This window comes from Abyssogena phaseoliformis symbiont OG214, from assembly GCF_016592595.1.
Classification (GTDB): Bacteria; Pseudomonadota; Gammaproteobacteria; order PS1; family Pseudothioglobaceae; genus Ruthia.
The window spans coordinates 1,124,537-1,232,439 of sequence record NZ_AP012977.1 but is presented as its reverse complement, the minus strand read 5'-3'; the positions used below and the strand labels follow the sequence as shown (position 1 = coordinate 1,232,439).

Sequence of the window (107,903 nt, the reverse complement as noted above, 5' to 3'; positions counted from 1 at the left end):
GAAGAGGTTGGGGCTAAGTTATGCGGGCAAGCTTCTTTTTCAATGCTGACATCAAGATGTACATCGCTAATCTTGCCAATTGAGGAGTTTGCACTTCTTGTCATGCTAATGATTAATACACCGAGGCGTTTAATAATCGGTATTAAAGTCATAATTTCGTCAGATTCGCCAGAGTAAGAAATAGCAATCACCACATCTTCTTGTGTAATCATGCCCAAGTCGCCATGCCCTGCTTCACCAGGATGAACAGCAAAAGAAGGGGTGCCAGTAGAAGCAAGTGTTGCAGCAATCTTGCCTGCAATGTGTCCAGATTTTCCCATGCCAATTAATACTACTTTGCCAGTGCAATTTTGGATTAATTGGCAAGCATCAACAAAGTTTTGATTAAGGCCATCAGCCAGCATTGTTACAGCTTGTGCTTCAGTTAAAATGACTTTTTTTGCAGATTGTAATAGTGAGTTGGACATGACTAATAAACACATTGGTATAATGAGTGTTGATTTTATCAACACATAAGGCAGGTGAGTGAAAGAAAAAACAAAAATTTTATTTGTTTGTATGGGTAATATTTGTCGCTCGCCAACAGCGGAGGGTACTTTTAGGGCGCAAATGGAAAAACGTGGTGTTGAGCGCTTGTTTGAAATAGATTCTGCAGGCACTCATGCTTATCATATTGGTGAGCGGCCAGATTCACGCTCGCAATTAGCCGCTAATAAATGCCATGTTGATTTATCCTATCAGCGGGCAAGGCAAGTACGTGAGAGCGACTTTTATCATTATGATTATATGTTTGCTATGGACACCTCAAACTTGAGCGTTTTACAATCTATTTGTCCAAGCGAGTACCAAACTAAACTTTCATTAATGTTGGATAACATTCCCAATAATCAAGGCGAAAGTGTGCCCGACCCTTACTTTGAAGGACGCTTTGATGAGGTATTTGAAATGCTAGATTGTGCCAGTGGTTTTTTATTGCAAAGCTTGTTAAAAAAATCTCTGTAAATCTTGTTGACATAGGAACATCTAACAAAGTATAATGCCTCGCTTTGATTGTCTTTAAAGAAAAACCAAAGGACGATTTAATAACTTAATATACATTATAAACTTTAGAGAAATTGCAATATGTCAACGATTAATCAATTGGTACGTAATCCACGTAAAAAGAAAGTCGTCAAAAGTGGCGTGCCAGCATTAGACAGCTGCCCTCAAAAACGCGGTGTTTGTACTCGTGTGTATACCACAACTCCTAAAAAGCCTAACTCAGCACTTAGAAAAGTTGCCCGTGTTCGACTCACCAACGCCAATGAAGTAACGACCTATATTGGTGGTGAAGGCCACAACTTACAAGAACATTCAGTGATTCTTATTCGTGGTGGTCGTGTGAAAGACTTACCTGGTGTTCGTTACCACACAGTTCGTGGCGCATTAGATACAACGGGCGTTGATGGTAGAATGCAAGGCCGCTCTAAATATGGTACTAAAAAGCCAAAGAAATAAGCAATGACAATAATTAAAACAAGAAAAATACAATGAGAAGAAGATCCGCACCTAAAAGAGAAATTCTGCCAGATCCTAAATTTGGCGATTTAGTATTGGCTAAGTTTGTTAATATTTTAATGCTTGATGGTAAAAAATCAGTGGCAGAAAAGATTGTGTACGAAGCCTTAGACACCATTGAAGCTAAGGGCAATACACAACCAATTGAAGTGTTTAAGCAAGCATTAGATAATATTGGCCCTCAGGTTGAAATTAAATCTCGTCGCGTTGGTGGTTCTACTTATCAAGTGCCAATTGAAGTTAGATCTGAACGCAAAATTACCTTAGCAATGCGTTGGATTATTGAAGCATCACGCAAGCGTGGTGAAAAAGGTATGAAACTTAGACTGGCAGGTGAAGTTTTAGATGCTGTGCAAAATCGTGGTAGCGCATTTAAAAAGAAAGAAGACACCCATAGGATGGCAGAAGCAAACAAAGCATTTGCTCACTTTCGCTGGTAGTAACATACACAGGACACAAGAAAAATGGCAAGAACAACCCCACTTGATCGTTATCGTAATGTTGGTATTATGGCACATATTGATGCCGGTAAAACAACCACGACAGAGCGTATTTTATTGTACACAGGCCGTACCCATAAAATTGGTGAGGTGCATGATGGTGGTGCAACTATGGACTGGATGGAGCAAGAGCAAGAGCGTGGAATTACCATTACTTCTGCAGCAACCACTTGTTTTTGGCAGGGCATGGATAAGCAGTTTGAAGACCACCGTATTAATATTATTGATACACCGGGACATGTTGACTTTACCATTGAGGTTGAGCGCTCATTAAAAGTATTAGATGGTGCTTGCGCTGTATTTTGCGCAGTTGGTGGGGTAGAGCCTCAGTCAGAAACGGTTTGGCGTCAAGCGAATAAATACAACGTACCAAGAATTGGTTTTGTTAATAAAATGGATCGTGCTGGCGCAAACTTTTTACGTGTTTGCGAGCAAATTAAAACACGCTTAGGTGGCAATCCAGTACCCATGCAAATTGCTATTGGTGCTGAGGAAAATTTTGAAGGCGTGATAGACCTAATCAGCATGAAAGCTATTTTTTGGAACGAAGCTGATCAGGGCGCAACTTACGAAACAAGAGATATTCCTGCAGAATTACAAGAGTTGGCAGAAGAAAAACGTGAATTCATGGTTGAATCTGCTGCTGAGGCGAATGATGAGTTAATGGAAAAATACCTTGAAGAGGGTGAACTTAACCATGATGAGATTAAAAAAGGTATTCGTTTACAAACCATTAAGAGTGAAATTATCCCAATGTTCTGTGGTTCTGCTTTTAAAAATAAAGGCGTACAAGCTGTGTTAGATGCCATGATTATGTACATGCCATCACCACTAGATGTAGATGCCATTACGGGTATATTGGGCGACAAAGATGAAACAGCCGCTCTTAGAAAAGCGGATGATGATGAACCATTTGCCGCACTAGCATTTAAGATTGCAACCGATCCATTTGTGGGCAATTTGACCTTCTTCCGTGTGTATTCAGGCGTATTAAAAGCAGGTGATTTTGTATATAACTCATCTAAAGGCAAGAAAGAACGCATTGGTCGTATGGTGCAAATGCATGCCAATGAGCGTGAAGAAATTAAAGAAGTGCGTGCAGGTGATATTGCTGCAGCAATCGGTCTTAAAGATGTAACGACAGGCGATACCTTATGCGACCTTAAACAGAAGATTGTTTTAGAAAGAATGGAATTCCCTGAGCCGGTGATTGCCTTGGCGGTAGAGCCTAAAACTAAGGCAGATCAAGAAAAAATGGGTATTGCGCTTGGTAAATTAGCTGCTGAAGACCCTTCTTTTCGTGTATCCACTGATGAAGAATCAGGTCAAACCATTATTGCAGGCATGGGCGAGCTTCACTTAGATATTATTGTTGATCGTATGGTTCGAGAATTTGATGTTGAATGTAATGTTGGTGCACCACAAGTTTCTTATCGTGAGGCCATTACAACCATGGTTGAACATCAGCATAAGTTTGCTAAGCAGTCTGGCGGTCGTGGTCAATATGGTCATGTATATTTACGAATTGAACCTCAAGAGCCAGGTACTGGTTATGAGTTTGTTGATGAAATTAAAGGCGGCGTTATTCCCAAGGAGTATGTGCCTGCAGTGAACAAAGGCGTTCAAGAGCAAATGGAAAATGGCGTATTGGCTGGCTTTCCTTTAGTTGATATTAAAGTAACTGTTTATGATGGCTCTTATCATGATGTTGACTCAAATGAAATGGCGTTTAAAATTGCAGCCAGTAAGTGTTTGAGTGAAGGTGTTAGAATGGCTAATCCTCAATTACTTGAGCCAATGATGGCAGTAGAAGTTTCAACGCCTGAAGATTATATGGGCGATGTGATGGGCGATATTAATAGGCGTCGTGGTATTGTCGGTGCGATGGAAGATACACCTGCAGGTAAGCAAGTTAAGGCAGAAGTTCCTTTAGCAGAAATGTTTGGTTATGCCAATGATTTACGCTCAATGACACAAGGTCGAGCAAGCTATTCAATGGAATTTGCAAAATATACAGCAGCACCTAAAAACGTAGCTGATGAAGTAATTGAAAAATTGAATAAATAATATAAGCAGTAAGGAGCATAAAATGTCAAAAGAAAAATTCGAAAGAACCAAACCACACGTCAACGTCGGCACAATCGGTCACGTTGACCACGGCAAAACCACACTCACAGCCGCCATCACTAAAGTCATGGCAGAAGCGCGCGGTGGCGAATTCAAAGATTACGCAGATATTGATAATGCCCCTGAAGAAAGAGAACGTGGTATTACTATTTCAACAGCCCACGTAGAATATGAAAGTGAAGCTCGTCACTATGCACACGTTGACTGCCCAGGACACGCTGACTACGTTAAGAACATGATCACAGGCGCTGCTCAAATGGATGGCGCTATTATTGTCATCGCTGCTACAGACGGTCCAATGGCTCAAACCCGTGAGCACATTCTATTATCTAAGCAAGTAGGTGTACCTTACATCGTTGTTTACATGAACAAAGCCGATATGGTTGATGATGAAGAATTGGTTGAATTGGTTGAAATGGAAATCCGTGAGCTATTAGACGAATACGATTTTCCAGGTGACGACACCCCAGTTATCTTCGGTTCAGCACTGAAAGCTTTAGAAGGCGATATGTCAGAGATTGGCGTACCTTCAATCATCAAATTAGTAGAAGCACTAGACACCTACATTCCAACGCCTAAGCGTGACACAGATAAATCCTTCATCATGCCAATTGAGGACGTGTTCTCAATTTCAGGTCGTGGTACTGTGGTAACAGGTCGTATTGAAGCAGGCATTGTTAATGTCGGTGATGAGTTAGAAATCGTGGGTATTAAAGACACACAAACCACCACTTGTACAGGTGTTGAAATGTTTAGAAAGTTACTTGATTCAGGCGAAGCAGGCGACAATGTTGGTGTGCTACTTCGTGGTACTAAGCGTGAAGAAGTTGAGCGCGGTCAAGTATTGGCTAAGCCAGGTTCAATCAAGCCACATTCAAAGTTTGAAGCTGAAGTTTATATTTTAAGCAAAGATGAAGGTGGTCGCCATACCCCATTCTTTAACAACTACCGTCCACAGTTCTATTTTAGAACAACAGACGTGACAGGTGCTTGTCAGCTACCTGATGGTGTAGAGATGGTAATGCCTGGTGACAACGTGAAAATGCAAGTAGAATTATTGTCACCAATCGCTATGGAAGATGGTTTAAGGTTTGCTATTAGAGAAGGTGGTCGTACGGTGGGTGCGGGTGTGGTTTCTAAGGTGACGGATTAAATTAGTTAATTAAGGCGCAAGGTTTATTGTATAATTTTGCGTTTTTTGTTTGAGAAATTTGCAACGCAAATAGATAGGATATAAAGGCACATGAGCAATCAAAATATTAGAATTAAATTAAAAGCATTTGATCATCGTTTAATCGACAAGTCAGCGCTTGAAATTGTAGAAACAGCTAAGCGTACAGGTGCCAGTGTTAGAGGTCCAATTCCTCTACCTACTAGGAAAGAGCGTTTCACTGTATTGACTTCTCCTCATGTTAACAAAAAGGCAAGAGATCAATACGAATTAAGAACTTACGTCAGGTTAATGGATGTTATTAGCCCAACAGACAAAACAGTAGATGCGTTGATGAAGTTAGATTTAGCAGCAGGTGTTGATGTTGCAATTAAGCTTAATTAAGCACAAAAGAAAGTAAATAACTTAGGAATAAAATTATGGCAATGGGTTTAGTAGGACAAAAAATAGGAATGACACGCTTGATAAGCGATGACGGTTCTATCACACCAGTGAGTGTAATTAAAATTGAGCCCAATCGTATTGTTCAAACAAGAACGATTGATACAGATGGCTATAGTGCTATTCAAGTAACGACAGGGGCGAAAGTAAATAAAAAAGGCGAAGCTAAAGTGCGTCGCGTACCCGCTGCGATTAAAGGTCATTACGCTAAAGCCTCTCAAGAAATTGGCTTGGGACTTTGGGAATTTAGATTAGAGGCTAATGAAATAACCGATGCAACAAGTGTTGACATTTCATTATTTGGTGCTGGTCATTATGTTGATGTTATTGGTAGATCTAAAGGTAAAGGGTTTCAAGGTGGCGTAAAGCGCCATAATTTCCAAATGCAAGACGCCACTCATGGTAACTCAATTTCTCACCGTGCTATTGGTTCTACAGGACAATGTCAAGAGCCAGGCCGTGTATTTAAAGGCAAGAAAATGGCTGGACATATGGGTGATGAACAAGTAACTCAAGAATGTCTCAAGGTTGTTAAAGTAGACAGTGAAAGAAACATCATTCTTGTTGAAGGCTCAATTCCTGGTGCAACTAAGGGCTTTGTTAAAGTTTCTTTATCGCCTAAGAAAGACAAGATTAATCAAGAAGTTAGCAAAAATATTCAAAATCAAGTAACTGATGAAGTTGCCTAAACTGAACAAGCGTAAGGGTTTAAGATGAAATTTAAAGTATTAAATATAAGCACAAATAAGTCAAGCACGATTGAGGTGGCTGATACTGTTTTTGCAAGAGATTTTAACCAATCATTGGTTCACCAAGTGACTACAGCCTATATGTCTGGTGGTCGTCAAGGCTCCAAAGCACAAAAAAATCGTTCCGCTGTTAGTGGTGGCGGCAAGAGACCTTGGGCACAAAAAGGCACAGGTCGTGCCCGTGCTGGTACTACTCGTGGCCCTATTTGGCGTTCAGGTGGTGTGACATTTGCAGCCGCGCCAAGAAGTTATGCGCAAAAGGTTAATAAGAAAATGTACGAAGGTGCAATCAGTGTTATTTTTTCTGAACTTGCTCGATCTGAGCGTTTAAAAGTGGTGTCAGAGTTTGACATTAAAGAGATTAAAACTAAAAATGTCACTGCATTACTCAAAGCACTTAATGTTAAAGATGCTTTATTAATGACTGATGAATTAGATGAGAATTTATATTTATCTTCTCGTAATTTATATCATGTTGGTGTTTGCGATACACAAAGTATCGATCCAGTTAGTTTGATTGGCTATGACAATGTTGTGGTAACTGAGGCGGCACTCAAAAAAATTGAGGTAATGTTATGAATCAAGAGAAAGTATTAAAAACCTTATTGGCACCAATCGTTTCTGAGAAAACGACCATGCTATCAGCACATAATCAATATGCATTCAAGGTTCGTGTTGACAGCACTAAAAGAGAGATTAAAGCGGCAGTTGAAATGTTATTCGGCGTTAATGTTGAAAATGTGACAACCTCAATTGTTAAAGGTAAGAAAAAAATATTTAAAGGCAGGGTTGGATCGCGTCCAAATTGGAAAAAGGCAATGGTAAAAGTGTCTGAAGGCCAAATGATTGATGTGAGCAGCACTTAAAGAGATTGTTATGGCACAAGTAATTAAAAGAAAACCAACCTCACCAGGTAGAAGATTTGTTGTTAGTATTGTAGACAAAGAGCTACATAAAGGTGCGCCTTATGCACCATTAACACAGAGCAAAAATAGAATCAGCGGTCGTAATAACGCGGGCCGTATTACCACACGCCATAAGGGTGGTGGGCATAAACGCCGTTATCGTGTTATTGATTTTAAACGTAACAAAGATGATATTACTGCACGTGTTGAACGTTTAGAATATGATCCAAATCGTAGTGCTAACATTGCCTTGGTTTTATATGCTGACGGTGAGCGTCGTTATATTATTGCACCTCGTGGTTTGAGTGCTGGTGATACGATTATGTCAGGGAATTCTGTTGCCATTCAAGCGGGTAATGTGATGCCATTAAGTAACATCCCATTAGGGAGTGTGGTTCATTGTATTGAATTAAAACCCATGAAGAGCGCACAAATTGCCCGTAGTGCTGGTACTTCTGCCCAGTTAATTGCCAAAGAAGGTAACTATGTTACTTTGAGACTTCGCTCTGGTGAAGTGCGCAAGGTTTTAGCAGATTGTCGTGCAACGATTGGTGAGGTTTCTAGGTCTGAACACAGTCTAAGAAAATTAGGTAAAGCAGGTGCTACTCGTTGGCGAGGTGTCCGTCCAACTGTCCGTGGTGTTGTTATGAACCCAGTTGATCACCCGCATGGTGGTGGTGAAGGCAAAACCAGTGGCGGTAGACACCCTGTTTCTCCTTGGGGCACACCAACCAAAGGTTATAAAACACGTAGTAATAAACGCACAGATAAGCTTATCTGTGCGTCATAGGAATAAGGGTTAATCATGGCTAGATCATTAAGAAAAGGACCATTTGTAGACGAGCACTTAATTAAAAAAGTATTAGCGGCTCAAGAAAAAAATGACAGAAAACCGATTAAAACATGGTCACGTCGCAGTGTTATTGTACCTGAAATGATTGGTCTTACGATTGCAGTTCATAACGGTAGGGCGCATGTTCCTGTATCTATCAATGAAAACATGATTGGTCATAAATTGGGCGAATTTGCCATTACTAGAACTTTCAAAGGTCACTCTGGTGATCGTAAAGCTTAAATAGGTAGATGACAATGAAAGAAGTTAAAGCAATACATAAATATGCAAAAACATCCGCTTTTAAGGCAAGATTGGTGGCGGATCAGATTCGTCTTAAATCAGTAGAAGAAGCCTTAAATATTTTATCATTCAGTAATAAAAAGGCAGCAGTTTTAGTCAAAAAAGTGTTGAACTCGGTTATTTCTAATGCTGAGCACAATGATGGACTAGATATTGATGAATTATTCGTTACCAGTATTTATATTGACGAAGGTTCAACCATGAAAAGAATTCGTCCAAGAGCAAAAGGTAGAGCGAATAGAATTTTAAAAAGGACAAGCCACATTACAGTTGGCGTAAGCAAGTAGGTTTAATATGGGTCAAAAAGTAAATCCAAAAGGTATTAGATTAGGTATTGTCAAAGATTGGGATTCTAAATGGTATGCCAATAGTCAAGACTATTCTAAGTATTTATTATCTGATATTGAAGTTAGAGATTATCTGTTCGATAAACTAACAAATGCTTCTGTTAGTCGCATTCAAATCGAGCGTTTGGCAAATAATGCCAAGGTTACTATTCATACAGCACGTCCAGGCATTGTTATTGGCAAGAAAGGTGCTGATATTGAACGGTTAAAGTCAATTGTTTCAAAAATGATGGGCATTCCTGTTCATATTAACATTGAAGAAATTAAAAAACCTGAACTTGATGCGCGTTTGGTGGCTGAAAATATTGCCCAACAATTAGAAAAACGTGTGATGTATCGTCGTGCTGTTAAGCGTGTGCTAGGCAATGCAACTCGTTTGGGTGCTCAAGGTATTAAAGTGATGGTCAGTGGCCGTTTAAATGGTGCAGAAATTGCGCGTTCTGAGTGGTATCGTGAAGGCCGAGTGCCATTGCATACTTTTAGAGCCGATGTTGATTACTCTTCTTATGGTGCAAACACACAATACGGTGTTATTGGTATTAAGGTTTGGATTTTCAAGGGTGAGATTTTAGATCACAAAAAAGGCACACTAGATGAGGTTGCTCGTCGTGGTGCAACGAATCAAATTGCCAAGAAGTAAAGCGAAGGATTGATAAATGTTACAACCTAAGAGAACAAAATTTAGAAAAATGATGAAAGGCCGTAATCGCGGTCTTGCAACGGGTCATGAGGTTAGTTTTGGTGAAATCGGACTCCAGGCAATAGGCAGATGCCGTATGTCTGCTAGACAAATTGAATCTGCACGTCGTGCAATGACACGCCATGTTAAGCGTCAAGGAAAAATTTGGATTCGTGTATTTCCAGACAAACCTATTACTAAAAAACCACTAGAGGTTAGAATGGGTAAAGGTAAAGGTAGTGTTGAATATTGGGTTGCACAAATTAAACCTGGTCAGATGTTATTTGAAATGCAAGGTGTTGAAGAGACAATTGCTAGAGAGGCATTTGCGTTAGCGGCAGCAAAGTTGCCAGTTAAAACGACAGTAATTAAACGGATGGTAATGTAATGGATGTTAAAGAATTAAGAGATCAGGACGTTTCAACACTTAATGAAACGCTGATTAAACTTCTAAAGGAGCATTTTGAGTTGCGTATGCAACATAAAAGCGCACAATTGGATGATGCTTCAAAGTTAGGCAAAACTAAAAGATCCATTGCACAAGTTAAAACTATTATTAGGCAGAAACAAGCATGAGTGACAAAAAAGTAGAACGCGTATTAACAGGCACGGTTGTGAGTAGCAATCGTGACAAGACCATTGCTGTTTTAATTGAGCGCAAAGTAAGACATCCTATTTATAAAAAATACATCAAACGCAGTACCAAAGTGCATGCACATGATGAAAAGAATGAATGCACACGTGGTGATTTAGTTCGAGTGGTTGAAGCAAAACCATTTTCAAAAACCAAGCATTGGGCATTATTGGAAGTGGTTGAAAAATCAGTTTCTGTTGATTAATATTAAGTTTATTTAAAGAGAGTAAGTCATGATTCAAATGCAAACAAAACTTAAGGTCGCAGATAATAGTGGTGGCGTTAAAGCAATGTGTATTAAAGTGCTGGGCGGTTCTAAGCGTCGTTATGCTAATATCGGTGATGTCATCAAAGTTAGTATTAAAGAAGCCGCACCGCGTGGCAAAGTTAAAAAAGGCGATGTGTATGACGCAGTTGTTGTGCGTACTGCTCATGGTGTTCGTCGTAACGACGGGTCTCGCATTCGTTTTGATAATAATGCAATTGTACTTCTAAATACAAAGCTTGAGCCAATCGGTACTCGTATTTTTGGCCCAGTCACTCGTGAATTACGCAATGCAAAATTTATGAAAATTGTTTCACTTGCACCAGAGGTTTTATAATGCAAAAGATTAAATTAAATGATGAAGTTATTGTTATTTCTGGTAAAGACAAAGGCTCTACAGGTACAGTAACCAAGGTATTAAATGCTAAGGTGCTAGTTGCAGGTTTAAATCTTGCCAAGAAGCATGTGAGACCCAACCCAAATGCAGGTGTTACGGGTGGTATTACAGAGATAGAAATGCCTTTGGCGATTTCTAATATTGCTATTTATAATCCAGTAACTAAAAAGGCTGATAGAGTAGGTATCCGCACTAATAAAGACGGTATTAAAGAAAGATTTTTTAAATCAAATGATGAAGCAATCGTTTGATTAAGTATAAGGAAATATAAGCGTGTCTAGATTACAAGAACAATACAAAAATGAAATTTTACCAGCTTTGCAAAAAGAGCTAGGTATGTCTAATCCTATGCAGGTTCCTAAGATTGAAAAAATTACAATCAATATGGGATTGGGTAGTGCATTGGGTGATAAAAAGGTACTGCAAAGTGCTTTAGAAGAAATGAGTCTTATTTCTGGTCAGAAGCCACTCACTTGTAATGCGCGTAAATCAGTGGCAAGTTTTAAACTAAGAGAAGGAAACTCAATTGGTTGTAAGGTCACCTTACGCAAGGAAAGAATGTATGAATTCCTTGATCGTTTGGTCAATGTTGCTATTCCTCGTATTCGTGATTTCCGTGGTTTAAAAGCCACTGCGTTTGATGGTCGTGGTAATTACAATATGGGCATTACTGAACAGATTACATTTGCTGAAATTGATTTTGAAAAAGTAACGAGAGTGCGTGGGATGGATATTGCTATTACCACCACTGCAAAAAGTGATGAAGACGCTAAGAAACTATTGGCAATGTTTAAATTCCCATTTAAAGGATAAGAAAAATGGCTAAAAAGTCTATGATAAATAGAGACATCAAGCGCACAAAGCTGGTTGAAAAATACAAAGCAAAACGCCTTGAGCTTAAGAAAATTATTAAGAGTATTAACGCATCTGATGAAGAGCGTTTTCAAGCAACCATTAAATTGCAAGCTCTGCCACGTGATGCTTCGCCAACACGTCAGCGTAGTCGTTGCGCCTTGACAGGTCGTCCACATGGTTTTTACCGTAAGTTTGGTCTTGCTAGAACCAAACTTAGAGAGCGCACCATGAATGGTGAAGTTCCAGGTTTATCTAAAGCAAGCTGGTAAGGAGAAATAATATGAGTATGTCTGATCCTATTGCTGACATGTTAACGCGCATTCGCAACGCACAAATGGTTGAGAAAAAAGAAGTTAATGTTCCAGCGTCAAATTTAAAATCTGCCATTGCAAGTGTGATGCAACAAGAAGGCTATATTGAATCTTTTAGTGTTGATGATATTGCTGCTAGTAAAACATTAAACATCAAATTAAAATATTATGACAACAAGCCAGTTATTGAAAAATTACAGCGTATATCAAAGCCAAGTTTAAGAGTTTATGTGGGTAGTTCGCAAATTCCAAGTGTGATGAATGGTTTAGGTATTGTTATTGTTTCCACACCCAAGGGTGTGATGACTGGACAAGCAGCACACACCCAAAATGTTGGCGGCGAAGTTTTGTGCAGCATTTACTAAAATTGGAGAGCTAGAATGTCTAGAGTTGCAAAATCACCCATTACCATACCAACTGGTGTTGAAGTTACCATTACTGGTAATTTAATGTCTGCCAAGGGTAAACTGGGTCAGTTGAATATGAATATCCATTCTTGTGTAGTAGTTATAAACACTAATAATGAACTTAGTTTTGATATTACTATTACTGAAAAGAAAGAGCAAAAGAAAGCTTGGGCTCAAGCTGGCACAGCAAGAGCCAATACTGCAAACCTTATTCAGGGTGTAACAGCAGGCTGGGAAAAGAAGTTAACCTTAATTGGGGTTGGTTATCGTGCCAAAGTAATGGGGAGAGTGTTGGGTTTGACGTTGGGTTTTTCGCACCCAATTAATTACAAACTCCCAGAAGGCATTACAGTTGAAACACCTTCTCAAACTGAAATTGTTATCAAAGGCATGGACAAGCAGAAAGTAGGTCAGGTGGCCGCTGAAATTAGAGCTTATCGTCCACCAGAGCCTTACAAGGGCAAGGGTGTTCGTTATACTGATGAACAAGTAGTTCGTAAAGAAGCTAAGAAGAAATAATTGACCAAGGTATTAATATGAAACTTTCTAAAAAACAAGCTCGTTTAAGAAGAGCAACTAAATTTAGGGCCAAGCACGCACAAAGAAGTATTGAGCGCTTGTGCATTCACAAAACTGCACAGCATATTTATGCTCAGATTATTAGCCCTTGTGGCACTAAAATTTTGGCTTCTGCATCTACATTAGCAGCTAAACTTAAAAATGGTGGTAATGTAGATGCAGCAACCAAGGTTGGCGAGGCAATTGCTAAAGCTGCTACCAGTGCAAAAGTAACAAAGGTGGCTTTTGACCGTTCTGGATTTAAATATCATGGCCGTGTCAAGGCATTGGCTGATGCAGCAAGAGAAGGTGGTTTAGACTTCTAAGTTATTATTAAGATTAATTAAAAAAATTAAAAAGGCATAAATAATGGCTGAATATAAGAAAAATAACAACAACGATGATAATGATTATATTGAAAAATTGGTTAATATCCGTCGTGTTGTAAAAGTAGTTAAAGGTGGTCGTATCTTTGGTTTTTCAGCACTGGTTGTTGTTGGTGATGGTAATGGTAAAGTTGGCTATGGCACAGGAAAAGCACGTGAAGTACCTGCTGCTATTCAAAAAGCGATGGATAAAGCACGTAAGGCGATGAAATCTGTGCCACTAGTAAACGGCACGCTTCATTATCCAATTACCTCAAGTGTTGGTGCGGCTAAAGTTTATATGCAGCCAGCTTCAGAGGGTACGGGTGTTATTGCTGGTGGTCCAATGCGTAGCGTATTGGAAGCGGTAGGTGTGCATAATATTTTGGCGAAATGTAACGGTACTCGTAATCCAATTAGTGTAGTGCGTGCAACAGTTGAAGGTTTGACTTCTATGTCATCTCCACAGCTAGTTGCTGCCAAGCGTGGTAAAACTGTTGATCAAATTACTGGGGAAGAAGGATAATGGCTGAGGAAAATAAAGCAGTTAAAAAAGTAGCAGCAACTAAAAAACCAACTGCTAAAAAAGCAAAAGCGCCAGTTAAGGCTGTGCCTAAAAAAGTGGCAGTAGCTAAAAAACTGACAACAATTAAAAAAACACAAACATCTAGTAAGCACAACACAGTTAGTGTTACCCTAGTTAAAAGTTTTAATGGTCGCTTGCCATCTCACCGTGCAACCATTGCAGGACTTGGTTTAAAGCGCATTAACCATATAAAAGAGCTTGAAGATACACCCGAAATCAGAGGTATGATTAATAAAGTGGCTTACTTACTAAAAGTAGAGGATTAAGAAAATGAACGTTATGCAATTAAACACATTGTCACCCGCCGAAGGTGAGAAGCAGTCAAGAAAACGTGTGGGTCGTGGTATTGGCAGTGGCTTTGGTAAGACTTGTGGTCGTGGTCATAAGGGCCAAAAAGCACGCTCTGGCGGTTTCAGCAAGATTGGTTTTGAAGGTGGTCAAATGCCTTTGCAACGTCGCCTTCCAAAGGTTGGATTTTCATCAAGAGTGTCCATTATTACCTCACAAGTAACATTATCTGAAATTGATAAACTGACTGAGACTGACATTACCATTGATGTTTTAAAAGTACACAATTTAGTGACTAAAAATATCAAGCGTGTTAAAGTCATGCTTTCTGGTGAAATTACCAGAGCAGTTATATTAACTGGTATCAAAGCAACTAAAGGTGCAAAGTTGGCGATTGAAGCTGTTAAAGGTTCAGTGAACGAGTAAGTTATGAACCAATCCTTAGGCCTCTCTCAAGATTTATCAAAGCGCATCCTTTTTTTATTGGGTGCGTTAATCGTTTTTAGGTTGGGTACGCATATTACCATTCCATTTATCTCAAGTGCAGCACTTGCCTCACTCGTACAAGATCAACAAGGTACGATTTTGGATATGTTTAATATGTTTTCAGGTGGCGCATTAGAAAGATTATCTATTTTTACTTTGGGCATTATGCCTTATATTTCGGCATCAATTATTATTCAGTTGATGACCTCTGTTGTACCAAAGTTAGAACAATTAAAGAAAGAAGGTGAAATAGGCAAACGTAAAATTACACAATATACACGTATAGGTACAGTGGTATTAGCAGTGTTTCAATCCTATGGTATTTCTATTGCTTTGCAATCACAAAGTGCTGGTGGTGTTGCTTTGGTTACTCAAGGTGGTTTTACTTTTAGCATGGTGACTGTCGTGACACTAACCACAGGCACTTTATTTTTAATGTGGTTGGGTGAGCAAATTACAGAAAAAGGCATTGGCAATGGTATTTCAATGATTATTTTTGCTGGTATCGTTTCAGGCTTGCCTTCGGCATTGGGCTCAACTTTATCATTGGTATCCACAGGCGAGTTAACCATTATTTTGGTGGCAATTTTATTAATTATGACACTGCTAGTGACAGCTTTTGTGGTCTTTATGGAACGAGGGCAACGCCGTATCACGGTTAATTATGCTAAGCGTCAACAGGGTCGTAAAATGGTTGGTGGTCAAAGTTCATATTTACCATTAAAAATCAATATGGCAGGTGTCATTCCACCAATTTTTGCCTCATCAATTATTTTATTTCCAGCAACCTTGGGAGGCTGGTTTTCGCAAAGTGAGGGCATGGGCTGGTTGGCAGGTGTAACTGCTAGTATTTCCCCAGGACAGCCTTTATATGTGTTGTTTTATGGGCTTGCTATTGTGTTTTTTACCTTCTTCTACACGGCACTAACATTTGATTCAAAAGACACAGCTGATAATTTACGTAAGTCAGGTGGTTTTATTCCAGGTATTCGACCAGGAAAGCACTCGGCAGATTATATTGATTCGGTTATGTCTAGGCTAACAGCATCGGGCGCGGTTTATATTACTGCTGTTTGCTTGTTGCCAGAGTTTTTAATTTTATATTGGAATGTGCCATTTTACTTTGGTGGTACCAGTTTGTTAATCATCGTTGTTGTGGTGATGGATTTTATTGCACAAGCTCAATCTCATCTAATGTCTAATCAGTACGAGTCATTAATGAAAAAGGCAGGTTTAAACTAAAAAAGAGGTCATTTTATGAAAGTAAGAGCATCGGTTAAGAAAATTTGTAACAATTGTAAAATTATCAAGCGTCATGGCGTGGTTCGTGTTATTTGTAAAGAGCCTCGTCATAAGCAAAGACAAGGTTAATTAGGATTGACATTGGAAAGCTGTAAGCGTAAAATTACGGGTTTTTCAAATTTAGTATTGTGCGACTTCTTACTAAGATAAAAGTTGCATAAGTAAGAGATAAAAAAGCAAGAATATAAGGAAATAAGTCTATGAAACAGACGTATGTTAGAGGTATAAAATAAATGGCAAGAATAGCAGGAATAAACATTCCGACACATAAGCATATTGTGATTGGTTTACAGTCAATTTTTGGTATTGGTGATACAAGAGCAAAAGCGATTTGCATGACTCTTAAATTAGATCCAGCTACTAAAGTTATTGATATTGCTGAAGATCAATTGGAATTAATTCGTGCAGAAGTTGCTAAGTATAAAGTTGAAGGCGATCTTCGTCGTCAAGTTGCTATGGACATTAAACGCCTTAAAGATTTAGGTTGTTATCGTGGTGTTCGTCATAGAAAATCACTGCCACTACGCGGTCAAAGAACAAAAACAAACGCAAGAACTCGTAAGGGTCCTCGTCGTTTAATTAAATAATCATAGGTAGATATTATGGCTAAAACACCCACAAAAAAGAAGTCCAAAAAAGTAATTACTGATGGTATTGCACACATTCATGCAACGTTTAATAATACTATTGTGGTGATTACAGATCGTCATGGTAATGCAATTTGTTGGGCGACCTCAGGCGGTTCTGGTTTTAGAGGCTCAAGAAAATCAACACCGTTTGCTGCACAAGTAGCTGCAGGCAGTTGTGGTGAGAAGGCATTGGCTTTTGGCATGAAAAACTTAGAAGTTCGTGTTAAAGGTCCAGGCCCTGGTAGAGACTCAGCAATTCGTGGTCTTAATGCACAAGGTTTAAAAATTCAATCAATCACAGATGTGACACCAATCCCTCATAATGGATGTCGTCCTTCTAAGAAACGCAGAGTATAAGGATAAATTATGGCTAGATATACTGGACCTACTTGTAAATTAGCACGTCGCGAAGGCACGGACTTATTTCTTAAAAGTGGTATTAGATCACTGGATTCTAAATGTAAGGCGACTCAACTTCCTGGCATGCACGTCGCTAATGCACGTCGTCAAAAGGTCACAGAGTATGGGTTACAATTACGTGAAAAACAAAAAGTAAGACGCATCTATGGCATTTTAGAAAAGCAATTTCGCCTATATTACAAAAAGGCATCGCAAAAGAAAGGTTCTACAGGTGAAAATTTATTATCACTGCTTGAGTGCCGTTTAGATAATGTTGTTTATCGCATGGGTTTTGGTTCTACACGTGCCGAGGCGAGACAATTGGTTTCGCATAAGTCTATTTTGGTGAATGGCTTGGTTGTTAATATTCCTTCTTATCAGGTGAGTGTTAATGATGAAATTTCAATTAGAGAAAAAGCTAAGAAGCAAAGTCGTATTCAATTGGCACTTGAATTGTCTGAACAATCAACTCAACCACAATGGCTTGATGTTGATAACAAAGTACTTAAGGGTGTGTTTAAAAATGTTCCCGCTCGTGATGAGTTACCATCAGATATTCAAGAACATTTAATCGTTGAACTGTATTCTAAATAAGGAATTAATTATGCAAGGTAGTGCAAGAGATTTTTTAAAGCCAAAGCTGGTTGAGTCTTCTCAAACTGGTGTTAATGAATTCAAGGTCATTCTTGAGCCTCTTGAGCGAGGTTTTGGTTATACTTTGGGCAACGCCCTCAGAAGAACACTGTTATCTTCTATGACAGGCTTTGCTGTAACTGAAGTTGCTATTGATGGGGTTATGCATGAGTTTTCTACAATTGACGGCGTTCAAGAGGACGTATTAGACATCTTACTTAATCTTAAAGAGGTGTCGGTTGCATTAAATACAACTAAAACTGCGCAAGTCGTTATTGATAAGAAAGGCCCGTGTGAAATCACAGTGGCTGATATTGAGGCTAATGGTGTTGATATTACAGCGTTCAATCCTGATAAGGTGATTGCAACAATTAATGATGAAGGTCATATGCGTATGACACTTAAGATTAGTACTGGTATTGGCTATGATACTGCCACGTCACGCACTGACGAAGCGTCAAGTATTGGTGGTATGCAGCTAGATGCAAGTTTTTCACCCATTAGGCGTGTTAGTTTCACGGTGGATGCGGCGCGTGTTAAGCAAAAAGTTAATCTTGACAAATTAAACATTACGATTGAGACTAATGGTTCAGTCAATGCAGAAGTTGCCATTAAACGTGCAGCGACAATCTTACAAGAACAATTATCTTCATTTGTTGAGTTGGCATTAGTAGAAGAAGAAACGGTGTTACCAACATCAGAAGATTTTGATCCACAGTTGTTAGCAGCAGTGGATGAGTTAGAATTAACCGTGCGTAGTGCAAATTGCTTAAAGGCAGAACAAATCTATTATATTGGTGATTTGATTCAAAAATCTGAGCAAGATTTACTAAGAACCCCTAATTTAGGTCGTAAATCACTTAATGAAATTAAAGAAGTGTTAACTGAGAAAGGGCTTGACTTAGGTACCAGTATTGAAAATTGGCCGCCAGTTGATTTAATGAGCGAATAAGGAATAAGACATGAGACATAGAAAGTCAGGTAGACAATTAAATCGTAACTCATCTCACCGTAAGGCGATGTTTAAAAATATGGCAAACTCATTATTTTTACATGGGACCATTCGCACAACTTTGCCAAAAGCAAAAGAGCTTAGACGTGTTGTTGAACCATTAATTACTAAAGCCAAAGTTGGCAGTATTGCCAATCGTCGTAATGCATTTTCAAAATTACGTGACGATGCAATGGTTGCCAAGTTATTCACTGAATTAGCGCCATTTTATAAAGACCGTCCTGGTGGTTACATTCGTATTTTAAAGGCTGGTTTTCGTACTGGTGATAAAGCTCCAATGGCAATTGTCCAATTAGTTGACTTTGAAACCACGACAGATGTAGTTGCTGAAACTGCCGCTTCATAAAGGAAAAATGTATGCCTTCAATTAAAGTAAGAGAAAACGAACCTTTTGATATTGCACTTAGACGCTTTCGTCGCACCTGTGACAGAGCTGGTGTTATCATTGATGTAAGAAAGAAAGAATTCTATGAAAAGCCAACTTGGGTTAATAAGCGTATGAAAGCAGCCGCCGTTAAAAGAACACACAAAGAAATGGCTAAAAATCGTGTTTATCGTAAGCGCATGTACTAGATGTACATTCTAAGTATTATAATCCGCTATTATGTCTGAGTTAAAGGCGCGCATTACTGCTGATATGAAATCAGCTATGAAAGCCAAAGACAAAGCTACCCTTAAAGCGATACGCATGATTTTAGGAGCAATCAAACAAAGAGAAGTTGATGAGCGTATTGAACTGGATGATATTCAGGTGCTTAGCGTTGTACAAAAAATGGCCAAACAGCGTAAAGATTCAATTTCACAATTTAAAGAAGCGGACCGTATCGATTTAGTTGATGTTGAAGAAGCGGAGTTGGTTGTTATTAATAATTATATGCCAGAACAATTATCAGATGCTGAAGTAAATGCCGCTATTAATAAAGCAATTTCTGATACCGGTGCGTCTTCTATGCAAGACATGGGCAAGTTAATGGGTTTGCTAAAAAGCCAATTAGATGGCAAAACTGATATGGGTGTTGTGTCTGGCTTAATTCGGTCTAAATTTTCTTAAAGTAAGATATCATCACCTTTTCCGTGTGATTAAAATAACCAATTGTTACACCTTGTCACTCCTTATGGGTATATTAGAACATAATAAAATTATTACTATTTTAAATAAAAAGGAATACCTCTATATCGACAGGCGCACATCGTCATTATAATTCATCACTAGAGTTGCTAATATGGCAAAGGGTTTAGCCTTAATCTCCATATTTAACCAAACCTTCATTCTTCTCAAAATTGCTGTAGTGTTGGTATTTATATAATTAATAATGCGATGTTACCAATATTCTCTAAGTATTATTATTTTCTGAGTTTAATTATTTTGGGGGCAAGGTGGAGCTGACTAGTTCGGTTATTTGTAAAACAATCTTTGTGGTTGTTAAAGATAAAAAAATCAAGAATTTATATCTTCTTGTTTTACTTCTAAGAAATTTTCCGTTAAAACTTTTTCTTCATGTGAAGCCTACATTAGCCAATGTTGATGATACTCAAGGCTGTTTGATTGTAGATATTTCAATGCCTGATATGGATGGCTCTACTATTTTAAACAGGCTTAACAAGATAGAGCGTCTTAGTCCAGTTGTGTTTATTGCCGATATCAGCTTAATTGCCATTATGGTTGATGCGATTAAATTAGGAGCGCTTGATTTTATTGAAAAGCCATTGGTAGAAGAAGCGCTTTTACAAAAAGTAGTTGGCGCCATTAATGAGTTTCAAAAAAATATTTGCCTGTATTGTACTTGGCGCTACTAATCTGCAGATGACTGAAAAGCTATATATTTTACGATCAACCGTTGAAAAGCATAGGGCTTCAGTGAAGAAAAAGATGGAGGCTGGCACCTTATTACCATGTTTGGTTAAAATGCTACCAATACTAAGACCTTTGAGTGTTGGCTTTAATCCATTATGGTGTGATTTAGATAACAACTACCAAATTTGCCAATAAGTACAAAATACTACTATATTAACCAGCTGATCAACTTAAGGGCATCTCTAAAAACCCATGATAATTTCTACAAAACGACTTTTCATTCATTTGTTGGTTTTAATAAGACCTGTCTTAACCTTGCTAGGACTGGATTTATTAAAACCAACAAATGAATGAAAATCCATATTTTATAAGTCATCATGGGTTTTTAGAGATGCCCTTAATATAATGCACCTTGCATTTATTATGTTTTTTCCCAAGAAAATATCTTGATGTAACTGCATTTGTCGTAGCATTTTTGAAATGCTGTGATAAGTGCATATCACAGCATATTTTACTACACCTTACTTGCTCTTAAAAGTACCATTGTTATTTTTTGCTTTATAATGGCAATCATATTTGAAGAGGGTTTATGAAGTTATTATCAATACTATCTATTATTATTGTTCAGGCTGCATTTGCACAAATGACACCTGATTATGCCAAAGAAACGCGTTGGGCAGCACAAGTTGAAGATGCGCTCATGGACGGCGATTCGGTTTGGTTAAGTGCTAATAATCATGAGTTTTTATCAATTTTTATAACGGAGTGCGTCTGATACTAAAAAAAACAGCGATTATAGTCCATGGTTTAGGCGCACACCCAGGCTGGGTTCAAGTCATTCAACCATTGCAGGTTGTGTTATTTGTATAATTAACGTTGTCTTGTCTTTGTGCGCTAACATCTACCCATTTGTGATTTTTTTTAAATCAAATTCATCTTTATTAATGCGTTTTGCGTTGCCATTGCCATCGACGCTGATAATGCCTGCACTGTTTGCTAGTGTGTCTTGTGCTAAGTCTTTTAATTCTAAATCTGCCATAATTTTTTATCCTTTTATTATCTAATTCCTTCTATTCTGAATACACCTCTAATACCACCTGTGTTGTCAATCCGCACCTTGTTATCATCCACGTTGTCAATTAAAACGTCTGTGTAGTGTTTGTCGTAACTAGTAAGCATGAATAATCTATCTGCGTTGCCATGGTTGTTGAATGGGTTTTGTTTTAAAAATCTGATTGCGTCTAAACTGACCAGACTGCTCACTGCATAATTGCCGTGGTTAAAAATTAAGTATCTAAAGTCTTTTTTAGGCTCTAATAGGACAATCGTAGTGTTGTAAATCTTAGTATTTGAACTGAATAAGAGGACTAAATTGCCTTTTTCGGCTGGACGTTGAGAGTTTGCTACATACTTAAGGCTATCTGTTGAGTTTTTAGTGACCGTCATCAACTCTAAATAACACGTTTTAACTACTATTACCAAATACGGTTTTATCTACTTCTTGAATGCGTTGGCTCATAGAGTAAATATCCATACCATGCTTCAAACCTCTACGCACTAACAAGCCCCACTTTTCGGGTGCTTTCCCCGAACTACTAACATCTGCCAATTCCTCAACCACTACCTTGCATTGTTTCAATAATCCAAAATAAAAAGCAATTTCACAAAATACATAAAATTGACCTTTTAAATCTGTATCAACTGATAATGCCATTTTGGCACTTCCTCTGTTGCCTTTTAGTGCTAGATATAAATCCTTTACAGTTTTAAAACTTTGGCAACCTGCACTGATTGCAAACTGACCCTCAGGGCCCCAAACTAACAAGCGATTACCACTTCTAATTTTTTGCCATCGTGTAACTTGTTTTTCCACTTCTAGAATTTCCTACAATTGCGTAAATTTTTCCATCTGCTCTTTTTGTGTAATTCATAACTCACCCATTACTTTCGGGAATATAAGCCCGCTGTCTTTTTTTATTTTCTAAATTCCTGAAACACGGTTTCCAAAAATTCCCCAAGTTTCTTTAAATGCTACTGCCTCAGGCTCGTATTCACTGACCATATCTTCTGCTTGTTCTGTGCGATTAATCCAAGAACTAGAATACCATTTTTCAAAAACACGCCGCCAAACCTACCCTAATGTTGCGCTTTGTTCTTTGGTTATTTCTAATCTTTTACTAAATAAAACAAAGCCACCTGCAAATAATCCACCTGCCCAGTTTCTTATTTTTCCCCCTTGTACCGACCTCGTCAAATTCTTGATTATTAATTTCTGATATTTCAGACTTTGGATCAACATTGGAAACTTCTATAATGCCTAAACATTCCTCTATATGTTTCTCAATTTCTGCAATCCTTTTATCGCTACAATCTACTTTATTCATTATATGCCACTCCAATTTTGGACTTGGTTAACTATTTTTGGTTTTTTCTTGAAAACTAAAATATCAAAGATTGCAGAAAGACCCAAGCCAAAAACAATAATAATCCTTTTACCAATGCCTTTACTTTTTTCCGACTCATTGTCTGTATTAGTCTTTTTATCATCAAGTAAATTCTTATTTTTATCGCCATTTTCACCATTTACCACCTCGTTTTTTTCGTCAATGCATTGCCCAGGCTTATCTATAGTTTCATCTTTTAGTTTTTCAGCATTATCATTCTTTAATGCCCCTCTTAAATTTTTTTGCCCTTTTGTTCCACTCTGGGTGGTTTCCACAACTTGTACAAACCGCATAAAGTGGCACGGCTTGGCTTGGTGTTTTTAATCTGCATAACGCTATCACAACCATTCATTATACAAGGTATCGCTTTTAACATTTCAAGCCACTATGTACCCCATTAAATAACCCACTATTATTTTAGTACCAACCATTTCGATACCAAAAAGTATGCTTTTATGTGCTACTTTGTAAAAAATATTAACAATAAAATCATCAGCCTTATTGCTTATTTTGTCCACTCCCTCTAATTGTTGATAGTTTTCCGATTGACTTCGGAATTGTTGAAAGTCTTGCGCACAGTTATTGACACAAGTCCAAGCGGCGGCAAAGCCACCATTAAAGTGGTTTATGTGTGCCTTAGCACGTACCACCCAATTCATATTAGTAATGTACTCTATTAAATCCAACGTTAAGCCCTTGACCTTGTATAGTGCTTGGTCGCCATAGCGTGTGAACGCCTCTTTAGCCCTTACTTTTAATAATTTAACCCTGTCCACTTAGGCGGTGTGGTATTCCTCAATAATAACCACTGTTAGCACTAGCAACAATTGCGCCAAAATCGCTAAAACTAATGCCTTTATTATTAGGTTTGTTGGATTTTTCGGCAAGTTTACGAGGTGGTCGCCAAATTCCTACAGGCGGCAATCTAAAACTATCTAGATCCATGAGTGCTAGCCCACGTCTTAATACGTTGGGCGGACGACTCAGCGTTTTTGCCATATAAGTCGTATTCCACCGCAAAGCCATCAATTGCTTTTGTAATATATTTTGCTAAATATCCGCAAGCACTGCCTTTGTCCCATCAATATCAATCGCTGTAAATCTGTGCTTATTTGTGCTTATTTGTGCCTTTTTCTGCCGGGTTTTCAGCCATTGCGTAGGCTCTTAAAATATCTGTTATTTGGTCTTTATGTTTTTGTTTGCAAAACAGCATAATACGCCAATGAGGCGTGCCATCGTGGTGTGGCTCTATTATTCTAAAACCGTAAAATTCTAAACCCCCGCGCTTGAATTTTGTCCTAGCCCATAAATCTTACAAGTACTTACCTGCCTCTTTAGCGGTTGAGCCGTCAAATTGCTTATTATCGTAAACCACATTCTTAACGCCAACTTTGTTGCGTATGTAGCCTTGGGCGTGGTATCTACTAGGACATGTAACTGTGTAAAAAACACCAACATCGCCTACGGCTTGGGTGTATTCCTCACAACCTTCTTAGCCTTGTCATTAATTCGTTTCTGCGGTTTACTGGGCTTGATTACGCTTTCGTTAATCAGTGTCTTTAAATCAAAGACTTTGCCGTCCTCATTGATGGCCTCCATTGCGTCAATCAGGGTAATGTTTCTACGTTGTTGCTGTTGCCAGCAGTATAAAAGTATCGTTAGAGCAATAAATGCCACGGTGGGCTGAGGTTAAGCCTAATCTGCGTTCTAAGTCCTCAAGCCTACGACTAAACACCACTCTTAACTTTCTACGCCACCACTTGTCACACACTGAACGCTTGATACTTAGGTCTAGTCCGTGCTTTTTAATATCAGGGGGTTTGTATGCTTAATTGTGTCAGTGTGTCAACGATAAATAAGTACTTTAACTTGCCTGTTATTTGCAAAAAGTCGCTTAGCCTTAGCGTATGCGATTAACTTTTCATTATCTAGGGCTAATTCGGCGTGTATTTCCTTGCATAATGCTGATATTTCATCGGAGATTTTTTCGCCCTCTTAAAGCGTCTTGAACTAATTTATTAATGTTGTTGTATTTTTCTTGTATTTATGATTTTTGTTGTGTGAGCGTTTTGATTTCTTCTTCTTGATTTGTATATCTGCTGTAATAAAAACTATCAATAAATATAACCGTAGACATAAAAGATACAAATACCCACAGTGGGACGCTTATCTGTTGTTGTAAAAACTTGTAAAAACGTTTCATTATGAATTTTTAGCCAAAATTGGTGCTTGAACATCAACAAATCAAGTACCGCACCAAATCGACCCATATATAAAAGCGAAGTCGTCTAAAACTGTTTGATTAAATCGGAGCAAAATAAATAATAGGGAAAGTGCTAAACACGCCGTACAAGCCATTAGGATATTGTGCTTGGCACAATTTACTCATTATGGCGTGGGGGCAAATATAGATACAATGTTTAACAATGTGCAATCACTGGTTTGTGTTGCGCTGGCTTTTTCTTTCATGGTTATAATGGGATTATTAGGCATTCAACTTTTAGACAGGAGGGTATAACATGAACACTTTACTTAGACTTACCCCAATGATAATTGCGGGCATTGGTGCGGCTATCATCTATTATGGGTAACACATCCAACAAAATCTAAAAATCCAAAAAAATAGCATTGATACGCAAAAATGATAACGGCACCTTTACTGTTGATATTCGGCAGGGCAGAGAAAGACGGCACCAAAAACGCTTTAAAACCAAAACCCAATGCTATGAGCGGTTATTTTTAATTGAACTTGACCAAGGCAAAGAGTGGCAACCTAATCAAAAGGATAAGCGTAAATTAAGCGAACTCATTAACCTTTGGTATGACCTGCATGGGTAAAACCATCAAAGATGGGGCAAAAAGAAAAACGCTATTATTAAACACAGTATTAGACTTAGGTGACCCAATTGCTAAAAATCTAACCAGTAAAGACTTTAGCCATTACTGTGCCAAACAACTACAACGATACAAGCCAAAGACACTGAATAACTGGCAGGCTTATTTATCAAGCGTGTACAACGAATTCAGGCGATTAAGTGAGATTGATTACCACAACCCACTAAGTGAACTACGCACAATCAAAATCCTAGAGCGTGAACTTTCATACCTTGATACTGACGATATTAAAACACTACCGGCAAAATTAAAACCGCGCAAGGATACTTATCTGTGTACGTTGATTTGTATTAACTGTGGCACTCGTTGGGGCGAGGCTAAGGCGTGTTGCAACCTGAACACCTTAAAAACGGAAAAATAAGCCTATTCAATACTTTAAAGGAGTGGCAAAAACTAATATATCCCCATTCACAAAGAATTAGCGGACAAACTAGACTTACCACTCAAGCCATCAAAAAATGGTTTTGCCTTGGCGTATAAAAGGACAGGCACTAAAAAACACAAGGGTAAAGTACACATATTTTATGGCACACTTTTGCAAGCCATTTTATTATGAACGGCGGTGATGTTTTGACTTTGCAAAAGATTTTAGGGCATTCATCATTAACCATGACAACAAGGTATGCGCATCTCAGCCCCGACCATTTGAACGATACATTAAAGTATTCTCCAAATATATATGGTTAAAATGTGGTTAAATTTATTTAATGATAGGCTTAAAAGCCTTTTTTTATAACCATAATATGATGGAGGGATAGGGATTTGAACCCTAGAAGGGTATTAACCCTTGCCGGTTTTCAAGACCGGTGCATTCAGCCGCTCTGCCATCCCTCCAATGTCAGAGTATGATACAGTCTGTTCAGGCAATAGTAAATAGGGTTTTTGTATAATTTAGCTTTGAAAGCTGAATAATTTTAAGTATAATTCCTTTCTTTTGGATTTTTTGATAGGTGAGTTATGGCGAAGGTATGTGTGGTTACGGGTAAGCGACCAATGAGTGGTAACAATGTATCTCATGCGAACAATAGAACACGTCGTCGTTTTTATCCAAATCTACACACCCACCGTTTTTGGGTGGAAAGTGAGAATCGTTTTGTTAAGTTAAAGTTATCAGCAAAAGGATTGCGTATTATTGATAAAAAAGGTATTGACACTGTATTAGCAGAAATTCGTGCATGTGGCGAAAAGGTTTAGGAGTAAGTTATGAGAGAGAAAATTAGATTAGTATCGTCAGCCAAAACAGGCCATTTTTATACAACGACTAAGAACAAACGCCTTCATCCAAAAAAGGTAGAAGTTAAAAAGTTTGATCCAGTTGTTAGAAAACATGTGATGTACAAAGAAGCGAAAATTAAGTAGTTCGCTTATAGAACATTTTAATAAAAAAGCCGCTTTTGCGGTTTTTTTGTTGGCTATGAATTTAAGATGGTTTCTAGTGGCACACTATTTACCTCATCTTTATATTCATTTAGTTGGTCAAAATTTAGATTTTGGTAAATTTGTGTCTCCATTGGTTTGATGTCCTTTATTGCTTGTTGGTATTCTGTGTTTGTTGGAATGTGTCCTAGTTTGGCAGTAATTGCTGCTACTTCGGCAGAAGATAAATAGACATCAGCATTGTCGCCTAAACGATTAGGGAAGTTGCGTGTTGAGGTGGATATCACTGTGGCATTGTCTTTGACTCGTGCTTGGTTGCCCATACATAAAGAACAGCCAGGGATTTCGGTGTGTTTAGTTAGTCTGTTAAATGTATCGTATACACCTTCTGCTTTAAGTTGCGCTTCGTCCATTCGGGTGGGCGGCGCAATCCACAATTCGGTTGTCAGTTCTGACTTGTCTTTTAATAATTGTGCAACCACTCTAAAGTGACCAATATTGGTCATACAAGAGCCAATAAAGACTTCATCAACTTTGGTGTTGGCTACTTCTGAGAGCAGTTTGACATCATCTGGGTCGTTCGGACATGCCAAGATTGGCTCTTTAATTTCATCAAGGTTAATGTCAATCATTGCGGCATATTCACAATCTATATCTGCGACTAGTAATTTAGTCGTATCTAGCCATTTTTTCATGGCTTGAATGCGTCTGGCGAGGGTTTTTTTATCCTTATAGCCCTTATTAATCATCGAAGATAATAAAGCAATATTAGAGTTTAGATATTCTATCACAGGTTCTTTATTTAGCTTAATTGTGCAACCATTGGCAGAGCGCTCGGCTGAAGCATCAGCCAATTCAAATGCTTGCTCTACTTTTAAATCACTCAGCCCTTCAATTTCTAAAATACGACCTGAAAAGATGTTTTTCTTAGTAGATTTTTCAACCGTTAATAAGCCTTTTTGTATGGCTATGTAGGGGATTGCATTGACCAAATCTCTTAAGGTGATGCCTGGTTGCATTGTGCCTGTAAAGCGAACTAAGACAGATTCAGGCATATTTAATGGCAACACACCAAGTGAAGCACCAAAAGCAACCAGTCCAGACCCAGCTGGAAAACTAATACCAATAGGAAAGCGTGTATGCGAATCACCACCTGTGCCTACTGTATCAGGTAGTAACATGCGATTAAGCCATGAATGGATAATGCCATCACCCGGTTTGAGTGACACACCGCCACGCGAGTGCATAAAATCAGGCAGTGAGTGTTGTAGTTCTAAATCAACAGGTTTAGGGTAGGCGGCTGTATGGCAAAAGCTTTGCATGACTAAATCGGCTGAAAACCCAAGACAGGCTAATTCTTTTAATTCATCACGTGTCATTGCGCCTGTGGTGTCTTGTGAACCTACGCTAGACATGCATGGCTCGCAATAAGTGCCTGGGCGAACGCCATCTACACCACAAGCTTTGCCGACAATTTTTTGTGCCAATGTGTAGCCAGTATTACTTTGGCTAACATCTTGTGGGCGCAAGAAAGTAGTTGAGACGGGTAGACCAAGGTCTTGGCGAGTTTTATCAGTTAAACCCCTACCAATAATAAGTGGAATTCGCCCTCCTGCACGTACTTCATCAGATAAAGTGGTTGGTGAAAGTTCAAAAGTTGAAATAGTTCCATCTTTGCTATTGGTAATTCTCCCCTCGAATGGATAAATTGTAATTTCATCACCCGTCTGCATTTTAGTAACGTCGCACTCAATCGGCAGAGCGCCAGAATCTTGAGCAGTGTTAAAAAATATCGGTGCGATTTTGCCACCCAGCACAACACCACCACTGCGCTTATTAGGCACGTAATCAATATCATCACCCATGTGCCAAAGTACCGAGTTAATGGCAGATTTACGTGAAGAGCCTGTGCCAACAATATCACCCACGAAGACTAATGGCAGGCCTTTTTGTTTGAGTTTTTCAATCATCTCAAGTGGCTTGTCCATCTTTTTAATTAACATAGATTGTGCATGTAAAGGAATATCTGGGCGTGACCAGGCTTGTGTTGCAGGCGATAAATCATCTGTATTAATTTCGCCTTCAACACGAAAAACGCTTAATTTAATTTTCTGAGGCAAGGGTGCTTTTTTGTTAAACCATTGTGCATCTGCCCAGCTATCTACAACATTCTTGGCATAAGGGTTGGTTTGAGATTTATCAACAATAGCTTGATATGCCTCATAAATCAATAAGGTATTTGCCAGTGCTGTTTGTGCACTTTCTCTTGTGGCGTTAATATCCAGTAGTTCAATTAGAGGCTCAATGTTGTAACCACCCATCATAGTACCTAAAAGAAAAGTAGCGTGTGCTTGAGAAATACTAGGACAGGCTTGATTGCCCTTAGCAACACCGCTTAAAAAGCTGGCCTTTACATAGGACGCTTCATCAACACCAGGTGGTATTTGATGAGTGAGTAAATCAAGATAAAAAGACGTATCATCATCCTTGATTAAGTGCTCAACCACTGATTTGGTTTGTTGTGCATTTAAGGCAAGCGGTGGTAAATTGTCTTGTTGGCGTTCATTAACATGTTGAAGGTAGGCTGATTTCATCTGAGTCCTTGTACAAAATAATAAAGTGTATAATTTTATCATTTTATTTCTGTCTCTTTTTTCGTATCATAATCTTATTTTTCATATGATGAAAAATTTGTACAGTTTTTACAAAACAATCCTATGAAACTAACCAAATTGACCGCTATATCTCCCATTGATGGGCGCTATTTTGACAAAACCAAAGTATTGAGCACTATCTTTAGTGAGTTTGGCTTAATTAAATATCGTGTTCTAATTGAGGTTAAGTGGCTGCAAGCCATGGCAGGTAACGCCGGCATAATAGAAGTGCCGGCTTTTAGTCAAGCAGCAGTTAAGTTTTTAGATGGTATTGTTGCTGATTTTTCATTGGTTGATGCTCAAGCAGTTAAGGCGATTGAATGCACAACCAATCATGATGTTAAAGCGGTTGAATACTTTTTAAAAGATAAAATCAAAGGCAATAGTGAGCTTGAGGCCGTTAGTGAATTTTTTCATTTTGCTTGTACATCTGAGGATATTAACAATCTATCACACGCACTTATGTTGTTAGAAGGGCGCCATGTCATGCTCACTAAGATGCGTGAGTTATTGTCACTCATTGCTAAATTGGCACAAGATAACGCCTCAGTTTCAATGCTGTCTCGTACGCATGGGCAAACCGCTTCTCCGAGCACTGTAGGTAAAGAGATGGCTAACTTTGTTTATCGTTTAAAAAGACAAATCAAGCAGTTAGAAAGTGTCAAAATTATGGGTAAGTTTAATGGCGCTGTGGGTAATTTTAATGCACATATTTGCGCTTATCCTGATTTAGATTGGCAGCAAATTTCTCAAAATTTTATTGAAAGTTTGGGTGTTAATTACGCTATATACACCACGCAAATTGAGCCCCATGATTATATCGCGGAGTATTTCCATTCAATTAATCGCTTTAATACGGTTTTGATTGATTTTTGTCGTGATATTTGGGGCTATGTTTCACTGAGTTATTTCAAGCAAAAAACCATTGCTGGTGAAGTAGGTTCATCCACCATGCCACATAAAGTCAATCCGATTGACTTTGAAAATGGTGAAGGTAATTTAGGCATTGCTAATGCACTCAATACGCATTTGGCAGATAAGTTGGCAATTTCGCGTTGGCAGAGAGATTTGTCCGATTCAACTGTGCTTAGAAATCTAGGCGTGAGTTGTGCGCATTGCTTGGTAGCATATGCATCCATTGTTAAAGGCATTGGTAAGCTACAAATCAATGAGGCAAAACTAACTCAGGATTTAGATAATTCATGGGAAGTATTGGCCGAGCCAATCCAAACAGTGATGCGCCGCTATGGCATTGACAACCCATATGAGAAACTCAAAGACCTTACCCGTGGTCAAACGATTAATGCACAAGTGTTGGTAGAATTTGTTAAAAATCTTGATATGCCAGATGAGGCGAAAATAGCTTTGTCTGAACTAACGCCCATGGCTTATACCGGTGATGCACAAAAACTAGCAAACGCAATCAAAAAACTGATATAATCTCGCGTCTTATGCCTTTTTGGCATAAGTCAATTAATAACACAAAAGGAGCAAAAAACCCATGGTTAAAGTTAGACTAGCCCGAGGTGGAGCCAAGAAAAAACCTTTTTATTCAATTGTAGCAACAGACTCTAGAAAGCGTAGAGACAGTGGTTACATTGAGCGACTTGGATATTTTAATCCAGTTGCCCGTGGACAAGAAGTCAGGCTGACCGTTGATGAAGATAGATTAGCGTACTGGACATCACAAGGTGCACAAATCTCTGATCGCGTTAAGCAACTTGTTAAAGAATTCAAAGACCCTTCAATTCGTGAAAAGCGTGTTGTTACTCAGCAAGCAAAAGCAGACGAAGAAAAGGCGGCAGAGGAAGTGGCAGAAACTACCGAGCAAGAAGTGCCATCAACAGAAGAGGAAAAAGCCGCTGAGTAATTCAGCACTGTCTACATCTGACAACAAAAGGCTATTAATCGGGCAGATTAATGGCCTTTTTGGCGTTCAAGGCTGGGTGAAAATTTTCTCCCACACTCATCCAAGAAAAAATATCTTATCTTATCAGCCGTGGCATGTCAATGTTGATGGCAATTGGCAAACCTTGGAGATTGTTCAAGGTCGCGTGCAAGGTAAAACCATTGTGGCACAAATCAAAGATATTTTTGATAAAGAACAGGCTAGGGCTTATATGGGCACTGATTTGTATATTGAAAAATTACAATTATCACAACTTAAAGCAGGTGAGTATTATTGGGACGATTTAATTGGTTTAAAAGTAATCAATAAGGCGAAAATTGTGCTTGGTAAAGTGTCTAATTTGGTTGATACTGGCTCGAACAATGTACTCGTGGTTAATGGCGAGAAAGAGCATTGGGTGCCTTATATTTTGCCATTTTTAATAAAAGTGGACATGGACAACCAAACCATTTTGGTTGATTGGGATGAGAACTTTTAAATAGATTAGCCCAATTTAAAAGTCTAAAAAAGTCAAGTCAGAAACTGAACTATACCTGATTTTAAAGAATAGTTAGCACCTATAACCTCTAGTTTATTATTTTCGATGGCTTCTTTAATGATTAGCGATTGGCTTTGTAATTGTTTGACAGAATTAATAATATTGACCTCAACAGCTTTGCCCATTAATTTATGATTTGGCAAATTTAGGCTGATTAGGGGTAGGATTGATGGTTTTATACTGTCAGTAATAGAATGAAGACTGCCTGATAAATGTGTTTTATTGATGCACTCGTCAATGGTGGCACTAATAGCGCCACAGTTAGAATGTCCTAACACCACAATTAAGGAAGTCTTAAATTTCGAGATTGCAAATTCAACACTACCCATTTGTGATGGGGCGACTATATTTCCTGCAATGCGGATAATAAACAAATTACCAAAACTTTGATCAAAAATAGTCTCAATGGGCACTCGCGAATCAGAACAACCCAATACAATCGCAAAAGGCGCCTGATCCTGTATGTCTTTTGTATGTCTATGCGGATGAAACTCATGATGTAATACAGTGCCATCAACAAAGCGTTGATTGCCATCAACCAGTCTTTTTTTTGCTTGAGCTGAATTTAAATGTTTCATATTGTTGAAAACGATTTATTTTTGTGGCAAATAATCAAAGGTACTAAAACTATTTTAAAAGATAATACTCATCATCGACATCATAACGATGATAAATAACACCGTCATAAAGCCACCTGCTTTGATGAAGTCTGCCACCTTATAACCACCAGGACCCATAATTAAAGCATTCACTTGATGAGTGGGAATTAAAAATGAATTTGAAGTTGCAATGGCGACTGCCAATGCATAAACTGCGGGGTCTTCCCCCACTTGAATGGCAATATTAACGGCAATAGGCACTAAGAGAATGGTTGCACCGACATTAGACATTACCAAAGTAAAGAAAGTTGCCAATATTACAATTGAGGTTAGTATCACCCAAGGCGCCATATCACCAACTACTTTAACCGTTTCTTGTGCAATCCATAAAGCGGTGCCAGTTTTTGAAACTGCCATGCCTAGCGGAATAAGACTTGCTAATAAGAATACTGTTTTCCAAGAAACCGCACGGTAGGCCTCTTCTATTTTAATAACGCCAGACAAAATCATACCCAAAGCGCCGGTCATGAGCGCGATAGAGAGTTTAATGTCGGTAAATAACACTAAGAAAAGTGCAATTGCAAAGAAAATACTTGCCCATTTGATTTTTTCAGGTCGGTACTCTTCTTGTCTTGGATACTCAGAAGTGATAACAATAAAATCAGTATTGGATTGTAGTCTATCAAGATCAATCCAACGTGTATGGACAATTAATGTATCGCCTGATTGGAATAGCATATTACGAATACCTTCGCCTTCTTGCATGGTTTTGCCACCACGATGTAGTGCTACCATGGCAATACCATAGGTTTTTCGTAACCATACATCCCTAGCACTTTGGTTAATGAGCGAAGAGTTAGGTGGAATGACAATTTCTGCTGTGCCACATTCTTGTGTAGATAGCAAGTTAGAGAATTTTTCAATAGCGTCTGATAGTTCAAGATGAAAGCCTTGAACAAAAGCATCTAAATGTTCTTTTGTTGTTAATACGCCTAGGGTCATTTGTGGTTTAATTGCAGTGCTACGCTCAACCGAGTGATGCCCAATAAAGGTCCTCCCCTCAATGGTTTGTATGGCGATGATTCTAATTTTAGCGGCTGTTTCAATGTCATCAAGCGTCATGCCAATTAGGTTAGAGTCTTTAGGGACATTGACCTCAAATAAATCATAATCTATATTGTAAACTTGATGAAAGTGTTCAATGGCAGACACAGATTCTGACCGTTCCTTTTTGGTTGTAGGTAAGACAAACCTCCCAGCAATCACGAAATATATAATGCCTGTTATGACCAGTGCAATACCTATTGGTGTTACGGAAAATAACCCCCATGTGTCCATTTGTTGACCAACTTCTAGTCCCTGATTAGTGGTTAAAATTAAATCATTGAGTAAGATTAAAGGGCTAGAACCTACCATGGTTATTGTGCCACCTAAAATTGCCGTAAAGCCCATTGGCATTAACAATCGTGACATTGGAATGCCTGAGCGTGATGAAATGCGACTCACAACAGGGATAAACAGTGCAGCCGCACCCACATTTTGCATAAAGGATGAAATAAATCCAACGGTAGAAGAAACAATTGGAATTATTCTTGGCTCAGAGGTGCCACCTACTTTAAGAATAAAAGTAGCAACCTTGCCCATTAATCCTGTTTTATCTAAACCTGCGCCAATAATCATTACCGCAATAATTGACATCACTGCATTAGAGGAGAATCCATCAAACAGTCTTTGATTATTAACCAAGCCTTCTTCTAGCCCCATCAAAGTATGAATCCATGGCAAAGAACTTAACCCTAAAATAATCATAATGGTGATGGCAGCCTCATCAATTTCTACTACCTCAAAAGCAAATAAGTAAATTGTTAATACGAGAATGCTTAACATCCAAGCAATAGGGGCGGTTGGTGCAATTGTTGAAAGCCATATGGCAAAAATAGCAAAAATAATGGCTGAAATATTTTTTTTATTGAACATGGTTCTTGATTTTTTTAAGTGTAAAAAACAGTAGGTAAAATTATACCATAATCACAACATTACTAATCACCACTAACAAAGCCTTACTGATTAAAAACGTCTGTTTTTAAACGGGTGATTTTTGAGTGATATTGACTATTTCTTTACTAATTTTGACAAAGCGTTGAATGTAATTAATTTCTTTGTCTTGTTTGCGTAAAATTGCAAATAATTTTTGACTAAGCCCGTTGGTACTTATATGAATTTTTTTAAGAGGCATTTTTTTAATAAATTCATTTGCTAGCCATTCTGGCAATATGCAAACGCCACGCCTGAGCGCTGTCATTTGTAACATGAGTTCAATAGATTCAATTTTTTTAATATGTTTGGGCTTGATGTGCGCTGGATTTAAAAATTGCGTTAAAATATCAAGCCGTTCTAATGGCACAGGAAAAGTTAGTAAAGTTTCATGAGTCAAGTCTTTTGGTGTAATGATTGTTTTGTACGCTAGTGGGTGTTTATTAGCAACCAAGAGTACCAAATTATATTGGGCGAGTGTTTCAATATGAATGTCTGCTTTTCTCTCTATATCGGGTGTAATTAAGATATCAATATGGTAATTGAGCAGCCCCCCGTGTCCAGAAAATTGAAATTTGTTGATAATTTCTACTTCAACATTTGGCATTTTTTGCAAAAACACACCAATGACCTTTGTTAGCCACTCATAGCAAGGATAGCATTCAACGCCTATGCGTAGAATACCTTGGCGACCTTGTGCATAGGCTTTTAGGGTTTTCTCAGTTTGTTCTAAAATGGGTAGTAATTGTTGTGCAGTTTGTAATAGTAATTCACCTGCTTTTGTGAGGCGTAAATTTCTACCCTCTCGTTCCCAAAGCGCAATGCCTAGTTTTTCCTCCAAGTAACGAATTTGGTGGGATAAGGCAGATTGGCTCAAATACAACACAGATGCCGCGCGCGTTAAAGTGCTATTTTCATGTAATGCTTGTATGATTTTCAAATGTTTAAGCGTTATCATATATGAATATAATTCATCATTAAGTTAAAAATAATCATTTTACTTCATATGATAGTTCTTATAGAATAATTGACTTTAATCAATAGGAGTCTTAATTATGGTCACAATACACAATCTGGGTTTTCCACGTATTGGCAAGCATCGAGAGTTAAAATTTGCATTAGAAAAATATTGGTCAAACGCTATTTCTCAAGATGAGTTATTGCAAATTGCTAGTACATTACGCAAGCAGCACTGGCAAATTCAAAATGAATTGGATTGGGTTCCAGTGGGTGATTTTTCTTTTTATGATCAGGTTTTGGACATGAGTTTTTTATTAGACAATGTGCCGAAACGCGCTAAAAATTTATCAGACAATGAGCTAGATAATTATTTTCGAGTAGCACGTGGGCGGGCTTTTGTTAATGAATCTGATTGCAATTGCATTCAAGCGGGCGAGATGACCAAATGGTTTGATACTAATTATCACTACATTGTGCCAGAGTTTAGTCAAGAGACAAATTTTGCACTCCAAGCACAACATTTGATTGCACAAATTAGGCAAGCGCAAGAACAAGGCATGAAGGCTAAGCCTGTTGTTATTGGCCCAGTCACTTATTTATGGCTAGGCAAGTCCAAAGATAAAACCAACAAACTAGATTTATTAGATTCATTGGTTAAAGTGTATGTGCAACTATTTGATGAATTGGCAAAGCTAAATATAGAATGGATACAGATTGATGAGCCTATTTTAGTCACAGAATTGGAGGCAGACTGGCAAATAGCTTTTAAGAAAACTTATGCTACATTGGCAGATAGCCCAATTAAATTGTTGTTGGCTAGTTATTTTGGCACTTTGCAGGACAATTTAAGCCTTGCTTGTGGTTTACCTATTGATGGCCTACATATTGATGCAATTAATGCAAAAGATGAGGTTCAATTAGTGATTAATGGCCTGCCAGATGGTAAGGTTCTATCCTTAGGCGTGGTCAATGGTCGTAATATTTGGAAGACAGATTTAAGTGCGACCTTGTTGTGGTTAGAGCCTATTCATCAACAATTACAGGATAGATTGTGGTTAGCTCCATCTTGTTCATTGTTACATATACCTGTGGATTTAGACAGTGAACAAGAACTGGATGGCGATATTAGAGCGTGGCTTGGGTTTGCTGTGCAAAAATTAGAAGAGCTAAGACTATTAGCACAAGTACTTAATCAAGAACAAGCAAGTGTAACTAAAGAAATGGCGAGTAATATCGATGCTATTAATGCTAGAAAATATTCACCACTTGTGCATAATAGCGCTGTTAAAGAGCGTACCGCTAAGGTGAATGATGAACTAGGCAATCGCCAGTCTAATTATAAGAGCAGGGCAAAAGTACAAAGTGAAAAATTTAATCTGCCTTTATATCCAACCACGACCATTGGCTCATTTCCACAAACGTTAGAGATTAGACAAGCCAGACGCGATTATAAATTGGGCGAATTATCAGCAGAGAAATATACGCAAGCGATGCGCTCTGAAATTAGGCACTGTGTGCAAGTACAAGAAGACTTGGGTTTAGATGTTTTGGTGCATGGCGAGCCTGAGCGTAATGATATGGTGGAATATTTTGGGCAACAACTCAGTGGTTACGCATTTAGCCAATTTGGTTGGGTACAATCTTACGGCTCTCGTTGTGTTAAGCCACCGATTATTTTTGGTGATATTTCTCGTCCAAAATCCATGACATTAGATTGGATAACCTACGCCCAGTCACTCACCAATAAGCCCATGAAAGGTATGCTTACAGGCCCTGTTACGATGTTGAATTGGTCATTTGTGCGAGATGACCAGCCAAGAGCGACAACCTGTTTGCAGTTATCTTTGGCTATTAGAGACGAGGTATTAGACCTTGAAAAATCTAATATAAATATCATCCAAATTGATGAGGCAGCATTAAGAGAGGGCTTGCCGTTACGAAAATCTCAGTGGCAAACTTATCTTGATTGGGCGATTAAGGCTTATCGAATTAGTGCTAATGGCGTGAGTAATGAAACCCAGATCCACACTCATATGTGCTATTCAGAATTTAACGATATTATTGAGGCAATTGCACGGATGGATGCTGATGTCATCACTATTGAAACCTCTCGCTCGGACATGGAATTATTGGATATTTTCGATAAATTTGACTACCCTAATGAAATAGGCCCAGGCGTTTATGATATTCATTCTCCTAATATCCCTTCGGTGGCTTCCATGGTCGAACTAATGAAAAAAGCAGCAAAGCACATTCCTGCTAAAAGGCTATGGGTTAATCCTGATTGTGGCTTAAAAACCAGACATTGGGATGAGGTAAATCTTGCATTGACTAATATGGTACTAGCTAGCCAGCAACTTCGAAAAAATTGATTTATAAATTAGAGTAAAAGGCTTTAATAAAATAAAGCCCTTGGGGTGGTGCAGTAGGGCCGGCTTGCTTGCGTTGCTTGCTGTCCAGCACCTCTTTGACCCATTCAATGGATTTTTCGCCTTTACCTACTTTGAGCAGTGTACCAACAATATTGCGTACCATGTGGTGTAAAAAGGCGTTGGCTTTTATGTCTAGTAAAATGTTGTCAGCAGACTTAGCTAGTTTTATAAATTCAATGGTTTTAATGGGAGATTTTTCTTGACATAAACTACCTCGGAAGGCTGAAAAGTCATGTTCGCTAGTTAAATATTTGCTGGCTTTATCCATTGCCATTATGTCCAATTTTCTTGGCTCCCATAATGAGTGGGTCGCTATGAGGGCAGAGCGAACTTTTGTGTTGTGTATTTTATAGTTGTATTGTCTAGCAGTGGCACTAAATCGTGCGTGGAAATTATCATCAACGTGTTTTGCCCAAGTAAAATTGACATCGCTTGGCAGATTAACATTGCCACCAAATAGCCAAGCCTTATCTTCGCGTTTAACGCTGGTTTCAAAGTGAATAACTTGGCAGGTGGCGTGTACGCCAGCATCGGTTCTACCAGAACAAAACACCCTAACGGGATGACTGGCAACGCTTGATAGGGCTTGCTCAACTACGTGCTGTACAGTGCGAATGTTAGATTTTTGACACTGCCAGCCATGGAAGTTTGTGCCTAAGTACTCAACGCCTAATGCTATTTTCATGATTCAAATTTTGGGTAAAATTAAGTTAACTATTTTAACTATTTTAACTATTTTAACTATTTTAACTATTTTAACTATTTTAACTATTTTAACTATTTTAACTATTTTAACTATTTTAACTATTTTAACTATTTTAACTATTTTAACTATTTTAACTATTTTAACTATTTTAACTATTTTAACTATTTTAACTATTTTAACTATTTTAACTATTTTAACTATTTAAATGAGTTTGCATGAAAAATGAACGAACAGGGTTGGGCAGAGTTATCAATGCTTTTGTCTTTTCCATGAAGGGCTTAAAGTTTTGCTATCAATCTGAAGCAGCTTTTAGGCAAGAGTTGTGGTTAAGTATTGTGTTAATTCCTTTGGTGTTGTGGCTAGGAGAGTCATCTGTTGATAAAGTGCTATTAATTATGCCTATATTTTTGGTTTTAATTGTTGAAGTTTTAAACTCAGCCATTGAATCGGTGGTTGATAGAATTGGTGATGAATATCACGTATTATCAGGCGCTGCAAAGGATATGGGTTCTGCAGCAGTATGGTTATCATTAACGCTACTTGTTATATCATGGCTAATTATTCTGATTTAAAAAATTATTTGAGTGATGATATTAAGTGCTTTGCTTTTGATTCAATACCCAGCACCAATGATTACCTAGCTCAGTTAGCCTTTTGCACAAAAACTCAAGTTTGTGTTACTTCTGAACAAACCCATGGCAAGGGTCAATACGATAGAAAATGGCTAAGTCAGAAAGACACAAGCATTATGTTATCAATTCGCTATGTTTTTCCTAGTAATATTTTATTGAGTGGGTTAAGTTTGGTGGTTGGTTTGGCATTGGTTGATGTGTTAGAAAAATACGGTATTTCTGATTTGAAACTCAAATGGCCAAATGATGTTTATTTTGAAGGTAGAAAATTAGCAGGTATTTTGATTGAGAATTCACTACAAGGTGATTATCAATCAGTCATTATTGGCTTGGGGCTGAATGTTAACTTTAATGAAGATTTTCAGTGTGAAACATCTTGGATAGATTTGAAAAAAATAATTTCAACACCGGTTGATAAGCTTAATTTGAGTAAAGATTTAATTAACAAAATTTTAGAATATTTTGATATTTTTGAATCAAGTGGCTTTGGTGAGTTTTATGCCAAGTGGGTAAAAGTAGATTATTTACTAGGCAAGCAAGTTAAGCATACAAGCAAGGCACAGTTATTTAGTGGTACTTGCCTTGGGGTCAATCACCAAGGCATTTTATTGGTTAAAACCCAATACGGTGTTAAACCGATTTATTCATCTGAGTTTTTACATCTTTGTTAGTGTTGATTGGCACGGTGTTTACTTTGGTGTCTGTCATTGAAACAATGTCTTTAAAGTAAGAACCATCTTTTAAAATAACTTTTGGTGCGCTCATATCTCCAGTAACGTTACTACTGCCAGTAATGACAATTTTTTCACTTGCTTCAATGTTGCCTTTAATATTAACATTAACAATTTTAGCAAAAACATCTACGTTAATTTTGGCTAATTTTTCAATTGTAACCAAGTTATTTTTTTAGGGTTCTGTACCTTCAATTTTTCCAAAGATACTCATATCATCGCCACCAGAAACATCGCCCTTAATATGACACCCTTTAGATATGATTGTCTTAGATTGGGTTTTTATTCAGCACTAACAACAGTTCTTTGTGTGCTAACACTTGTTTGCTCTTGATTATTATTTGGTTCAGGTTTTTTAGTATTAAACATAATAGCAGGTTAACTGTTATAATCGTTGACTATAATCAATATCAATCACTATGTCTAGTAACGCTTTAAGCATACAAAATATTAGTAAATCTTACGCAGGCAGGGATGTGGTTAACGATGTTTCATTTTTTGTACAAGGTGGCGAGGTGGTTGGATTGTTAGGTCCAAATGGCGCGGGGAAAACCACTTGTTTTTATATTGCTTGTGGTTTGGTTAGAGCAAATTCAGGCAAAGTATCTTTAAACAAAAAAAGAATTGACCATTTGCCCATGCACAAGCGTGCTGATTTAGGGCTTGGTTACTTGCCTCAAGAGCCTTCTATTTTTCGCAAGCTTTCAGTGGAAAACAACATTATGGCGGTGTTGGAGTTAAACTCTAGCCTTAATAAAAAACAAAGAGTTCATCGGTTAGAGGAATTGTTGGCAGAATTCAGTATTGAACATATTCGCCACATCAAAGGTATCAGTTTGTCTGGCGGTGAAAGAAGAAGAGTAGAGATTGCTAGAGCACTGGCAATGGATCCAAAATTTGTACTACTTGATGAGCCATTTGCAGGCGTTGATCCAATTTCTGTCGGGGATATTCAAAAAATTATTTACCACTTAAAAGGCAAAGATATTGGCATCTTAATTACGGATCATAATTATCGTGAAATGTTAGATACTTGTGATCACTCCTATGTGCTGCATAATGGTGCGATTATTGCACAAGGTAATAAAGAGCAAATTCTTTACAATGAAAAAGTTCGCGAGGTTTATTTAGGCGAGTATGACTAGTAATGCACAATCATCAAGATCAACAAACCACTCAGCTTGACTTCATTACGCTGGGCATAGAAAGCTCTTGTGATGAAACAGGTATTGGCTTGTACCATTCTGAACTTGGTCTTATCGGGCATCAATTATTTTCATCCGTTGAAATTCATGCCGAGTATGGTGGCGTGGTTCCTGAACTAGCATCACGCGATCATATTCAAAGAGTACTACCTTTAATTAAAGCAGTTTTAGCAGAGGCAAAATTTACTCTACAAGATTTAAGTGGCATTGCTTATACAGCTGGGCCTGGCCTGGCAGGTGCGCTTTTGGTAGGAGGTGCGGTGGCTAAATCTTTGGCTTGGAGTTTGGATATTCCGTCTTTAGCTGTACACCATATGGAAGGGCATTTATTGGCCCCTTTACTGGAAGAGTCTCAGCCCAAATTTCCCTTTGTGGCTTTGCTGGTTTCAGGTGGCCACACCATGCTGATTGATGTTAAAGCCATTGGTCAATACAAAATTTTGGGCGAGTCTTTAGATGATGCGGTGGGCGAGGCATTTGATAAAACAGCAAAGATTTTGGGTTTAGGTTATCCTGGCGGTTCTGCTTTAGCGATGCTTGCCGAGCAAGGCAATCCTGATGCGTTTAAGTTTCCACGCCCTATGGTTGACCGTCCTGGTCTTGATTTTAGTTTTAGTGGTCTTAAAACGTTTGCACGTAATACTTTTGCCAAGCATCCTAACAAAAAAGCAGACATTGCTAAAGCATTTGAAGTGGCTACTACACAAACACTCATGATTAAATGTAGAAGGGCGTTAGAACAAACTCAATACACAACGCTTGTAGTTGCAGGCGGTGTTAGTGCAAATTTATCTTTACGCAAAGAACTTAATCAAATGGGTAAAAAAGTGGGCGCGAATGTTTTTTATCCAAGGCAAGAATTCTGCACTGATAACGGTGCTATGATAGCTCTAGTTGGGAATTTTCGCCTGAGCTGTGGACAACGTGACACCCATCATGAAATTAACATCAAGCCCAGATGGAATTTAGAGGAATTAAGCCAAATTGAGTAAACTAAGCAAATTATTTACTGATGCATCAAACAGGGCTTGATGCACCATTGGTAACTATTAAGGTGCATATTTCAGGCGGTTTGCCAGGGTTTTCTATTGTTGGCTTGCCTGAAGGTGCAGTGCGAGAAAGCAAAGACCATGTGTGCAGCGTAATTATGACCTCAAAGTTCAAATTCCCTAAAGGGCGAATTACTGTTAGTCTTGCCCCCAGCCAATTTATTCAAAAGCGTTGGTAGATATGACTTGCCTATTGCCATTGGATTACTACTGGTCTCTAAACAAATTAAACCCAGTGCTGACATTAACTCATTTGAATTTTATGGTGAGCTAGGCTTAGACGGCTCACTTCAAGTAACTGAAGGATTACTGCCAGCTATTATTGCAAGTAGCCAAGCCAAGTATTGCATTGCATTACATTACATTATCCTGCCAAATCAAGATTCAAATCAATATGCGCTGGTTGACAAAGCCATTATTTACCCATGTGCGCATTTGCTTAAAGTATGTGAGTTTCTACAAGGTGTTAGGGGTGTTAATAAATTAACGCACAATTTAGCTGATAGTCAACCAATTTATAATAATGATTTTTCCAAAGTTAAGGGGCAACACCACGTTAAACACGCACTTGAAATTGCCGCAAGTGGCGGATACAATTTACTTTTAATCGGTCCACCTGGTTCAGGCAAAACCATGTTAGCAGAATGTCTACCCTCAATCATGCCACCACTAAGCATCGATAAAGCCTTAGAATGCTCCTCTATTTATTCAGTCGCCAATAAAACCCCTAGAGCTAACCCAACTTAAAAATCCGCCCATTTCGTAGCCCACACCACTCATCTTTAGAGTTGCATTAGTCGGCGGTGGTTTAGCCCCTAAGTCAGGTGAAATTTCACTAGCCCATGAAGGCGTGCTATTTTTAGACGAATTACCCGAATTCCCTTGAGACGTTCTAGAAGTCTTACGCCAGCCCCTAGAAAACGGTAAAATCCACCTATCCCGTGCCACCCAACAGGTCACTTTCCCTGCAAATTTCCAACTTATCGGCGCAATGAACCCTTGCCCTTGTGGATATTATGGCGACGGCACTGCTAAACGCCACTGCACTAGCGACCAAATTGATCGATATAAAAATAAAATATCAGGCCCACTACTAGATAGGATTGACATGGCGCTAGATGACCACCCTTGCCTAAAGAGGTTTTACTTAATCAAAGTACTGAAAATACGGAAAACAGTGAAACCATCAAAAAAAAGTCATTAAAGCCCACAATATCCAATTAAAAAGACAAGGTAAATCTAATGACAAACTTGCACCTGATGAAATAGAAAAATTGGTTAACCTAAGCCAAGACAACAAACAACTATTATCCAGCATCATCGACAAACTCAATCTATCAGCCTGTGCTTATCGTCGTATTTTAAAAGTTGCTAAAACAATTACAGATTTAGCAAGTGATGAAATTGTTGATAAAGCTCATTTAATTGAGGTAATTGGGTATCGGAGATTTGACAACTAAAACACCAGCAGAGTATGGTTTTAGTATTTATCGGTTTACTCGTTTGTTTTATTGTTTTGAAACTTGTGAGTTGGTAGTAATTTGGTTAGGTGTTACTAACTAGAGTTTTGATGAGTAATGCAATGCTTTTGTTTTTCAAATCTTCTTTCCGATATGCAATCCATATGTCATTAGTAATGTTAGTACTTTTAGGTAAATTTATAATTTCTAGCTTTTCTTCTTTGATTGCATCAACACAAATGTAGGAAGGTAGTGTGCTGATACCTTTGTCCATTTCAACGGCCTTTACCATGAATGCTTAAGTTGGGGATAACAATAGAAGGCGTGATGGTTGGTCTTGTTTGAAAGACGTCATTCCAATACCGGAGAATAATTGGCAGGCCTGTATCGTAACTTATCTAGTTCTGTTGTAGTAATAAGGACTTGCTAGGGCGCCCTTTTTCATTGTCTGTAAATTTTTTCAGTGAACTGCTTGATTTTGTTGATTGCACTAAAACAAACTTTTCTACGAATAGTTTTTGATATTCAATTCTTTTGTTGTAAAGCTCTTTTCTTGTGGCAACGACAATATCTAGTCTTCTCTTTTCTAATTTGTCTAGCACAAACCATGAGCGCTCCCAAAAGTAATGCGATATATGTAATCCTCTTCACCTAGATAGCTTAAAATTTTCTTAAGGAAAAACTCATTAGGAGAGCCTAATCTAACTAGGGATGTTGGGTTGTTTCTTTCTCGATAATATGTATTGGTTGTTGATTCAAGAATATTGACCGATGAAACCACTCTAGAATAGAGTGCCTCGCCATCATCTGTTAGAATCATTTTTCTTGGCATTCTTTCAAATAACTTTGTACCAAGCATTGTTTCTAAAGAAGTAGTGTGCTGACTAACAGCAGGCTGTGTTAAAAAAAGAAATCCTAAGGCGCCTATCACTGTGCCAGATTGGTATACAGCTACGGCACCATTCAAAGCTAACCATAAATATATTTATACCAACGAGGTGTTTTAATGATTTTAGTTATATTATAAAAGGCATCAGAATACATTGTTTTAAACAAAAAAGGTTGGTAGCAATGAAAAGAATTTTAATTATAGTAATGAGTTGTGGCATAATGCCAAAAGATAAGCCAACAGGGATATGGCTAGAAGAGTAAGTTATGCCTTATCAGCTTTTTATACAAGAAGGGTTTATAGTTGAAACCGCAAGTGTTAAGGGTGGAACAGCACCGATTGACCCTCCAAGTAATCCAACAGAGGAACAATCAGAACAATGGATGCAAGCCATAGATTCGCTACAACCCACCTCTAAATTATCAGAAGTTAGTCCTGATGATTATGATGTGGTATTTTTCCCTGGAGGTCACGGCACGATGTTTGATTTACCCAACAATCCTAACATTAATAGTGTCCTTCAGCATTTTTATGAAAATAACAAAAACATTGTTGCAGTTTGTCATGGCCCAGCCTGTTTTGTTGGCGCTACCATTAAAAAATGGAAAATCATTACTGGCTGGGCGTTCTATTACAGGATTTACGAACGAGGAAGAAATAGCGGCTGAGCAAGAAAAAAATGCCATTTCTTTTAGAGGATGAACTTCTTTAAAATGGTGCAAATTATATTAAGGCAAGGGAATGATCTGATCATATTGAGATTGATGACAATATTATTACGGGTCAAAATCCTCAATTAAGTAAAAGTGTAGCAAAGGCAATTATTAAAAAACTAAAAAACTAAATAATTAATCAAAAGAGTAAAAAATGAATAGATATAATCATCTCATCTTTCAACGGTAACTGTATCTGGCAATCTTTTTGCAGGAGGTGGCATGAACTGCTACTCTTGCAAATTATGCATGGAAAGGCGACAAAGTGCCTGATGGGCAACAATGTCAAAAGCTTGGTGGGCACGGTTCAACACCAAGAATTTGTGTTAACAATATTCCAAAAGAATCAAACGCAATTGTTGTTGAGTAGGGCAATAAAACCTATAAGGCGATGGATAATGGTGGGCACGGGAAAATTGGTTACTATATTGACAAAAGAATGATTAAGGTGATCATTCCTCCAGTTAAAGGGCATACGTTTGACTTGCCTGAGTTATTTTTTATCGTCAAGCCACAACAAGTGCCTAAATGGGGTAAGGCTGGTGCTTATTTACCGCCATGTTCTGGAGGAAAAGGCAATTTATACGTTGCATAAGTCAAAGCTGTTCATGTTTCCAATGGAAAGATTGGTAAGGAAATTGCAACAGTAGAGGTAAATTTGGGAGTTTATTAATTGTTGTTGGTTTTCATAATAGTAATTCTATTTTTTTAATTTAAAAAGAGGTTATATTATGATTGTAAATACTATGTCAGTTCATGGTACAAGAGAACTTAGAAGTGCAATAAATAATCAAATTATAAAAAATGATTATTTAAAAATGATACATATTTGAATGAATTGGTAAGCAAGCCGTGGGGCTATGAATATCGAATATTTTGCAATCAAATGCATGATGCATGGAAGTTGTAAATTTTACCAAGACAAGAAATCTCTATGCATTGCCACCTTAGAAAAGACATAGTCCTACTATGCCTTTAAGGTAGTGGTGTTATATCATATTTGGATGGCAGAAGTGCACTTCTCACTTCTGGGAAGTATATACATATACCTAAAGGGGTTTATAACTCAACAAGCTCGGGTGGGTCAGACTTACATCTAATAGAGTTAGAAAACCCAAGAAATAAACTTGATTTACTTCGACTTTCAGACCGCTATGGTAGACATAATTCAATTTATGAAAGACATAGCGATAAGGCAGATTTAGAGTAACCTGAGCCTGTAAGTATTGGGGTTAATGCGCTAATTCGAAAAAAAGTTTAACTATTCACTTATTTTAAGTACCTATTTTTTGAAAGAGGTCAAGGGCAAAACATCACAGATATTGTTTATTGTCAAACTTGATGACTTACAACATCTGAAAAAGTCTGACTTAAAAACCCGTATACATGTTTATATGGTAAGTGAGTTTATTAATACAATCCATGAAGGTGAGAGTAATATATTAGTGGTTTATAAAACATAATTAGCAATCGAAGTATTTATTAACAATTTGGAGAATAAAAAATGAAAAATAAAGTAGAAAATAATATTAAAGTGGTTATTATTACTGGATCATGATGTGGTTTACTCATACTATAGATATAAAGAAGAAGGATATGATGTTGACATTGCCACAAAAGATGGTGAGCTAGTAACAGGGGAAATATGGCATAACAGTACCTATGGTCAAACGTTCTAAAGACAACATCACCTTTGATCAATTAGATACAAAAAACTATAATTGTGTTATTTTAACTGGTGGATACGAAACACCTGACCGTGTAAGACAAGATGAAAGGGTTAAAAAATTCGTAAATGAAATGGCTAAACAAGGTAAAGTTGTTGGCGGTCTTTGCCACGGTCCTTGGATTATGATATCAGCAGGTATTATGAAAGGGGTTAATGCTTGTGCGTACCCGGGCTTAAAAGACGATATGGTTAATCCTGGCGCTTTAGTCGTAGAGGCAGATGTGGTTACAGATAAGAATATTATGACATGCTCATATTATGTAGAAAGTGGGAAGTTTATGAGAGCAGTATTTGATGCGTACAAAACGCTACTTAGCTAATGACCCTGTGTTAGAAAAGCCAATCATAGTTTAATTAGCTTTCATTAATCAATTAAAAAAAGGTGAGAAGATGTTTTTATGTTTAGATTTTGACGGTGTTGGTGAATGTTTGATTGTATCTTGGATTGTTTGGCACAAGCAAAAGATGCCAAAAGACCCAAAAACTGTTTTGGAGAAAATCCCTACTAGTTTTAAGTAGATGTTTAGGCTTTATCGGAACTATGTTAGATATGATGGCCACTTTATTGTGCCATATACTTAAGAATAACTCTGAAATTGTAATAGAGAAACAATTAGATTTCCAAGATTTTTTCTCTACAATTGATAAAGAAACAGTTGATAACTTTACCACAATTTTTCAAAAAACAAGACAGCAGTTTAGAGGTGAAAATCCTAATGCATGGTTTGTATTCTGGAATCGAAGCGGTATTTGATTCAAACCAACAGTTGTTTATAGTTTCTGGTAAAAATAAAGAATCAATCTGCGCAATTTGCGATGAAAATAAAATTTCAATCAGTCCTGACAATGTATTCGGCGGATTAAAGTCAAAAGTTGAGATGTTAAAGTCGCTTTACAAACAAGCCAATGAACAAAAAGTCCCCATGGTTTTTTGCGATGATAATTTGCCAAATGTTTTGGAGTCAAAGTCTTTAGGTATTTCAACGATATGGGCTAGATGGGGGTATAAAATACAGGAACATTTAGACACTGTAAAAAACAAATCAATTGATGCTCATACGGTGCCAGAGTTCCTCAAGCCAATTGAGAAGATTCAATTTTGTGAGCAATAGGAAATAAATATGAAGTACTTACATACCATGATTAGAGCAACTGATTTGGATAAAACATTGCATTTTTATTGTGATGTTTTGGGTTTGATTGAAGTTAGTAGGAAGGATTATCCCCAAGGGGAGTTCACGCTTATTTTTTTGGCAGCAGATGAAGATGTTAACCATCCAAACCCGCCATTAATTGAAATTACTCACAATTGGAATAAAGAAGAATATGCTGGGGGGAGGAATTTTGGGCACTTAGCATTTAGAGTAAAAAATATATATGAGACATGCAAGCGGTTGATAGATGCAGGTGTTGTTATTAATTTTCCGCCTAAAAATGGGCATATGGCTTTTGTACGCTCACCTGATAATATATCAATTGAACTATTGCAAGAGGGCGATGCGTTAGAAATACAAGAACCATGGGTTAGCATGTCAACCATTGGTGAATGATAAGAGTATCCATAATAGTTATCAGTTAAAAGAGGTATAAAATGTTTGAAAGTAAAACACAGCGTATTCTTTATGCGCTAATAATAGCTTTTTTCATGTCTGGGTTTATTTCTTTGTTTATGAATTTAATAGATCTAGGCTTTAATCCTAACGTAATTCCTTTGATTTTAATACTAGTTCCTATCACTAAAAATATAGTCTTAGTGATTAGTGGCAATAAATAAGGACAAACAAAGGGGTAACATCTAAAAACTATAAATTATATAGAGACTTCAATTGAATCAACAAGTTTATACTCTTAGGGTCACTACTTAAGCATATTAATACAGTGTTAAATGTGTATTTTTATTGCTAAGGGATGTTGTTAGCCAAAAGTCAATAATATTGAGTAGAAAAACTTATAGAGCAAGCAAGGATCTAAAAGTTATAATACACAACTAGAAAGACAAGAAAAAATAAGCGGTTATTGAGAAGATGCGATTGATAAATTGCATCAGGGCTTGTTGTCAGATTTTAAAAGTGGCTAGAATGCTAATCAGTAATGTTTGGTTAAAGTGATTGGGTATTGTTGGCACGATAATTAAGAGAAAAGTATGGTTGTTATTCCAGCAATAGATTTAAAAGATGGCCAATGCGTCCGCCTAAGGCAAGGTTTGATGGAAGATACCACGGTATTTTCTGATAATCCAGTAGCAATGGCAACACAATGGGTAGAGCAAGGTGCAAGACGATTACACTTGGTGGATCTTAATGGCGCGTTTGAGGGTAAGCCAGTGAATGTGCAAAGTGTGATGGCGATTACTCAAGCATTTCCAGATTTACCAGTGCAAATCGGAGGTGGTATTCGTAGTATGCAGATTGCGAATACTTATATTGAAGCGGGCATTGGTTATTTGATTATTGGCACGATGGCGGTAACAAATCCTGAGTTTGTGTCTGAACTGTGTCGTGAATTCCCTGGTAAGGTGATTGTGGGTTTGGATGCGAATGATGGCTTGGTGGCAACACAAGGTTGGGCGCAACAAACGGATTTGAATGTGGTGGATTTATCGAAACAATTTGAACAAGATGGAGTGAGTTCTATTGTTTATACGGATATTGCACGCGATGGAATGATGCGGGGAGTGAATGTTAAAGCTACAGTTAATCTTGCTAAGCAAACCTCAATCTCCATCATTGCTTCAGGTGGAATTACCAATATGGAAGACATCTCTGGATTATTAGTTGAGGCGCACCATGGCATTATGGGGGCGATTACTGGACGGGCAATTTATGAAGGCACGCTTGATTTTAAACAAGCACAACAATTTTGCGATGCAAATTGAGGTCGCCTACGCTTTAAGAGATAAGCAAACTTTACTTGAGTTAAAAGTGAACGAGGGGACGACCTTAAAGCAAGCGATTGAGGCATCGGGTATGTTGGATATTTATCCACAGATTGACCTTATCAAAGACAAAACCGGTATTTTTGGAAAAATTGCCAAACTTGATACAATACTTAGAGACAAAGACCGAGTTGAGATTTACCGTCCACTGATTGCTGACCCTAAAGCAGTGCGCAAGGAGCGAGCTGCGCAAGGTAAAAAAATGCGCAGTGGTAAAAAAACTTGAACTTTGTTAAAATAATGCTTTAATCTACATAAACGTTAATGAACGAAGAACAGCTTCCATCGAAATCCTCCTTTTTACAAAGACTTAAAAAACGCTGTCTGCATACGCCACTACGCTCAAGTGATGAGCTTTTACAAGTGCTTAAAGAAGCGGAGGAAAACCATGTCATTGACTCCCATTCTCGCTCAATTATTGAAGGTACGATGCAGCTTGAAAAGCTAGAAGTGCGTGATGTAATGGTGCCAAAATCAAAAATGGTGATGATTAAGCATCAAGCAAGTACTAAAGAATTGCTTAATATTATGATTAAATCTTCACACTCTAGATTTCCAATTATTAATAGCAATAAGAACAAAATTCAAGGTGTGATTTTGGCTAAGGATTTGCTTGAGTTTTTAGCAGGCGACCAAAAGTCTGAGTTTAATTATAAAGAGTATTTACGAGATTCTATTCTTGTGCCAGAAAGCAAAACCCTTGGTGCATTGTTAAGAGATTTTCAACAAAAAAAATCACACATGGCAATTGTGATGGATGAATATGGCGAAATTGCAGGTTTGGTAACGCTTGAAGATGTATTAGAACAAATCGTGGGTGAGATTGAAGATGAGCACGATTTAGAAGAAGATAACATTATTGATTTTGGTGAAGGTAGGTTCTTGCTTAAAGCCAACACCCCTATTGAAGAATTTGATGAGTTCTTTGGGGTGAAATTACAAGTCGAAAATATTGACACAGTAGCTGGCTTGGTCATTAAGGGCTTTACTCGTTTGCCCGAGCAGATGGATGAAATATCACTACAAGGCTTTGATTTTAAAATTTTAAAAACTGACTCTAGGCGTATTCATTTGCTTGAAGTAGAGTGCTCGTTGGGTGGCGGTAACACTTAATGGATATTTTTTCTAGTGTTTTTTTAATGGGGTTATTAGGTGGCGTGCACTGCCTAGGTATGTGTGGTGGTGTGGTAGGTATGCTCAGTGCTGGGCTTGACCCACAAGTGAGAACCAATCCAAAAAAAGTAGTACTTTTTCATCTAAATTATAACCTTGGTAGAATTCTAAGCTATATGCTAATGGGGACTATTTTTGGCTTAATTGGCACGCTATTGGCACAGACTTTACAAATGAGTGTATTTGATAAGGTTTTGCGAATATTTTCAGGTGTGTTGATGGTTATGGTGGGGCTATATATCGGTAATTGGTCATCCAGTATTCAAATATTGGAAAAACTTGGTGCTAAACTTTGGGCAAAATTACAGCCATTAACTCAACGGTTTTTGCCAATTAGAAATCTTAGAAGTGCATTTTTTACTGGCTTATTATGGGGTGGCATCCCTTGTGGTTTGGTTTATGGTGCGCTTAGTTTTGCTGTTTTGTCTGGCTCGATGCTTGAAGGTGGTTTAATTATGCTAGCATTTGGACTAGGGACATTACCAAGCTTGTTGCTAATGGCAAGCCTATCTACCCAACTGGGTTTTTTAATTCAAAAACCTTGGGTACGGCGTTTATCCGGCTTGTTGATTATTGTATTAGGCATTATGGCATTATGGATGCCGATTAAATCTATGATATTTGACAGCATGCGTATGAATCATTCACATAGCGCTATAAGTTTCCCCAAGTCTACAAATTTTGATTATTTAGTATAATTTTATCATGTCATCCTCATTAGAAAACACCGCGCAACTTGCTATTGATTTATTAAAAAAGTGTGGTATTACTGATTATGAAATTTCGTTAAGTTCAAGTTCTGGCATTTCTACTGCTGTCAGATTAGGTAAAGTTGAAACTTTAGAATATCACTTAGACAAGAGTTTTGATATTAATGTTTATATGGGCAATAAAAAAGGGCACGCATCTAGTGTTGATTTGAGCAGACAGGGCATTAGTAAAACCATTGAATCTGCTTGTCTAATTGCTAAATACACACAAAATGATGCGTTTAATGGTTTAGCACCAAAAGAATTAATGGCGTTTAATCCACCTGATTTAGATTTGTATTACCCGTGGGATCTAGATCCAAGTGATAGTATTGAATTGGCCATGCGTTGTGAAGCAAAAGCACTAGAGCAAAAATATATTAACAACTCAGATGGTGCTGAACTATCAAGTTTTCAAGGTAAGGGTTTGTATGTTAACTCACATGACATGATGGCAGTACAACAAGGTGCTAAGCATTCGCTTCATTGTTCCATTATCGCCAAACAAGGTAAAGATATGCAAACAGCTTATGAATATACATCAGCATTAGATAGTAATGATTTAGAACTACCAGAGGTTATCGGTCAAAAAGCAGCAAAATTAGCCATTAATAAACTCGGTGCAAGATCACTTGCCTCGAAAAAATGTCCAGTTATTTTCACATCACGCTTGTCTGGTGGATTATTTGCACAATTAATGGGCGCATTAAGTGGCACTCGTCAATATAAAAAATCAACATTTTTATTAGGTAGTATTGAGCAAAAAGTCATGCCTAGTGGCATTAGTTTATTAGAAAACCCATTGGTTAAAAAAACCATTGGTGCTAAGGCCTTTGACCAAGATGGCGTGCTAAAAAGACGGCAATATTTTGTCAAAGATGGCCAAGTGAAAAGTTATATTATGGGGCAATATTCAGCTAATCAGTTAGGTCTTAAAACCACGGCAAATGCAGGCGGAGTGAACAATGTGATGATTGAGCATGGGTTTGAAGGTGGGCTTGATGAGATGATTAAGGACATGCATCAGGGCTTAGTGGTAACTGAGTTGATGGGGCAAGGCGTGAATGATATAACGGGTGACTATTCTCGTGGTGCTTTGGGCTTTTGGGTGGATAATGGCAAAATTCAATATCCAGTGTCAGGCATTACAATTGCTGGTAATCTTAAAGAAATGCTGTTAGGCGTTGAACGCATTGGTTCAGATGTTGACCACCGTAGTAATATTAAAGTTGGCTCTGTTTTAGTGAATCAGATGACCATTGCAGGAGAGGTGTAATGCACCCTGAAAACAATTTGCAATATGACATCGCCATTATCGGCGGTGGTATGGTGGGGCAAGCATTTGCTCTATCTATGATTAATAAAGGCTTAAAGATTACTATTATTGAACCTAATCACCTTAATCCAAGATTACAGGATAAGTTTCATGCACGCGTTAGTGCGATTACGCCTAAATCAGAGATACTTTTAAAAAATATTGGCGTGTGGGGGCTAATTAAGCGTAAACATGCGTTTACTGATACCCATGTTTGGGATCAAAACTCTCATGGCAGTTTAGATTTTCATAAAGAAGATGAAGGTGTTAAGCAATTGGGCCATATCATTGAAAATGATGCCATACAATCTGCAATGTATACGGCATTAGAAAAAGTCCATATTGAATTTATTCGTACGAAACTAACTGCTATTCATAAAATTGATGATGGCTATCAGCTTGATTTGGATAATAATCAGCAGATAACATGCAGTTTATTGATTGGCGCAGATGGCGCTAAATCAAACGTTAGAGAATTGGCAGGTATTGAATATATTGAGAATAATTACCAACAAAAAGCCATTATTTGTAATATTGAATCATTGCAAAGTTTTCAAAATACAACCTGGCAACGCTTTTTGTCAGACAGCATTATTGCCTTACTGCCTTTAAGCGACACACAAGCATCTATTGTCTGGTCGGCAGAAAATCATTTGGCTGATGAACTTATGCAACTTTCAACTGAGCAGTTTGCTGACAGGCTTTCCCAAGATGTTGAGTATAGATTTGGTCGATTTAAAGTTGTTAGCAATATTCAAGCTTTACCACTCATTGAGCGTAGTGCACAAGATTATGTGCAAAATAATTTAGCATTAATCGGCGATGCCGCACATAATATCCATCCCCTTGCAGGTCAAGGCGTTAATTTAGGTTTTTACGATGTTGCAGAATTATCACAACAATTACAAGCCAATAATAAACCTTTAGGCGATTATTTAGTATTACGAAAATACGCCAGAGCCATGAGATTGGACAATGAACTTATGGCAAAAACCATGACTGGGCTCAATTGGATTTATAAAGAAAATAACGAGCCACTTAGATGGTTACGTGGTTTTGGTATGAATTTAATCAACGAAAGCCTGACTTTAAAGTCTTTCTTGCAAAAACAAGCCTCAGGTAATACACCATTTAATATTTAGTAGCCACTTGCAAAAAATCCACTAATTTTTCTTGCTGTTCTAAATCCATTTTATTAAATTCCTCAGTCATTTTGAGCAGTTGAGTTTGCTTAAGAATTTTTAATTCTTCTTGGTTGATTTGTTTTTCCTTATTCACTTTTTCAACTTCACTACCCCCAGTTGCTAGCCATGCAAACGACACCCCTAGTACTTTAGCCAGTTTAACTAGATGTGCAGTAGACGGATTGGATATACCACGCTCCCATTGACTACACATTGACCTAGAAAGATCCATTGCCGCTGACACCTTTGCGCTAGACGAGCCTAATTTTTTGCGCGCAATTTGTATTCTTTCACCAATCCCTATTTTTTGTAGTTTTTTAGTATTCATATAAACATTATTACCCTCTATAAAAATATAAATATGTACAATATCAACTCATTAGTGTTTTTTAAAAGTGCTTTATTTATATAAAGTAAGACTTTAAGGCAGTGCTTTATACCAAATGTTAGGTATTTCCATTTTTAAATGCCTTTCTATTTTTTTAAATGAATGTGGAGAAATAAGATGAAAAAAAATTCTAACTTTAGTTATTGCAAGTGTTTTTCAGTGGTTGTGGCGGTGGTGGAGAATCTACAACCCACATTAGTGGTAATATCGCAGATGGCTACCTTATAGGTGCCAAGGTTTGTGCAGATGCCAATAATGATAAAGTTTGTCAAGATTCTGAGCTGCAGACTACCTTGGGTGCAAAAGGTGCTTTTACCCTGCTTGCAGATGCGGCAAATAATCCCATTATTGCTGAGGTAACCACTTCCACTATTGATGAAGATACTGATGCTGTAGTGGTAAATGCCCATGTACTCTCTGCACCAAAGGGCAAGACATTTATTTAGCCCTATCACCACAATGATACAAAACAAAATTGATGCCAATCCAACACTAGATGCCGATTCTGCTGCCAAGTTGGTAAAAGTTGATTTAGGTATAAATACTAATGTTAATGCCTTATATGATGACTATGCTAGCGATGATAATAAAAATTCAATTGAATATAAAAAAAATATCAAACTGCGCAAGCAGTTGCTAGGCTGATGGGCGAAATTGAAAAAGCGCTAAAAACCCAATTTGAAACCTTGAGTTTAACATTAGATACCGAAATAACAAAACTCATTCAAAAGCAAGTATAAAATAAAATCGAATCATTAGCGAAAACTTTATTTGCCAATACCAATACTTTTATTAATACTGGCAATGAGGTAGATTATCATCAAGCAGATACAGTGGTAGAGGCTAATAGCAATGATTTTACTACTGAAATTGAGGCAAAATTTACCAATACTGATGAAGTTAATCGCCAAAAAGAGATTGCTAATCGTGACACCTCAAATGATAAACTTGACATAGCATAAAACTTTACTGACAAAGATTTATTTTTTGCTGCCGCTGAGGTGCAAGATGGATCATTCAAGGTTTATCTAGAGACTTGGACTGCTGACAAACTTTATAACTCTGACAGTAATCCTATCAGCACTATAGATTTTTCCAATGAGTATGCAACGCTAGATGAGGTAGCCGCTATTACTAAAATTAAAAATGAAATAGACTCAAAATCGCTGACCAATAATGCCGATGGCTCGGTTGAATTTTCTTTTAACAATGGAGGTAAAATTCTAGTTTTTAATGTAGCAAAACAATCTATTGCTGGGCTAACATTAAACTGTAATGAGTTGATTGCTAATGAATATGGTAAAAATATCGCTTGTAAAAGTGATGATTATAAAAACAAAACAGTAACTGTTGATAACAGGCTAGATTTATTTGAATCACCTACCTAGTGCTGGTGAGCATTTCTCTTATTGGAATAACGGAACTTCCTATTTCTTTTCAGCTGATGGCAAAAGTATTGAGGCATGTAATTGGGTGGATGATGAGAATGAAGAAACCACTAATGATTATTTAACCTGTCAAGATGAAAAACGCAATTTGGGTGAATTTACCTCTTATCAGCTAAGCTCAGGTGAGTCTGTATGGGTATATCCAGCGTTGGATTATGATAATAAAATTACAACAGAATACAAGCTAGTTTTCAAATCAGACGGATCAACTTATAACGTTAATACTGATGTAAGCATTTCTGCTGTAGATGCAGAAATAGAAACTTATTCTCCATTTAATTGGAGCGCTTATAAAAAGATTTTTACTGAATTTGCTAAGTAAATTCTTACTCTAAAAAATCTTAAACTTTTAAGCCTAGCAATTGCTAGGCTTTTTTTAATTTTGACGTTATTTATTTAACTGCCGAATTAATATGTAAGTCTCAAGAAAAATAAAAGCATCTTAGCGAGAGGGCTTAATTGTGGGAGGGTATTGTACTACTATCAGCTATCAGCTATCAGCTATCAGCTATCAGCTAATAGCTTTTAGTTGGGGTAATGACTATGTCAAGTGTTATATCCCAAGACCGACTATCAATCTTAGTAATTTGTTGACAATCAAAAGCCAGTCCATAGAGCTTAGGGTTGTTGTAGTTTGTTTGGTGTTTTTTAAAGGCTAAAGTGCGGTCGTAAAAACCACCACCCATACCAATACGATTTCTCTGCGCATCAAAACCTACGAGTGGCATAAAGATAACATCTAGTTGTTTGGCATTTAATGCCTCAGTAACAACAGGCTCATCGATACCAAACTTGTTTTTTTTAAATTCATTGCCAAGTTTTGCAAATTTAAGGATTTCATTGTCCAATTTTGGTAAATAGATACTAAAACCTTGTTTTTTTAAGAAATTAGTAATATATTTAGTATCAATTTCACCATCGTTTGGCAGGTAAATGGCAATTTTTTGCCCGCGTTTAAAAGTGACTAATTTTTGTGTTTGGGACAATAAGCGTTTGGCGAATCTTTCTCGGTTATTGTGATTAATAGCACGTCTTTTTTGTCTGAGTGTGAGTCTTAATGCTTGCATAATAAGCATTTTAACTTTTAAAAAAGATCCATTGTGCCGTGTTGAAAAAAACCTGAATCATAAGTTCAAGGTGGAAGTTTGAAGATTACCACAGGCTTCCCATTTCAAGATGGGCCTGATCAATAGCAAGCTATCGCATTTCCTGATGGTTTTATTTATCGGCTCAGGGGATATATATCAACCACAAACACAACAGACAAGTATTATTATTGTCCTTTTTTAGATGCTGTATTGAATTTTTTATAAAAAAAATGCATTTTTAGAATGAGTGAGGCTTGTTTTCAAGTTAGTGGTATGAGGGTTTTAGCATGAAAGATTGGCGTAAAATCTACCTCATGCTCATTGACCTTTATTATTTTGAACACGATTGATTTTTCTTCATTGGATTTACATCCAGATTCATTAAAAAATTTAAGCACCTTAGGCTATGATTCAATGACTCCTATTCAGCAGTTGAGCTTGCCAGCCATTTTATCTGGTAAAGATGTGATTGGCCAAGGTAAGACAGGTTCGGGCAAGACAGTGGCATTTGGATTGGGTTTGTTACAAAAATTAGATGTTAAATCGTTTAAAGTGCAATCCATTGTTTTGTGTCCAACTCGTGAGTTGGCTAATCAGGTGGCAGTTGAAATTCAAAAACTCGCCAGAGCCATTCATAACATTAAGATTTTAGCGCTGTTTGGTGGCACGCCCTTTGGGCCACAAATCGGCTCATTAGCCCATGGTGTACATATTGTGGTAGGTACGCCTGGACGCATTGAAGAGCATTTGCGAAAAGGCACGCTTAAATTGAATCAGGTTAGTACATTGGTATTTGATGAGGCAGATCGTATGCTAGATATGGGTTTTCAAGAATCCATTGATAATATTATTGAAACAATGCCCGTCAATCGACAAACTTTATTATTTAGTGCAACTTACCCAGATACCATTGCCAATATTGCGCAGCGTGTGATGAAGTCTCCTGTTATGGTTAAGGCACCATCAACACACGAAGAATCGACCATTAAGCAATATTTTTACAAAACCAATACGGATGATGAGCGCATGACAGCTTTGAGGCTTTTATTAGCAAAATACAAGCCTGAATCTAGTTTGATTTTTTGTAATACCAAGCGCGATGCACAAGAGGTTACTGATGAGTTAATTTATTACGGGTTTTACGCATTGGCAATGAGTGGTGACCTTGACCAACGAGAACGCGATCAAGCACTGATTAGATTTTCTAATAAAAGCGTATCTGTTCTTGTGGCAACTGATGTAGCAGCTCGTGGCTTGGATATTGACTCACTTGATATGGTGATTAATTTTAACATTGCTCATGATGGACAAGTCCATACACACCGCATTGGTCGTACTGGTAGAGCAGGATGTACTGGCATTGCTTGTACTTTGTATAGTGATAGAGAAACTTACAAACTCAATGCGTTGGATTTGGGCATTGAGGAAGAGATTATTCCTGACCCATTACCAAGTGAACATTACTTAAATAGACCCATTAAAAAACCACCCATGACAACCTTAAAGATAGATGGCGGTAAAAAACAAAAATTACGCCCAGGTGACATTGTGGGTGGGCTAACTGGACAAGGGGGTGTTGCTTTTGAGCAGATTGGTAAGATTAATGTACTTAGCCATTGGTCTTATGTTGCGGTCAGTTCAGAATTGGTTAAAACTGCATTAAAAAAGATAAGTCATGATAAATTAAAAGGCAGGTCGTTTAAAGTAAGAATTCTTTCATAAATATTTAGCATTTAAGGATTGTCAATAGATTCAACGTTTAGTATTTCCCAATTATCTATCTGATAGCTGACAAGATACCCGCTAAGGCGTTTTAATATTTGGGTTTTAATTTCACTGGGTAATTGAAATACTCGATTGCATTGAGGATAGCCACTTATGTTTTGATAATTATTGTCTGCAATAACCGCTTCTTTGGTTAGTTTGATATTAGAGAACGCACCTGCCAACACCTCACTAATGAATTCAGGCTTAACCAAGGGATAATAACCCATTGAGTCATATTTTTTTACCATATTCACCCAATCCTCTATCGCTGTCTTTAAATCTTTAGTCTTTTTGTATTCTTGTGCAAGCGCATCAAGCTTACCATCAGTGATGGACATCGTATTTATTTGTGGGTAGACTTTAATTGTTTCGACTGACATAGTTGTTTTCCAGTTAATGTTTAAAGTGACGCATGCCTGTAAATACCATTGCAATGCCATGCTCATTTACTGCTTTTATAACTTCGGCATCACGTATTGAACCGCCTGGTTGAATAATGGCTTTAATGCCAGCTTGTGCTGCTACGTCAATACCATCCCGAAATGGGAAAAAGGCATCGGATGCCATTACGCAGCCTTTAACGCTGAGGGACTCGTCAGCTGCCTTAATGCCAGCGATTTTGGCAGAGTAGACTCTAGACATTTGACCCGCACCAACACCAATGGTCATCTGGTTTTTAGTGTAAACAATGGCGTTTGATTTAACTGCTTTGGCGACTTTCCAAGCAAATAATAAGTCTTTAATTTGGTCTTTGGTGGGTGTTAAATTACTGACGCATTTAATATCATCTTTTGTGATAACGTTCAAGTCCTTATCTTGTACTAGTAAGCCACCAGTCACACGCTTGTAATCTAGCGAAGGGTTCGCTGTGTTTAAATCGCCACACTCTAGTACGCGTATATTTTGTTTGGCTGATAACACTTCTTTAGCATCATCATCAACATTAGGTGCAATAATGACTTCAACAAACTGACGCGCAATAATGCGTTGTGCTGTCTTTTTGTCTAGGTTGCGATTAAAGGCAATAATGCCACCAAATGCTGAAGTTGGATCGGTTTTAAAAGCGTCATCGTAAGCATTAAAAATGTCATCACGCACGGCAACACCACATGGATTGGCGTGCTTAACAATCACGCAACATGGCTCATCAAAACTGCGCGCACATTCAAGTGCTGCATCTGCATCTGCCATATTATTGTATGACATTTCCTTGCCTTGGCATTGTGTTGAGGACGCTACGCAAGCCTCGGTGATATTATTCTCAACATAGAATGCAGCATTTTGGTGTGGATTTTCCCCATAGCGCATTGATTGAACCTTGTTAAATTGCAGATTGATGGTGTTAGAAAAACTATCTTTTCCTTTGCCTAAATAATTAGCAATAGCACCGTCATAAGCTGCGGTATGTTCAAATGTTTTAAGAGCTAGTTTGGTTCGAGTTTCAAGCGTGGTATTGCCTGATTTACTAATTTCACTCATGACTTTTTGATAATCTGTACCATCTACTACAACTGTCACAGATGCATGATTTTTAGCACTTGATCTTAGCATTGCTGGGCCGCCAATATCAATATTTTCAATCGCATCTTCCAACGTGCAGTCAGCCTTAGCAATCGTTGCTTGGAATGGATAAAGGTTAACCACAACCAAATCAATTGGCTTAATGTCATTTTCTGCCATCACGCCTTCATCAAGCCCACGGCGCGCTAAAATGCCGCCATGAATTTTAGGATTAAGGGTTTTAACGCGACCTGCCATCATCTCAGGAAACCCTGTATAGTCTGATACTTCAATGACTGGAATATGATGCTCATTTAACAGTTTGGCTGTGCCGCCTGTGGAAATAATTTCGATATCTTTACTTGCTAAAAATTGGGCAAAATCAATCAATCCAGTTTTATCAGAAACACTGATTAAGGCGCGTTGTATAGACATTTTATTCCTTTAAAATTTGATAGGCGGTTAAGAAATAATTATAAAGTGTTAGAGTTTGTATCGTTGAATTTTTTTCTTTAATGTGCCACGGTTAATACTTAGAATTCTTGAAGCCTCGCTTTGATTATTATTGACAAAGTCAAGCACAAATTTAATCACAACAGATTCTACATCATTGATGACCATTTTATGCACGCCACTTGCTTTCTCGCCATCCAGTTGTTTAAAGTAACGTTTAAGTTTTGCATTGATGCAGGCTGGTAAATCAGTTGAACTCATAGTTGTTGCAGGTAATTTTCAAGTAGGTTGAATTGTTGTTTTTGGTTATTAATTCGGTTAACGCTTTGCCAAAATTGCTGGGCATATTTTCTATCAAGGTGCGTAGCATACCAAAAAATATGCTTTCTGGCGAGCCTTAAACCTAAAAAATCGCCATAAAATTGTTGAATATGGCTAAGAATGACTTGCTTTTTAAGCTCAAGTGGGACAGTTTGGGCATGTTGTCCAGTTTTTAGAAAATGGACAATTTCATGAATAAGCCAAGGGTTTCCTTGTGTTGCTCTGCCAGCCATAACCCTGCTTGCGCCTGTATATTCCAGGACCTGCTTAGCTTTATCTGCACTGGTAATATCGCCATTGGCAATCACTGGAATATTAACTTGACGCACCACATCCTTAATGGTGTGATATTTTGCCTCGCCTTTGTATTTAGACTCCTAAATTTTACCATGTATGCTGAGCATTTGAATGCCAACTTTTTGTGCAATTTTGGTGATAGTTGGGGCGTTTTTATGGCTAACATCCCAGCCAATTCGCATTTTTAAGGTTACTGGAATATCAACTGCCTTGACAACAGATTCTAAAATATCTTGAACCAGCTGCTCATCTTGCATTAGTGCAGAGCCTACTGCTTTGTTACAGACTTTTTTGGCAGGACAATCCATGTTGATATCAACAATGTGTGCACCAAATTTAACTGCTTTTTTGGGCAGATTTTGCTAATTCTAAAGCACTAGAGCTAGCTGTTTGAATGCTAATTGGCGCTGTTTCTTCTGCAAAGTCTAAGCGGTATTTGGACTTATTAGTATCCAGTAAATGATTTTGCAGTACTACTATTTCTGAGGTTGCTCATACCGCACTTTGGGATTTGCACAACAGCCTAAATGGCTTGTCACTAGTGCCCCAGTCATGGGCTGCCCAAAGTAATACTTGAGAATTGAGCTTGTACGAACCAATTTGGATTAACACAGATTAGCCTTTAATTATCTTTTTTGTTTTCTCTAGTAGGCGTTTTTTCTTAAGTTTGGATAAATAATCAACAAACAAAATACCTTTTAAATGATCCAATTCATGCTGGATGCAAATGGCAAGTAGCCCTGTTGCTTGTAAGGTAAATACCTCGCCTTTTTCGTTGAGCGCTTCAACTTTAATATGATTAGCGCGTTGTACTTCTGCTTGAAAATCTGGCACGGATAAGCAGCCTTCAGTGTGTTTTTCTTGTCCGTCTTTTTCTTTAATTTTTGGGTTAATAAAACACAAAGGGTAATGTTTTTGTAGCTGCTTGTGCGAGCTATTTTGGTGATTTTTTAATAATAATTGATAGGCATTTTGCGAGTCTGGCACATCAATCACCACCACTTGTAAATGTTGGTTAACTTGAGTAGCAGCCAAGCCGATACCATCTTTAGCATACATGGTTTCAAACATGTCTTTGATTAAAGTTTGTGTGGTTCCATCAATCACGTCCACGTGTTTGGCTTTGGTTCTTAGGCGTTTATCAGGGTAGTTTAAGATGGGTAGAATCATGATTTTTTAATGATGGTGTTAGTTGCTTGGTTTGCTTGTTGTGGGTAGTCCTCATTGTAATGCAATCCTCTGCTTTCTGTTCTGGAAATTGCAGATTGAACAATTAATTGTGCAGATTGAACAAGGTTTCTTAACTCAATTAAATCACTAGAAATTAAATAAAGTTTGTAATAATCGTTTACCTCTGCTTGAATTTGGTCAAGGCGGTACTGTGCATATTTTAAGCGTTTGTTAGAGCGTACAATACCAACAAAATTCCACATAATACGGCGAATTTCATCCCATAAGTGAGATACCACTACTTTTTCTTTTGAAGGCGCTGCTTTGGAGGCATCCCACTGGCTAAATTTTTTATGCGCTAATGTTGTTGATTGTTGGTTGATATGATTGGCACAAGATTTAGCAAATACCACACATTCTAACAAAGAATTACTCGCCATACGATTAGCACCATGCACGCCTGTGTATGCTACCTCGCCAACGGCATATAGATTGCCCACATTGGTTTGACTATTAAGATTGGTTTGCACACCGCCACAAGTGTAATGCGCTGCAGGTACAACAGGAATAGCATCTATAGCGATATCAATACCAAGTGATTGACACTTTTTATAAATAGTTGGGAAGTGTTGCTTAATCCAATTTTTGTCTTTAAATGAAATGTCTAAATAAACACAATCAAGCCCATGGATTTTTATTTGCGCATCAATTGCACGAGCAACAATATCACGAGGCGCAAGTTCCTCTCGACTATCAAATTCATGCATAAAAGTTTTACCATTTGGTAAAATCAGTTTACCACCTTCGCCACGAAGTGCCTCGGTAATTAAAAAAGATTTTGCATGTGGATGGTAAAGACAAGTAGGGTGGAATTGGGTAAATTCCATATTGGTAATAACACATTTTGCTCGATACGCCATGGCAATACCATCACCTGTTGAGGTGTCTGGGTTAGAGGTATAAAGATAAGCCTTTGATGCACCACCTGTGGCAATAATGGTTTTATGGGAAATAAAACTTTCAACTTGGTGAGTATTTTTATTAAGAATATAAGCGCCATGGCAATCGTGGGATTTGATTAATAAATCAATGGCAATATAATTTTCAAAAAGCGTTATGTTATTTTTTTCTTTAACGCTTTTGAGCAAATTAATTTGGATTGATTGCCCTGTTTTATCAGCAATATGCACCACTCTTCTATGGCTATGACCACCTTCAGTGGTTAAGTGGTAATTATCTTTATCTTTGGTAAATTCAACACCTGAGCGTTCTAATGAGGCAATGGCTTTAGGTGCATTTTCAACCATAAAGCGGATGGCAGTTTTATCGCCCAAGCCTTTCGCAGTTGATAAGGTATCTTGTACGTGTGTGGTGAAATTATCATTTATATCTAGCACGGCAGATATACCGCCTTGTGCATAGTATGAGCTGCCTTCTAATAGTTTATCTTTGGCAATCAATGCAATGTTTAAATCATCTGATAACTGTAGTGCGCTCATTAATCCTGCGCTACCTGTACCAATGATTAGAACGTCAAAATGTTGTTGTTTTGACATAGATATTAACGATAAATGAACACTACTGGCATAATCTTTTTTGATTCGTTAGCGTCTTATGGGTTAATTTTTGGTTTTACCATTAGTATTAATTTAGGCAGTAGAGTTAAATTAGCAAGTAGCGCACTAAGCATTGCAATGGCAGTAAATACGCCAAAGTAAATACTGGGTATAAAGTTAGACAAGGCTAAAATTAAAAAGCCCATTGTTACCGTAATTGACGTATAAAACATTGCCAAACCAATACTGGCATGAGAGCGATACATCGTCGCCATATAGTCCTTATCTTTTTTAAATTCATCTTTAAAACGATGAATGTAATGAATAGCATTATCAACACCAATACCAATGGCAATTGCTGAAATGGTGATGGTCATTAAATCCAATGGAATATTTAATAGCCCCATAATACCAAGAATAAAAAGCGACGGCAAGGTGTTTGGAATTAGTGCAAGAATAGACAAACTAATCGATTTGAAAATAAACAAGAACATGATAAAAATCATCACAAATACCACGGCAATGGTCTTGATTTGCGAATCAAATAAACTTTGTAGCATGTTGTTATACAAAACAAACATGCCACTTAAATGAAAACTGTCTGGCTTAAACCCAAGATTAGTAGAAATATGGCGTTGGATTTTATCAATTAACTCGCCGCGCTTTAATTCTTTATTAGTTTCTAGAATGCGGATAACCATTCTGAGTTGCCCACTGTCCTCAGATAAATAAGGGTACAACACTTGTGTTTTAGCACTTTCAGGCAGTTGAGAACGGACAATGTTTAAGAAAAATCCATTAAGCGCTTCATCATTGTTGGCTTGGGTTAAGAGTTGCATTAGGGTGTCAATTGACAAAACCTTGCCAGTTTCTTGCAAAGAATCAAGATATTGATGAACCTCATATATCTCATCACGCAAATCTTCATCAAACCAATAGTCTTCTGCTAAATCGTCAAAAATAATTTCCAGCGGAATGGTACCACCCAGTTTTTTATCAATTAAGGTTAATCCTTGGTTAATTTCTGTATTTTTTTTAAAATAATCAATAAAACGGTTCTCAACACTAAGTTTACTAACCCCAAACCCAGCACCTATGATAAATATTATCAATACCACTAACAAGTGATTGCCAAATTTTTCTACAAATTTGGCCAGTGAAGTGGTGACACTTAGTTCGGTTTTGTGTTTTGCAATTTTTGCTTTTGGTAATAAACTCATGATTATCGGAAAAGCAAGAAATGATAATATTAGGGCAATGGTGACACCAATTGACATCATCCAGCCAAAATCAATTACGGGTCTAATGCCACTAATAAGCAAAGAGCCAAAAGCCACAAACGTGGTTAAAGTTGTAAAAAGACAAGGCTTAAACATTTGTGACAAAGTATCTTTAATAAGCTGGTTCGAGTCAAGTTCTGGGTTGAGCTGGGCAATTTCTCTATATCTAACCACAAGATGAATAACCACAGAAAGTGTCATCACCAGTAATAATGAGAAAAAGTTAGATGAAATAACGGTAACTTTCCAGCCTAAATAAGCCAAAACACCTGTCATGATAAGTGCACTGACAATGCTAATGCCAATTGGCATAATGACCCAGCGAATGCTTTTGAAAATAATCGCTAAAATTAGGCTCATAAGTCCAATAACTGCCAAGCTAAATATAATCAAATCGCTACTAATATAAGCCACAATATCAGTAGTTATCATAGGCAAACCACCCAAGAATAAATGGGCTTTGTCTGAATATTGGCTAATAGTAGTTCGAATTTGGGCAATTGTTTGCGCTTGTAATTCGCTCTGAGCAGCGGCATTCTTTAAAACTTGCTTTTCGATGATTTTAAGTTTTAATTGCTGGTCATCTGACAATTTATTATTAGCCCTTTGAATGCGCATTTTGTCACGACTTTCACGTAATTCTTTAAATTTCTGACTGTCTCTTAGAGCGACTAAAATAGCGGTTGTTTTGCCGTCTTTGCTGACTAAATTATTAGCATATAAAGGTGAATTTTTAAATTCATCATTGGCTAAAGCCAAATTAGCATTACCATTATCAATACTAATACTTTTACTAGCTAAATCTGCTAAAGATAAGGGAGGTGATCTAAAGAGTGGAACATCTAAAATAGTCGTCACCGATTTGACTTGGTTAATTGCGGTTAAATCCTGTCTAAATTTTTTAAGATGGTTGAGTTGCGCAGGTGCTAATAAATTGTCTTCAACCTGATAGGAAATGACTAAATAATCATCAGACCCATAATTTTTTTTAATACTTTGGTAGTAACGTAGGTTTTCATCACCTTCTAGCACTAAAGAATCTGAGGAGGCGTCCAGTTGAAAATCAGGAATTTGAGCAATAAAAAATACAGCAACTAGTGACAAAAGTACAAGTCCTAATAAGGCTTTTTTCAGAACAAAGTTAAAAAACACATTCATGGTTTAAAACTCAAAACTGGCTGATGACTCTAACCCTTGCATGGGATCTAATTGTGTTTCAAATAAGGATTTTGTATCCCATTTATGCTCACTGATGCGAGTAATTAATTTTGCACTCATGATATTGCCAGCACCTTCAATCACAAAGATTCTACCACCTACATTTAATAAGTGAAAGTAACGACCTGTAATTTTAGGTACCGAACTACCAACAATAACCACATCAAAAAAATCATCAGAATGCCAGCCCTTTGAAGCATCCCCCACTTTTAAATTAACATTACCAATCCCCAATGCATTAATTTTTTCTTGGGCGCTATGACTAAGTGTCTCATCAATTTCAATACTGGTTACAGATTTGCATAATTTTGACAGAACAGCCGTTAAATAGCCACTACCCGTACCCACTTCTAGCACAGTTTCATGTTTTTGAATATTAAGCGTATCCAATAAGCGCCCTTCAATCTTTGGAAAAAGCATTTTTGCTTTACTAGTCAGCGGAATTTCAATATCTGCAAAGGCAAGGTTTTTATATTTCTCTGGCACAAAATTTTCTCTTGGCGTATCTTTAAGTGCATTATTAGCAATATAATTTAACCCACCCCAAGGGCGAATTTGTTGTTCGATGACGTTTCTTCTTGCTTGCCTTGTATTCATAATCTTTTCCTATTTTTTCTTTTTCGGCGGTAATAAATCTGTAATTGTACCCTGTGCCATTTCAGTTGCAAAGGCGGTGGTTTCACTTAAGGTTGGGTGAGCATGGATGGTGAGTGCGATATCATCCATATCGCAACCCATTTCAATGGCAAGTGTTGCTTCAGCAATTAACTCACCTGCATTAGTGCCACAAATACCCATGCCTAAGATTCTACCTGTTTTTGCATCAAACAAGCCTTTGGTCATGCCTTCAGACCTGCCAATACTTAAACTACGGCCTGAAGCTGCCCAAGGGAATATGCCTTTTTCATAAGCAATGCCTTCAGCTTTGAGTTCTTTTTCGGTTTTGCCTGTCCAAGCGACTTCTGGGTCGGTGTAGGCAACGGATGGGATGGTGAGCGCATCAAAGCCTGATTTATGCCCACAAATAACTTCTGCTGCAACTTTGGCCTCGTGTACGGCTTTGTGGGCGAGCATGGGTTGACCAACAATATCGCCGATGGCGTAGATGTTTTGAACGTTGGTCTTCATTTGTTTGTCTGTGGGAATAAAACCCCAATCGTTGACTTCAACACCTGCTTTTTCGCAATCGATTAATTCGCCATTAGGAGTGCGACCAATGGCGACTAACACTTTATCAAAGGTGTCAAATTCTGGGGCGTTTTTGCCTTCAAAACCAACTTTAATGCCTTCATCTAGTGCGTCCATGCTGGTTACTTTGGTGTTTAGAAAAATATTAGCGTATTGTTTTTTAATGCGTCTAAAAAGTGGGTTGACAATGTCTTTGTCGGCACTGGTAATGAGTTGGTCTGATAATTCAACAATTGATATTTCACTACCCAGTGCGTGATATATCGTTGCCATTTCTAGGCCGATAATACCACCACCAACAACAAGCAAGCGTTTGGGTATGTTGGTTAAATCTAGTGCATCTGTTGAATCCATCACGCGAGCATCATCAAATGGAAAGGCGGGAATTTTGGTAACGCATGAACCTACAGCGATAATACATTGTTCAAATTCAATGATATCGTCGCTATGTTCGATTGCAAGTTGATTGGCTGAGATGAACTTACCATAGCCCGTTATAACATCAACCTTTCTTGCCTTTGCCAAAGCTTTAATGCCTCCTGTTAATTTGGCGACAATGTTGATTTTATTTGTGCGTACGTCATTAATGTTAATGTCTGGTTCATTGAATGTAACACCTAAATGAGAGGCCTCTTTTACCTCGTTGATGATTTGAGCTGTATGAAGAAGTACTTTAGAAGGGATGCAGCCAACATTTAGGCAGACTCCACCTAAAACATCATAACGTTCAATTAGCGTCACTTGTTTGCCTAAATCAGCCGCTCGAAATGCAGCTGTGTAACCACCAGGACCAGAACCAATCACAACAACTTGAGTTTTTATAATCATACAATGCCCCTCATGTCTTGTAAAGTGTTGTTTAACTCCGCCATAAACCGTCCGCCTTGTGCGCCGTCAATCACGCGGTGGTCATAGGATAGTGCCAGTGGTAATGTTAAGGTGGGGATGAAATTTTTACCATCCCAAGCGGGTTTGAAATATGAGCGTGATACGCCTAAGATAGCCACTTCTGGTGCATTAACAATGGGAGTAAATTGTGTACCACCAATACCACCTAAGCTGGAAATGGTCAAACCTGCGCCTTGCATATCAGCAGGTCTTAGCTTGCCTTCTCGTGCATTTTTTGAAGTTTCAAAGAGCTCTTTAGCCAAATCAGCTAAGGTTTTTTGCTCAACATCACGAATAACAGGCACAACTAAGCCTTTTGGCGTATCCATTGCAATACCTAGGTTGAAATACTTTTTAATAATCAAGTTTTCACCTGACTCATCAAGTGAAGCATTAAAACGCGAGTGGTTTTTTAGCGTTTGAATCAGTGCCTTCATGATAAAAACTAGGGGAGTAAGTTTAACACCGTTGGCTTTTTGTTCTTGTCGGTACGCCTCCATTTGATTAATATTGACTTCGTCAAATTGGGTAACATGAGGGATATTTAACCAGCAGGCAGTCAAATGTTTGCCTGATAATTTATTAATTCTGGATAGTGCTAGGGTTTCGGTGTCGCCAAATTTAGAAAAATCAATCACAGGTGTTTTAGGAATGGAACTACCTAAATTGCCAGAGGTCATTATTTGTTTGACATAGCCTTTAAGGTCAGCGTCTAAAATTCTACCTTTTTGCCCTGCACCAGTGACAGATGATAAATCAACACCCAACTCTCTAGCCAATTTACGAATAGAAGGCGAGGCGTGCGAATTGCCTTTGGGCAGTGTTGAGATTGCTTGATTAACGTTTGTTGTGATGGATGTTGGTGTGCTAGGGGTTGGCGTCGGTACGGGCGCTTGGCTTTGAGTTTTAGTTTCGATATGTGTTTCAGGTGCTTTTTCTACACCTATACTTTCAATGTTAAGAATTAACGTACCTAAAGAGATTTTATCGCCTAGTGCAACATTTATATCAATGACCTTGCCTGCAACCGGTGTTGGGATTTCCATCGAGGCTTTATCGCTTTCTAAAGTGACTATACTGTCCTCTATAGACAGTTCATCACCTGTATTAACTAAAATTTCAATCACTTCAACCTCATCAAAATCACCAATATCAGGCACAACAACGGGTACGATTTGTGGCTCAGAATATTCAGTTTCGGCGCTTTGGTTAGTATTTTGAAGGCCATCATTTTTACTTTCAACGCTCAAAATGATATCACCTTGTTTGATTTTGTCGCCAATATTGACGTCAATTTTTGTGACAATACCTGCAAAAGGGCTTGGAATTTCCATAGAGGCTTTGTCGATTTCTAGGGTAATTATGCTGTCATCAGCGTTTATTTTGTTGCCAATATTCACTAAAATCTCAATTACCTCAACTTCATCAAAATCACCAATATCAGGCAGTGCTATATTTTTTATGCTCGTCATAAGTTTTGCATGTTTAGAAAACAATTTAAAGTGGGTAATTATCGCAAAAATAGCTAATAAAAGGGGATAAATGTTAAAATGTTTTGATTTTTTATTCTATTTTTTTATAGGTTATATTCATTATGTCGGCCGCACTACTCATTCAAGGTTTAAAAAAAACCTATGCCAATCAATTGGAAGTACTAAAAGGCATTGATCTTCGCGTTGAGAAGGGGGATTTTTTTGCACTATTGGGTAGTAATGGCGCAGGAAAAACAACAGTTATTGGTATTATTTGCGGGCTGCTTAATAAAACTTCAGGCAATATTGAGGTATTGGGCTTTAATCAAAACAGCCATGCCAATCAGGTGAAAAAATTGATTGGATTAATGCCACAAGAATTTAACTTTAATCCTTTTGAGCCTATTGAAGAAATTTTGATTAATCAGGCAGGTTATTATGGCATTGCCAAGTCAAAAGCTAAAATTCAAGCTGAACTTTTACTCAAGGAGGTGGGGCTTTGGGATAAGCGTTTTGATATGGCCAAATCATTGTCAGGCGGTATGAAGCGTCGTTTGATGTTGGCAAGGGCGCTTATTCATCAACCTAAAATATTAATCCTTGATGAGCCTACTGCAGGTGTTGATGTTGAGATACGTTGCTCAATGTGGCGTTTTTTGAGTAAGCTTAATCATCAAGGTATGACCATTATTTTAACCACGCATTATCTTGAAGAGGCTGAGTCGCTTTGTCGTAATATCGCCATTCTAAATGAGGGCGAAGTCATTAAGCAAACTAGTATGAAGGCGTTGTTATCACAGGTTGACCAACAGGTGCTGATTTTAGAAAGTTCAACAAAACTACCTCAAACAATAGTAACTGATAATTTTAAATGCGAACGCTTAGATGATTATTCATTGCAAGTTACCTTAGGCTCAGATGTTAATATCACCAATGTATTGCAAAACTTGAGTATGCAGGGCGTTAATGTGGACCATGTTCGTAGTACGCAAAATCGTTTAGAAACTTTATTTTTATGCTTAACCAACAAGGAGGCGTAATGTGGATTGCTTATAAAACTATTGTTGTTAAAGAGGTTCTAAGATTCTCTCGTATTTGGGTGCAAACTATTTTTCCACCCATCATTACCACGTCATTATATTTGTTGATTTTTGGTGGTTTGATGGGTGAGCGCATTGGAGATATGCAAGGTGTGGATTATTTGCATTATATTATTCCTGGTGTGATTTTAATGACTGTTATTACCAATTCTTATGCCAATACAGTGGCATCGTTTTTTCTAGCAAAATTTAACCATAGCGTTGAGGAGTTGTTAGTTGCGCCTGTGCCTTATTGGATTATTTTACTAGGGTATGTTTCTGGTGGTGTGGCACGCGGCTTTACAGTCGGATTGGGGGTTTTTATTGCCGTGTGGTTTTTTATTGATTTTGAAGTAGACAGCATGCTCATCGTGTTAATTACCTTTTTACTTACTTCAGTCTTGTTTTCATTGGCAGGGTTTATTAATGCCATATTTGCCCAATCGTTTGATGACATCTCTATTGTTCCAACTTTCATTTTGATGCCCATGACTTATCTTGGCGGTATGTTTTATAGTGTGGAAATATTGCCACAATTTTGGCAGGATATGTCTAAATTCAACCCAATTTATTATATGGTTGATAGTTTCAGATTGGGGTTTTTGGGTATTAGTACTTCTGAGTTTTGGGTGTCAATTTTAGTTTTATTGAGCATGATTACTGTGTTAGCAATAGTTGCTTTTTATCTACTTAAAAAAGGCGTCAATGTCAAGACTTAGTTGCTTGTTGGCAGGTTAATTTTAGAAAGAACATAATGCCAATCTATGACCGGCATTATAAATTGGTGAAAAGCAGAATTATTTTAAAGATTTCTTCTTCTTCGCTTTTTTCACCTTCTTTTTAGAGAATAGTTTTATTTTTTTGTCGTTTTCTTTTTTATTATTTTTTATTTTTTTGGTTAGTTTTTCATGTTGCAAATCCAACTCTTTTTTTAGTTTGGCTATTTTATTAATAGCTTTTTGAGCTTTTTCAGTTGCAATCAACGCTTCTATTTCTGCTTTTCTGGCGATTCGCATAACGGTTTTTAGTTGTTTCTTTATATTTGACATTAGATGTCCTCCTTATTTTTATATAAATTACTTACACTGCCAATAATTTTCGAGTCAGGCTCGAAAATTATTTTAGTATCTTTGTTAAGATAATCTAGATGATAAAGAAAGTGCCTAATACAATTGATTCTTGCGCGTTTTTTATCATCTGACTTTACAACAATCCAAGGTGAGTCAGCGGTATTGGTATAAAAGAACATGTCTTTTCTAGCCTTGGTATATTGATCCCACTTAGTTAATGATTGTAAATCTATTTCACTTAATTTCCATCTTTTTAAAGGGTCATTTTTACGTAAGTGAAAACGCCTTAACTGTTCCTGACGACTGACAGAGAACCAATATTTGGAAAGCATAAAACCGTCATTAACCAACATGCGTTCTAATAAAGGTGCTTGCCGCATAAACTCAAGATATTCCGAGTTTTTGCAAAAGCCCATAACACGCTCTATGCCAGCCCTATTATACCAAGAGCGGTCAAATAGTACTATTTCTCCATTGGTGGGAAAATGCTTAATGTAGCGCTGAAAATACCACTGTCCTAACTCTACTTTTGACGGTTTTTCTAAAGCAATAGCGCGTGCAGCACGTGGATTGAGATGTTCCATGAAGCGTTTAATTGTGCCACCTTTGCCAGCTGCATCACGACCTTCAAACAATAAGATAATCTTTTTGTTATGATTTTTAATCCAATCTTGCGCTTTTAGTAGTTCAGTTTGAAGTAAATATTTTTCATTTTCGTACTCTTCAACGCTCATCTTTTTAGCGTAAGGATAATCACCTGCTATTTTTGATAAGCTTAACAATGCATTGCCAGACATGACATTGTTTTTATGCATAACATACTTATTGTTTTGTAATTTTTTTATCTTATTTTTAGCATCTTTTTTACTAAATTTTTTTCTTATTGACATGTTATTGTAGTGTGTAAATTAAAAAAACTAAGTGATTGTTCTATATATCATAGTATCATATATATATAATGAATACACTGTTTTATTTGTTTTAATGCACAGGTACTGAGTTTGAGTGCTAATTGATTTTATTTTCTTGGTTGCTGAGTAGCCTTTTAATATTACTTTGATGGGTGTAGAAAATCCACAGACAGATTAAGGTAATGACGTAAGTAGAGGCTAAATTATCAGTAATTAGATAAAAATAAATTGGCGTGAACGCGGTAGCAATTAGTGCTGAAAGTGATGAAATTTTTAGTACTTTTGCCACAAAAACCCAAGTGATTATAAAGCCAAGTCCAACAAGATAACTAAGAGCAAGTAAAGCACCTAAAAAAGTTGCAACCCCTTTTCCGCCTTTAAAACCAAAGAAAATGGGATATACGTGGCCTAAAAATGCCACCAAAACAACCCAAGTAACATCAAGCATGTTAAAGCCTAAGTAGTGGGCGATTAATACTGGAATTGCACCTTTGAATCCATCACCCATGAGTGTGATTACAGCCGCCTTTTTACCGCCAATGCGCAATACATTAGTTGCGCCTGGGTTGTTTGACCCTTGAGTTCTAGGGTCGGGCAGGTTAAGCATTTTACAAGCAATAATTGCTGTTGAAATTGAGCCGATTAGATAACTAAAGAGAATAAGAATGGCAAAGGGTAACTCAGGTAACATAATGCTTTTTTTGGTTTAATTGAAATGAGTAATTTTAGTTGCTCAAAATGTTACAATGGATATTGTATTTATACAAGGATTAAAAATTGATACTGTTATTGGTATTTACGATTGGGAGCGAAAAATTCGTCAAGATATTGTACTAGATATTGAAATGTCAGCTGACATTAAAGCGGCTAGTGAAACTGATCATATTGACCAAACGCTGGATTATAAGGCGGTGTCAAAGCGTTTGATTGATTTTGTGCAAAATAGTGAGTTCCAGTTAGTTGAGACCTTGGCAGAAAAAATCACTCAAATTGTATTGGAAGAGTTTGAGGTTACTTGGATAAAACTTACTTTGGATAAAGGCGAAGTATTGACAGGTGCACAAGGCGTAGGTGTTATTATTGAGCGCAGTAATGGCTAATATTCATATCAATATCGGCTCAAATCAAAACCGTAGGGAAAATTTGTCTAAGGCTATTGGCGCCATTCAAACAGTGTTTGAAAATACAGTTTTTTCTAGGGTTTATGAATCCAAAGCCTTTGGTTTTAAAGGCGATGATTTTTATAACATTGGTATTAATGTAACGACTAATTTAACCATTTCTGATGTGGTTATTATTTTACATAAAATTGAAGATAATATTGGTAGAGACAGGCGTTCACCAAAATTTTCATCACGCTCAATTGATCTTGATTTAACCTTGTATGATGCGGTTATTGATAAAAGCCATAACCTACCAAGAGATGATATTTTGAAATATAACTTTGTGCTTATGCCATTGGCAGAATTAAGCCCAAATCTAACTCATCCACAGCAACACCAAACTTATACGCAGTTACGTACAACTATGGATGAGTTAAAATCGTATAATATTGAAATCTTAAACAAGGAATGATCATAAAAAAGATACTATTCGCCCTGTTGATTACATTTTCTAGTTTTGCATTTTCGCAGGATTATGAAGCCGGTATAGATTACATAGTGCTCGATAAGCCAGTCAAAACTACCACTGGCGATAAAATTGAAGTGCGTGAGTTATTTTGGTACTATTGTCCACATTGTTATAATCTTGAGCCACTCATGAATGGTTGGCTTAAAACCAAGCCTAGTAATGTTGAGTTTGTGCGTCAACCAGCGATGTTTTCTAAGCGTTGGTTAAATGGGGCAATTTTTTACTTTGTATTAGAAGAATTAAACCTAGTTGAAAAATTGCACGAGGTGTTATTTGATGCAATCCATACAAAGAATAGGCGTTTTAACTCGAAAGAGAGTTTTGTTGACTGGGTGGCAAGTTTTGGTATTGATAAAAACAAGGTAGAAAAAGCATTTGATTCCTTTAGTGTGAAAATTAAAGTCAATAAATCTAAGTTAAACACATTTAAATATAAGACTACTGGCGTGCCAGTTATGATTATTAATGGTAAATATTTAACCGATGCCATACATGCAGGTTCACATACTGATATGCTAAAAGTCGTGGACTTCTTAATAAAAAAAGAAAGCAAACTTGAATAATGCGGTTTTAGTTTTATCAGGACTTGACCCTTGTGGCGGTGCAGGGCTGGTTGCTGATATTGAAAGCATTAATCAATTTGGCGTAACACCACTCGTTATTACTACTAATCTTACTGTGCAAAACACAGCGTCAGTTGAAAGTTTGGTTGAAGTGGATTGTGATTTTCTTATTAAGCAATTTAAGCATTTACAAGCTGATGTTGATTTTGAAGTGGTGAAAATTGGCTTATTATCCTCAATTAAGCAAATTAAAACCATTGCTAAGTTGGCTAAAAATAAAACCATCATTCTTGACCCAATTGTGAAGTCCAGTAGTGATTATGATTTTTTAGATTCTGCTTTAATTGATGCCTTAAAACAACAATTGTTGCCACTGGCAAAAGTTATTACGCCTAATTTGGCAGAATTACAAATCTTAGCGGATGAGCAAAATGAACAAAAAGCCATTAAAAAACTCTTTTGCAATTGGATTTTACTCACCAAAACTGATGTATCTGACGATGTGATTGAACATCGGTTGTATCACCACGAAACACTAGTTCAGACTTTTATTTATCAAAAGCTACCAGGTAGTTATCACGGCTCTGGTTGTACACTTTCAAGCGTAATAAGCGCATTAATTGCATCGGACTTGGGTGTTGAAATTGCTTGCAAGCGTGCATTGGACTATACCTATCAAACTTTATTAAATGCCAAAAGTATCGGTAAAATGCAATATCATCCCAACCGACAATCACCATCATGAGTTTTATTAACAACTGGCTACGTCCTGATATTAAAGCAATTAATGCCTATCATGTACCCCTTTCTGATGATATGGTGAAGTTGGATGCGATGGAGTCACCATTTCCCTTGCCAGATGCGTTAATTGGGCAGTATTTGGCGTATTTGGCAGATGTACAACTAAACCGTTATCCTAGTGCTAGCGCCAACGAGTTGCACCAAACTTTGCGTGAGTTAATGGATATTCCTGATGAGTTTGGCGTGTTGTTGGGTAATGGCTCAGACGATCTGATTCAACTATTGGCATTGGCATGTGATACGGGAGACGCCATTCTAAGTGTTGAGCCAAGTTTTGTCATGTATGGGATGATTGCAAAATTTACACGGCTTAATTATCAAAGTGTTGCACTAACGAATGATTTTGAGATTGACGCTGATGCCATGCAAAGAGCGATAGAAACTCACAATCCTAAGTTAATTTTTATTGCCTATCCAAACAACCCAACAGGCAATACGTTTGATAGAACAGTTATCGAGACAATTATTGCTTCAACCAATGCTTTGGTGGTGCTTGATGAGGCGTATTATGCCTATGCCGATGATAGTTTTTTGCTAGATATTAATAAATATCCAAATCTAGTATTGCTTAGAACCGTGTCAAAAATCGGTTTTGCTGGCTTACGCCTAGGCTTGTTAATTGGCGTACAGGACACGGTGACAGCACTGGACAAACTACGCCTGCCTTACAATATCAATACGCTCACGCAGGTGAGTGCGAATTTTCTTCTCAAAGAAAAAGACGAAATCAGCAAGAACGCACAAATTATTCTCAAAGAACGCACTGAATTGTCATCCATGCTCGGTGCAATTAGTAGCTTGCAAGTCTATCCATCACAAGCTAACTTTATTTTATTCAAAGCGCCCAGCGCCAATCTTTTGTTTGAGTTTTTAAAAACAAACGGTGTGTTAATTAAAGATTTAAGCGCCGCCCCAGTATTAACAGATTGTCTACGTGTCACCATTGGCACGCAAACACAAAACCAAACCTTTATCAACCTTGTAAAACGCTTCTATGATTGAAAATAAGACCCTATCTGCATACTGCCATGACTATCTTAATGTAGGCGCGTTTGATGATTATTGCCCCAATGGCCTACAAATTGAAGGCAAACCTAATATTGATAAAATCATCTCAGGCGTGAGTGCTAATCAAGATTTGATCGATAAAGCAATTGATGAAGGAGCAGATGCGCTGTTTGTCCATCATGGATTTTTTTGGAAAAATGAAAATTTAGCCATAACGAGCATCAAAAAAAACCGCATTAAAGCACTATTGGATCATGATATTAATTTATTCGCTTACCACCTGCCGCTTGATGCTCATCCAAAAGTTGGCAACAATGCCCAACTCGCCCAACGCTTTGGCATTAAAAACCCCACCCCAATTGGCAATACGCTAGTCTGGCAAGGGGAGGTTAACACCATACTAGGCAGTTTTTCCAAGACCATTAAACAAGCCCTGAGCCGTACGCCGTTAGTTTTTGGCGCAGATGATAAAATATTAAAACGCATCGCATGGTGTAGTGGTGGTGCACAAACCTACATTGACCACGCAATTAATATTGGCGCTGATTGTTTTATAACGGGTGAAGTCTCTGAGCAAATCCCGGCGATTACTAAAGAAAACAACATTGCCTTTATATCCGCAGGGCATCATGCCACCGAGCGTTACGGTGTGCAAGCCTTATGTCAACATTTGAGTGATAAATTTGGACTTCAACACCAATTTATTGATATTGAGAATATAGTGTAGGCTATGGAAGAAATGTTAAAATATTTTCCGCAAGACATTGTTATTGTTATTGCTATGTTTATAGTGGCAATTTCGCTTGCGGTAAAGATTGTGCATAGCCTTCCTTATATTGAGGAATTTCGTGAAAGAAGAAGCAAATCTAAAGCTAAAAAGATAGAACAAACTTTGAGATTGTCAAATTTATCAGAGGATGTTCAAGTGTATTTGCAAGATAAATTAATCAGTGAATATTTTTATCATGCAACTGGTATATTGGCCAGTCCAAAGAACATTGACAGAGTTATTAATATACATAATGGCGATAATGATATTAAAGATTTCTATTTTAGGTGTGCTAGTCAATATGCTGATTATTTAGATTTAGATATCGAAGTCAATCTAAGCAAGTTTGATAAATTTAACTATTATTTTAATATCTTTTCTTCTGTGTTTTTTCTTTTATTTTGGATGCCTGTCCTTGTTTTATCTTTTTTAGGTATTTTTGATTTAAGGTATCAATACTATATTTTTCTACTAATCGCGTCTATTTTATTTCCAATATTAGCTATTTTGATGCTGAAAGATGTTCGAGCTTATAAAGGCGCAAGAAAAATACAGCAATATTTAAAGAGTCAAACTAAGGAAAAATAAGTCGTCTAACATTGGGCTTGGCAATAAAAAAAATAACTGTAAGTCAAGTATAATACTGCTATTTTATAATTTTCAATTTGAAGGCTTATGGATAAAAAGTTTAACGTTTGCGTTGTTGGTGCAACAGGTGCGGTGGGCAAGACGATTCTTTCGATTTTAGAACAGCGTAACTTTCCAATTAATAATTTATATCCTTTGGCGAGTGCCAATTCTACTGGTAAGAAAGTGTTTTGTCAGGGTAAAAGTTGGACGGTGCAAGACTTAAGTACCTTTGATTTTTCGAAAGTGCAAATAGGGTTGTTTTCAGCAGGTGGCAGTATTTCTGAGAAATATGCGCCGATTGCGGCCGAAGCAGGGTGTGTGGTAATTGATAATACGGCACATTTTCGTCGTGATAAGGATATCCCCTTAGTCGTGCCAGAGGTAAATCTACATGCGATTGCGGATTACACCAAGCGTAATATTATTGCCAATCCAAATTGTTCAACCATTCAAATGTTGGTGGCCCTCAAGCCAATTTATGATGCGGTGGGGATTAAGCGCATTAATGTGGCGACTTATCAGGCGGTATCGGGTTCTGGCAAAGAGGCGATTAGTGAGTTAATTGACCAAACTACCAAATTATTAAGTGGCAATATTGAGGTTGATGTTGAGATATATCCAAAGCAGATCGCATTTAATGTCATCCCACATATTGATGTCTTTCAAGATAATGGCTATACCAAGGAAGAGATGAAAATGGTGTGGGAGACTCAAAAGATTTTTGAAGATGAAGATATCTTGGTTAATCCAACAGCAGTACGTGTGCCAGTTATTTATGGGCATTCTGAAGCGATTAATATCGAAACTGTCAGAAAAATTACTGCAGCTGAAGCTACTAATATTTTGTCAAAAGCAAATGGTGTTACGGTTATGGATAAGCGTGAAGATGGGGGTTATGCTACGCCATTTGTGGAGGCGACTAATCATGATGATACGTTTGTAAGCCGCATCCGTGAGGATATTTCTTGTGAAAAAGGCTTAAACCTATGGGTGGTTTCTGATAATATTCGCAAAGGCGCAGCGCTTAACACGGTACAAATCGCTGAAATTCTAATTGAGGAGTATTTATAAATCGTGTCATCACAAAAACTACCCACTAAAAGTCTTGTTGTTGCGATTCTTTTAGCCATATTTTTAGGGCCAATTGGGCTGTTTTATGCGAGTGTTATTGGCGCTTTGATTATGCTGGTTATTACTGCAATTGTTGGTTTTATAACCTTTGTATTTGTAGGACTATTTATTCCTTATATTATTTGCATTATATGGGCGATTATTGCTGTCAATAGCTATAATAAAAAGATAATTGAACTGGCAGAATAAATATGATTAAAGTATCTAGAAAAACCAATGAAACTGATATTAGTGTTGAACTCAATTTATATGGCACCGGTCAAGTAAATATAGATACTGGCGTGCCATTTTTAGACCACATGCTGGATCAGGTTGCACGGCACGGCTTAATGGATTTAACCATCAAATGTGGTGGTGATACACAAATTGATGATCATCACAGTGTTGAAGATATTGGCATTACATTGGGTCAAGCCTTTGCTAAAGCGGTCGGTGATAAAAAAGGTTTTACCCGTTATGGTCATTCTTATGTGCCACTGGATGAGGCGTTATCACGCGTTGTTCTGGACCTTTCTGGCCGCCCTAGTTTGGATTTAAATGTGAGTTTTACGCGCGCTATGATTGGCGCTTTCGATGTTGATTTGATTTCAGAATTTTTCCAAGGCTTTGTGAACCATGCGCTGATTACACTGCATATTGACAATCTTAAAGGTGTTAATTCTCATCATCAGGCTGAAACTATCTTTAAGGCATTTGGCAGAGCATTGCGTATGGCAATAACCAAAGATGAACGTCAAAAAGGCATGATTCCTTCCACCAAAGGCTCGCTTTAAACATTCGTGCAAAGTATTGCAATTATTGATTATGGCATGGGTAATGTGCGTAGCGTGCAAAAAGCACTTGAACATATCGCTCCCAATGATAAAGTTTTTTTGACTGATAATGCTGATTTAATCACAAATGCTGATCGCATTGTTTTTCCAGGACAAGGTGCAATAGGAGCATGTATGAAAGCATTAACACAACACGGATTAGTAGATGTTATCAAGCGTTGTGTTAATGAAAAACCATTTTTGGGTATCTGCTTAGGGCTGCAACTTTTATTCGATCATAGTGAGGAAAATAACGGCATTGATGGTTTATCTATCATTTCAGGTAATGTTGTTAAATTTGCTAAAAATAACCTCAAAGTGCCACACATGGGCTGGAATACGGTGAAACAATCAATAGAGCATCCGCTTTGGCATAATATTAATGACAATACGCGCTTTTATAGTGTGCATAGTTATTATATAGAAGCCAGTCATGCAGATGTGATTGCTGGTTCAACTAATTATGGTGTTGATTTCACTTGTGCTATTGCTCAAGACAAACTATTTGCAGTGCAATTTCATCCTGAAAAATCACAGCATGATGGTTTGCAATTGCTTAGTAATTTTGTTAGTTGGCAGGTTTAACAAAGACTTGTCTTATTCGGTTTTATAATTATTCAGTTCGATAATAAGTCGAGTTTTGTCATTTTGTGCAATATCCAATCAGCTCCTATTTTCAAGTGCACCTGCCAAGGCATATAAAAAGCACAAATGGGGCTCGCCTAATTCAACAAAAGTAGGAACAGTACCTTTTGCTTGTAAATCTTGTTTGCTATAGACGCCTATTTTGTTGAGTTTTTCCTCGGATTTATCACCTAAGCCTCTTAATTGTGCCAATTCACCCATTTTCATAACCTATAAAGCGTGGTAGCAACTCATCACATTTTGGTGATACTCACTACCAAACATATTTAAATGATTGAGATAATGATACAACATATATAACGGTTTTCTATGATTAAAACCAGCACTTGATGGGTTAATTTTATGATAAGCATGATAAAAGTCATCTGAAAATCCACCAAACATAAAGGTTAGTGCCAAATCTATTTCACAATGACCATAATAACTAGCAGAATCAATAAAATAAGGGGTGTTTTTGCCACTAATAAGATTTCCTGACCATAAATCGCCGTGTAGTAATGCAGGTTTAATACTCTTGTCTAACAAATGAAGCAATTTTGTTTCTATGTTAAGTAGCTGTTGATAATTATCATAATTTAGTAAGTTGTTTTTAAAGGCAAGTTCAATTTGATACAAAAGGCGATATTTCCAATAAAACTCTGACCAATTCGTAATGTTGCCACCTGTCGCATTAAATTGGTCAGTTTGGCCGATTTTATTATCCATCTCAAAGCCAAAATAATCATGTGTATTTTGGTGCAAATGAGCAAGAGCTATACCAGCTTGAGATTGCAGATTTGGATTAAAAGATTCATTTATCCACTCCAAGATTAGGCAATGTTCACAACACCCTAACACTTTGGGTGTAGTAATGGTTTTTCCTAATAATTGCAACTCTTTTCCCTGTTGAATAAGTTGTTGATTAGGGCTGGATTGATATTTAATAAAAACTGTTTTATGGTTATCCAGTTTGACTTTATAAGCGATAAAAATACCAGTACCTATTGATTGTTTATGCGTTATTTTTTGGTTTAAGTGTTGCTTAATAAGGACTTCGATAGGCATTAATTTTTATTGGTTTGATTGTGTTTTTAAACACTCAATATAAGCTTGATGATCCATCGGTGTGTTATTTTTTTGAGCAGAAAAAGCATTTGCTCAATACAATCCATCATTAAATGCTCAACTTGGTGCGGATCTTTAATCTTACGCAGAATTGTTTAATAATAGTCATTAATACCTTGGCGGCTGATTAATGTAAATAAGGATTAACCTCAGCACTTTCTGGAAAATAGTCAGACTCAATGCCACTAATTAGTTTGTGGTATTCAGGATGAATTTCAATCACTTGAGTGAGTTGAGTTTCCAACGGATCAAGTGCCTACTTGTTTAAGAACTTTTTCCAAGCATTAGCAAGGAATTGTCGTTGTTGTGTTCTATCTTGAGTGTAAAACACTCAAAGGTTTATAAGTTTTTCTCTTCGTATTCACAAAGGTCAAGCAAAATACACTCTGTGCATAATGGAGAACGGGCTTTACAGGTATAGCGACCATGTAGAATCATTAAGTGGTGCGCAGGCACTTGGTATTCATCAGGGATGAATTTAACCAATTTTTTCTCTACCTCTAATACAGTTTTGCCACTGGCAATAGCGGTACGGTTTGCCACACGATAAATATGCGTATCAACCGCAATTGTTGGATGACCAAAGGCAGTATTAAGCACAACATTGGCAGTTTTACGACCAACACCAGGTAGCGCTTCTAACTCTTTACGAGTTTCGGGTACACCTGAACTGTATTTCTCAATTAAAATTTTACAAGCTTGAATAATGTGCTTGGCTTTTGAGTTGAACAAACCAATGGTTCTTATGGCGTCTCGGAGTGTGTCTTCGCCTAATTCAAAAATAGCTTCAGGCGTGTTGGCAATTGGAAACAATTTATCAGTGACTTTGTTAACACTTTTATCAGTCGCTTGAGCGGATAATGTCACGGCCACCAATAGTTCAAATGGTGTTGAATAGTTTAATTCTGTGGTTGGATTTGGTATCTTTTTAAGCAACCTTCCAAACATTTCTGTACGTGTCTCGGCGTTCATTTTTTCTTTGCCTATTTTTTTCTCAATGCCAAATATTATACCTTATATTTAAATTTAAGGTATAATACCCTAAAAGAACGACTTGCTATAAGTTTCAAGTTGTTGCCATAATTCTTCTTGATCTGGATGCTGTTCCCTTATTGCGCTAATTCTTGTTAGGTAATCATCAATGGTTGTATAGCCATTTTCACCCGTTTGGACTCGCCCTTGTACAGTTTCAAACCAAGCTTCTTTTTCGTCTTCAGTTAACGTATTGGGATAATTTCTAGCTTTAAAGTGCATGAGCAATGTTGAGAGTTTTTTGTCCTTAAATTTTGGATGAAACACGCCTAATTCTTTAACAGACAAGGCTTGAATTTGGTTGCAAATACGCTTATCAGCATTGTCAATAAAACCATCATAAAGCGATTGGTCTACATCTTTTGTTGCAATGCGTTTTTGATCGTTTTTGTATAAATCTTGTACGACTTTACTAATCTTGAGTTGGTTATCTTTGATAAAAGCGAGATGCTGCATACATTGATTCATATCAATATTTAACTGCTTAACAATTTTTGGCTCAAGTTTATAAACATTAGGGACAAACATCGGACTTTTATTAAAAATTAACTCTTTAATTTGTAAGCTTTTTTGCTCTTTTGGTAGTTTGGATTGCTTGGTAAATATCAAGGTTTTAAGTGCTTCAATGTCAAGTTCTAGCAAAATACAAGGGTCTTGATCAAGGTTAAACACCAGCGCTCGGTCGTTATACTCAGGATGATAAGCCAGTGCAACAGACAATCGAGTACAAGACAGTTGTGCTGGATACATGCCAGTTGTATGTAATATTGGCTCAAATAGGCTAATTTTCGAGGCGACTGTTTTCTTTTCTCTTAAGCTAAAACCGTAGTCAAATAATTGAGGTTGTGTTTGCTTGATAATTTTAGCAATGGCAATAGTAGCACGTACATCAGCTAGAGCATCGTGTGCATTTGCATGCTCAATATCATTAGCAAGTGACAATTGATCAAGTTTAAATATTGGCTTGCCTTGTTCATCATGAACCCATTTAAGGCTTGCGTCTTTTTTAAGCGCATAACACAGTCGCACAACATCTAAAATATCCCAACGAGTATTGCCATTTTGCCAATGCCAAGCATAAGGGTCGATAAAATTACGATACAAAGTATAGCGTGTAAATTCATCATCAAAACGAATTGAATTGTAGCCCACAATACAGGTATTTGGTGTTGAGAATTGAGCATGAATTTTTTTGATAAATTCATGCTCAATCATGCCTTTTTGTTCGCATAATTGCGGGCTAATACCAGTTATAAAACAAGCTTCAGGCGATGGCAAGCAATCATGAGTTGGCTTGCAATAAAACCTTTGCTCATCTAGAATATTAAAATTCTCATCAGTTCTAATGCCAGCAAATTGTGAGATTCTATCTATTTTTGGCGAAATGCCAAAAGTTTCATAGTCGTACCAATAAAATGTTTTCATGGGAAGTTAGTTTAATGTATTACTTATTTGAAAATACGCTTACCGTGTCTAAATTTAAGCAAAAATTATTGTATATTCTTCAATTCAAACTTTCTAAAATAATATCAATTAACTCATAAGGATTAACTTTTAAGTTTTCACAATATTGAACAGTTTCAATACTGTCAAGCCTTCTATCACCACGCTCAATCTTGCTAATAAGTGAATAGTCATAATTATGCTTTCTAGCAAATGCTCGTTGAGATAAACCAAGCGCTTTTCGCTTGTTTTTCCAAAATTTGCGAAGGCTAACGTGTTCTTTAGAATGTATAGATTTTCTGAATTTTAAATTTTCCATTGGACCTATTTTAGCCTCATATTGAGAAGCAACTGAAAATTTCATAATAGATTTACAACAAGGAAAGATGAAGAAATTTATAGTTATCTTGCCAATTATTACCATTTTGTTTTTAGCAACTTTTCAAGCTGATGCTAAAAATATTACATCATTAACAGATGAAGACATAACGGGTTTTTGACGTGGTGAGGCAGTTAGTCCTGGTGGAGTTTGGAGCTCAGATGTATTTTTTCAACTAGAAGCAGTAGGTGGAAAAATAACAGGAAAAGAAAAATTAAGCAAAAGAAAGAAAGAGTGGAAACTTAATCTTACTGGTTATTACAGAGGTAGAGAAATTTATCTTGAGGCTAATAATGGCATAAATCACCACTGGGAATTGGTTAAAAGAAAACCCAATAAGTTGATTGTTGAAGGAAATTATTCAGGCGAGCATATTGGTTCACTTGAGTTAAAGAAGAAAATTAAATAAAGGAGAAAAATGAAAAAACTACTAACAATATTTACAGCAATGTTATTAACAAAAGGTTGTACATCCAATATATTGGATACAAATATGAAAACAGGTGGCGGGGCTAATATTGCTGTTACCGCTTAAGCCAAAGAATTAAAAAAATGCTCTAAACCTCTTGGTGTTACAGTACTGGTCGAACCTGAGTCTTCTAAAAACCCTTATGCTATTTTAACGCAACATAATTTACCTAGTCCTATCCCAATGATAAAACCTATGATGGCAAAAAGTAATTGTTTCCAAGTGGGGTCGATAGAGGCGCAGCATCCAAAGCACTAGAAAGAGAAAGAGCGCTCGCCTCTGGCCCGGCGAGTTAGCCAGTAATAAAAACACAGCATCGGGAAATATGATAAGTGCTGATTGGATAATCACACCAAACATTATTTTTTCAGATAATAATGTTTGGTGGACCAAATCTTGCACTTGGTGGTCTTGTAGCAGGATTTTTAGGACCCATAGGTGCATTGGCTGGCAATATAAATATTTCTGATAAGGAAGCTCAAACATTATTAACCGCTGTTAATGTTAGAACGGGTTTACAAGATGCAGTTGCAGAAGGCAGAGCCAAAAAAACTGATGTGGGTTTTGGTGTAGGTGGTTTATCTTCTAGCGGTTTTGGTTTTGGTTTTGGTTTTGGTTTTGGTTTTGGTTTTGGTGGCGGTAGTTATGGAAGCATTGATATGGGCAAAATTGTTGCCACTGCTTTTTTAGATGCACATAACAAACTAGTAGAACAAATGAGTAAGTAACAAATAATTTCAATCAATAAGGAGAAAAAAATGAAAAAACTATTACTATTAACAGCAATCACTTTTACATCTTTTACTTATGCAGAAGATACGTCTAACCATAGCTATTCTTATGCAGGAATTTCAGCAGGAAATCCAAGTAGCAGAGAGGAAGAAGGTCTTATTAGGTCAGGATGAGAAGAATACAACCTATAAGTTATTTGGTGGTTATAGAATTAATCAAAATATCTCTGTTGAAGGTCATTATTCTAACAAATTGACCTATATTTCAGATCCTAACGGTGACCATTATAAAGCTCAGTCTTACGGCATATCAGCTATTTACAAAATACCATTTGAAAGTATTACTCCGTTTGTTAAATTGAGTTATCACAGATGGAAGTATTCAGAAAATGATGATGGAAATCCAACGGTTAATACTACTGGAAACGATTTATTCTTTGGTTTAGGTGCTTCAATTTCTTTGAATGAAAAAATTGATTTTAGAATTGAAGCAGAAAGGTTTAACTATGAAGATTCTGAGAAGGAGGATATAAGAACTAATTTGTATTCGGTGGGCGTTGTTTACAAATTTTAAGGAGGAAATATGAGGGCAATATTTATAACAACTTTAATATTGGTAATGAGCTTTAACTCATTTGCAAAAGATACTAAGTGTGATAACTCTTCTTCATGCGTTTCATTTAAACATTTTACTGCCAATATTGAAAGAATAAGTAAAAGAGGCAAGGCAGTATAATTATACAAATTAAATACCTTTCAAAAATCTATACATTTGATGCAGATTTTAAAGATGGCTACGCATTATTATTAGATAGCAATGGTAATGAATTTAAAGTTGCAGGCAACAGTGTTAGCAAGTTCAAAATAGGGAAAGGTAGTTCTAGAGTTCTCTCTTTTAGATTTAGGGGTAGTGATAAAATGCCAATCATAGCTCCTTTTGACTTGACTATTAAAGCGTCAGATGAACATGGTGAAATTACATTTTTTGATTTAGAGCCAGTGGAGAAAAAATGAAAAAAGTAATTCTAATTTCAATGGCACTATTTTCTTTATTTGCAAATGCAAATAATAATTTATATAAAGAATTAGGTGTGGCAAAAATAGCTAATGAAGTAAGGGATTTAATAGAGTTGGGGGGGAAGATGTTAATGCTAGATTTAAAAATGGTAATAGTCCGCTTGAAAGTGGCATCAATTAACTGTAAAAAATCAGTTGTAGGTGCTTTAATTAAAGCAGGGGCAGATGTTAATGGCGAAAATGTCATGAGGCATACAAGAAGTGTAGATGCGATTAAAATGCTAATTGAAGTAGGAGCAAATATTGATACAGAGCATAAATGGTGTGATGAGACACAAATACGACTTTTAAAAGAAGCTCATTTTGGCGGTAGTTTAGAAATAATTAAATTTCTAATTTAATCTGGTTCAAATGTTGATTTTGAATCAAGTAGAAGTAGAACAATAATTGATATTGTTAAGAAAAATAATGATTTAACACCTGCACAAAGAGTGAAAGTTGTGCATTTACTCAAAAAACCTGTCTTAAATACAAAATATAGCAAACTTACTAAAGAGGCAAAAAAACAAAACTTACATAGATAAAAAAGCGGCATAGAAATTATTGGGAGTTTGATGTGGAAAAAATGCCAAGAAGGGAAAAAATGGAGTGGTAGAAGTTGCACAGAAGAGGCTAGATACTACAGTTTAGGATCTGCAAAATCAACAGTAAAAAATTCTAGGTATGCTGGATTTGATGATTGGAGGATACCCACAATTTAAGAGTTAAATTCACTAGTATATTGCTCCAATGGTCATCGAGTAGAATATAAAAAAGATGGTTTTAATAGCGCAGGTGATTGTAGTTACGGTAATGGCTCTTATAAAAAACCAACCATAAACCAAGCTCTATTTCCTACTACTCGTGGAGATTATTTTTTGTCATCTTCTCGTTGGCTGGCTAACAAGTTTTTACACTGGGTTTGATATTGAAGCATCATACGAGCGTAATTCTTTACGCTTAGTTCGGAGTGTAAATTAAATTTTTGGAAAAATAGAATTTTAATTTTAATTTTAATTTTAGGCGTGGCGATTGGTATCATTATTGTCAGAACATTTGTTTTGATTGGCTTTGAGCAAATTTATTTTGATGTCGTTCTTGAGTTTATTCAGCAAGGAAAATCTTGGAGTGATAGAGGGATTGAAATGCTTGTAAAGAGCGACACTTTTGCTAAAAGTATTGTTGGTGCAATTATTGGTGGATTAATAGGATTGATGGTACTGCCAAAGCTGCTTAGTAAAAAAATTGATTTAAAGAATACTTAAAAATTTATGAAAACAACCATATTATTTTTAACTTTAGCTTGTATCAGTAAGTGCATCTGTAAAAAAACTGTAATCACTCTAAACAAAAGCTCTTCAATTTTCTCTATTGCTTTTGAAAGTAAAAGCAGTTCAAAAAGAATCAAAGGGCAAAGATATTTGAAATTTAATATTCAAGATATTAAATTATCTGACCTGTATATGGCCAAAGGTTCTTTAGAATCATCCGTTGATTCTCAATGGCCTAATACTGGTGAAAGATATTATATTTCTGCCTTTATTAATCCATCAATCGAACCGAAATATATTCCTGTTTTAATCCCCGAAAAAGATGAAAACTGGAAATATAGATATGTTGATATTAATATTGATGAGTATTTGCCTTGTTCTTGCTTTACAGGGGCTGATGAACCTAGTCGTTGCATTGAGAGAAGTTACTATGATATTACTTTCAAAGATAGATTTTGAAACTGGCGGTAACAAACAGGCAAGGATACAGTTCAACGCATAGGCAATAAAATTGGTGAAGGGTTCTCATAAGATGTGGGATACCACCAAAGGTGGAATAGAGCATATTAAAGATGGTTGGAATAATTATCAAAATAATCAATAAGATAAAAATGCAAAAAACACTACTCACATTTGTCTTAATTATTTTTCTTACTGGGTTGCGAAACACTTTCTTACACAAGGCAAGAAGGTGTTAAATCACTTCATAATACAGCTTGTATTAGTGAGTTAAAACCATCAAACGACCCTTGGCATATTAGTAATCTTTATAACTGTTCTGATCAAACTATATTCATTCCTTATCAATTATGGACTGGTATGAATTGGGATGGTAATAAAGATGCTGATTGTATGCATCAAGCAGATTCATATTTTGATGTTAATGGCGCAAGTGGTACAACAATCAAAGGATCAAAAAAATGGACGTATCCAAATACAGGAAAAGAATTTAATATTTGGGTTAGAGAAAAAACAAATCGCTTTAAACAACAATATTTTTCTTGTAATGAAAAAAGGCATAGATCGAGTATATGATAGTCGCCATGGTAAGAGATATTACAAACATGGCAGATTGGTAAGCAAAGAAAATGCAGAAACACCGTTATTGAAATTACAAAAATAGAATTAGATTCTAAGAAAAATTTATATTCCATAGAATTTAAGTGGCGGTATAAAAACTGTTCAGGCGAATATATTCATGACCACACTTATTAGATATGAAATTGGCTATGGCATGAGAAATGTTTGGAAACAGTGATTTTTTAACTTAATAAAAGGACAAGAATAAAAACAATTCCCCTATCAGCCATATTTATTCTTTTAATTTCTTGTAGTACAAACCAAGTCAAAACTGAAAATGACTACAAGACTGTTGTAGAAGGGCCGCAAATACAAATATTTAACAATTTAAATGAATCAAAAAACTTAGTCGTGTTTTTACATGTTGTGGGATTATTTTTGTGCATATTATTACACACAATAAAAAGCCCAGCGATTAAACTGGGTTTTTTATTTAAATAATTAGCGAATTATTTTGGGTAAACGTTCGCAGCTTGCGGACCTTTCTCACCATCTTCTAGGTCAAACTCTACTTCTTGACCTTCTTCTAATGACTTGTAGCCATCGCCTTGAATAGCGCGAAAATGAACAAATACATCATTGCCACTTTCTTGCTCAATAAAACCAAACCCTTTTTTTGCGTCAAACCATTTGACTTTTCCTGTTGTAGACATTGTGTCTCCCATAAGTTAAAAATTACCGAAAAAATAGACCACCTTTTATAGAGTACGAAAACCGACAATGCATCAATCAACAACATAGATATAAATAGCAGCTGTATTCTTTACCAGCAACACTGATTTTAGCACACTTTTTTGTCATTAAGGTTGACATTCATTAAAAATAAGTGCTTGACAAGTTGCACAGGTTTTTTGTTCTAGTTTTTTATGAATATGATTAATAGCTTGTGATTTTGAGTCGAAAAAGTGCGATCTGCCAATTTGTTGGATGAAGTGCGACTTAGCGGCAAATTCATAAACGGAGGCTTTAAGTCCGACAAAATATAAGCCACCATTGTTTTTTACTAGGCGATTGTTTTCTGAAATGAGTGCTTCTGTGCCTGCTAGGTCAATAAAATTAATACCACTAGCAACAATTAAAATATGATTAATGCGTTCGTTTTCTACGATAGCAGCAATGCGTTTTTGAATGTGATTAACCGAGCCAAAATAAATAGACATGTCAATACGAATAATTTTGAGTTGAGGGCATTGTTTGATAGGTTTTTTATTGATATTGATAAACTTCTTTTTACCATTGGTTTGGGCATTGTCTAGGGATAAAGTAGGAATGGCAGGTGTAGAAGTTTTGTTAAGGAATAAAACCAATGAGAGTAAAACACCCAAGTAAATAGCAAATTCTAGCTCAAGAAAGAGGGTTGCTAAAAAAGTGGTTATTAGGATGGCAGATTCTTCCACACTAAAACTTAAGGTTTCACGAATGTGGTGAAAATCAATTAAATTATAGGCAACTACAAGGATAACACCTGCCATGGCAGCAATGGGTAAATAAGCGGTGAGTGGTGCAATCAGTAGCACAATGACCATTAATATAACAGCAGAAAAAATAGCGGACAAAGGTGTTTTTGCGCCTGATGCAAAGTTGAGCCCTGAACGTGTAAATGAACCAGAACCCGCATAGCTAGAAATAAAGCTACCAAATATATTTGACATGCCTTGGCCAATAAACTCTTGGCTAGGGTTAATGCGTTGATTGGACTTTGTTGCTACAGCACGACTGATTGAAACTGCTTCGATTAAACCAAGTAAGGCAACAGCGAATGCTTCAGGAGCGAGGGTTTTAATCGTAGAGAATGAAAAATTTGGCATGGATAAAGGCGGTAAGTGCGCAGGGATTTCGCCTACTAGCTTAATTTGCGTGGTGAAGTCTTTGAAATATAAGGCAAGCACACTACCAACAACCATACCTAATAGTAAATTAGGCAATTTTGGAAAGAACTTTTTGGTTAAAACAGTTGTGATGAGGGTTGCTAAGGCAATAATAATGAGATAAATATTAGCATCTCCAGCACCTTGATAGAGATCTATTAAAGTATGAATAAAAGATTCGCCCTTGGGTACAAAGATGCCTGTAATGTGCTTTAACTGACTACTGGCAATTAAAATAGCCGCACCTGCCGTAAAACCAATAATGACCGTGTGTGAAACAAAATTAACCATTGCGCCCAGGCGTGCCAAGCCAAATGCCAGTTGATAAACACCAGCGAGAAAAGTGAGTGTGAGTGCTAATGATACAAATTCAGCACTGCCTGGCTCGGCGTGATGACTAATGGAGGAAAAAACCACGATAGAAATGGCTGTGGTTGGTCCTGAAACTAAATGTAATGATGAGCCGAACAGTGCAGCAATGATTGGGGTAACCATTGCAGTGTATAACCCATATTCAGGGGGTAATCCTGCGATAGTGGCAAATGCCACACCTTGGGGTAGGACAATAACAGCGCCAGTTAATCCTGCGATTAAATCCGCTTTAAGGGAAGCTTTATTGACAAATTTAAACCAGACTAAAAAAGGGAAAAAACGCGAGAACTTCATTATGTTTTATCTTAGCGTGAAAATTTTGGTTTTCTGCCGTGATAGTCTTTATTGTTACGTCGATTGTTGCCTTTACCCTTGGAGAATTTTCCACGACCAAAATTACGCCTTCCCATCCGTGCTCCAATAGTGGCCTTGTTGTTTTTTTCAGTGAGTTCGACAATGTTTAAGCGCTTGCCACAAACCACGGTCTTTTTTAAAACCTCAAATACCTCGTTTGGCAGCTCATCTGGTAAGTCAATGGTTGAGAAATGATCAAAAATTTGAATTGAGCCAATATATTCACTGTCCATGTCAGCTTCATTGGCAATAGCACCTAAAATATTACCTGGCTTGACATTATTATTATTGCCCACTTCAAGCTTATAGCGACACATTGGAATTTTAGGAAAGTCTTTTAGTGGGTCGGCCTTGGCAGGGATTATTTTTTCTTCTTTTGGTGTTTGATTGCTACCAAAGTTTAGCTTTTTTTCTGATAACAGCAACGGTTCATTACCTTGCGCAATAAATGCTAAGGCGGCAGAGATTTTTGAGGTTTCAATTTCTGGGTTTTCTTGCTGAAATTCACTGACTAATTTTTCAAATATGTCTAAGTTTTGATTGTTGATGGTTTGTGCTATGTTTTGTTTGAATGTTTCAATGCGTTTGGCGTTAATAATCTTTGCACTAGGCAGCTCAATGGGCGTGATTTTTTGGCGAGTAACGCGCTCAATGGTATTAAGCATGCGTCTTTCTCGGTTTGATACGAATAAAATTGCATCACCTTTTCGGCCTGCGCGTCCTGTTCTGCCAATGCGGTGTACGTAAGATTCAGCATCTTGAGGAATGTCGTAATTAACCACGTGCGAGATGCGTTCTACATCTAAACCACGGGCGGCAACATCAGTGGCAATAAGGATGTCAATTTTGCCTTTTTTGTAGTTAGTGATAATACGCTCTCGTTGGTTTTGTTGAATATCGCCGTTAATGGCTTCTGCTGAAAAGCCACGGGCAGATAATTTCTCTGCCAATTCTGTCGTGAGTGTTTTGGTTCTAACGAAAATAATCATCGCATCAAAGGTAGTGACTTCAAGAATACGAGTTAAGGCTTCTAATTTTTGTGATAAGCCACCAACCATGCAGTATTTTTGGGTAATGGTGGTTGCTGTTTCTGTCTTAGTTTTTATCTTAACAATTTTTGGTTGGTTTAAAAATTGTTCAGCTACTTTTTTGATAACGCTTGGCATGGTGGCAGAAAAAAGAGCAATTTGTCGTTGTTCAGGAATGCGTTGCATGACCCATTTAATGTCATCAATAAAACCCATTTTAAGCATCTCATCAGCTTCATCTAGTACGAAGAATTTTAGGTTGTCTAGTTTTAGAGTGCCTTTTTTAATATGGTCCATCACCCGACCAGGCGTACCAACAATAGCGTGCACACCACGTTTAAGTGGTCTTAGTTGGATGTCATAAGATTGCCCACCATAAATAGGCAACACATGAAAACCTTTCATGCCTCGTGCATAGGTTTGTACCGCTTCTGATACTTGAATGGCAAGTTCACGGGTGGGCGTTAAGATTAATAATTGTGGTGCGTTAAGATTAAGATCAATCTTGTCTAGTAATGGCAAGGCAAAAGCAGCTGTTTTTCCTGTACCTGTTTGTGCTTGACCGATAATGTCTTCGCCATTTAGTAAGTGAGTGATGCATTGCTCTTGAATGGGAGAAGGGGTTTCGTAGCCAATAGAATCCAATACTTTCAAAATGGTATTAGACAATCCTAAACATTCAAATTTAGATGGCGACTTATGGCCAGATTTATTTTCAGACATGTGATTTGTGGGATAAATGAAGACCAAAATTATACCTATTTAGGTGACGCTTTAGCGAACTATATTAGTTTTTTATTATATTTATCAGTTAAAATATGATTCATTTTCAATATAAATGGGCAATTTTATGGATACTGAACAAATATTATTAAGCCGTAGCCAGTCTAAGTGCGAGTTGCGTGGCAATGAGCATGATTTGTCAGTATTTGCAGTGATGCCCTTAGATAATAGCGACAATCAATCTATTTTAATTTGCAACATTTGCCATAATTTTATTGATGATCCTAAGCAGGGAAATATTAACCATTGGCATTGCTTGAACGATTCTATGTGGTCGCCAATAGCAGCGGTACAAGTAGTGGCTTGGCGTATATTAACCAAGTTAAGTAGTGAAGGCTGGCCACAGGACTTGCTTGATATGCTTTATTTGGATGATGAAACATTAATTTGGGCGGCAGGCAATGGATGAGCGCACTAGTGACGAATAAACATTAAAACACAAAGACAGTTATAGCACTCAGTTAGACTCTGGTGATACGGTTATCCTAACTCAAAGACCTTACACAGTTAAAGGCGCAAACTTTACTGCTAAACGGCGCGCGCGGTACGGCAGTACGTAATATATCATTAGTAACTGATAATTCTGAGCATATTGAAGGCAAAATAGAAGGGTAGAGAATCGTTATTTTGACAAAATTTGTTTAAAAGGCATAAATACGGATATTTCATAATTACAACAACTAAGCGAGCAGTATGCTAATAACCCACATTTGAGTGAATTGTTTGATGTAAAAAGCATTGTAGTTACGTTAGTTTTTTCTACGTTAGGCATCGTGTATTATCGAAAAGGTAAGCGTGAAGACGATTTTTTAACCATTACTTGTGGATTAGAGCTTATTTTTTATGGTTATTTTGTTGACCAATTTTTGTATTTAATTATTGTTGGATTGTGCTTAAGTACTGTTCCTTATTTACGGCGTTTTTTATAAATATTACAGGTGATAAAGAAAATTTGTGAGAAAATCATAAGTCTCATTCGTTTTTAGGATAATACACATGAAATTTATAAAAATATCTCTACCAAGTCTACTTTTCTTTACTTATCTTGCAACAAGTTCAGCGCTTGCTAAAGGTGATGGTTTTGAACAGGTGTTAATAAAAACTCAACAAGTTAGTGACAACTTGTATATGCTAACGGGCGAAGGCGGCAATATTGGTTTATCAGTTGGTGCTGATGGCGTGTTTATGATTGATGATCAATTTACACCTTTGAGCACAAAAATTCAAGCTGCTATTGCTAAAATAACAAGCCAGCCGATTAAATTTGTGATTAATATGCATTGCCATTTGACCATACAGGCGGCAATGAAAACATGGGCAAGGCGGACGTTATTATTGTGGCGCACGACGAGGTGCGCAAGCGCATGAGCCATGATAATTTTATTAAGGCTTTTAATAAAAAAATACCTACCTCTCCCAAGGTTGCTTTGCCTATCATTACCTTTAATGACAGTATCACCTTTCATTTAAACAATCAAGAAATACAAGTAATACACCAAGATAATTCACATACCGATGGTGATAGCATTGTCTTTTTTAAAACTGCAAATGTTGTACACATGGGAGATATTTTCTTTAATGGTTTATATCCCTTTATCGATGCTTCAAGTGGTGGTAGTGTTGAAGGCATGATTAGCAATGTTAATCAGGGTTTAAGCCAAGTTTGACGAGTATACAAAAATTATTCCTGGTCATAGTCCGTTAGGCGATAAAGCGGCTTTGGTGCGTTATCGAGATATGTTGGTGCTTGTCACAAAGCGTATGAAGAGCTTGATAAACCAAGGCAAGACGATTTGAAATTATCAAATTAAAGCCTAATGCTGACTTGGATAAAGTTTGGGGTAATAAATTTTTAACGCCAGCGTTATTTTTAACCATATTACACGGCGTTATACTTAGTCAATATTAGGTAGCCATTTGATTGAGCAGCCCATTGAGGGAATTTGTTCCTTGGGGCCTTGTCCAGTTGTGGCTATTTGGCTCATTGCATCAAATAAATCGTGTTTAATATCCACTGCTGCAGATTCTTTGCGTGAAGCGTCAAGCCGACCACGGTATTGCAATTTTAAATCAGCATTATAGCCAAAGAAATCGGGCGTACACACGGCGCCATATGCTTTAGCAAACTGCTGAGTTTCATCTATTAAGTAGGGAAATGGGAAATTCATGCTTGTGGCAATTTTTTGCATATTTTTAAAAGAGTCAGCCTCATATTCATTTGGGTTGTTTGACATGATTGCAACGGCGTTTACCCCTATTTTTTTGAGTGCTTTGGTGTCACGAATGATACGATCAATAATTGCTTTAACATAAGGGCAATGATTACAAATAAACATCAGCAATAGACCATTTTCACCTTGACAACTTTTTAAATTGTGCATTTTCCCATCAACACCTTTTAAGCTAAAGTCAATTGCTAGGGTGTTAAAATCGCAAATTGGAGTTTGTGTACTAACCATTTTCTTCCTCTTTCTTGAAATAGACAAAGCTCATTTTTTAGAAGATTATGATTTTAATAGAGTTTGAATAATATAGCCTGCCATCATTAACCCAAAAATATTGGGCATATACGAGATTGCACCATTCACTGCTCTAGGTCTACCAGTAGGGGTGGTGTCAGTTGTGCGTACTGCTTGATGTGGCAATGCCTTAATTGGCACTTCTGTTGAATGTACCACGGGAAATTTAAGTGAAGCGTGAATATGTCTAAGTTGCTTGCGCATTTTACGTGCTAAGGCGCAGTTCTGGGTTTTATCCATGCGCGAAATTTTAACTTGAGTAGGATCAAGCCTTCCGCCCGCACCCATACTTGAAATAATAGGTTTTTTGGATTGATTACAACTGTCAATAAGTATGGTTTTATAAGCAATAGCATCAATACAATCTGCAATAAAATCCAGGTTGGTATCAAGTGCAATGGCTTGAGCTTTGTTTTTATCTATAAATTCATGACGCTTGATGATAATAGTATCAAGGTTGATATCATGCAGTCTATCAGCCAGCACGTCTACTTTGGACAGTCCAAGTGTTGAATTAAGTGCAATAATTTGACGATTAAGGTCTGTTTTTTCTACAATGTCAAAGTCAATCAGAGTTAATGTGCCAACGCCAGCTCTACAAAGCGCTTCTGCACAAGCGCCACCAACGCCACCAAGACCAATAATTAAAACATGAGATTCTGCTAATCGTGCTAATCCTTGCTGACCTAATAATATTTCAGTTCGTGCGCAGCTGTTATTCATTATTGCAATCCAAATAGCAAAATGGCATTATTATCGCATTGCTTACTCAAGTTTTCTACTGATATTTGTTTTAGTTGGGCGATATTTTCAGCAACCAGTATTAAGTCATTCGGGTTAGCGTGGTCATCTGTTTCAATTAATAGTGATTCAAGTGGTAAGTTTTACACGGTCTTTCTTAATCTTAAAGATTTATCATTTAAGATTTGTAGTCCAAACCCCAAATAAAACCCCATATTTACCAAAGTATTAGCCTGTGTTTCACTACCTGAAAAGCCGTGAATTGCCCCAGTGACTTTTGGGTATTTTTTTAACAACAATATCACCTCTTCAGTTGCCTTTACTGCGTGAATAATCACTGGCAATTTGTAAGTTTCAGCCAATTGTAATTGGCATTCAAAGATATAAAACTGCTTATGCTTATCAATATTCTTAGCAAAATCTAACCCGCACTCACTAATGGCAATAGGATTGCTACATTTAACCAAGTACTCCAAGGCGTCTAAATCTTGCTGAGTGTGCGATTCAGCCAACCAAGGGTGAATGCCCAACGAAAAATATGGATACATTTGCACCTGTTGCCAGTTTTGTTTGCCTACGCTAGGCACAATTGCTACTGCATTTTCAGCGATTGTGTGGATATGGTCAAAGCCCAAATGGGCATGTGAGTTAATCATTGGTTTGTGTCGTTATGATTTAGACAATATAATAACCATTATTTACACCCAACTTAGCTATTAATGAAGTTTTTCCAAAGAGTAACAATAACCAGTTTGGTGTTTATTGTTGCGATATTTTTAACCACGACAGGTAATGTTAAATTTTTCTCAAAGGTGATTGAGATTTATCCTTTGGATGATAATATTGCATTTGTGGCTTCCTTATTGGTCTGGTTGCTTGTATTTTTAGTGATAGGATTACTCTTGGTTTGCTATCGATATAGTGTCAAGCCAATATTAATCTTGTTACTTGTTGTTTCGGCTATTGTTGGTTATTTTGCTAATAATTATAGTATTATCTTTGATAATAATATGATTGCTAATAGTCTAGAAACCAATGTAGCAGAATCGGTTGACTTATTTAGTTTTGAGCTAATCGCATATGTTATTTTGTTAGGGTTAATGCCTAGTTATTGGGTTTATAAGGTTCAAATTGTTAAAGAAGATTTTCTACAACAACTGTGGTCTAAGCTAAAAGTGGTTGTTATTTTGTTGGTTATGTTTGTTCTAATAACTTTGACGTTTTCTAAGTCATACACTTCTCTTACTCGAGAAAATAAGCAATTTCGTCTATATATTAATCCAACTTATTATTTATACGCCATTGGTAAGCACATCAATTCAAAATTTGAAACCGTCAGCATTCCTTTTAAGGTCATTGCGCAAGATGCGTTAATCAATCGAGTTAATGATAAGAAAAAATTAATTATTATGGTTGTTGGTGAAACAGCTAGGGCAGATCGTTTTTCTTTAAATGGATATCAAAGAATGACCAATCCTTTGCTGGCAAATGAAAATGTGATTAGTTTAAGCCAGATGTATTCTTGCGGTACGGACACTGCTTATTCATTGCCATGTATGTTTTCAAACATAGGTCGAAGTGACTATACGCATGTTCAAGGTAAAAATATGAGTAATGTGCTTGATATTTTAAGCCATGCAGGTGTGGAAATCTTGTGGAGAGATAACAATTCTAGCTCAAAAGGTGTGGCAGATCGTCTCACTTATCAAGATTTTAAATCAAAGCGTTTGAATACAGTTTGTAATATTGAATGCAGAGATGAAGGCATGCTGGTTGGTTTGCAACAATATGTTGATGCTCATTATGACAAAGACATGCTTATTGTTTTACATATGATGGGCAGCCATGGCCCAGCATATTACAAACGTTATCCTGAAAAGTTTAAAATATTCACCCCTATATGTGAAACCAACCAGTTGAACAAATGCACCAACGAGCAAATTAGCAATGCATATGACAATACCATTGTTTATACAGATTATTTTTTATCCAAAACAATCAATTTTTTAAAAAGCAACCAAAGTCAATTTAAAACCGCTATGTTTTATATGAGTGATCATGGAGAATCTCTGGGTGAAAATGGATTATATCTGCATGGAATGCCCTATTTTATTGCGCCTAAAGAGCAAACTCATGTTGGCTCAATTTTGTGGTTTAGTGATGAATTTTCTAAGGATGTTGATACAAAATTGTTAAATAAAAAAGCAAATACTAAACTTTCTCATGATGGCATGTTTCACACATTGTTAGGACTGATGAATGTAGATACCCTTGTTTATAAAGAAAAGTTGGATTATATTCGTTATATCAAATAAATTAATGGCATTGGCTATTTTTCAAAGTGTATGGGTGATGCGATTAATTATATCAGCATCAGAATATAGTTTAACATTTAAAGTTAAAAGTGATTATAATGGCCCGATTATTCTGCATGAAGATAGATTGGATTATGAAAACATTTAGCGCTAAAGCACATGAAGTCAAAAGAGACTGGTTACTCGTTGATGCTGACGGTAAAACCTTAGGTCGTTTAGCAACGCAAATTGCCTCTCGTCTTCGTGGTAAGCACAAACCTGAATACACGCCGCACACGGATACGGGCGATTATATTGTTGTTATTAATGCTTCAAAGGTTAAAGTAACGGGTAATAAATTTGAAGACAAAATATATCACCACCACACAGACTATGTTGGTAACTTAAAATCAATTGCATTTAAAGATTTACAAGCCAAAAAGCCAGAGGAAATTATCAATAAAGCGGTAAAAGGTATGTTGCCAAAAGGCCCTTTAGGTAGAGACATGTTTAGAAAAATGAAAGTATTTGCAGGTAGCGAGCACACACACGGTGCGCAACAACCTCAAGTTTTAGATATTTAAGGTAAAAAAATATTATGGTAAAGACAGAAACTTATTACGCAACAGGCAGAAGAAAGACATCAGTAGCTCGTGTTTATATGACCAAAGGTAAAGGTGTTTTTACAGTTAACAGACGCCCAATGAATGAATACTTTGGACGTGAAACCTCTTCAATGATTATCAATCAACCATTAGATACGGTTGAAATGAGGGATAAGTTTGATTTTAATATCATGGCCAAAGGCGGCGGTGATACAGGTCAAGCTGGTGCAATTAGACTGGGCGTGACTCGTGTATTAATGGCATATGATAATGATTTACGAGGTGAATTACGCAAAGCAGGCTTTGTAACACGTGATGCTAGAATTGTAGAGCGTAAAAAAGTCGGTCGCAAAAAAGCACGTAAGAGCGAGCAGTTCTCCAAGCGTTAAGTTATTTCAAGCGTTCATAAAAGCCCGTATTTATTTTAGATAGATGCGGGCTTTTATGTTATCTATCATTAATAATACGATTTTTTAAATTAAAAAATCGTATTATTCAAGCTTATTATATCTAATAACGTTTTGCACCTGCTCAACATAATCAAAGCCAATTCCAGAGTAACTCCCCAATCCTTCTGATAAAGCAATACCGGTAATAGGTAGATGGTTATTACGCTTGTATTGCCTAATTTTTCTAAGTAGTGTGTAGGCAAAGTGTCGATTAATATTAAGCATGTAATATTCTACAGATTTGGATGCTGAAGAGAATATTGCAATCTCATATGTAGCATTTTCAGGATGTTGTTTAGGTATAACGCCACAACCAGGCTTAAAGCACCAAATACCAAAATAGTTATGGCCAGTGTTTAGAAAATCGTGAACGCCCCCAGTTTGATTCTATTGCTGCTTGTGCTAATATCATGGAGTTTGGGATAATATCAATAGCATTTAATAGTGCTTTTTTTTCAGTCGATATTTCTTTATTAATTTACTAATTTGTATTTTGTTGAGCCGATTGTTTTTAATCAACATCCTCAGTAGTCTGATTTTTTTTCTTTTTCGATAATAGGCAGCAGATAATTAAAAAATGCAATTTTTCTTTGACTAGTGTCTTTAATTTGAGCAAAGTCTGGTGTTTTAAAAGAATTTATCCATGATTTTAACCCCCGAAATTCATTTGCTTGAATTAGGATGACTAAAAACATCATACTAATGATTAAAATTTTAAAGGTCAAAGCGCTCACTGGATGCACAAATGACTTCTATTGTAAATATTTTTTCAATGGGTAGGTTTAATAAATAGGATTTAATCACTCGGATAACGCCGGCGTGCGCTACAATTAAAACTGATTCATTAGTATGATGAAGTTCAATGTCTTTAAAGGAGGATAAAACTCGTGCTTGAAAATTATAAAGGTTTTCCGCATCAGGTGGTCGATGATTAACAGGGTCTAGTTTAAAATTATCAACCAATGTCTGACCAATAGAATCAGCACTTTTCCCCTGCCAATCACCAAAACCAAGTTCTTCAAAACTATTAAAAATTTTGCAACGCGTATTTTTATTTTTAGACAAATACTTAGCAAACTCAGCGCAACGCATCAAAGGTGAACTGGCAATATAATCCCAGGATTTTCCTTGGGTAACGTCAAGCATTTGTTGCCAGCCCTTTTTGCTAAGAGGGTCATCTTGATTGCCACGATAAATACGACCACCAATAGGTATGCCATGCCTAAGTAAGTCTAGTTTCATTCGTTAGTTTGCTCTCTAGACATTAGATAGTTGACTGCTTCAGTAGGTGTTAGCTTACCTTGAGTAACCTGATAAACTTGTTCACAAATTGGCATTTCCACTTGCTCTTTATTGGCAATAGATAAAATGAGCTCAAGTGTATTAAGACCTTCAACCGTGCTTCCTACATTGGCTAATGCATTTTTAATACTATGATTAAAGGCCAATTCTTTGCCAAACCTCCTGTTTCTAGATAAATCGTCTGAACAAGTAAGTACTAAATCTCCCAAACCAGACAAACCAACAAAGGTAGAATTTTTTGCACCAAGACTTATTCCTAGGCGCGACATCTCTGCTAAACCTCTAGTAATCAATGCTGCTTGGGTGTTAATACCATAACCCAATCCCGCAGCGATACCCGCAGCGATGGCCAAGATATTTTTAACCGATCCACCAATTTCCACACCGACAATATCAGCATTGGTATAAGCACGCAGGGTATTTGTTTGTATTAATTTTGCAAAGTAGTTTCTGGTGTTCTTATCAACGGATGCCACGACTAATGCAGTAGGCTTATTCGTTGCTACTTCAAAAGCAAAACTTGGTCCAGAGATAATACAACCATTGCGATTAGGGAATATACGCTCAAAACTTTCATGTAAAAAACATCTCTTGGCGGTATCAAAACCCTTAGTGCCCCAAGCAATTTGATGAGTGCCATTAATGAGCGGTTTTATTTTTTCTAATACCTCAGAAAATGCATAACTAGGTGTAACAATTAGTATATCTTTGACGTCCTGTAATTTAGAAAAATCACAGGTAATTTTTATATTATTAGGATAGGGTGTAGGTAGTGCAGGATGTTTTGGTTTTAATGTTTTGACTTCGTTTTGAGTGTGGGCGTGTAGATAAATTGTATCAAAATTATCATAAAGGGCAATGGCTAGAGCACTCCCCCAAGCGCCGGCACCAATAATACTGAGGTTTTTACTCATGGCTGATTTAGAATTTCATCTAATTTTCCAGATTGGTCTGCAGTTGATAAATCATCAAATCCACCTATATGAAAGCCATTAATAAATACTTGTGGTACGGTTTCTCTACCTGTCTTTTCTTTGACTTCATTCCAGTCGTCTTGGTTTTTAACATGGTATTTTTTGAAAGGAATGCCTCTTTTTTCAAGCAATTGATAAGCTCTTTGGCAAAAAAGACAAGAATCTGAGCAATAAATAATATTTTTTTTCATAACTAATTAAGTTTTAATGGGTAGTTTGGCTTTTTTCCATGCCTGAAAACCACCTTTTAAACTGTATACATTTTCAAACTCATTACGTGTTAATAATCCAGCAATATGTGCTGAACGAGAGCCACTACGACAATATACTAGTATCTTTTTACGCTTATCCAATGAAGACAATTTACCCTTAACACTAGCAAGTGGAATGTGAATATCACCAGCAATATACCCCGCCTTTCTCTCCCTTTTCTCCCTAACGTCTAACAGGATAAGGTCGTTACCATCCATGAGTGTGACTGCCCCATTGGTATCAATATCTTCATATTTTTTTAATTTATCAACAACAATATTGCCAACAAGCAGAGCAATTAATAATATGAGTGTAATGGTTGTAAACATTTGCTCATCAGCAAATAAAAATTCAAGTATTTCCATGGTTTATAAAGTTTTCCTTGTTAAAAAACTGTCCAACATTTCATGACCCTGTTCAGTCAAAATTGATTCTGGGTGAAATTGCACCCCTTCAATAGCAAATTCTTTGTGTCTAAGACCCATAATCTCGTCTATCTTTCCCTTATTATCCTTCGTCCATGAGGTAATCTCAAAGCAATCCGGTAGGGTTGATTGTTGCGCTACTAATGAGTGATAGCGTGTTGCATTGAGTGGATTTTTAAGGTTTGTAAATATACCTTTGTTAGTGTGATGAATGCTGGACACTTTGCCGTGCATAATTTTTTTTGCACTAATAATATGCCCACCAAAAGCCTGAACTATAGCCTGAAACCCTAAGCAAACCCCTAAAATTGGCATTTTCTTAGAAAAATGCTTAATAGCCTCAATTGAAATCCCTGCCTCATTTGGTGTACAAGGACCTGGTGAAATAACCAAAAATTCAGGCGCAAGTTTTTCAATGCCTTGTATTGTAATTTCATCGTTACGATATACTTCAACGGCTTGTCCTAACTCGCCAAAATATTGCACCAAGTTATAGGTAAATGAGTCGTAATTGTCAATCATCAGTAACATACTGATGCGCTATTTTACCGCTAAAAAGGAAGAGAAGTTAAGACACTGAAAATGACAAATACTGTTTTTAAAGCCTGCTGTGTTAAACCGCTTAAAGTGGGTTTGTTTATTATCTGTTAATAGTATATTTTCAATCGATTGACGTTTGTTTGCAATCTCAAGCTCGCTATAACCATTGGCACGTTTAAAGTCTAAGTGCAACCTGCTTATTTGTTCTTGTTTTTGTTGATTATCAAAATGAATTTTTTCAGAAACAATCAGCGCACCATTCGTATTTAGACCTTTGTAAATTTTGTCAATTAAAGTCTGCCTATTGCTCGGTGTAATAAACTGCAAGGTGAGATTAAGCACAATAATGGATGCATTTTCAAACCTCATATCAAGGATATCACCACAAATTACATTAACATTATCAATTTTTCCTGCTAAATTTTGTCGGCATTTTTTAACCATGTCTGGTGAATTGTCAAGGGCAATAATTTGATTATTTGAGTGTGGGTTATTGATGCCCAGTGCAATGGAAGCGGCACCTGTTGAAGCACCCAGGTCATAATAATTAGTATTGTCTTGGCCATAAGTTTTAACACTCAAACCAACCATCTCAATCATAGATTGATAACCAGGCACTGAGCGTTTAACCATATCATCAAACACATCAGCCACTTGTGCATCAAAGGCGAAATCAACTAAGTCACTCTCTTTAGTAAAGATATTATCGCGCATTAGTTGGGCTGAGTAATTTTTTTGTTCTTATAAGGCTTATACGGCATATAAATTTTTTATAAAAAATTCACTTACTAATACTCGAGTTGAGCCAATGGTAAAAATAGACCGCCTGCCCCAAGTACCATGTGTGTGGGTGATCTGTAGTTGACCACGTTTAATGTCTTTATCATTAAACAACACTTCACCTAAAGGCTTACTGCCAATTTTTAATAAGTTTTGTGTGTCATTAGTGACAGGGATGATTGATCTGGCAAACACAACAACTTGATTATCTCCCAGAAGCTCTACTTCACGCACAACAGATTGGCCGTGCCAATTAAGCAATTCTGTTTCATCAGTATGTACAAGAGATTCTGCTTGTGATAGGACATTGATTGAAAAACGATTAAATTTTTGCTTTAATTTAGCGGTTAAGGATTGATGGTCGTCAAGCCAAGTAAGGACGTAACTAGGTATATTGCTCACTTGATTTAAGTTTGACCACATCAAGTTTTTTGTGTTAATCATAGTTGGGTTATTTTACGTCAACTAAACGCTTTTAAGTATTGCCATATTGGCTTTTATCATCAGTAATCCAACGAGTAATAAGCGCTTGTTGTTTGTCTTTACCTAATTTTAAAAATTGCTCTGAGTAAAAGTGTACTTGTTTGAGCAAATATCTATCACGCACAATATTGGCAATTTTCATATTAGCAATGCCTGTTTGCTGTGTGCCTAGAATCTCGCCAGGGCCACGAAGCTCTAAGTCTTTTTGTGCAATTTTAAAGCCGTCATTTGTTTGTCTTAAGGTATCAAGTCGTGCAAACGCACTGTGACTGAGTGGTGTCTGATACATTAAAATACATATACTAGCACCAATACCTCGCCCTACACGGCCACGTAATTGGTGTAATTGTGCAAGTCCTAGTCTTTCAGAATTTTCAATAACCATGAGTGATGCATTGGTGACATTAACGCCCACTTCAATGACTGTGGTGGCAACTAAAACATCAATCTCACCTTTGAAAAATTGCGCCATAATGGCAGATTTCTCATCTTTGTGTATCTTCCCATGAATCAGTACTACGGTTAATTCTTTTAAATTTTCCTGTAGGTAATGATGGGTATTGGTGGCAGATTCAGCACGGAGCGCTTCAGATTCTTCAATCAGTGTACATACCCAATACACTTGATTGCCAGTACTACAAACTTGTTTGATTTTTTCAATCACTTTGTCTTTTTTATCATTACCAAGTGCAATGGTTTTAGTAGGTTTTCTGCCAGGGGGTAATTCATCAATCACTGAACAATCTAAATCTGCGTAGGCACTCATGGTTAATGACCTTGGAATAGGGGTGGCAGTCATGACCAGTTGATGGGGGGTGTTATGTGCTTTTTGCACAAGAGATAAACGCTGATGTACGCCAAATTTGTGTTGTTCGTCAATAATTACCAAGCCCAATTTATCAAAAACAACTTGGGCTTGAAATAGTGCATGAGTGCCAATAATAATTTGTGCCTTGCCTGAGTTGATTTTTTCAAGTTGTTTGGCTTTTTGTGTTGCGTTTTGTGAGCCAGTTAAAAACGCAATGTCAACGCCTAAAGGGGTTAGATAATTTGAGAATCCTTGTAAATGCTGTGCAGCGAGTATTTCAGTGGGTGCCATAATGGTTGCTTGAAAGCCATTTTCGATTGCTTGCAAACAAGCAAATACAGCCACAATGGTCTTTCCAGAGCCTACGTCGCCTTGCAATAGTCTAAGCATTGGATGGTTCGATGCAAGGTCTGAATTAATGTCATCAATGCTACGCTGTTGTGCCTTTGTTAGTTGAAACTCTAAGACGTTTAATACTTTTTTGGTTAAAGTGCTTTTAATTTTAAATGTATTGGATTGTTTGGATTTACGCCTATCTTTGAGTTGGAGCAAACTAAGTCGTTGTGCACATAATTCTTCAATAATCAGACGTTGCTGTGAAGGGTGTTTAAAATTAGAGATTTGTTCAATATTATCATCAACCTTAGGATGGTGTAGCATATTCAAGGCCTGCTTAAGGGTGGGCATAGAATTGTTTGCTAGATTTTTAAAATTATCAGACAAGTCTGATTGTTGCAAGGTTTCTAGTGCAATATCAATCCATTTTTTCATTTGTGCTTGATGAATATTGGCAGTTAATGGATAGATGGGGCTGAGTGTTTTTTCTAGTAA

General features: G+C 37.1%; 149 protein-coding genes, 1 tRNA gene, 1 other RNA gene and 4 pseudogenes (2 of these 155 running past the window's edge). 99 read left to right on the top strand and 56 right to left on the bottom strand.

The window, feature by feature from the left end; translation table 11 throughout:
• Window positions 1–482: the start of a KpsF/GutQ family sugar-phosphate isomerase gene (locus tag CVPH_RS07845; RefSeq protein ID WP_201341200.1), read on the bottom strand. 499 nt of this gene lie to the left of the window's left edge; only the first 482 of its 981 coding nucleotides appear in the window; the start codon lies at window positions 480–482; its stop codon lies off the left edge, out of view.
• A gap of 43 nt (window positions 483–525) precedes the next feature.
• Here CVPH_RS07845 and CVPH_RS07840 point away from each other — a divergent pair, with 43 nt between their 5' ends.
• The 38 genes and pseudogenes from CVPH_RS07840 (at window position 526) to CVPH_RS07660 (ending at window position 21,308) form a co-directional block, all read left to right on the top strand.
• Window positions 526–1,002: a low molecular weight protein-tyrosine-phosphatase gene (locus tag CVPH_RS07840; RefSeq protein ID WP_281064634.1), complete on the top strand. Its 477-nt coding sequence runs from the start codon at window positions 526–528 to the stop codon at window positions 1,000–1,002.
• A gap of 120 nt (window positions 1,003–1,122) precedes the next feature.
• Complete coding sequence (gene rpsL / locus CVPH_RS07835) at window positions 1,123–1,497, top strand: 30S ribosomal protein S12 (RefSeq protein ID WP_201339497.1); 375 nt, start codon at window positions 1,123–1,125, stop codon at window positions 1,495–1,497.
• A gap of 32 nt (window positions 1,498–1,529) precedes the next feature.
• A complete protein-coding gene (gene rpsG / locus CVPH_RS07830) occupies window positions 1,530–1,997 on the top strand; it encodes a 30S ribosomal protein S7 (RefSeq protein WP_201341199.1) in 468 nt (155 codons plus the stop codon).
• A gap of 24 nt (window positions 1,998–2,021) precedes the next feature.
• Window positions 2,022–4,124: an elongation factor G gene (fusA, locus tag CVPH_RS07825; RefSeq protein WP_201341198.1), complete on the top strand. Its 2,103-nt coding sequence runs from the start codon at window positions 2,022–2,024 to the stop codon at window positions 4,122–4,124.
• 22 nt (window positions 4,125–4,146) lie between these two features.
• Complete coding sequence (gene tuf / locus CVPH_RS07820) at window positions 4,147–5,337, top strand: elongation factor Tu (protein ID WP_201340880.1); 1,191 nt, start codon at window positions 4,147–4,149, stop codon at window positions 5,335–5,337.
• 90 nt (window positions 5,338–5,427) lie between these two features.
• The gene (rpsJ, locus tag CVPH_RS07815) at window positions 5,428–5,739 is read left to right on the top strand and encodes a 30S ribosomal protein S10 (RefSeq protein WP_201341197.1); all 312 of its coding nucleotides are present in this window, start codon (window positions 5,428–5,430) and stop codon (window positions 5,737–5,739) included.
• A 35-nt stretch (window positions 5,740–5,774) separates the two neighbouring features.
• A complete protein-coding gene (rplC, locus tag CVPH_RS07810) occupies window positions 5,775–6,485 on the top strand; it encodes a 50S ribosomal protein L3 (RefSeq protein WP_201341196.1) in 711 nt (236 codons plus the stop codon).
• A 24-nt stretch (window positions 6,486–6,509) separates the two neighbouring features.
• A complete protein-coding gene (rplD, locus tag CVPH_RS07805) occupies window positions 6,510–7,124 on the top strand; it encodes a 50S ribosomal protein L4 (protein WP_201341195.1) in 615 nt (204 codons plus the stop codon).
• On the top strand, window positions 7,121–7,411 hold the full coding sequence (gene rplW / locus CVPH_RS07800; RefSeq protein ID WP_201341194.1) for a 50S ribosomal protein L23: 291 nt from the start codon (window positions 7,121–7,123) through the stop codon (window positions 7,409–7,411). Before rplD ends, rplW begins: the two co-directional genes overlap by 4 nt.
• A gap of 10 nt (window positions 7,412–7,421) precedes the next feature.
• Window positions 7,422–8,253, top strand: a pseudogene (gene rplB / locus CVPH_RS07795) (50S ribosomal protein L2).
• A gap of 2 nt (window positions 8,254–8,255) precedes the next feature.
• Complete coding sequence (gene rpsS, locus CVPH_RS07790) at window positions 8,256–8,525, top strand: 30S ribosomal protein S19 (RefSeq protein ID WP_201341192.1); 270 nt, start codon at window positions 8,256–8,258, stop codon at window positions 8,523–8,525.
• A gap of 14 nt (window positions 8,526–8,539) precedes the next feature.
• A complete protein-coding gene (rplV, locus tag CVPH_RS07785; RefSeq protein WP_201341191.1) occupies window positions 8,540–8,872 on the top strand; it encodes a 50S ribosomal protein L22 in 333 nt (110 codons plus the stop codon).
• 7 nt (window positions 8,873–8,879) lie between these two features.
• Window positions 8,880–9,572, top strand: a complete 693-nt coding sequence (rpsC, locus tag CVPH_RS07780) for a 30S ribosomal protein S3 (protein ID WP_201341190.1) — start codon at window positions 8,880–8,882, stop codon at window positions 9,570–9,572.
• A 16-nt stretch (window positions 9,573–9,588) separates the two neighbouring features.
• Entirely contained in the window at window positions 9,589–9,999 is a 411-nt protein-coding gene (gene rplP, locus CVPH_RS07775; RefSeq protein ID WP_201341189.1) for a 50S ribosomal protein L16, read from the top strand.
• Complete coding sequence (rpmC, locus tag CVPH_RS07770) at window positions 9,999–10,187, top strand: 50S ribosomal protein L29 (RefSeq protein ID WP_201341188.1); 189 nt, start codon at window positions 9,999–10,001, stop codon at window positions 10,185–10,187. The genes rplP and rpmC overlap by 1 nt, the downstream gene beginning before the upstream one ends.
• Window positions 10,184–10,450: a 30S ribosomal protein S17 gene (rpsQ, locus tag CVPH_RS07765; protein ID WP_201339484.1), complete on the top strand. Its 267-nt coding sequence runs from the start codon at window positions 10,184–10,186 to the stop codon at window positions 10,448–10,450. The genes rpmC and rpsQ overlap by 4 nt, the downstream gene beginning before the upstream one ends.
• 28 nt (window positions 10,451–10,478) lie before the next feature.
• Window positions 10,479–10,847, top strand: a complete 369-nt coding sequence (rplN, locus tag CVPH_RS07760; RefSeq protein ID WP_201341187.1) for a 50S ribosomal protein L14 — start codon at window positions 10,479–10,481, stop codon at window positions 10,845–10,847.
• Entirely contained in the window at window positions 10,847–11,158 is a 312-nt protein-coding gene (gene rplX, locus CVPH_RS07755; RefSeq protein WP_201341186.1) for a 50S ribosomal protein L24, read from the top strand. The genes rplN and rplX overlap by 1 nt, the downstream gene beginning before the upstream one ends.
• A 22-nt stretch (window positions 11,159–11,180) precedes the next feature.
• Window positions 11,181–11,720 (top strand): 50S ribosomal protein L5, encoded by a 540-nt coding sequence (gene rplE / locus CVPH_RS07750; protein ID WP_201341185.1) that lies wholly within the window; start codon window positions 11,181–11,183, stop codon window positions 11,718–11,720.
• 5 nt (window positions 11,721–11,725) lie between these two features.
• On the top strand, window positions 11,726–12,031 hold the full coding sequence (gene rpsN, locus CVPH_RS07745) for a 30S ribosomal protein S14 (RefSeq protein ID WP_201339481.1): 306 nt from the start codon (window positions 11,726–11,728) through the stop codon (window positions 12,029–12,031).
• A gap of 11 nt (window positions 12,032–12,042) precedes the next feature.
• Complete coding sequence (gene rpsH, locus CVPH_RS07740; protein WP_201341184.1) at window positions 12,043–12,438, top strand: 30S ribosomal protein S8; 396 nt, start codon at window positions 12,043–12,045, stop codon at window positions 12,436–12,438.
• 15 nt (window positions 12,439–12,453) lie between these two features.
• Complete coding sequence (gene rplF / locus CVPH_RS07735) at window positions 12,454–12,999, top strand: 50S ribosomal protein L6 (protein WP_201341183.1); 546 nt, start codon at window positions 12,454–12,456, stop codon at window positions 12,997–12,999.
• Window positions 13,000–13,016: 17 nt separating this feature from the next.
• Complete coding sequence (gene rplR, locus CVPH_RS07730) at window positions 13,017–13,364, top strand: 50S ribosomal protein L18 (RefSeq protein WP_201341182.1); 348 nt, start codon at window positions 13,017–13,019, stop codon at window positions 13,362–13,364.
• Window positions 13,365–13,407: 43 nt separating this feature from the next.
• Window positions 13,408–13,929 (top strand): 30S ribosomal protein S5, encoded by a 522-nt coding sequence (gene rpsE, locus CVPH_RS07725; protein ID WP_201341181.1) that lies wholly within the window; start codon window positions 13,408–13,410, stop codon window positions 13,927–13,929.
• Window positions 13,929–14,255: a 50S ribosomal protein L30 gene (gene rpmD / locus CVPH_RS07720; protein ID WP_201341180.1), complete on the top strand. Its 327-nt coding sequence runs from the start codon at window positions 13,929–13,931 to the stop codon at window positions 14,253–14,255. The genes rpsE and rpmD overlap by 1 nt, the downstream gene beginning before the upstream one ends.
• Before the next feature lie 13 nt (window positions 14,256–14,268).
• A complete protein-coding gene (rplO, locus tag CVPH_RS07715) occupies window positions 14,269–14,703 on the top strand; it encodes a 50S ribosomal protein L15 (RefSeq protein ID WP_201342458.1) in 435 nt (144 codons plus the stop codon).
• 3 nt (window positions 14,704–14,706) lie between these two features.
• A complete protein-coding gene (gene secY / locus CVPH_RS07710) occupies window positions 14,707–16,005 on the top strand; it encodes a preprotein translocase subunit SecY (RefSeq protein ID WP_201341179.1) in 1,299 nt (432 codons plus the stop codon).
• A gap of 15 nt (window positions 16,006–16,020) precedes the next feature.
• Window positions 16,021–16,134, top strand: a complete 114-nt coding sequence (gene rpmJ / locus CVPH_RS07705; RefSeq protein WP_010646235.1) for a 50S ribosomal protein L36 — start codon at window positions 16,021–16,023, stop codon at window positions 16,132–16,134.
• 164 nt (window positions 16,135–16,298) lie between these two features.
• Window positions 16,299–16,652: a 30S ribosomal protein S13 gene (gene rpsM / locus CVPH_RS07700; protein ID WP_201341178.1), complete on the top strand. Its 354-nt coding sequence runs from the start codon at window positions 16,299–16,301 to the stop codon at window positions 16,650–16,652.
• 15 nt (window positions 16,653–16,667) lie between these two features.
• Window positions 16,668–17,051, top strand: a complete 384-nt coding sequence (gene rpsK / locus CVPH_RS07695) for a 30S ribosomal protein S11 (RefSeq protein WP_281064633.1) — start codon at window positions 16,668–16,670, stop codon at window positions 17,049–17,051.
• 9 nt (window positions 17,052–17,060) lie between these two features.
• Window positions 17,061–17,687 (top strand): 30S ribosomal protein S4, encoded by a 627-nt coding sequence (gene rpsD, locus CVPH_RS07690; protein ID WP_201341177.1) that lies wholly within the window; start codon window positions 17,061–17,063, stop codon window positions 17,685–17,687.
• Window positions 17,688–17,697: 10 nt separating this feature from the next.
• A complete protein-coding gene (locus tag CVPH_RS07685; RefSeq protein ID WP_201341176.1) occupies window positions 17,698–18,678 on the top strand; it encodes a DNA-directed RNA polymerase subunit alpha in 981 nt (326 codons plus the stop codon).
• Window positions 18,679–18,688: 10 nt separating this feature from the next.
• Window positions 18,689–19,084, top strand: a complete 396-nt coding sequence (rplQ, locus tag CVPH_RS07680; RefSeq protein ID WP_201341175.1) for a 50S ribosomal protein L17 — start codon at window positions 18,689–18,691, stop codon at window positions 19,082–19,084.
• 11 nt (window positions 19,085–19,095) lie between these two features.
• Window positions 19,096–19,311 (top strand): 30S ribosomal protein S21, encoded by a 216-nt coding sequence (rpsU, locus tag CVPH_RS07675; RefSeq protein WP_201341174.1) that lies wholly within the window; start codon window positions 19,096–19,098, stop codon window positions 19,309–19,311.
• A gap of 31 nt (window positions 19,312–19,342) precedes the next feature.
• Entirely contained in the window at window positions 19,343–19,789 is a 447-nt protein-coding gene (locus tag CVPH_RS07670) for a GatB/YqeY domain-containing protein (RefSeq protein WP_201341173.1), read from the top strand.
• A gap of 449 nt (window positions 19,790–20,238) precedes the next feature.
• Entirely contained in the window at window positions 20,239–20,535 is a 297-nt protein-coding gene (locus CVPH_RS07665) for a response regulator (protein ID WP_201341172.1), read from the top strand.
• Between the two features lie 7 nt (window positions 20,536–20,542).
• Window positions 20,543–20,728 (top strand): hypothetical protein, encoded by a 186-nt coding sequence (locus CVPH_RS10285; RefSeq protein WP_225879682.1) that lies wholly within the window; start codon window positions 20,543–20,545, stop codon window positions 20,726–20,728.
• Between the two features lie 394 nt (window positions 20,729–21,122).
• The gene (locus CVPH_RS07660; RefSeq protein ID WP_201341171.1) at window positions 21,123–21,308 is read left to right on the top strand and encodes a hypothetical protein; all 186 of its coding nucleotides are present in this window, start codon (window positions 21,123–21,125) and stop codon (window positions 21,306–21,308) included.
• Window positions 21,309–21,434: 126 nt separating this feature from the next.
• Here CVPH_RS07660 and CVPH_RS07655 read toward each other — a convergent pair whose 3' ends face one another.
• The 8 genes and pseudogenes from CVPH_RS07655 to CVPH_RS11295 form a co-directional block, all read right to left on the bottom strand.
• Complete coding sequence (locus CVPH_RS07655; protein WP_201341170.1) at window positions 21,435–21,572, bottom strand: hypothetical protein; 138 nt, start codon at window positions 21,570–21,572, stop codon at window positions 21,435–21,437.
• A 17-nt stretch (window positions 21,573–21,589) separates the two neighbouring features.
• Window positions 21,590–21,979, bottom strand: coding sequence for a hypothetical protein (locus tag CVPH_RS07650; RefSeq protein ID WP_201341169.1), 390 nt, complete (start codon window positions 21,977–21,979; stop codon window positions 21,590–21,592).
• Window positions 21,980–21,998: 19 nt separating this feature from the next.
• Window positions 21,999–22,406 (bottom strand): hypothetical protein, encoded by a 408-nt coding sequence (locus tag CVPH_RS07645; protein ID WP_201341168.1) that lies wholly within the window; start codon window positions 22,404–22,406, stop codon window positions 21,999–22,001.
• Between the two features lie 304 nt (window positions 22,407–22,710).
• Window positions 22,711–22,917 (bottom strand): hypothetical protein, encoded by a 207-nt coding sequence (locus CVPH_RS07640; protein ID WP_201341167.1) that lies wholly within the window; start codon window positions 22,915–22,917, stop codon window positions 22,711–22,713.
• Complete coding sequence (locus CVPH_RS07635) at window positions 22,917–23,270, bottom strand: hypothetical protein (RefSeq protein ID WP_201341166.1); 354 nt, start codon at window positions 23,268–23,270, stop codon at window positions 22,917–22,919. Before CVPH_RS07635 ends, CVPH_RS07640 begins: the two co-directional genes overlap by 1 nt.
• 84 nt (window positions 23,271–23,354) lie before the next feature.
• Window positions 23,355–23,753 (bottom strand): hypothetical protein, encoded by a 399-nt coding sequence (locus CVPH_RS07630; RefSeq protein ID WP_201341165.1) that lies wholly within the window; start codon window positions 23,751–23,753, stop codon window positions 23,355–23,357.
• A 19-nt stretch (window positions 23,754–23,772) separates the two neighbouring features.
• Window positions 23,773–23,976: a hypothetical protein gene (locus CVPH_RS07625; RefSeq protein WP_201341164.1), complete on the bottom strand. Its 204-nt coding sequence runs from the start codon at window positions 23,974–23,976 to the stop codon at window positions 23,773–23,775.
• 109 nt (window positions 23,977–24,085) lie between these two features.
• Window positions 24,086–24,454 (bottom strand): annotated as a pseudogene (locus CVPH_RS11295) (replication endonuclease); the annotation flags it as partial.
• A 1,151-nt stretch (window positions 24,455–25,605) separates the two neighbouring features.
• On the opposite strand from CVPH_RS11295, the gene CVPH_RS07610 reads away from it, so the two are divergent.
• The 3 genes from CVPH_RS07610 (at window position 25,606) to CVPH_RS07600 (ending at window position 26,559) form a co-directional block, all read left to right on the top strand.
• On the top strand, window positions 25,606–25,815 hold the full coding sequence (locus tag CVPH_RS07610) for a site-specific integrase (protein ID WP_201341163.1): 210 nt from the start codon (window positions 25,606–25,608) through the stop codon (window positions 25,813–25,815).
• Window positions 25,808–26,233 (top strand): phage integrase, encoded by a 426-nt coding sequence (locus CVPH_RS07605; protein ID WP_201341162.1) that lies wholly within the window; start codon window positions 25,808–25,810, stop codon window positions 26,231–26,233. Before CVPH_RS07610 ends, CVPH_RS07605 begins: the two co-directional genes overlap by 8 nt.
• Window positions 26,234–26,391: 158 nt before the next feature.
• The gene (locus CVPH_RS07600) at window positions 26,392–26,559 is read left to right on the top strand and encodes a tyrosine-type recombinase/integrase (protein ID WP_425353133.1); all 168 of its coding nucleotides are present in this window, start codon (window positions 26,392–26,394) and stop codon (window positions 26,557–26,559) included.
• A 60-nt stretch (window positions 26,560–26,619) separates the two neighbouring features.
• On the opposite strand, the gene CVPH_RS07595 is transcribed toward CVPH_RS07600, so the two are convergent.
• Window positions 26,620–26,706 (bottom strand) — tRNA-Ser (locus CVPH_RS07595).
• Window positions 26,707–26,829: 123 nt separating this feature from the next.
• Between CVPH_RS07595 and rpmB the strand changes: the two genes are divergently transcribed.
• Both rpmB and rpmG read left to right on the top strand, forming a co-directional pair.
• Window positions 26,830–27,066, top strand: coding sequence for a 50S ribosomal protein L28 (gene rpmB, locus CVPH_RS07590; protein ID WP_201341160.1), 237 nt, complete (start codon window positions 26,830–26,832; stop codon window positions 27,064–27,066).
• Window positions 27,067–27,075: 9 nt separating this feature from the next.
• The gene (rpmG, locus tag CVPH_RS07585; RefSeq protein ID WP_201341159.1) at window positions 27,076–27,231 is read left to right on the top strand and encodes a 50S ribosomal protein L33; all 156 of its coding nucleotides are present in this window, start codon (window positions 27,076–27,078) and stop codon (window positions 27,229–27,231) included.
• Between the two features lie 53 nt (window positions 27,232–27,284).
• On the opposite strand, the gene CVPH_RS07580 is transcribed toward rpmG, so the two are convergent.
• Window positions 27,285–29,843: a bifunctional aconitate hydratase 2/2-methylisocitrate dehydratase gene (locus tag CVPH_RS07580; RefSeq protein WP_201341158.1), complete on the bottom strand. Its 2,559-nt coding sequence runs from the start codon at window positions 29,841–29,843 to the stop codon at window positions 27,285–27,287.
• Window positions 29,844–29,966: 123 nt separating this feature from the next.
• Between CVPH_RS07580 and purB the strand changes: the two genes are divergently transcribed.
• From purB to rimM, 3 genes are all read left to right on the top strand, one after another.
• A complete protein-coding gene (gene purB / locus CVPH_RS07575; protein WP_201341157.1) occupies window positions 29,967–31,343 on the top strand; it encodes an adenylosuccinate lyase in 1,377 nt (458 codons plus the stop codon).
• Between the two features lie 61 nt (window positions 31,344–31,404).
• Window positions 31,405–31,773, top strand: coding sequence for a 30S ribosomal protein S16 (gene rpsP, locus CVPH_RS07570; RefSeq protein ID WP_201341156.1), 369 nt, complete (start codon window positions 31,405–31,407; stop codon window positions 31,771–31,773).
• Entirely contained in the window at window positions 31,766–32,290 is a 525-nt protein-coding gene (gene rimM, locus CVPH_RS07565; RefSeq protein WP_201342456.1) for a ribosome maturation factor RimM, read from the top strand. Before rpsP ends, rimM begins: the two co-directional genes overlap by 8 nt.
• Window positions 32,291–32,322: 32 nt before the next feature.
• Here the strand turns inward: rimM and CVPH_RS07560 are convergent, their stop codons facing one another.
• From CVPH_RS07560 to CVPH_RS07550, 3 genes are all read right to left on the bottom strand, one after another.
• Window positions 32,323–32,928, bottom strand: coding sequence for a carbonic anhydrase (locus tag CVPH_RS07560; protein WP_201341155.1), 606 nt, complete (start codon window positions 32,926–32,928; stop codon window positions 32,323–32,325).
• A gap of 54 nt (window positions 32,929–32,982) precedes the next feature.
• On the bottom strand, window positions 32,983–34,926 hold the full coding sequence (locus CVPH_RS07555; protein ID WP_201341154.1) for an SLC13 family permease: 1,944 nt from the start codon (window positions 34,924–34,926) through the stop codon (window positions 32,983–32,985).
• A gap of 106 nt (window positions 34,927–35,032) precedes the next feature.
• Window positions 35,033–35,941 (bottom strand): LysR family transcriptional regulator, encoded by a 909-nt coding sequence (locus tag CVPH_RS07550; RefSeq protein ID WP_201341153.1) that lies wholly within the window; start codon window positions 35,939–35,941, stop codon window positions 35,033–35,035.
• 97 nt (window positions 35,942–36,038) lie between these two features.
• Between CVPH_RS07550 and metE the strand changes: the two genes are divergently transcribed.
• The gene (gene metE, locus CVPH_RS07545) at window positions 36,039–38,315 is read left to right on the top strand and encodes a 5-methyltetrahydropteroyltriglutamate--homocysteine S-methyltransferase (protein ID WP_201341152.1); all 2,277 of its coding nucleotides are present in this window, start codon (window positions 36,039–36,041) and stop codon (window positions 38,313–38,315) included.
• Window position 38,316: 1 nt separating this feature from the next.
• On the opposite strand, the gene truA is transcribed toward metE, so the two are convergent.
• Window positions 38,317–39,060, bottom strand: a complete 744-nt coding sequence (truA, locus tag CVPH_RS07540) for a tRNA pseudouridine(38-40) synthase TruA (protein ID WP_201341151.1) — start codon at window positions 39,058–39,060, stop codon at window positions 38,317–38,319.
• On the opposite strand from truA, the gene CVPH_RS07535 reads away from it, so the two are divergent.
• The 3 genes from CVPH_RS07535 to CVPH_RS07525 are packed head-to-tail and all read left to right on the top strand — an operon-like array spanning window position 39,059 to window position 40,384.
• Window positions 39,059–39,286: a hypothetical protein gene (locus CVPH_RS07535; RefSeq protein ID WP_201341150.1), complete on the top strand. Its 228-nt coding sequence runs from the start codon at window positions 39,059–39,061 to the stop codon at window positions 39,284–39,286. The genes truA and CVPH_RS07535 overlap by 2 nt on opposite strands.
• Before the next feature lie 10 nt (window positions 39,287–39,296).
• Complete coding sequence (locus CVPH_RS07530) at window positions 39,297–39,653, top strand: diacylglycerol kinase (protein ID WP_201341149.1); 357 nt, start codon at window positions 39,297–39,299, stop codon at window positions 39,651–39,653.
• Window positions 39,632–40,384, top strand: a complete 753-nt coding sequence (locus CVPH_RS07525; protein ID WP_201342455.1) for a biotin--[acetyl-CoA-carboxylase] ligase — start codon at window positions 39,632–39,634, stop codon at window positions 40,382–40,384. Before CVPH_RS07530 ends, CVPH_RS07525 begins: the two co-directional genes overlap by 22 nt.
• Here the strand turns inward: CVPH_RS07525 and CVPH_RS07520 are convergent.
• Entirely contained in the window at window positions 40,344–40,610 is a 267-nt protein-coding gene (locus CVPH_RS07520) for a polymer-forming cytoskeletal protein (RefSeq protein WP_201341148.1), read from the bottom strand. The two genes, CVPH_RS07525 and CVPH_RS07520, sit on opposite strands and share 41 nt — an antisense overlap.
• A gap of 253 nt (window positions 40,611–40,863) precedes the next feature.
• Between CVPH_RS07520 and lptB the strand changes: the two genes are divergently transcribed.
• The 3 genes and pseudogenes from lptB (at window position 40,864) to CVPH_RS11290 (ending at window position 44,158) form a co-directional block, all read left to right on the top strand.
• Window positions 40,864–41,589 carry an LPS export ABC transporter ATP-binding protein gene (lptB, locus tag CVPH_RS07515; protein WP_201341147.1) on the top strand — a complete coding sequence of 242 codons (726 nt, stop codon included), beginning with the start codon at window positions 40,864–40,866 and terminating at the stop codon, window positions 41,587–41,589.
• Window positions 41,590–41,591: 2 nt separating this feature from the next.
• A complete protein-coding gene (tsaD, locus tag CVPH_RS07510) occupies window positions 41,592–42,641 on the top strand; it encodes a tRNA (adenosine(37)-N6)-threonylcarbamoyltransferase complex transferase subunit TsaD (protein ID WP_201341146.1) in 1,050 nt (349 codons plus the stop codon).
• A gap of 20 nt (window positions 42,642–42,661) precedes the next feature.
• Window positions 42,662–44,158: pseudogene (locus tag CVPH_RS11290) on the top strand (YifB family Mg chelatase-like AAA ATPase).
• An 85-nt stretch (window positions 44,159–44,243) separates the two neighbouring features.
• Here CVPH_RS11290 and CVPH_RS07500 read toward each other — a convergent pair.
• From CVPH_RS07500 to CVPH_RS10825, 3 genes are all read right to left on the bottom strand, one after another.
• A complete protein-coding gene (locus CVPH_RS07500) occupies window positions 44,244–44,450 on the bottom strand; it encodes a type 2 periplasmic-binding domain-containing protein (protein WP_201341145.1) in 207 nt (68 codons plus the stop codon).
• A 106-nt stretch (window positions 44,451–44,556) separates the two neighbouring features.
• A complete protein-coding gene (locus tag CVPH_RS07495; protein WP_201341144.1) occupies window positions 44,557–44,760 on the bottom strand; it encodes a hypothetical protein in 204 nt (67 codons plus the stop codon).
• Window positions 44,754–45,125 carry a LysR family transcriptional regulator gene (locus CVPH_RS10825; RefSeq protein ID WP_281064630.1) on the bottom strand — a complete coding sequence of 124 codons (372 nt, stop codon included), beginning with the start codon at window positions 45,123–45,125 and terminating at the stop codon, window positions 44,754–44,756. Before CVPH_RS10825 ends, CVPH_RS07495 begins: the two co-directional genes overlap by 7 nt.
• 188 nt (window positions 45,126–45,313) lie before the next feature.
• Between CVPH_RS10825 and CVPH_RS07485 the strand changes: the two genes are divergently transcribed.
• From CVPH_RS07485 to CVPH_RS07435, 13 genes are all read left to right on the top strand, one after another.
• Window positions 45,314–45,715, top strand: a complete 402-nt coding sequence (locus tag CVPH_RS07485; protein ID WP_201341143.1) for a DJ-1/PfpI family protein — start codon at window positions 45,314–45,316, stop codon at window positions 45,713–45,715.
• A gap of 436 nt (window positions 45,716–46,151) precedes the next feature.
• Window positions 46,152–46,355 carry a hypothetical protein gene (locus CVPH_RS07480; RefSeq protein ID WP_201341142.1) on the top strand — a complete coding sequence of 68 codons (204 nt, stop codon included), beginning with the start codon at window positions 46,152–46,154 and terminating at the stop codon, window positions 46,353–46,355.
• 1,067 nt (window positions 46,356–47,422) lie between these two features.
• Window positions 47,423–47,809, top strand: coding sequence for a DJ-1/PfpI family protein (locus CVPH_RS07475; protein ID WP_225879681.1), 387 nt, complete (start codon window positions 47,423–47,425; stop codon window positions 47,807–47,809).
• Window positions 47,810–47,879: 70 nt separating this feature from the next.
• Window positions 47,880–48,008: a hypothetical protein gene (locus tag CVPH_RS10820; RefSeq protein ID WP_281064629.1), complete on the top strand. Its 129-nt coding sequence runs from the start codon at window positions 47,880–47,882 to the stop codon at window positions 48,006–48,008.
• A gap of 185 nt (window positions 48,009–48,193) precedes the next feature.
• Window positions 48,194–48,601, top strand: a complete 408-nt coding sequence (locus CVPH_RS07470; protein ID WP_201341141.1) for an HAD family hydrolase — start codon at window positions 48,194–48,196, stop codon at window positions 48,599–48,601.
• A 9-nt stretch (window positions 48,602–48,610) separates the two neighbouring features.
• Window positions 48,611–49,039, top strand: a complete 429-nt coding sequence (locus tag CVPH_RS07465) for a VOC family protein (protein ID WP_201341140.1) — start codon at window positions 48,611–48,613, stop codon at window positions 49,037–49,039.
• 41 nt (window positions 49,040–49,080) lie between these two features.
• Window positions 49,081–49,263, top strand: coding sequence for a DUF2798 domain-containing protein (locus CVPH_RS11360; RefSeq protein WP_483414748.1), 183 nt, complete (start codon window positions 49,081–49,083; stop codon window positions 49,261–49,263).
• 369 nt (window positions 49,264–49,632) lie between these two features.
• Window positions 49,633–50,364, top strand: a complete 732-nt coding sequence (hisA, locus tag CVPH_RS07460; protein ID WP_201341139.1) for a 1-(5-phosphoribosyl)-5-[(5-phosphoribosylamino)methylideneamino]imidazole-4-carboxamide isomerase — start codon at window positions 49,633–49,635, stop codon at window positions 50,362–50,364.
• Complete coding sequence (locus CVPH_RS07455) at window positions 50,354–50,650, top strand: RnfH family protein (RefSeq protein ID WP_201341138.1); 297 nt, start codon at window positions 50,354–50,356, stop codon at window positions 50,648–50,650. Before hisA ends, CVPH_RS07455 begins: the two co-directional genes overlap by 11 nt.
• Window positions 50,651–50,688: 38 nt before the next feature.
• Window positions 50,689–51,537 carry a CorC family transporter gene (locus CVPH_RS07450; protein WP_201341137.1) on the top strand — a complete coding sequence of 283 codons (849 nt, stop codon included), beginning with the start codon at window positions 50,689–50,691 and terminating at the stop codon, window positions 51,535–51,537.
• Window positions 51,537–52,295, top strand: coding sequence for a sulfite exporter TauE/SafE family protein (locus tag CVPH_RS07445; protein ID WP_201341136.1), 759 nt, complete (start codon window positions 51,537–51,539; stop codon window positions 52,293–52,295). The genes CVPH_RS07450 and CVPH_RS07445 overlap by 1 nt, the downstream gene beginning before the upstream one ends.
• Window positions 52,296–52,302: 7 nt before the next feature.
• Window positions 52,303–53,622 carry a metalloprotease PmbA gene (gene pmbA / locus CVPH_RS07440; protein ID WP_201341135.1) on the top strand — a complete coding sequence of 440 codons (1,320 nt, stop codon included), beginning with the start codon at window positions 52,303–52,305 and terminating at the stop codon, window positions 53,620–53,622.
• Window positions 53,622–54,803 carry a UbiH/UbiF/VisC/COQ6 family ubiquinone biosynthesis hydroxylase gene (locus tag CVPH_RS07435; protein WP_201341134.1) on the top strand — a complete coding sequence of 394 codons (1,182 nt, stop codon included), beginning with the start codon at window positions 53,622–53,624 and terminating at the stop codon, window positions 54,801–54,803. Before pmbA ends, CVPH_RS07435 begins: the two co-directional genes overlap by 1 nt.
• On the opposite strand, the gene CVPH_RS07430 is transcribed toward CVPH_RS07435, so the two are convergent.
• Entirely contained in the window at window positions 54,793–55,173 is a 381-nt protein-coding gene (locus CVPH_RS07430) for a helix-turn-helix domain-containing protein (protein ID WP_201341133.1), read from the bottom strand. The genes CVPH_RS07435 and CVPH_RS07430 overlap by 11 nt on opposite strands.
• Before the next feature lie 203 nt (window positions 55,174–55,376).
• Here CVPH_RS07430 and CVPH_RS07425 point away from each other — a divergent pair, with 203 nt between their 5' ends.
• The 5 genes from CVPH_RS07425 (at window position 55,377) to CVPH_RS07410 (ending at window position 57,003) form a co-directional block, all read left to right on the top strand.
• Entirely contained in the window at window positions 55,377–55,679 is a 303-nt protein-coding gene (locus CVPH_RS07425) for a hypothetical protein (protein ID WP_201341132.1), read from the top strand.
• A 13-nt stretch (window positions 55,680–55,692) separates the two neighbouring features.
• Entirely contained in the window at window positions 55,693–55,878 is a 186-nt protein-coding gene (locus tag CVPH_RS07420) for a hypothetical protein (protein WP_201341131.1), read from the top strand.
• A gap of 188 nt (window positions 55,879–56,066) precedes the next feature.
• Entirely contained in the window at window positions 56,067–56,195 is a 129-nt protein-coding gene (locus tag CVPH_RS10815; RefSeq protein ID WP_281064628.1) for a hypothetical protein, read from the top strand.
• A 39-nt stretch (window positions 56,196–56,234) separates the two neighbouring features.
• On the top strand, window positions 56,235–56,621 hold the full coding sequence (locus CVPH_RS07415) for a hypothetical protein (protein WP_201341130.1): 387 nt from the start codon (window positions 56,235–56,237) through the stop codon (window positions 56,619–56,621).
• Window positions 56,605–57,003 (top strand): hypothetical protein, encoded by a 399-nt coding sequence (locus tag CVPH_RS07410; RefSeq protein WP_201341129.1) that lies wholly within the window; start codon window positions 56,605–56,607, stop codon window positions 57,001–57,003. Before CVPH_RS07415 ends, CVPH_RS07410 begins: the two co-directional genes overlap by 17 nt.
• A gap of 193 nt (window positions 57,004–57,196) precedes the next feature.
• Here CVPH_RS07410 and CVPH_RS07405 read toward each other — a convergent pair whose 3' ends face one another.
• Window positions 57,197–57,748 carry a 5-formyltetrahydrofolate cyclo-ligase gene (locus CVPH_RS07405; RefSeq protein WP_201342453.1) on the bottom strand — a complete coding sequence of 184 codons (552 nt, stop codon included), beginning with the start codon at window positions 57,746–57,748 and terminating at the stop codon, window positions 57,197–57,199.
• Window positions 57,749–57,769: 21 nt separating this feature from the next.
• Window positions 57,770–57,950: non-coding RNA, 6S RNA (gene ssrS / locus CVPH_RS07400), on the bottom strand.
• Between the two features lie 155 nt (window positions 57,951–58,105).
• On the opposite strand from ssrS, the gene dbpA reads away from it, so the two are divergent.
• Complete coding sequence (gene dbpA, locus CVPH_RS07395) at window positions 58,106–59,491, top strand: ATP-dependent RNA helicase DbpA (protein ID WP_201341128.1); 1,386 nt, start codon at window positions 58,106–58,108, stop codon at window positions 59,489–59,491.
• A gap of 11 nt (window positions 59,492–59,502) precedes the next feature.
• On the opposite strand, the gene CVPH_RS07390 is transcribed toward dbpA, so the two are convergent.
• The 10 genes and pseudogenes from CVPH_RS07390 to CVPH_RS07345 form a co-directional block, all read right to left on the bottom strand.
• Window positions 59,503–59,916, bottom strand: coding sequence for a hypothetical protein (locus CVPH_RS07390; RefSeq protein WP_201341127.1), 414 nt, complete (start codon window positions 59,914–59,916; stop codon window positions 59,503–59,505).
• Window positions 59,917–59,929: 13 nt separating this feature from the next.
• Entirely contained in the window at window positions 59,930–61,471 is a 1,542-nt protein-coding gene (gene purH / locus CVPH_RS07385; protein ID WP_201341126.1) for a bifunctional phosphoribosylaminoimidazolecarboxamide formyltransferase/IMP cyclohydrolase, read from the bottom strand.
• 48 nt (window positions 61,472–61,519) lie between these two features.
• The gene (locus CVPH_RS07380) at window positions 61,520–61,750 is read right to left on the bottom strand and encodes a helix-turn-helix domain-containing protein (RefSeq protein ID WP_201341125.1); all 231 of its coding nucleotides are present in this window, start codon (window positions 61,748–61,750) and stop codon (window positions 61,520–61,522) included.
• Window positions 61,747–62,415 (bottom strand): annotated as a pseudogene (locus CVPH_RS07375) (tRNA dihydrouridine synthase). Before CVPH_RS07375 ends, CVPH_RS07380 begins: the two are co-directional and overlap by 4 nt.
• 307 nt (window positions 62,416–62,722) lie before the next feature.
• Entirely contained in the window at window positions 62,723–63,277 is a 555-nt protein-coding gene (def, locus tag CVPH_RS07370; RefSeq protein ID WP_201341124.1) for a peptide deformylase, read from the bottom strand.
• Window positions 63,274–64,833 (bottom strand): L-aspartate oxidase, encoded by a 1,560-nt coding sequence (gene nadB / locus CVPH_RS07365; RefSeq protein WP_201341123.1) that lies wholly within the window; start codon window positions 64,831–64,833, stop codon window positions 63,274–63,276. Before nadB ends, def begins: the two co-directional genes overlap by 4 nt.
• A gap of 56 nt (window positions 64,834–64,889) precedes the next feature.
• On the bottom strand, window positions 64,890–67,217 hold the full coding sequence (locus tag CVPH_RS07360; RefSeq protein ID WP_225879680.1) for an efflux RND transporter permease subunit: 2,328 nt from the start codon (window positions 67,215–67,217) through the stop codon (window positions 64,890–64,892).
• Between the two features lie 57 nt (window positions 67,218–67,274).
• Window positions 67,275–67,928 carry a protein-L-isoaspartate O-methyltransferase family protein gene (locus CVPH_RS07355; RefSeq protein ID WP_201341121.1) on the bottom strand — a complete coding sequence of 218 codons (654 nt, stop codon included), beginning with the start codon at window positions 67,926–67,928 and terminating at the stop codon, window positions 67,275–67,277.
• Window positions 67,929–67,937: 9 nt separating this feature from the next.
• Window positions 67,938–69,344, bottom strand: a complete 1,407-nt coding sequence (lpdA, locus tag CVPH_RS07350) for a dihydrolipoyl dehydrogenase (protein WP_201342452.1) — start codon at window positions 69,342–69,344, stop codon at window positions 67,938–67,940.
• The gene (locus tag CVPH_RS07345; protein WP_201341120.1) at window positions 69,344–70,879 is read right to left on the bottom strand and encodes a dihydrolipoyllysine-residue acetyltransferase; all 1,536 of its coding nucleotides are present in this window, start codon (window positions 70,877–70,879) and stop codon (window positions 69,344–69,346) included. The genes lpdA and CVPH_RS07345 overlap by 1 nt, the downstream gene beginning before the upstream one ends.
• A gap of 122 nt (window positions 70,880–71,001) precedes the next feature.
• Here CVPH_RS07345 and CVPH_RS07340 point away from each other — a divergent pair, with 122 nt between their 5' ends.
• A complete protein-coding gene (locus CVPH_RS07340) occupies window positions 71,002–71,919 on the top strand; it encodes an ABC transporter ATP-binding protein (protein ID WP_201341119.1) in 918 nt (305 codons plus the stop codon).
• On the top strand, window positions 71,919–72,677 hold the full coding sequence (locus tag CVPH_RS07335) for an ABC transporter permease (RefSeq protein ID WP_201341118.1): 759 nt from the start codon (window positions 71,919–71,921) through the stop codon (window positions 72,675–72,677). The genes CVPH_RS07340 and CVPH_RS07335 overlap by 1 nt, the downstream gene beginning before the upstream one ends.
• A 78-nt stretch (window positions 72,678–72,755) precedes the next feature.
• Here CVPH_RS07335 and CVPH_RS07330 read toward each other — a convergent pair whose 3' ends face one another.
• The 3 genes from CVPH_RS07330 to plsY all read right to left on the bottom strand — a co-directional run bounded on the left by CVPH_RS07330 (window position 72,756) and on the right by plsY (window position 74,630).
• Window positions 72,756–73,007, bottom strand: a complete 252-nt coding sequence (locus CVPH_RS07330) for a hypothetical protein (protein WP_201341117.1) — start codon at window positions 73,005–73,007, stop codon at window positions 72,756–72,758.
• Window positions 73,007–73,918: a polyphosphate kinase 2 gene (ppk2, locus tag CVPH_RS07325; protein ID WP_201341116.1), complete on the bottom strand. Its 912-nt coding sequence runs from the start codon at window positions 73,916–73,918 to the stop codon at window positions 73,007–73,009. Before ppk2 ends, CVPH_RS07330 begins: the two co-directional genes overlap by 1 nt.
• Before the next feature lie 118 nt (window positions 73,919–74,036).
• Window positions 74,037–74,630 (bottom strand): glycerol-3-phosphate 1-O-acyltransferase PlsY, encoded by a 594-nt coding sequence (plsY, locus tag CVPH_RS07320; protein WP_201341115.1) that lies wholly within the window; start codon window positions 74,628–74,630, stop codon window positions 74,037–74,039.
• A gap of 55 nt (window positions 74,631–74,685) precedes the next feature.
• Between plsY and folB the strand changes: the two genes are divergently transcribed.
• From folB to hisH, 11 genes are all read left to right on the top strand, one after another.
• Window positions 74,686–75,039 carry a dihydroneopterin aldolase gene (gene folB / locus CVPH_RS07315; protein WP_201341114.1) on the top strand — a complete coding sequence of 118 codons (354 nt, stop codon included), beginning with the start codon at window positions 74,686–74,688 and terminating at the stop codon, window positions 75,037–75,039.
• Entirely contained in the window at window positions 75,020–75,514 is a 495-nt protein-coding gene (folK, locus tag CVPH_RS07310; RefSeq protein ID WP_225879679.1) for a 2-amino-4-hydroxy-6-hydroxymethyldihydropteridine diphosphokinase, read from the top strand. Before folB ends, folK begins: the two co-directional genes overlap by 20 nt.
• An 86-nt stretch (window positions 75,515–75,600) precedes the next feature.
• Complete coding sequence (locus CVPH_RS07305) at window positions 75,601–76,134, top strand: thiol:disulfide interchange protein DsbA/DsbL (protein ID WP_225879678.1); 534 nt, start codon at window positions 75,601–75,603, stop codon at window positions 76,132–76,134.
• Complete coding sequence (gene thiD, locus CVPH_RS07300; RefSeq protein WP_201341113.1) at window positions 76,127–76,879, top strand: bifunctional hydroxymethylpyrimidine kinase/phosphomethylpyrimidine kinase; 753 nt, start codon at window positions 76,127–76,129, stop codon at window positions 76,877–76,879. Before CVPH_RS07305 ends, thiD begins: the two co-directional genes overlap by 8 nt.
• Window positions 76,876–77,937, top strand: a complete 1,062-nt coding sequence (hisC, locus tag CVPH_RS07295; protein ID WP_201341112.1) for a histidinol-phosphate transaminase — start codon at window positions 76,876–76,878, stop codon at window positions 77,935–77,937. Before thiD ends, hisC begins: the two co-directional genes overlap by 4 nt.
• Entirely contained in the window at window positions 77,930–78,670 is a 741-nt protein-coding gene (locus CVPH_RS07290; protein ID WP_201341111.1) for a Nif3-like dinuclear metal center hexameric protein, read from the top strand. The genes hisC and CVPH_RS07290 overlap by 8 nt, the downstream gene beginning before the upstream one ends.
• A gap of 3 nt (window positions 78,671–78,673) precedes the next feature.
• Window positions 78,674–79,300 (top strand): hypothetical protein, encoded by a 627-nt coding sequence (locus tag CVPH_RS07285; RefSeq protein WP_201341110.1) that lies wholly within the window; start codon window positions 78,674–78,676, stop codon window positions 79,298–79,300.
• A gap of 87 nt (window positions 79,301–79,387) precedes the next feature.
• Window positions 79,388–80,413, top strand: coding sequence for an aspartate-semialdehyde dehydrogenase (locus CVPH_RS07280; RefSeq protein WP_201341109.1), 1,026 nt, complete (start codon window positions 79,388–79,390; stop codon window positions 80,411–80,413).
• Between the two features lie 3 nt (window positions 80,414–80,416).
• Window positions 80,417–80,662, top strand: a complete 246-nt coding sequence (locus tag CVPH_RS07275; protein WP_225879677.1) for a hypothetical protein — start codon at window positions 80,417–80,419, stop codon at window positions 80,660–80,662.
• A gap of 2 nt (window positions 80,663–80,664) precedes the next feature.
• A complete protein-coding gene (hisB, locus tag CVPH_RS07270) occupies window positions 80,665–81,246 on the top strand; it encodes an imidazoleglycerol-phosphate dehydratase HisB (RefSeq protein ID WP_201341108.1) in 582 nt (193 codons plus the stop codon).
• A gap of 6 nt (window positions 81,247–81,252) precedes the next feature.
• Window positions 81,253–81,870, top strand: a complete 618-nt coding sequence (hisH, locus tag CVPH_RS07265) for an imidazole glycerol phosphate synthase subunit HisH (RefSeq protein WP_201341107.1) — start codon at window positions 81,253–81,255, stop codon at window positions 81,868–81,870.
• 78 nt (window positions 81,871–81,948) lie between these two features.
• On the opposite strand, the gene CVPH_RS07260 is transcribed toward hisH, so the two are convergent.
• From CVPH_RS07260 to CVPH_RS07235, 6 genes are all read right to left on the bottom strand, one after another.
• The gene (locus tag CVPH_RS07260; protein WP_201341106.1) at window positions 81,949–82,131 is read right to left on the bottom strand and encodes a TfoX/Sxy family DNA transformation protein; all 183 of its coding nucleotides are present in this window, start codon (window positions 82,129–82,131) and stop codon (window positions 81,949–81,951) included.
• Between the two features lie 9 nt (window positions 82,132–82,140).
• A complete protein-coding gene (locus CVPH_RS07255; protein WP_201341105.1) occupies window positions 82,141–82,974 on the bottom strand; it encodes a fructosamine kinase family protein in 834 nt (277 codons plus the stop codon).
• A 187-nt stretch (window positions 82,975–83,161) separates the two neighbouring features.
• On the bottom strand, window positions 83,162–83,278 hold the full coding sequence (locus tag CVPH_RS07250; RefSeq protein ID WP_201341104.1) for a DUF1841 family protein: 117 nt from the start codon (window positions 83,276–83,278) through the stop codon (window positions 83,162–83,164).
• A gap of 95 nt (window positions 83,279–83,373) precedes the next feature.
• Window positions 83,374–84,006 carry an endonuclease III gene (gene nth, locus CVPH_RS07245; RefSeq protein WP_201341103.1) on the bottom strand — a complete coding sequence of 211 codons (633 nt, stop codon included), beginning with the start codon at window positions 84,004–84,006 and terminating at the stop codon, window positions 83,374–83,376.
• Between the two features lie 69 nt (window positions 84,007–84,075).
• Window positions 84,076–85,491, bottom strand: coding sequence for an exodeoxyribonuclease I (gene sbcB / locus CVPH_RS07240; RefSeq protein WP_201341102.1), 1,416 nt, complete (start codon window positions 85,489–85,491; stop codon window positions 84,076–84,078).
• A 79-nt stretch (window positions 85,492–85,570) separates the two neighbouring features.
• Window positions 85,571–85,873, bottom strand: a complete 303-nt coding sequence (locus tag CVPH_RS07235; protein WP_225879676.1) for a helix-turn-helix domain-containing protein — start codon at window positions 85,871–85,873, stop codon at window positions 85,571–85,573.
• A gap of 861 nt (window positions 85,874–86,734) precedes the next feature.
• Between CVPH_RS07235 and CVPH_RS07230 the strand changes: the two genes are divergently transcribed.
• The 6 genes from CVPH_RS07230 (at window position 86,735) to CVPH_RS07205 (ending at window position 90,538) form a co-directional block, all read left to right on the top strand.
• A complete protein-coding gene (locus CVPH_RS07230; protein WP_201341101.1) occupies window positions 86,735–87,085 on the top strand; it encodes a hypothetical protein in 351 nt (116 codons plus the stop codon).
• 112 nt (window positions 87,086–87,197) lie between these two features.
• Window positions 87,198–87,662 carry a porin family protein gene (locus tag CVPH_RS07225; RefSeq protein WP_201341100.1) on the top strand — a complete coding sequence of 155 codons (465 nt, stop codon included), beginning with the start codon at window positions 87,198–87,200 and terminating at the stop codon, window positions 87,660–87,662.
• A 436-nt stretch (window positions 87,663–88,098) separates the two neighbouring features.
• On the top strand, window positions 88,099–88,506 hold the full coding sequence (locus tag CVPH_RS07220) for an ankyrin repeat domain-containing protein (protein ID WP_201341099.1): 408 nt from the start codon (window positions 88,099–88,101) through the stop codon (window positions 88,504–88,506).
• 663 nt (window positions 88,507–89,169) lie between these two features.
• Entirely contained in the window at window positions 89,170–89,409 is a 240-nt protein-coding gene (locus CVPH_RS07215) for a hypothetical protein (protein WP_201341098.1), read from the top strand.
• Between the two features lie 6 nt (window positions 89,410–89,415).
• Window positions 89,416–89,874 carry a hypothetical protein gene (locus CVPH_RS07210; RefSeq protein ID WP_201341097.1) on the top strand — a complete coding sequence of 153 codons (459 nt, stop codon included), beginning with the start codon at window positions 89,416–89,418 and terminating at the stop codon, window positions 89,872–89,874.
• Between the two features lie 382 nt (window positions 89,875–90,256).
• Window positions 90,257–90,538: a hypothetical protein gene (locus CVPH_RS07205; RefSeq protein ID WP_201341096.1), complete on the top strand. Its 282-nt coding sequence runs from the start codon at window positions 90,257–90,259 to the stop codon at window positions 90,536–90,538.
• A gap of 406 nt (window positions 90,539–90,944) precedes the next feature.
• On the opposite strand, the gene CVPH_RS07200 is transcribed toward CVPH_RS07205, so the two are convergent.
• The 3 genes from CVPH_RS07200 to CVPH_RS07190 form a co-directional block, all read right to left on the bottom strand.
• Window positions 90,945–91,148, bottom strand: coding sequence for a cold shock domain-containing protein (locus tag CVPH_RS07200; protein ID WP_201341095.1), 204 nt, complete (start codon window positions 91,146–91,148; stop codon window positions 90,945–90,947).
• A 147-nt stretch (window positions 91,149–91,295) separates the two neighbouring features.
• Window positions 91,296–93,029: a SulP family inorganic anion transporter gene (locus CVPH_RS07195; RefSeq protein ID WP_201341094.1), complete on the bottom strand. Its 1,734-nt coding sequence runs from the start codon at window positions 93,027–93,029 to the stop codon at window positions 91,296–91,298.
• A gap of 11 nt (window positions 93,030–93,040) precedes the next feature.
• Window positions 93,041–94,840 (bottom strand): DEAD/DEAH box helicase, encoded by a 1,800-nt coding sequence (locus CVPH_RS07190; RefSeq protein ID WP_201341093.1) that lies wholly within the window; start codon window positions 94,838–94,840, stop codon window positions 93,041–93,043.
• 127 nt (window positions 94,841–94,967) lie between these two features.
• Here CVPH_RS07190 and CVPH_RS11050 point away from each other — a divergent pair, with 127 nt between their 5' ends.
• The 5 genes from CVPH_RS11050 (at window position 94,968) to CVPH_RS07170 (ending at window position 96,567) form a co-directional block, all read left to right on the top strand.
• Complete coding sequence (locus tag CVPH_RS11050; RefSeq protein WP_342590433.1) at window positions 94,968–95,309, top strand: hypothetical protein; 342 nt, start codon at window positions 94,968–94,970, stop codon at window positions 95,307–95,309.
• Window positions 95,310–95,425: 116 nt separating this feature from the next.
• Entirely contained in the window at window positions 95,426–95,515 is a 90-nt protein-coding gene (locus CVPH_RS11285; RefSeq protein WP_425353132.1) for a PhnA domain-containing protein, read from the top strand.
• A 104-nt stretch (window positions 95,516–95,619) separates the two neighbouring features.
• Entirely contained in the window at window positions 95,620–95,829 is a 210-nt protein-coding gene (locus tag CVPH_RS07180) for a hypothetical protein (RefSeq protein WP_225879675.1), read from the top strand.
• Between the two features lie 67 nt (window positions 95,830–95,896).
• A complete protein-coding gene (locus tag CVPH_RS07175; RefSeq protein ID WP_201341091.1) occupies window positions 95,897–96,268 on the top strand; it encodes an MBL fold metallo-hydrolase in 372 nt (123 codons plus the stop codon).
• The gene (locus tag CVPH_RS07170; protein WP_201341090.1) at window positions 96,181–96,567 is read left to right on the top strand and encodes an MBL fold metallo-hydrolase; all 387 of its coding nucleotides are present in this window, start codon (window positions 96,181–96,183) and stop codon (window positions 96,565–96,567) included. Before CVPH_RS07175 ends, CVPH_RS07170 begins: the two co-directional genes overlap by 88 nt.
• Window positions 96,568–96,795: 228 nt before the next feature.
• Here the strand turns inward: CVPH_RS07170 and CVPH_RS07165 are convergent, their stop codons facing one another.
• The 3 genes from CVPH_RS07165 to CVPH_RS07150 all read right to left on the bottom strand — a co-directional run bounded on the left by CVPH_RS07165 (window position 96,796) and on the right by CVPH_RS07150 (window position 98,816).
• Window positions 96,796–97,359, bottom strand: coding sequence for a thioredoxin family protein (locus tag CVPH_RS07165; RefSeq protein ID WP_201341089.1), 564 nt, complete (start codon window positions 97,357–97,359; stop codon window positions 96,796–96,798).
• A 45-nt stretch (window positions 97,360–97,404) separates the two neighbouring features.
• Complete coding sequence (locus CVPH_RS07160) at window positions 97,405–98,142, bottom strand: tRNA threonylcarbamoyladenosine dehydratase (protein WP_201341088.1); 738 nt, start codon at window positions 98,140–98,142, stop codon at window positions 97,405–97,407.
• 161 nt (window positions 98,143–98,303) lie between these two features.
• A complete protein-coding gene (locus CVPH_RS07150) occupies window positions 98,304–98,816 on the bottom strand; it encodes a TatD family hydrolase (protein WP_201341087.1) in 513 nt (170 codons plus the stop codon).
• A gap of 63 nt (window positions 98,817–98,879) precedes the next feature.
• Here CVPH_RS07150 and CVPH_RS07145 point away from each other — a divergent pair, with 63 nt between their 5' ends.
• The 3 genes from CVPH_RS07145 to rpsI all read left to right on the top strand — a co-directional run bounded on the left by CVPH_RS07145 (window position 98,880) and on the right by rpsI (window position 101,448).
• On the top strand, window positions 98,880–100,475 hold the full coding sequence (locus CVPH_RS07145; protein ID WP_201341086.1) for a phosphoethanolamine transferase: 1,596 nt from the start codon (window positions 98,880–98,882) through the stop codon (window positions 100,473–100,475).
• Between the two features lie 134 nt (window positions 100,476–100,609).
• Window positions 100,610–101,038 carry a 50S ribosomal protein L13 gene (rplM, locus tag CVPH_RS07140; protein WP_201341085.1) on the top strand — a complete coding sequence of 143 codons (429 nt, stop codon included), beginning with the start codon at window positions 100,610–100,612 and terminating at the stop codon, window positions 101,036–101,038.
• A gap of 14 nt (window positions 101,039–101,052) precedes the next feature.
• Entirely contained in the window at window positions 101,053–101,448 is a 396-nt protein-coding gene (rpsI, locus tag CVPH_RS07135) for a 30S ribosomal protein S9 (protein WP_201341084.1), read from the top strand.
• Window positions 101,449–101,550: 102 nt separating this feature from the next.
• Here rpsI and CVPH_RS10270 read toward each other — a convergent pair whose 3' ends face one another.
• From CVPH_RS10270 to recG, 9 genes are all read right to left on the bottom strand, one after another.
• Window positions 101,551–101,733, bottom strand: coding sequence for a hypothetical protein (locus CVPH_RS10270; RefSeq protein WP_225879674.1), 183 nt, complete (start codon window positions 101,731–101,733; stop codon window positions 101,551–101,553).
• A gap of 489 nt (window positions 101,734–102,222) precedes the next feature.
• Entirely contained in the window at window positions 102,223–102,750 is a 528-nt protein-coding gene (locus CVPH_RS07120) for a histidine phosphatase family protein (protein WP_201341083.1), read from the bottom strand.
• Entirely contained in the window at window positions 102,747–103,724 is a 978-nt protein-coding gene (locus CVPH_RS07115; RefSeq protein WP_201341082.1) for an NAD(P)H-dependent glycerol-3-phosphate dehydrogenase, read from the bottom strand. Before CVPH_RS07115 ends, CVPH_RS07120 begins: the two co-directional genes overlap by 4 nt.
• Window positions 103,721–103,975: a glutaredoxin domain-containing protein gene (locus CVPH_RS07110; RefSeq protein ID WP_201341081.1), complete on the bottom strand. Its 255-nt coding sequence runs from the start codon at window positions 103,973–103,975 to the stop codon at window positions 103,721–103,723. The genes CVPH_RS07115 and CVPH_RS07110 overlap by 4 nt, the downstream gene beginning before the upstream one ends.
• A gap of 6 nt (window positions 103,976–103,981) precedes the next feature.
• Window positions 103,982–104,401, bottom strand: a complete 420-nt coding sequence (locus tag CVPH_RS07105) for a rhodanese-like domain-containing protein (protein ID WP_201341080.1) — start codon at window positions 104,399–104,401, stop codon at window positions 103,982–103,984.
• 3 nt (window positions 104,402–104,404) lie between these two features.
• Window positions 104,405–104,992 carry an aminodeoxychorismate/anthranilate synthase component II gene (locus CVPH_RS07100; RefSeq protein WP_201341079.1) on the bottom strand — a complete coding sequence of 196 codons (588 nt, stop codon included), beginning with the start codon at window positions 104,990–104,992 and terminating at the stop codon, window positions 104,405–104,407.
• Between the two features lie 9 nt (window positions 104,993–105,001).
• Window positions 105,002–105,715 (bottom strand): carboxy-S-adenosyl-L-methionine synthase CmoA, encoded by a 714-nt coding sequence (cmoA, locus tag CVPH_RS07095; protein WP_201341078.1) that lies wholly within the window; start codon window positions 105,713–105,715, stop codon window positions 105,002–105,004.
• A gap of 36 nt (window positions 105,716–105,751) precedes the next feature.
• A complete protein-coding gene (locus CVPH_RS07090; protein WP_225879673.1) occupies window positions 105,752–106,204 on the bottom strand; it encodes a chorismate--pyruvate lyase family protein in 453 nt (150 codons plus the stop codon).
• Between the two features lie 52 nt (window positions 106,205–106,256).
• On the bottom strand, window positions 106,257–107,903 hold the 3' portion of the coding sequence (recG, locus tag CVPH_RS07085; RefSeq protein ID WP_201341076.1) for an ATP-dependent DNA helicase RecG. Its footprint extends 420 nt past the window's final position; 1,647 of the gene's 2,067 nt are visible here — the last part of the coding sequence; its start codon lies beyond the right edge, outside the window; its stop codon occupies window positions 106,257–106,259.

What these genes read in the sequence shown, in the direction of transcription:
- rpsL (WP_201339497.1), top strand. Translation starts at nt 1,123, where the DNA reads ATGTCAACGATTAATCAATTGGTACGTAATCCACGTAAAAAGAAAGTC.
- rpsG (WP_201341199.1), top strand. Translation starts at nt 1,530, where the DNA reads ATGAGAAGAAGATCCGCACCTAAAAGAGAAATTCTGCCAGATCCTAAA.
- fusA (WP_201341198.1), top strand. Translation starts at nt 2,022, where the DNA reads ATGGCAAGAACAACCCCACTTGATCGTTATCGTAATGTTGGTATTATG.
- tuf (WP_201340880.1), top strand. Translation starts at nt 4,147, where the DNA reads ATGTCAAAAGAAAAATTCGAAAGAACCAAACCACACGTCAACGTCGGC.
- rpsJ (WP_201341197.1), top strand. Translation starts at nt 5,428, where the DNA reads ATGAGCAATCAAAATATTAGAATTAAATTAAAAGCATTTGATCATCGT.
- rplC (WP_201341196.1), top strand. Translation starts at nt 5,775, where the DNA reads ATGGCAATGGGTTTAGTAGGACAAAAAATAGGAATGACACGCTTGATA.
- rplD (WP_201341195.1), top strand. Translation starts at nt 6,510, where the DNA reads ATGAAATTTAAAGTATTAAATATAAGCACAAATAAGTCAAGCACGATT.
- rplW (WP_201341194.1), top strand. Translation starts at nt 7,121, where the DNA reads ATGAATCAAGAGAAAGTATTAAAAACCTTATTGGCACCAATCGTTTCT.
- rpsS (WP_201341192.1), top strand. Translation starts at nt 8,256, where the DNA reads ATGGCTAGATCATTAAGAAAAGGACCATTTGTAGACGAGCACTTAATT.
- rplV (WP_201341191.1), top strand. Translation starts at nt 8,540, where the DNA reads ATGAAAGAAGTTAAAGCAATACATAAATATGCAAAAACATCCGCTTTT.
- rpsC (WP_201341190.1), top strand. Translation starts at nt 8,880, where the DNA reads ATGGGTCAAAAAGTAAATCCAAAAGGTATTAGATTAGGTATTGTCAAA.
- rplP (WP_201341189.1), top strand. Translation starts at nt 9,589, where the DNA reads ATGTTACAACCTAAGAGAACAAAATTTAGAAAAATGATGAAAGGCCGT.
- rpmC (WP_201341188.1), top strand. Translation starts at nt 9,999, where the DNA reads ATGGATGTTAAAGAATTAAGAGATCAGGACGTTTCAACACTTAATGAA.
- rpsQ (WP_201339484.1), top strand. Translation starts at nt 10,184, where the DNA reads ATGAGTGACAAAAAAGTAGAACGCGTATTAACAGGCACGGTTGTGAGT.
- rplN (WP_201341187.1), top strand. Translation starts at nt 10,479, where the DNA reads ATGATTCAAATGCAAACAAAACTTAAGGTCGCAGATAATAGTGGTGGC.
- rplX (WP_201341186.1), top strand. Translation starts at nt 10,847, where the DNA reads ATGCAAAAGATTAAATTAAATGATGAAGTTATTGTTATTTCTGGTAAA.
- rpsN (WP_201339481.1), top strand. Translation starts at nt 11,726, where the DNA reads ATGGCTAAAAAGTCTATGATAAATAGAGACATCAAGCGCACAAAGCTG.
- rpsH (WP_201341184.1), top strand. Translation starts at nt 12,043, where the DNA reads ATGAGTATGTCTGATCCTATTGCTGACATGTTAACGCGCATTCGCAAC.
- rplF (WP_201341183.1), top strand. Translation starts at nt 12,454, where the DNA reads ATGTCTAGAGTTGCAAAATCACCCATTACCATACCAACTGGTGTTGAA.
- rplR (WP_201341182.1), top strand. Translation starts at nt 13,017, where the DNA reads ATGAAACTTTCTAAAAAACAAGCTCGTTTAAGAAGAGCAACTAAATTT.
- rpsE (WP_201341181.1), top strand. Translation starts at nt 13,408, where the DNA reads ATGGCTGAATATAAGAAAAATAACAACAACGATGATAATGATTATATT.
- rpmD (WP_201341180.1), top strand. Translation starts at nt 13,929, where the DNA reads ATGGCTGAGGAAAATAAAGCAGTTAAAAAAGTAGCAGCAACTAAAAAA.
- rplO (WP_201342458.1), top strand. Translation starts at nt 14,269, where the DNA reads ATGCAATTAAACACATTGTCACCCGCCGAAGGTGAGAAGCAGTCAAGA.
- secY (WP_201341179.1), top strand. Translation starts at nt 14,707, where the DNA reads ATGAACCAATCCTTAGGCCTCTCTCAAGATTTATCAAAGCGCATCCTT.
- rpmJ (WP_010646235.1), top strand. Translation starts at nt 16,021, where the DNA reads ATGAAAGTAAGAGCATCGGTTAAGAAAATTTGTAACAATTGTAAAATT.
- rpsM (WP_201341178.1), top strand. Translation starts at nt 16,299, where the DNA reads ATGGCAAGAATAGCAGGAATAAACATTCCGACACATAAGCATATTGTG.
- rpsK (WP_281064633.1), top strand. Translation starts at nt 16,668, where the DNA reads ATGGCTAAAACACCCACAAAAAAGAAGTCCAAAAAAGTAATTACTGAT.
- rpsD (WP_201341177.1), top strand. Translation starts at nt 17,061, where the DNA reads ATGGCTAGATATACTGGACCTACTTGTAAATTAGCACGTCGCGAAGGC.
- CVPH_RS07685 (WP_201341176.1), top strand. Translation starts at nt 17,698, where the DNA reads ATGCAAGGTAGTGCAAGAGATTTTTTAAAGCCAAAGCTGGTTGAGTCT.
- rplQ (WP_201341175.1), top strand. Translation starts at nt 18,689, where the DNA reads ATGAGACATAGAAAGTCAGGTAGACAATTAAATCGTAACTCATCTCAC.
- rpsU (WP_201341174.1), top strand. Translation starts at nt 19,096, where the DNA reads ATGCCTTCAATTAAAGTAAGAGAAAACGAACCTTTTGATATTGCACTT.
- CVPH_RS07670 (WP_201341173.1), top strand. Translation starts at nt 19,343, where the DNA reads ATGTCTGAGTTAAAGGCGCGCATTACTGCTGATATGAAATCAGCTATG.
- CVPH_RS10285 (WP_225879682.1), top strand. Translation starts at nt 20,543, where the DNA reads ATGACTGAAAAGCTATATATTTTACGATCAACCGTTGAAAAGCATAGG.
- CVPH_RS07660 (WP_201341171.1), top strand. Translation starts at nt 21,123, where the DNA reads ATGAAGTTATTATCAATACTATCTATTATTATTGTTCAGGCTGCATTT.
- CVPH_RS07655 (WP_201341170.1), bottom strand. Translation starts at nt 21,572, where the DNA reads ATGGCAGATTTAGAATTAAAAGACTTAGCACAAGACACACTAGCAAAC.
- CVPH_RS07650 (WP_201341169.1), bottom strand. Translation starts at nt 21,979, where the DNA reads ATGACGGTCACTAAAAACTCAACAGATAGCCTTAAGTATGTAGCAAAC.
- CVPH_RS07640 (WP_201341167.1), bottom strand. Translation starts at nt 22,917, where the DNA reads ATGAATAAAGTAGATTGTAGCGATAAAAGGATTGCAGAAATTGAGAAA.
- CVPH_RS07635 (WP_201341166.1), bottom strand. Translation starts at nt 23,270, where the DNA reads ATGCGGTTTGTACAAGTTGTGGAAACCACCCAGAGTGGAACAAAAGGG.
- CVPH_RS07625 (WP_201341164.1), bottom strand. Translation starts at nt 23,976, where the DNA reads ATGGCAAAAACGCTGAGTCGTCCGCCCAACGTATTAAGACGTGGGCTA.
- CVPH_RS07605 (WP_201341162.1), top strand. Translation starts at nt 25,808, where the DNA reads ATGGGTAAAACCATCAAAGATGGGGCAAAAAGAAAAACGCTATTATTA.
- rpmB (WP_201341160.1), top strand. Translation starts at nt 26,830, where the DNA reads ATGGCGAAGGTATGTGTGGTTACGGGTAAGCGACCAATGAGTGGTAAC.
- rpmG (WP_201341159.1), top strand. Translation starts at nt 27,076, where the DNA reads ATGAGAGAGAAAATTAGATTAGTATCGTCAGCCAAAACAGGCCATTTT.
- CVPH_RS07580 (WP_201341158.1), bottom strand. Translation starts at nt 29,843, where the DNA reads ATGAAATCAGCCTACCTTCAACATGTTAATGAACGCCAACAAGACAAT.
- purB (WP_201341157.1), top strand. Translation starts at nt 29,967, where the DNA reads ATGAAACTAACCAAATTGACCGCTATATCTCCCATTGATGGGCGCTAT.
- rpsP (WP_201341156.1), top strand. Translation starts at nt 31,405, where the DNA reads ATGGTTAAAGTTAGACTAGCCCGAGGTGGAGCCAAGAAAAAACCTTTT.
- CVPH_RS07560 (WP_201341155.1), bottom strand. Translation starts at nt 32,928, where the DNA reads ATGAAACATTTAAATTCAGCTCAAGCAAAAAAAAGACTGGTTGATGGC.
- CVPH_RS07555 (WP_201341154.1), bottom strand. Translation starts at nt 34,926, where the DNA reads ATGTTCAATAAAAAAAATATTTCAGCCATTATTTTTGCTATTTTTGCC.
- CVPH_RS07550 (WP_201341153.1), bottom strand. Translation starts at nt 35,941, where the DNA reads ATGATAACGCTTAAACATTTGAAAATCATACAAGCATTACATGAAAAT.
- metE (WP_201341152.1), top strand. Translation starts at nt 36,039, where the DNA reads ATGGTCACAATACACAATCTGGGTTTTCCACGTATTGGCAAGCATCGA.
- CVPH_RS07535 (WP_201341150.1), top strand. Translation starts at nt 39,059, where the DNA reads ATGATTCAAATTTTGGGTAAAATTAAGTTAACTATTTTAACTATTTTA.
- truA (WP_201341151.1), bottom strand. Translation starts at nt 39,060, where the DNA reads ATGAAAATAGCATTAGGCGTTGAGTACTTAGGCACAAACTTCCATGGC.
- CVPH_RS07530 (WP_201341149.1), top strand. Translation starts at nt 39,297, where the DNA reads ATGAAAAATGAACGAACAGGGTTGGGCAGAGTTATCAATGCTTTTGTC.
- CVPH_RS07525 (WP_201342455.1), top strand. Translation starts at nt 39,632, where the DNA reads ATGGCTAATTATTCTGATTTAAAAAATTATTTGAGTGATGATATTAAG.
- lptB (WP_201341147.1), top strand. Translation starts at nt 40,864, where the DNA reads ATGTCTAGTAACGCTTTAAGCATACAAAATATTAGTAAATCTTACGCA.
- tsaD (WP_201341146.1), top strand. Translation starts at nt 41,592, where the DNA reads ATGCACAATCATCAAGATCAACAAACCACTCAGCTTGACTTCATTACG.
- CVPH_RS07500 (WP_201341145.1), bottom strand. Translation starts at nt 44,450, where the DNA reads ATGGTAAAGGCCGTTGAAATGGACAAAGGTATCAGCACACTACCTTCC.
- CVPH_RS07485 (WP_201341143.1), top strand. Translation starts at nt 45,314, where the DNA reads ATGCCTTATCAGCTTTTTATACAAGAAGGGTTTATAGTTGAAACCGCA.
- CVPH_RS07480 (WP_201341142.1), top strand. Translation starts at nt 46,152, where the DNA reads ATGGATAATGGTGGGCACGGGAAAATTGGTTACTATATTGACAAAAGA.
- CVPH_RS07475 (WP_225879681.1), top strand. Translation starts at nt 47,423, where the DNA reads ATGGTCAAACGTTCTAAAGACAACATCACCTTTGATCAATTAGATACA.
- CVPH_RS10820 (WP_281064629.1), top strand. Translation starts at nt 47,880, where the DNA reads ATGTTTTTATGTTTAGATTTTGACGGTGTTGGTGAATGTTTGATTGTA.
- CVPH_RS07465 (WP_201341140.1), top strand. Translation starts at nt 48,611, where the DNA reads ATGAAGTACTTACATACCATGATTAGAGCAACTGATTTGGATAAAACA.
- CVPH_RS11360 (WP_483414748.1), top strand. Translation starts at nt 49,081, where the DNA reads ATGTTTGAAAGTAAAACACAGCGTATTCTTTATGCGCTAATAATAGCT.
- hisA (WP_201341139.1), top strand. Translation starts at nt 49,633, where the DNA reads ATGGTTGTTATTCCAGCAATAGATTTAAAAGATGGCCAATGCGTCCGC.
- CVPH_RS07455 (WP_201341138.1), top strand. Translation starts at nt 50,354, where the DNA reads ATGCAAATTGAGGTCGCCTACGCTTTAAGAGATAAGCAAACTTTACTT.
- CVPH_RS07450 (WP_201341137.1), top strand. Translation starts at nt 50,689, where the DNA reads ATGAACGAAGAACAGCTTCCATCGAAATCCTCCTTTTTACAAAGACTT.
- CVPH_RS07445 (WP_201341136.1), top strand. Translation starts at nt 51,537, where the DNA reads ATGGATATTTTTTCTAGTGTTTTTTTAATGGGGTTATTAGGTGGCGTG.
- pmbA (WP_201341135.1), top strand. Translation starts at nt 52,303, where the DNA reads ATGTCATCCTCATTAGAAAACACCGCGCAACTTGCTATTGATTTATTA.
- CVPH_RS07435 (WP_201341134.1), top strand. Translation starts at nt 53,622, where the DNA reads ATGCACCCTGAAAACAATTTGCAATATGACATCGCCATTATCGGCGGT.
- CVPH_RS07430 (WP_201341133.1), bottom strand. Translation starts at nt 55,173, where the DNA reads ATGAATACTAAAAAACTACAAAAAATAGGGATTGGTGAAAGAATACAA.
- CVPH_RS07420 (WP_201341131.1), top strand. Translation starts at nt 55,693, where the DNA reads ATGATACAAAACAAAATTGATGCCAATCCAACACTAGATGCCGATTCT.
- CVPH_RS07405 (WP_201342453.1), bottom strand. Translation starts at nt 57,748, where the DNA reads ATGCAAGCATTAAGACTCACACTCAGACAAAAAAGACGTGCTATTAAT.
- CVPH_RS07390 (WP_201341127.1), bottom strand. Translation starts at nt 59,916, where the DNA reads ATGTCAGTCGAAACAATTAAAGTCTACCCACAAATAAATACGATGTCC.
- purH (WP_201341126.1), bottom strand. Translation starts at nt 61,471, where the DNA reads ATGTCTATACAACGCGCCTTAATCAGTGTTTCTGATAAAACTGGATTG.
- CVPH_RS07380 (WP_201341125.1), bottom strand. Translation starts at nt 61,750, where the DNA reads ATGAGTTCAACTGATTTACCAGCCTGCATCAATGCAAAACTTAAACGT.
- def (WP_201341124.1), bottom strand. Translation starts at nt 63,277, where the DNA reads ATGATTCTACCCATCTTAAACTACCCTGATAAACGCCTAAGAACCAAA.
- nadB (WP_201341123.1), bottom strand. Translation starts at nt 64,833, where the DNA reads ATGTCAAAACAACAACATTTTGACGTTCTAATCATTGGTACAGGTAGC.
- CVPH_RS07355 (WP_201341121.1), bottom strand. Translation starts at nt 67,928, where the DNA reads ATGAATACAAGGCAAGCAAGAAGAAACGTCATCGAACAACAAATTCGC.
- CVPH_RS07345 (WP_201341120.1), bottom strand. Translation starts at nt 70,879, where the DNA reads ATGACGAGCATAAAAAATATAGCACTGCCTGATATTGGTGATTTTGAT.
- CVPH_RS07340 (WP_201341119.1), top strand. Translation starts at nt 71,002, where the DNA reads ATGTCGGCCGCACTACTCATTCAAGGTTTAAAAAAAACCTATGCCAAT.
- CVPH_RS07335 (WP_201341118.1), top strand. Translation starts at nt 71,919, where the DNA reads ATGTGGATTGCTTATAAAACTATTGTTGTTAAAGAGGTTCTAAGATTC.
- CVPH_RS07330 (WP_201341117.1), bottom strand. Translation starts at nt 73,007, where the DNA reads ATGTCAAATATAAAGAAACAACTAAAAACCGTTATGCGAATCGCCAGA.
- ppk2 (WP_201341116.1), bottom strand. Translation starts at nt 73,918, where the DNA reads ATGTCAATAAGAAAAAAATTTAGTAAAAAAGATGCTAAAAATAAGATA.
- plsY (WP_201341115.1), bottom strand. Translation starts at nt 74,630, where the DNA reads ATGTTACCTGAGTTACCCTTTGCCATTCTTATTCTCTTTAGTTATCTA.
- folB (WP_201341114.1), top strand. Translation starts at nt 74,686, where the DNA reads ATGGATATTGTATTTATACAAGGATTAAAAATTGATACTGTTATTGGT.
- hisC (WP_201341112.1), top strand. Translation starts at nt 76,876, where the DNA reads ATGAGTTTTATTAACAACTGGCTACGTCCTGATATTAAAGCAATTAAT.
- CVPH_RS07290 (WP_201341111.1), top strand. Translation starts at nt 77,930, where the DNA reads ATGATTGAAAATAAGACCCTATCTGCATACTGCCATGACTATCTTAAT.
- CVPH_RS07285 (WP_201341110.1), top strand. Translation starts at nt 78,674, where the DNA reads ATGGAAGAAATGTTAAAATATTTTCCGCAAGACATTGTTATTGTTATT.
- CVPH_RS07280 (WP_201341109.1), top strand. Translation starts at nt 79,388, where the DNA reads ATGGATAAAAAGTTTAACGTTTGCGTTGTTGGTGCAACAGGTGCGGTG.
- hisB (WP_201341108.1), top strand. Translation starts at nt 80,665, where the DNA reads ATGATTAAAGTATCTAGAAAAACCAATGAAACTGATATTAGTGTTGAA.
- CVPH_RS07260 (WP_201341106.1), bottom strand. Translation starts at nt 82,131, where the DNA reads ATGGGTGAATTGGCACAATTAAGAGGCTTAGGTGATAAATCCGAGGAA.
- CVPH_RS07255 (WP_201341105.1), bottom strand. Translation starts at nt 82,974, where the DNA reads ATGCCTATCGAAGTCCTTATTAAGCAACACTTAAACCAAAAAATAACG.
- nth (WP_201341103.1), bottom strand. Translation starts at nt 84,006, where the DNA reads ATGAACGCCGAGACACGTACAGAAATGTTTGGAAGGTTGCTTAAAAAG.
- sbcB (WP_201341102.1), bottom strand. Translation starts at nt 85,491, where the DNA reads ATGAAAACATTTTATTGGTACGACTATGAAACTTTTGGCATTTCGCCA.
- CVPH_RS07235 (WP_225879676.1), bottom strand. Translation starts at nt 85,873, where the DNA reads ATGAAATTTTCAGTTGCTTCTCAATATGAGGCTAAAATAGGTCCAATG.
- CVPH_RS07230 (WP_201341101.1), top strand. Translation starts at nt 86,735, where the DNA reads ATGTTTGGTGGACCAAATCTTGCACTTGGTGGTCTTGTAGCAGGATTT.
- CVPH_RS07225 (WP_201341100.1), top strand. Translation starts at nt 87,198, where the DNA reads ATGCAGGAATTTCAGCAGGAAATCCAAGTAGCAGAGAGGAAGAAGGTC.
- CVPH_RS07220 (WP_201341099.1), top strand. Translation starts at nt 88,099, where the DNA reads ATGAAAAAAGTAATTCTAATTTCAATGGCACTATTTTCTTTATTTGCA.
- CVPH_RS07210 (WP_201341097.1), top strand. Translation starts at nt 89,416, where the DNA reads ATGAAAACAACCATATTATTTTTAACTTTAGCTTGTATCAGTAAGTGC.
- CVPH_RS07205 (WP_201341096.1), top strand. Translation starts at nt 90,257, where the DNA reads ATGCTGATTGTATGCATCAAGCAGATTCATATTTTGATGTTAATGGCG.
- CVPH_RS07200 (WP_201341095.1), bottom strand. Translation starts at nt 91,148, where the DNA reads ATGTCTACAACAGGAAAAGTCAAATGGTTTGACGCAAAAAAAGGGTTT.
- CVPH_RS07195 (WP_201341094.1), bottom strand. Translation starts at nt 93,029, where the DNA reads ATGAAGTTCTCGCGTTTTTTCCCTTTTTTAGTCTGGTTTAAATTTGTC.
- CVPH_RS07190 (WP_201341093.1), bottom strand. Translation starts at nt 94,840, where the DNA reads ATGTCTGAAAATAAATCTGGCCATAAGTCGCCATCTAAATTTGAATGT.
- CVPH_RS11050 (WP_342590433.1), top strand. Translation starts at nt 94,968, where the DNA reads ATGGATACTGAACAAATATTATTAAGCCGTAGCCAGTCTAAGTGCGAG.
- CVPH_RS07175 (WP_201341091.1), top strand. Translation starts at nt 95,897, where the DNA reads ATGAAATTTATAAAAATATCTCTACCAAGTCTACTTTTCTTTACTTAT.
- CVPH_RS07165 (WP_201341089.1), bottom strand. Translation starts at nt 97,359, where the DNA reads ATGGTTAGTACACAAACTCCAATTTGCGATTTTAACACCCTAGCAATT.
- CVPH_RS07160 (WP_201341088.1), bottom strand. Translation starts at nt 98,142, where the DNA reads ATGAATAACAGCTGCGCACGAACTGAAATATTATTAGGTCAGCAAGGA.
- CVPH_RS07150 (WP_201341087.1), bottom strand. Translation starts at nt 98,816, where the DNA reads ATGATTAACTCACATGCCCATTTGGGCTTTGACCATATCCACACAATC.
- CVPH_RS07145 (WP_201341086.1), top strand. Translation starts at nt 98,880, where the DNA reads ATGAAGTTTTTCCAAAGAGTAACAATAACCAGTTTGGTGTTTATTGTT.
- rplM (WP_201341085.1), top strand. Translation starts at nt 100,610, where the DNA reads ATGAAAACATTTAGCGCTAAAGCACATGAAGTCAAAAGAGACTGGTTA.
- rpsI (WP_201341084.1), top strand. Translation starts at nt 101,053, where the DNA reads ATGGTAAAGACAGAAACTTATTACGCAACAGGCAGAAGAAAGACATCA.
- CVPH_RS10270 (WP_225879674.1), bottom strand. Translation starts at nt 101,733, where the DNA reads ATGCTTAATATTAATCGACACTTTGCCTACACACTACTTAGAAAAATT.
- CVPH_RS07120 (WP_201341083.1), bottom strand. Translation starts at nt 102,750, where the DNA reads ATGAAACTAGACTTACTTAGGCATGGCATACCTATTGGTGGTCGTATT.
- CVPH_RS07115 (WP_201341082.1), bottom strand. Translation starts at nt 103,724, where the DNA reads ATGAGTAAAAACCTCAGTATTATTGGTGCCGGCGCTTGGGGGAGTGCT.
- CVPH_RS07110 (WP_201341081.1), bottom strand. Translation starts at nt 103,975, where the DNA reads ATGAAAAAAAATATTATTTATTGCTCAGATTCTTGTCTTTTTTGCCAA.
- CVPH_RS07105 (WP_201341080.1), bottom strand. Translation starts at nt 104,401, where the DNA reads ATGGAAATACTTGAATTTTTATTTGCTGATGAGCAAATGTTTACAACC.
- CVPH_RS07100 (WP_201341079.1), bottom strand. Translation starts at nt 104,992, where the DNA reads ATGTTACTGATGATTGACAATTACGACTCATTTACCTATAACTTGGTG.
- cmoA (WP_201341078.1), bottom strand. Translation starts at nt 105,715, where the DNA reads ATGCGCGATAATATCTTTACTAAAGAGAGTGACTTAGTTGATTTCGCC.
- CVPH_RS07090 (WP_225879673.1), bottom strand. Translation starts at nt 106,204, where the DNA reads ATGTGGTCAAACTTAAATCAAGTGAGCAATATACCTAGTTACGTCCTT.